Genomic DNA, 81,962 nt, shown 5'->3' with positions numbered 1-81,962 from the left:
AAGTTCCTATGAAATGGCTGAGTCAGGATACCTATGTCTGTTATCGGACCATCAATAGTTTTAGGGCTAGCACACACGCCAACCAGCTCATCAAAACTGCCTTCATCTACTTCACTCTCCTCCTCAGAGAGAATGGCTTGATTGAAGATGAGGCTCTCTTCATTGACGGGACTAAGGTAGAAGCTGATGCCAACAAGTATTCTTTCACGTGGAAAAAGGCCGTTGAATGCTATGAAGATGCCTTGAATGGAAACATTTCTGCCCTTTATGACAAGCTAGTTCAAGAAGGGGTGAATACTGCCTTGTCCAAGGAAGAATGCCTCACTAGCGAGGGACTCAAACAACTCCTACATGAGACAGAACAAGTATTGGACGAGGTGGAAGAAGCTATCTCACAAGAGCCGAAAGTCATTAAAGGTGGATCAGCCAACAGACAGAAACGAAGAAGAATTAAGAAACTAAAGAGAAAGTTGAAAGAGGATTTTCTTGTTCGGAAACAGAAGTACGAACGAGATAAACAGATTCTACAAGAGCGAAATTCCTATTCTAAAACGGATCACGATGCAACATTCATGCGAATGAAAGAAGATCATATGAAGAATGGTCAGCTCAAGCCTGGTTACAACCTCCAACTTGGTACAAACAACCAGTTTGCCTTAGCTTACGGATTGTATCCGAATCCAACTGACACTCGTACACTCAAGCCCTTTCTTCAATCCATCCAAACCTTAGAACTCTTTCAACACATTGTCGCGGATGCAGGTTATGGTAGTGAAGAAAATTATAGCTTTATCCTTGATGACCTGGAGAAAACACCTCTGATCCCCTACGGAACATATCAGAAAGAGCAGAAGAAAAGCTACAAGAAGAGTGATGCCAATCCTGAAAACTGGACCTATCTAGAAGATTCTGACCAGTGGATAAAACCAGATGGGGTTGTCTACTCGTTTAAGAATTATTCACGAAGAACGGACAAGTATGGATTTGAGAAAGATATTAAGATTTACGAAGCTGATCCTGTACAAGCTAGTGAAGAGTTAGACCAGTTAGCACGGACGGAAAAAGGAAACCTCAAACAAATTCAGTACAATCCTACGTGGAACTATTTCAAGAACTTAGTCAAAGAGGAATTGACAAGTAAAGAGGGAGCCCGCATTTATGCCAAACGCAAGGTGGATGTCGAACCTGTATTTGGTAGGATGAAGGGTGTTTTTGGCGTGCGCAGAGTCCATGTCAGAGGTCAAAAAGTGGTTGAAACTGAGATAGGATTCCTCCTAATGAGTATGAATCTCACGAAATTGGCTAAGAAATTAGTCCAAGATAATAGAGATAAAAAGAAAAACACAGACAGTACGGCTGGATTTCATCAGAAGCAGCTCGAATCTATCTGCGTTTTTATTTATTGGCTAGTTTTTGCCCAGCCTCAGCCTGCTACCTTGAAATAAAATAGTAACAGGGTTCTATCTGCATCTGCGTCGCCTAGTCTGTTTTTGATTTTCATTGAATGTAGATTTGGAAATTATAGGAAAGTAAAAACTTTTCGAGCAACATAACAGACTGAACTAGTGTTAGAAGCCCTATCTAATAAAATTACTTAAATAATGACTTCGGCAAACTGACTAAACAGACGTACCTCCTACGCTACGGGTCACTCCCAAGCAAGATTTTCTCAAGACTTAGCTGTTCTGAGTTGAATTGCTTACGTATTTTCATACTTTTAGAGTTATTTTGTCGATATTTTTTAAATACAGAATGAAAAATGAGCAACTCTTAATTGGAACTTCTTGTTATGATAAAAATCGGTTACAGTTTACAACATAGTAAATGGATGTGTCATATCAATTAACTATCATACCTAAGTGCCACGAAAAAACGATTTACTACAAAATTGTACAGAAATTAATTGATATTTCCCGTCGTCTGTGTCAATACAAAGATTTGGAAATGATTGAGGGGCATCGGATGGTCAAGCGTATTGAAATGCTTGTTTTAATGCCTTCAAAACTTTTGATTTGGTACCTTTATCTTTAACAACAAATAAAAGACGAAAAACTTCATGAAGCGTGTCGCACAGTGAGTCAAACTTTAAAAGTAGAAATTTTAATTCTGAGCAGTCTATCGCCTACAATAACTTTATTCACTGGTATCTGTTGATGTCGAAGTCGGAGTGGAAGCAGAAGAGTTTATGCTACTACTTGTCGAGCTAGCACTCGCTGAGGCTACCGATACATAAAGAGTAACAGTCCCTTCGATAGTACTACCAGCTGCTGGATACTGACCAATCACAATATCACTAGTCGTTGAATAGTAACTCCTATCCTCCTGTTTTTCGATATTGGCAACCTTGACGCCCAAAGTTTGCAGTTGACTGCTAGCTTGTGAATAAGTGATATGACCAGATGTTAAATCAGGCATAATCAATTCCTTGCCTTTGGAAATTTCCAAATTGATGACTGAGCCTCTTTCAAGTTCTGTATCAGCTACTGGATCTGTACTAATGACTTGACCAGCCTCAACAGATGAACTATAGACCTGTGTTACAGTTCCGATATAAAAACCTGCATCTTGAAGTATCTGACTCGCCGATTCCTGACTTCTGCCAACTACATTTGGTACCACAACTCCTTTAGAAACATAGAGAGTGATACTACCACCTTTTTCAATAGACGCATTGACTTCTGGGCTAGTCTTGATGACCATGCCTTTATCAACCGTTAGGCTATACTCCTCTTTAACAGAAACCTGTAATCCCAGCGCTTCCAATTCTTGCTGGGCAGTAGCCAAATCTTTACCGCTAACATCTGGAATAACGACCATGGCAGCAGTTGCAATAATCAGATCAACCTTACTCCCCTGACGTTTTGAGGTCTTAGCTCCTGGCGAAGTACGAATCACTAAACCTTCAGCAACGTCATTGGTTGCCTCTTTGGTTACACTCCCTACTTCCAATCCAGCCACTTCAATCATTTCTTGTGCTTTTTCAACAGTTTGTCCCGCTACATTCGGTACAGTGACTGTTCTTGGTGAATTGAAAAACACAATCCCAACTGCCATGAGGGTCAACAGAAATACACCTAACAAGACTTTGAAACGAGTTCGAACTCCTTGTCTCGCTTTCGCCACTGGCTTAGCAACCCCTTTTTGTTTTGCATTGTCCTGCTTACTTGTCGGCTGTTTCTCAGCCTTGGTTTTGGCAGCCTCTGCATTAGCTGCCGGCTTGATATCAACATTAGCCTGAGAGAGCTTAGGCAAGGTTTTTGTATCTACCTTGTTATCTTCCAGTACAATCTTGGGTTCATTTCTACGATCCAAGGACAGGGACGAAGCCAAATCTGTGTACATTTCTGCAACAGACTTATAGCGCTCGTTTAATTTTTTAGCTGTCGCTTTTAACACAACATTTTCAAGTGCTTGAGGGACATTTGCATTCTCTTCTCTGACAGATGGCAGTGGTTTTTGGAAATGCTGGAGGGCAATGGTTACCGCACTATCACCATCATAAGGAATCCGTCCTGTCAACATCTCGAAGAGAATAATCCCCATTGCATAGATATCACTTTGAATGGTTGCTTTCGAACCACGCGCCTGCTCTGGCGAAAGATAATGAACAGAGCCCAGCATTGAATTGGTTTGGGTCAAACTAGTTTCCGCAAAGGCCACTGCAATACCAAAGTCTGTCACCTTAGCGACACCATTTGAGGTCAAGATAACGTTCTGGGGTTTCAAGTCCCTATGAACAATGCCCCGTGTATGGGCCATCCGCATGGCTAGGAGAATCTGCCCCATGATACGCACTGCCACATCATTTGAAAGGGGGGCATTTTCCTTAATATAACGCTTCAGGTCAAGGCCGTTGACATACTCCATGGCCAGATACTGTTGACCATCTTCCTCACCAATGTCCGAAATACGAACAATATTGGGATGATCCAAGTCTGCCATCGCACGCGCTTCCCGTTGGAACCGTTGGATGGCAATCTGATCAGTTTGATAGTTAGTACGAAGAACCTTAACAGCCACTTCCTCACCATCCAAAATCAAATCTCTAGCCAGATAGACATCCGCCATACCGCCTCGACCAATTTGCCGGACAATCCGATAGCGCCCAGCAAAGATCTTACCGATTTGAATCATTACCGAGCCTCCTCTGTAATATGAAGTAGACCTACTGTAATATTATCCAAACCTCCTGCATTATTGGCAAAACGAACCAAGGTTTCTGCCTTACTTTCCAATGATACACCACTCACGACAATATCACGAATATCTTCCACAGATACCATATTTGTCAAACCATCGCTGTTAATCAGAACGTAATCACCAACTTCCAGAGTTTTCAAAGCAATATCTGGCTCAATGGGTTCTGCCTGTCCAATTGACTGGGTAACGATATTTTTCTGAGGGTGACGAAGGGCTTCTTCTTCTGTCAACTGACCTGCACGAACAAGGGCACCAACTAAGGAATGGTCATTAGTTAAACGAGTATACTCTCCATTTCTAATCAAACCAACGCGAGAGTCTCCGACATGGGCATAAATCATCTGATTATCAATCACCACAACTGCCTCTAGCGTGGTTCCCATTCCTCTATATTCTTCTGTTTGTCCAAGCTCATGGATTTTTTGATTTTCTGCATCGATGATGGCAATCAGCCATTCACGAACATCATTCAAGGTCACCAGTTGCGTATCAACCCAGGCTGCACCTAAATCTGTCGCAGCCATTTCACTGGCAATATGACCGGCGCGGTGACCACCCATACCATCTGCCAGAACGACCAAGTCGATACCCGCACGGTTCTTGTAACAGTTGATATAGTCTTGGTTGTTCGAACGTTTTTGTCCAACGTCAGTAAGTAATGCAATTTCCATAATTTTCTATCGTTGCTATGCAACTTCCTCCTCTTATTCTAGGATTTTCTTCTAAATTGACCGATGAAAAAGCCATCTGTCTGGTATTGTTCAGGGGTGATCAAGAGGCAACCATCCACCATAGTATCTGATTTAGGATGCTCTAGCATGACCTGTTCAAAATTGGGGTGATTTTGTAAAAATTCGTGAATAACCTCTTGGTTTTCCTTGGCAATAATCGTGCAGGTGCTATAGGTTATTATACCACCTATTTTCAGGCTTTGGCAAACGCTGTCCAAAATCTGCAACTGGATTGCCTTTAGAGAATCAAAATCCATAGCCGCCTTGTTATAGCGAATATCTGGTTTACGGCGAATGAGACCCATTCCAGAACATGGGGCATCCACTAGGATTTTATCAAAGGTATCTGGACCAAATTCCTCATGAACGCGACTGGCGTCTAGGCGTTTGGTTTCGATCTTATCTGCTAAGCCTAAGCGTTGGGCATTTTCTTCAATCAAGGCTAGTTTGTGTTCGTACAAATCTAGGGCAAGGATTTTGCCACTTGTCAGATAAGAGCCCATGTGACAGGTTTTTCCACCAGGGGCTGCACAGGCATCCAAGATGAGTTCATCCCCTTGTATATCCAAAGTTGGCGCCACTAATTGACTGGTTTCATCCTGAATGGTAATCAGACCTTGTTTAAAGTAATCAGTAGCCGCAAAATGTCCCTGGCCCTTGACTAGGCCGACTGGTGATAACTGCGATTGTTGGGCATCTAGCTCCTCTGCCAATCCTTCTACTTGCTTACCATCTGTTACACGGATGCTGGCCTTATTTCGAATATGCAGACTTTGGAAAATCCGCTCCGCTCGCTCGTCACCATATTCTGCTATCAGGGTTTGGACCAACCAAACTGGCACAGAATATTGGACAGATAGCCTCTTATTTTTCCGTTTGATGCCTGTTGGATCTGGCAAGGTCGATTGGCTCATTTTGCGCAAAATAGCATTGACAAACTTGTCGGTTCCAGGCTTTCTCTTTGCAAGATTTACAGCGTCATTGACAACTGCGTGGGGTGGCAACTTGTCCAAATATACCAACTGGTAGAGGCTCAACATGAGGAGATAATAGACCCAAGTGTCCAATTTCTCTCTATCTTCAATAACATGTGCTAGGTACCATTCCAGTGTTATCTTCCGAGAAACCGTCCCATAGACCAACTCGGTCGCCAAGCCCTTGTCCTGAGCCGACAAATTCGAAGCTTCCAGAGCCTTATTGAGGGCGATATTCGAGTAAGCCCCCTGATCAAAGACTTGTTCCAATACAGATAAGGCTAGACCTCTGGCTGTTTCATGTTTATTGACCACCAAATTGATCTCCTATTGCAATATCTCGACCTGCACCATTTAAAAAGTCTGCAATGGTCATTTTAGGCTTACCAGCTGGTTGGACTGTTTTCAGGGAAAGGGCTCCCTGACCTGTCGCAATGACCAATTCTTTCTTGCTTCGAGCAATGACTTGACCGACTGGTCCTGTACCTTCTGTTTCTACAGCTTCTTGAATTTTAAACCGTTCCCCTTGCCAATAGGTGTGGGCAACTGGCCACGGATACATACCGCGAATGTGATTGAAGAGTTGGCGAGCAGATTTGTTCCAATCCAGCACCTCTTCTTCTGGTCGAATGTTAGGTGAAAAAGTTACCTGTTCTGGATTTTGAGCCACTGGTTTCAAGTCCCCAGCAATATAGGCTGGCAAGGTGCGCAATAACAAATCCCGACCAACTACAGCCAACTTTTCAAACAAGCTGCCGACATTGTCACTTTCTTCAATAGCAATGCTATCGCTGGAAATCATGTCTCCCGCATCCATTTCCTTAACCATCTCCATAATGGTTACGCCTGCTCGTTCATCTCCATTTATCAAAGCATAGTGGATAGGTGCTCCACCACGGTACTTAGGAAGAAGAGAAGCATGGACATTGACCGCAAAGTCAACAGAGTTCAACATTTTAGTTGGTAGGAATTGCCCAAAAGCTGCTGTTACAATCCCATCAGCTTCCAAATTCATCAGCTCATCTAGTTCTTGGCTACCAGATAACTTTTCAGGTTGATAGACTGGTAATTGGTATTCCAAGGCTACTTCTTTCACAGGGGTCATTTGGATGACTTTTTTTCGTCCAACAGCTCGATCTGGCTGGGTAACAACCGCTAGGATTTCATACTGGTTATCAGCCAAAAGACCTTTTAAAACTGTCGCCGAAAACGCCGGAGTTCCCATAAAAATCAACTTGGTCATGTTTGTGTCCTCATCTCCTTTTTCCTTTAATCGTTTCTACCACTCCTAGTATCCCTTAATTATACCATTTTTGCTTATTTTTTCCTTAACTAAAGGTTCTTTTAACTCTGCAATGTTTGGACTTTGGAAACTCTAACCACCTTGCAGTTGATAAACGGCTATAAGACTCAAGTAACTAATATCAAATTGAGCTCATTCTATCCCCAAAATAGCACGAATATCTTCAACCGTCAAGTTTGCACGGCTTTCACTACCGTCAAGAACCGTTTTGACCAGATTTTTCTTATTTTCCTGAAGGGCTTGGATTTTTTCTTCAATGGTTCCTCTGGTAATCAGGCGGTAGCATTCTACTTTTTCAGTCTGACCCATACGATGGGCACGGCTAATGGCCTGGGCTTCCACAGCAGGGTTCCACCAGAGGTCAACCAGAATAACCGTGTCTGCACCAGTCAAATTGAGACCAACCCCACCTGCTTTCAAGGAAATGAGGAAGACATCCCGACTACCTGCATTAAAGGCCTGGGTCATTTCTTGGCGTTGATTAGCCGGGGTCGAGCCCGTCAAAGTATAGGAAGTCAGACCAAGCTCATTTAATTGACCTTCGATTTGCTCCAGCATGTTTCTAAATTGGGAGAAAATCAAGACCCTGTGTTCCCCCTCTTTCAGTTGCACCAACAGTTCTTTCAGGCTATTGAGCTTGCCACTCTCACCTTGAAAATCATCCATAAAGAGACTAGGCGTATCACAGATTTGACGTAATCGCGTAATCCCAGATAAAATCTCAATCTTGCTGCGATTGATTTGGGCATCATCAGCCCCGATAATCTTGGACTGCATTTGCTGGAGCTGGGCCAGGTAGATAGTTTTTTGCTCATCAGTCAATTCATTTAAAACATTGATCTCTGTCAAGTCAGGTAGTTCCTGCAGAACATCTTCCTTATGCCGTCTAAGGACAAAGGGCTGAATGGTTCGGGCAATATCTTTGGTTGCCAATTTCCCAAAGGCTTGTTTTCCGGGCAATAAACCTGGAAGAACAATTTGAAAAATAGACCATAATTCTGTCAAATGATTTTCAATAGGGGTTCCCGAAAGAGCAAAACAATTTCCCACCTCAAATTCTCGCAGTAACTGAGCAATTTTGGATTGGGCATTTTTCATGACCTGGGCTTCGTCTAAAATCAGGTAGTCAAAATGCTCTTGCTTATAAAGGTCACTATCCTGTCTAAAGGATGGATAGGAGGTCACCAAGATTTGATGCTCCTGACCAATCACGTCTACTCGCTGTTCCTTACTTCCATGAACAACAGCTAGGTCCAAGTCTGGAGCAAATCGCTTGCATTCTTCCGCCCAGTTGTAAATCAAACTAGAGGGTGCCAGAATCAATACACGAGTGGTCTCCGTCATCCGACTGGACAGAAAAGCAATGGTTTGCAGGGTCTTGCCAAGTCCCATATCATCCGCCAAAATACCGCCAAAACCATAATGATCCAGCATGGACAACCACTTAACACCTGTTTGCTGGTAGTCCCTAAGCTCTGTTTTCACATCCACATCTGGCATCGGAAAACTGTCTGGCTGTGCAAGATAGGCAGCCATTTCCTGAAAATCCTTGGAAAAACGAACCTGATCAAAACCTGACAGGGACTGGGCTAATTGATAACCCGCCAAGGAGTGAACTTGTATCTGTCCCCCCTTGCCATGCTTGGCTCTCAGTTGCAGCAGGGTCTGGCTAATTTTCTTAGTTTCCTCATCAAAGACTAGGACCCTACCACTCGGACTGCTATAGTGGTCTTCTTGATTGAGCAAGGCTTGCAGCGCCTGATCAATTTCGGATTGAGCAATGCCTGTCAGATCAAATGAAATATCCAAAAGCGAGCCATTCCTGACAATTTCCAACTGGGGTTTGGCTTCTATCACAAGAGACTGAAGATTTTCTGACAGATGAACCTGCCCCATGCTCTCTAAAAGTGGTAACTGCTGGCGGAAAAATGGATACAGCTCCTGTTGACTGAGGGCAGGTCTATGAGCCAGGTATTTGCCACGAAAACCAGCCAAACCGATTGCCTGATAGACAGCCTCTAGGTGCTGAAAATGGCTGGCAAATGGTAGCAAACTCAACTCTTCTTCACTTCTGACCAAGCGACCATCAAAATCCAAAACCAAATGCAAGATTAAGCTACCACTTGCCTCCATCTCCATATGGAAATGAGGTGTGAAATCATGTATTTTAAAACGTTTGGGTGCCTTGACCGTCCCAATGGTCTGCAAATCCAGCAAAGTCAGAGCCAAGCGATTCTGATCTTGAAAGTCAACCTGAACCTTTCTCAAGCCTGACTCGGTAGGAACCAAGTTCGAAATCTGGGCAATTAGCTGTTCCTGCTTCCGATCCGCACAATAAATAACGCCATCTACCAAGATATAACGACCTTGAAAAAGGGGACGGACACGTTTTTCATGAATGACCATTTCAATCATGAGCGTATGGACCGTTACTTCAAAATGATACAGACCAGCTTCCTCCGTCAAAGGAAGTACCATCAAGGACGAATAGGATTGCTGCTGGTAGGTAAAGACAAAGCCATCCAGCCGATTCAACAATTCTAAGCCCTCTTCAAAATAGGCTTGAGGCAACCGAAAATGACGGCCAAAGTGGATCAAAATATCCGAATCTAAAGTCACCTTCTCAGGAACCAAGTTCCAAAGAAAATCTAGGACTGCCTGACTGGGCTCATCAAAATTTTCATAGGCTAGCTGCTCGTAGTAATTTTTCCCAATTTGGTAATGGCCATTGGTCTTGAGCAACCGCAAAAAAGCACCAATGTCCCGCACAATATAGGCACGGGTATCAGGCAAGCGACTGATTTTCAGGGTCCAGTCAATCTGCCGGTCATAGGGCAAGAGGTTTCCCTCTACAGACAGACGGTATTTGATGCCCAGTTCTTCTGGTTTTGACCCCAAAATCTCATCTAAAAAGAGGCCACCAAAATAGGTCCGACGCACCGTTTCCTTATGCTGCTCCCCTTCTTCCTTCAATGACTGCTTCAGATCTTTCCCAGAACCATCATTTTTTAAATAATACTCCGTGGCAGCCAGATGCTGACAGTAGCCCTTTCTTTGAAATAAGTCACAACTACAGAGTAAATCACTGTCATCATCACTATAAATAAAGCGCTCTCCAGCAATATCCAGCTCCATCTTCCCATTCTCACTATGAAGAACAGTCAGTTTCCCAGCCTCATACAAATCAATTCCTTCTTGGCGAATTCGCCCAGGCATCATCCGACCCATTCAACTACCTCTTTTGACTTAGCACAATCTAAAATATTATCTTTTCATTATAGCATATTTTGTGGCAGAATTCTTTGCCAAGGCACCAAAAAACACCAGTTCACTCAACTGATGTTCTTAGAAATCTTTCTATAATACAGTGTGACATGCCACATTTTCCTGATAAAACCAAGGGTTTTATAGAGCCAAAAGAACAGAATAGGCATGAAAAGGAGAGCTAAAACGAGGAAACTCCATCCCCTTCCTTCCGCAAACATCAGGGAGAAAACTAGCGTTACAAATGTAAGAAAGAAGAGCATCAAGAGATTGGTCAGAAGACCCAACCAACCTAGCCAATAGCGAATTCCAAAGGGAGGGTGTTTCTTTTCATCGAAGTCTGCCAATCCAGTCAAAAACTCCACTAGCAACTCACCAAAAAATTCCATACTAGCCTTCCTTTCTGACCTGTCGATAATATTTTGTTCGTCGAATCATCATATTGATAGCCTTAAAGGAAAGAAAGGTAAGCATACTAGCCAAGAATAGACAAAAAAGGAATATCACGACCAATGGCAGTTTATACTGATTATAGACCATAATCGAACCACCTGTAAAAGCGATAAAATAGGATGCCAAAGTCACCAAATTGAGCCAGATGCAAGCCACCAGCCCCAGCCAATACCGAAAGCCGAAAGGCTTATACTGACTGTCTTCATAAAATACAAGAAAAAATGATGAAAAAGAAAGCAATATCAAAAAAGAACGCCAAATCGGAATCGCTACCATAAGAACCACCTCCTAGTCCCATTCTAGCATATTTACGAATAATTGCAAAGAAAAAAGAGGTTTGACCTCTCTTTCTTATTTCCGTTTTCGTGCAATCAGATGAATCGGTGTTCCTTCGAAGACAAAGGCCTTGCGGATTTGATTTTCCAAGAAACGCATATAGGAGAAGTGCATGAGCTCTTCTTCGTTGACAAAGACCACAAATGTTGGTGGCTTGGTCGCAACCTGGGTCGCGTAGAAAATTTTCAAGCGTTTACCCTTGTCAGTTGGTGTCGGGTTAATAGCAATGGCATCCATGATAACATCGTTGAGAACAGCCGACGGAATACGGGTATTCTGGCTTTCACTAATGGCCTTAATCATCTCAGGCAACTTATGCAAGCGTTGCTTGGTCAAGGCTGATACAAAGATAATAGGTGCGTAAGACAAGTATTGGAATTGGTCGCGGATATCATCTTCCCATTTCTTCATGGTGTGGTTATCTTTTTCAAGCGTGTCCCACTTGTTGACGACGATAATCATTCCCTTACCAGCTTCATGGGCAAAGCCTGCGATGCGTTTGTCGTACTCGCGGATGCCTTCTTCTGCATTGATGACCATGAGTATAACATCTGAACGCTCAATGGCACGCATGGCACGCATAACGGAGTATTTCTCCGTATTTTCATAGACCTTACCAGACTTGCGCATCCCTGCGGTGTCAATCATGGTAAATTCTTGACCTTCTGAGTCTGTAAAGTGCGTATCAATGGCATCTCGAGTCGTTCCAGCAACAGGCGACGCAATCACGCGCTCTTCACCCAAAATAGCGTTAATCAAACTTGATTTTCCAACGTTTGGACGACCAATCAAGCTGAACTTGATAATATCTGGATTTTCTTCTGCTTCTTGGACTGGCAGATTTTCAATGATCGCATCCAAGACATCCCCTGTACCGATACCATGCACAGATGATACTGGATAGGGATCCCCAAGACCAAGCGAATAGAAATCGTAAATGTCATTACGCATTTCAGGGTTATCGACTTTATTGACAACCAAAATGACTGGTTTGTTGGTCTTATAAAGGATACGCGATACATACTCATCCGCATCTGTCACACCTTCTTTACCTGAAACAACAAAGACGATAACATCTGCTTCATCCATAGCAATCTCAGCCTGGTGCTTGATTTGTTCCATGAAAGGTGCATCCACATCGTCGATACCACCTGTATCAATCAAGGAAAACTTGCGGTTGAGCCACTCACCAGTAGCATAAATACGGTCACGGGTCACACCTTCCACGTCTTCGACAATGGAAATCCGCTCCCCCGCAATACGGTTAAATAAGGTTGATTTACCAACGTTGGGACGGCCAACGATGGCGATAGTTGGTTGAGCCATGGCTCCTCCTCTTCTACTTACAATAGTTTATTTTTTTCTAAAATTGCTCTCGTTTCAGGCTGCTCTGGCTGACCAAACTGGGCAACCAATCGCTCCGACCAGGTTTCTGTCTGACGGGCACCTGCATAGTCTGTCTGAACTTGGTCGTAGGCTTGGATGGCTTCCACGCCTTGCTCCACATATTCTTCCTGAAAGACAATGGTTTCACTTGCCAAACGTGGTTTGACAGGATGGTTTTGGGCTGGTCGACCCAAGGCAATACAGAAAATTGGATAGGTATAATCTGGCAAGTTGAACAGCTCTGCTATTGCCAAGGCCTTATGGCGAATCATACCGATGAAGACACCACCATAACCCAGGCTTTCAGCTGCTAAAAGAGCATTTTGCCCTGCCAGAGCCGCGTCGACTGAAGAAATCAGGAGATTTTCTGTTCCTTTTGCATCAAAGTCTGAACCATGGAGTTAGGCCGCCTTACTGGCACGATTATGGTCGCCCACAAAAACCAAAATGGCCTGAGCCTGTAAAATAGCTGGCTGGGGCACCAAATCATAGAGAGCCTGTTTTTTCTCCTTCGACTGCACCACAATAATAGAGTAAGACTGGAAATTCTTCCAGCTAGACGCAGCTCGCCCAGCTGAAAGAATAGCTTGCAAATGTTCCGCCTCAATGGGCTCTTCCGTAAAACGACGGACGGAAGTATGGTTCAGCATCAAATCAATGGTTTCATTCATCGGCGGTTCTTTCCTTTCAAATGCAAATCGCGAGCCAGGTAGCGAATCCGCTCCATAACCCGTTTGGCCTGCCAGGTTTCATCACCAGACTTGCCAGATGCAAAATGCCGTTCCAAATCATCAAAGGAGAAATTAGACGTAAAGAAGGTCGGCAGATTCTCCTGCATACGGTATTGCAGAATGACCTGCAGAACATCGTCACGCACCCACGGACTATGTTGCTCTGCTCCAATGTCATCTAGCACCAAGACCTGAGCCATCTTGATTTCATCAATTCGCTCCTTGACAGAACCATCTTTGATAGCATTTTTTATATCGACAACAAAGGTCGGATAGTGGAGCATGGTGGTTGATTGAAGATGAGTTTTGGACAACAAATTGGCTAAATAAGCCATCAAATAACTTTTACCAATACCGAAATTGCCATAGATGTAAAGACCTTTTGGCTTTTCTTCAAAGCGTTTGACAAAATCCGCAATGGCCAACATGACTTCCACACGATTTTCATCGCTCTTATCAATATCCGCCACGGTTACATTTTTCAAACTTGCTGGCATATTGATGAGCTGGATGCGGTTTTTGATGGCTTCCAAACGACGGTATTCGACCAATTCCTCTGTCTCAAGATAGGACACATCCGCATAGCCCTCATTCATGACCAAAACTGGTTGGTACCCCTTAGCAATATAGGCTTGGTCTTGCTTGACAAAGAGGTCACGCTGGCTGATATATTCCAAAAACTTTGAAATGGACAGAGTGATTTCCTGCTGGCTCAAGCCTTCTTTTTTGATAAAAGCAGCGACTTCAGGATCACTCACTATCTCCTGATAGAGTTGCTGATAAGATTTTGGACTTGAATTGGTTGCCTGCGGCAACTTGTCTTGAACTGATTTCATCAGCTACCTCCTTTGTTTTCCATTTCTTCTAATTCACGATAAAGGGCAGCTAGCTTGGCTTGACCTTCTTGCGTTTGTTCTTGCTGAACCTCTTCCTTACTCCACTCCGGCACATTGGTTTTGTTTTCTGGCTTGGGTTTACTCTGTGCTTGACCTGTCTTCAACTCTCTTAGGTAAAGAACAGCTGCCTCTGCACTAGCAATTCCCTTATAGGAAAAATCATTACCCAGCTTCATGGCATATTTTTCATTTAGATTGGCCGAATCCACCTTGTTAAAAGTATAGAGGACCAAGACATTGATAACTTCGTCAAGCAAGCCCAAGTTTGCCAGATCTTTCAAGCACTTTTTCTCTGTGTCAGTCGGGACCGCCTTACGTTGCTCCTTGATAAAAGCGAGCAAAGCCGAACTTGACTTAGCTTTTGCCTCTCGAACAATGGCCTGTTCCTGAGGACTTAAATGACCTGCAGGTACCTGTTTAGCCTGACGTGACTGTTGCAAGCGCTTAGTAGATAGGGTAAAACCAATCGCCGTTGCCTTTGCCTGACGATAGGTTTCCAACCAAGTCCACCCTGCCTGCTCTGCTATGTGACTAAGAGCAATAATGTCCTCTGCTTCATCTTGAAAAAGAAGCTTGTCTTTTGCCATCAAGGCCTTGAAGGCAGACCAGTCAAAATCATGTTTCGGTTCAAACCTCCCCTCAATCTGACCAGTAAGCGTAAAGACCTGAGAGAAGGTCTTGGATACATTCTTTTCTTGAGGAGGTCTGGAACCCTGTAAGCCCTCTACACTGGCTTCACCTATTCGTTGTGCCAATAACTGTTTGTATAGGGGCTTGTCCAAAAATTGTTTGACAGACAGCGGTGCCTGTAAGGCTAGCCCCGTCAACTCATCTGCCCGATAGACTTGCAGGAGCCCCATGGCAGATAAGAGATCCAAGGCCTGCTCCAAGCGTTTCATCCCAAAATCCATATGGTTGAGAATTGTCGCCCATTTAAAACGTCCCTGGCCCTGATCCGAGAAACTATAGAGGTAGTAGTAGAGAGCTAGGGCATCAAAACTGATGATCGGTTGATAGCACTGGCTGAGGCTGACAATGTCTGGTGTAAAGGGACTAGTCTTGATATAGGTAAATAAATCACTTGGTTTCATTGGCAGCACCTGACTTTACTTTACTCCCCTTAGAAATCATCTGTTTGAGCAAGTTCTCCAATTCTTCTACATCCTTAAAGGAACGATAGACAGAGGCGAAACGCACATAGGTGATTTCATCCAACTCCACCAGTTCATCCATGACAAAATTACCAATGACGTCACTTTCGACTTCTCCGTCGCTTTGAGCGCGAACCTTCTGCTCGATCCGATTGACCACTTCATCAATATCACTGGTCGATACTGGACGTTTTTGAGCAGAACGAATAATCCCATTGAAAATCTTTTCACGGGAAAACTGTTCCCTGGTCCCATCCTTCTTCACGACGACTAAGGTTTTTTCTTCAACACGTTCATAGGTGGTAAAACGTTGACCACATTGATCGCAAGAACGACGACGGCGGATGGTATTGCCATCTTCAGCCTGACGACTATCAATAACACTTGATTTCAAACTTTGACACTTTGGACAACGCATACTCTCACTCCTACATCTTCTTTATCACTTCAGTATAGCATAAAAACAGCAAAAATAAAAGAAAGCGAGAAAACTCACTTTCTATTTTAACTGACTGTCGCATCCTCTTGCTTTTTCAAGCGACTGGCCACCCATTCACGAACCAGGCGGTAAATAACCGCAAAAATGGGGGTAAAGAAGACCATCCCAAGCAAGCCAAACAAGTTTCCACCAATCAAGGCTGCGGCTAGAGTAAAGAGGGTCGGAAGACCAACTGATTGACCAACCACGCGCGGATAAATCACATTCCCCTCAATCAACTGAAGAATCTGGAAGAGGACAATAGACCAGAGTGCCAGGAGCGGATTTTGAACTGCCACAAACAAGGCACTAATCAGACAGGCTGTAAAGGGGCCAATGTAAGGCACGAATGATAAGACACCCGATAAAATTCCCGCCATGCTGGCATAAGGAATACCAGAAAGAGAATAGGTCACAAAAACCAGACTTCCGATAATGCAGGCTTCTACAATTTGGCTCATCAAGAATTTATCATAGGTATCAATAATGACTTCACCGATGTAAGCAATGACCCTCACCGCTTTGGCTGGTAGAGTAGCCTCTAAGAATTTTTCCGTCATAGACTGCAATTGTTCCTTGCTCCCCAAGATAGCCAAGGTAAAGAAGAAAGCCATCACAAGCGTCATGGTATTGGAGAAAATCCCCGTGACATTGGATACCAAGCCCGACAAGACAGGAGTTACCAGATTGGAAATAAAGGTTAAGTTTTTCAACTGGTCTAGCATTCCTGCAATCTGGTCCCCAACCTGACCAGCCAAAAGCCCATTTTCTTCTAGAAAACTTGTCAAGGCATTGACCGATTTAGGAATAGCCGTGCTGCTAACCGTTACCAACTGGGATACCGTCGTCATAAGGGTAGGCAAGACAATAACCACCAAGCCAGTGACAATCAAAAGAAAACCAATCAATACTCCAACAATGGCTAGGGAGCGCTTGGATTTTTCAAGAAAGGAGACCTTTTCTAACAGATCCTCCAATTTTTTCATAGGAACATTCAAAATAAAGGCAATAACACTACCAATAAAGAGGGAATTCATGCTTCCCAATAAAATTTGGATAGCCTTGTAAATCGTATCCCAATTTAATACTGCCAAAAGGGTCGCTCCTGCCAGTAAGATCAATAAAGCTTTTTCTTTAAATGACGAATTCATAACATCTCCATCTCAACATGATTAGTCCTAGTGTAACACAAGGAGTCCAAAAAGAAAAGAAGTAGAAATCAAGTTCGCTCTACCTCCTTCCTTATTCTCGCTTTGTTACTGTAGTTGGAACCACTAGTCTAGTTCAAACTAATCCCGCATTGCATAGCCAACACCGCGTACTGTCTTAATGTAAGAAGGATTCCCAGCTACATCTAATTTTCCGCGAAGATAGCGAATATAGACATCTACCACATTTGTTTCAGACATGGTTTCATACTTCCAAACCCGCTCTAACAATTGCTCACGACTGACAGGTTCAGGACTATTCATCAGGGTAGCCAAGAGGTCATATTCTCTCCTAGTCAAATTAATCAACTCATCACCACGAGTGACAGTTCGATTCTGAAAATCAACCTTCAAGTCACGATAGGCTGCCTGTAGCGGAACACGCTTGCAGTTCTTATCGATAAAGTCACGTCCACGGAAGATGGCTGTGATCTGCTCCACCAAGTCACTGATGACAAAGGGTTTGACGACATAGGAAACGGCATAAGAAAGGACCTCTTCCCCATGCTGTGCAACATCTGCAGAATCAATAGCCACAATCATGACACTAGCAGGCTTGATGGCCAATAACTCCCTAGACAATTCCTTACTAGACATGTCAGAAAGCTGAAAGCTCATCAAAATCAAATCAAAATCCGTTTCATGAGCTAAGGAGAGGGCTTCTTTCCCTGTTGAGGCATAATCTACCAAATACTCCTTCTTCTGCAGCTCCATGGAAACAAAGTGCGAAAGATTGCGCTCTCTTCCGGCAATCAAAATTTTCTTAGCCATTATCTCTTTCATTATTCTCTCTATCAATCAAATTAGCTAACGTCAAGTTAGAAAGAAGAGGCTGGGCTCAAGCCCAGCTCCACTACCCAGAGTTCGTGTCAACATCTCAGCGCAGTGGTTGATTGGGTTTAACAGTCCAGTGGACTGTTAAAGGTTGGAGATAAGATTTGCAAAGCAAATCTCTGCAATTCGTGTTTTACACTCCAAATCTGACCTAATCAACTGTGCGGGGGTGGGAGTGAAACAGTCTCGGAATAGACTGTTTCAGCTCAACAACTAGAAATAAAGACTTGTTGACGAACTCTTTTTTAAACCAGTCGAGTTCTTTCCCACTCCCATTCTTTTATTTTGTTTCGCTATACCAATCGTAGTGGAAGACACCTTCTTTGTCTTTACGATTGTATGTGTGGGCACCGAAGTAGTCACGTTGTGCTTGGATTAGGTTAGCTGGCAAGTTTTCAGCACGGTAGCTATCAAAGTAGGTAATCGCTGCTGAGAAGGTTGGAACAGGTACACCTGCCTGAACTGCCAAGGCAACAACATCGCGAACAGCCTGTTGGTACTTAGCGGTCACATCAAGGAAGTATTCATCCAAGAGCAAGTTAGCCAAGTCTTCATCACGTCCATAAGCATCTGTAATTTTTTGCAAGAAACGAGCACGGATGATACAACCTGCACGCCAGATTTTAGCAATTTCACCAAATGGCAAGTTCCAGTTGTTTTCTTTAGAAGCTACACGCAGTTGGGCAAACCCTTGTGCATAAGACATAATTTTTGAGAAGTAAAGGGCTTGACGGATCTTTTCTACCAATTCAGCCTTGTCACCTTCGTATGCAAACGGAGCTGGTTTTGGAAGAACTTTGCTGGCTGCCACGCGCTCATCCTTGTAAGTTGAGATGTAACGAGCAAAAACAGACTCTGTAATCAATGACAAAGGCACACCCAAGTCAAGTGATGATTGGCTTGTCCATTTACCTGTACCCTTGTTACCAGCAGCATCCATGATATAGTCAACGATTGGACCATCTTGAGCTTGGTCATCCTTGCGTTTCAAAATGTCAGCTGTAATTTCAATCAAGTAGCTATCCAATTCGCCTTGGTTCCACTCAGTAAAGATGTCAGCCATTTCATCAACTGACAAGCCAAGCAAGTGTTGCATGAGGTCATAAGACTCCGCAATCAACTGCATATCGCCATACTCGATACCGTTGTGGACCATTTTTACATAGTGACCAGCACCGTCTGGACCGATGTAGGTCACACATGGAGCGCCATCTTCTGGAGCTTTTGCTGAAATTTCTTCTAAGACATCTGCCACCAATTCATAAGCTTCTTTTTGACCACCAGGCATGATAGATGGACCTTCAAGGGCACCTTTTTCACCACCAGATACACCTGTACCGATGAAGTTGATACCTGAGTTAGCCAATTCTTTGGAACGACGGATCGTGTCTTCATAGAAGGTATTACCACCATCGATCAAGATGTCCCCTTCATCCAAGTGTGGCAAGAGGGCTTGAATGGTTGCATCTGTACCAGGTCCAGCCTGCACCATGAGCATGATGCGGCGTGGTTTTTCAATAGAAGCTACAAAGCTTTCTACATCGTAGCTTGGGACCAAGTTTTTACCTGGGTTGCTTGCTACAACATCTTCTGTCTTATCAGCAGAACGGTTGTAAATGGCTACTGAATAACCACGTGATTCTACGTTAAGTGCCAAGTTGCGACCCATTACGGCCATCCCTACAACACCAAAATTTGCTTTTGTCATTTGTTTACTCCTCTAATTTCTATCTCTTTTATTATACACCGAAAGGCTGAAATTGACAAGAATTTTCAGATAATTTAACCATCCAAACTATTCTTCACTGTCAAACAAGCCTTGCAATTGTGCAAAAGGACTATTAGCTTCTTTTTTCTCTTGCGCTTTTTGTTGGAAATCTTCCTCGGTCATCAAAGCCCAAGCTTGACCAGAAGGCAGGTCAGTGCCAGCTTCTTCTTCAGGTGTCAAGACCTTAATCGGAATGGCTAAAAGAATATTATCCGCCACGCTTTCCTCTAGGACAATGTAGTCGTCTTCTACTACCAAAACCATATCCTCGTCAATCAAGTCCTGCTCCTTAAGAACTGCTTCATTGGCTACAAAAAGTTCATTGACTTCTTGAACCTCATGCAGAAGGACTGGTTGCAAGGAACGGCTGGAAGCCAAGGTAATATCGTAGGTCATCTGGTAGTCCAAGAAAAAGAAACCGGATTCAAAACGGACATTTCCACTTACTTGGACAGGCGACAAGCCTAAAACGTCACTATTTCGAGCCTGCAAGTCTTCCTGTAAATCCAAGATCTTCTCAAAGGATATTCCATCTGGATTTTTCTGAATATCATAAATATGAAACATGATTTTCCCCTATTCAGCTAGTTCTGTGATGTAGTTGTAGACTTCTTGTCCAGCAACTGCTCCATTTCCCACAGCAGTCGCAATCTGACGGAGTTGATTTTGGCGGATGTCGCCAATGGCATAAATACCTGATTTGCTGGTTGCCATCTTTTCATTGGTGATAATCCAGCCAGCTTCGTCCGTAATGCCCAAATCCGCCACGGAATCCGTCATCGGATCCAAACCAACGTAAACAAAGACACCACCGAAGTCCAGTTCACTGACTTCTTCTGTTTTCACGTTTTTAATACGGACACTTTGAACCCGTAAATCATCTCCCTTTATTTCTTCAACCACGCTGTCCCAGATGAAGTTAATTTTTTCATTGGCAAAGGCACGGTCTTGGATGACTTTTTGAGCGCGTAGTTGGTCACGTCGGTGAACAATGGTCACAGATTCCGCAAATTGTGTCAAGAAGAGGGCTTCTTCGACTGCAGAATCACCACCACCTACGACCAAGAGCTTCTGACCACGGAAGAAGGCACCATCACAGACCGCACAGTAGGAAACACCACGGCTATTGTAAGTATCCTCACCTGGCACACCAAGCAAGCGGTGTTTGGCTCCCATGGCTAGAATGACTGTCTTGGTTTCCAAGACGTCGTCTTCAGTAATGATTTTCTTAATCGGACCATCTTCTTCGATGCGTAACAAGGTCCCAAAAATATGATCCACTCCGAATTTTTCAAGAGGTTCAAACATCTTCTCTGCCAAGGCTGGACCAGAAATATGGTCATAGCCTGGATAGTTTTCAATTTCAGCAGTATTGTTCATCTGGCCGCCGTAAATACCGCGTTCCAGAAGAGCTACTTTTAGATTGCTTCGTCCTGCGTAGAGGGCAGCAGTCATCCCTGCAGGACCTGCTCCAACAACAATTGTATCGTACATATCTTTTCCTTCTATGCTTTAAACATTAACAAAATCCCCATGACCCCAAAAGCAAGAATAGGGATAATCATGACATTGATCATTAGTAAATCAAACAAGAAATCCTGGCGCTCTTGCGGCGTTTGATCCACTCTTCTACCCGCTCTTGAGACAAAGTAAATGAGACTGGATAAGATAACCAGCAAGGCAGCGACTAGGAGCCCCTGCAAGTAAAAACTGAGAATATTTTGTAACATGGTTTTCCCCAATCCTCTTAAAAGGTTTGGCGTTTGGCCTTACGCTCTGCACGGCCCTTGGCACGCGCCTCCACACGCTTGGTCTTGCGGCGTTTCTCATCAACTGCCCACTGAATTTTCTTCTTGTAGCCTGGCTTAACTTTTTTCTTTTTCTTCTTGACCAGACCAATCATTTCCAAATCCAGTTTTTCACGCGATTTTTCACGGTTGGCACGGCGATCACGGTCGTAGGTATCGACAAACTCCCCATTTTTCATTTCTTTTGGCAAGAATTTGATATTGAGTTTTTCTAACTCGCGGATATCCGCATCATCGCTCGGCTGATAGAGGGTAATGGCAATGCCTGACAGACCATTACGACCCGTCCGACCTACACGGTGAACAAAGAAGGAGAGATCTTGTGGAATAGCATCATTGATGACATGGCTGACACCTTCAATGTCAATCCCACGTGCTGCCAGGTCTGTTGCCACAATGTACTGGTAGTCCAAGTTTTTTACCTGGTTCATGATCCGCTTACGTTCACGTGGAGGAATGTCCCCGTGAATTTTTGCAACACGTAGACCATTTGTCGTCAAATAGCTATGCAATTCATCAGCACGTGTCTTGGTATTGACAAAAATCATGGCCAAGTAAGGTTGCATGAGCTTGGTCACTTCCAAGATTTGCGCATTACGGTCACGCCCCTTGGTTGAAATCAACCAGTTTTCAATGGTATCTGAAATCACCGTATGGGTCTTGATTTGTTCCATGACCGGATTAGACAAATACTTTTTCAAAAACGGCTGCAGTTTCTGCGGAATGGTGGCTGAAAAGACCATAAATTGCAAATCTTTTGGCAGGCTACCAGCAATCTTATCTACTGTTTCCAAGAAGCCCATGTCCAAGGTCATATCAGCCTCATCAACCACGAAAGTTTTAGCCTTATGGATAGCCAAGTCCCCTGATTTGACCAAGTCATAGATACGACCCGGGGTCCCGACAACAATGTGAGGCTGACCAGCTTGGAGCTTGTCAATCTGACGGTTCTTGTCTGTACCACCGACATAATTGGTCACACGAACTTCCATGTCCGAATGGCTGGCTAACTGACGAGCTGCTTGATAAATCTGGGTTGCCAATTCACGAGATGGGGCTGTAATGACAGCCTGAACCTGGTCCAATTCCTCATTTAGTTTCTGGAAAATGGGAATTAAAAAGGTATGAGTCTTCCCTGAGCCCGTTTTTGATTCCCCAATCAAATCACGACCAGACAAGACAACAGGAATCAATTTCTCCTGAACCTCTGTCGGTTGGACAAAGTTTATTTCTTTCACAGCCTCTTGAATATAAGGCTTTAGTTTCATATCTGTAAATTTCATAGTTTCCTCTTTGGAACCTGTATGTATAGGCCAAGTATCGTCAAGTGAAGAGCTTTCAGACAAGGAACTGAGGCGCAGGTCACTTTCGAAGAGTAGGACAAACCGAAAGTAACCATGTATCAACGTTCATTCAGATGACTATACCAACTGCGAATACAGGTTCTTTATTATACTGCCTTCTATTATAGCACAAAAACAGCATTCCTGCTGTTTCTAAAATTCTATAGATAAAGAATAGCCAGGGTAATCAAGCTCATGACAAGTCCAACTGACCATAAAAAGAAGTCAACCTGCCATTCACTCCATTTTTCAGACTTACCAGTCAAACCACCTAATTCTAAATGGTGGTGGAAAGGAGTCATTCGGAAGATACGACGACCTTCTCCAAAGCGTTTTTTGGTGTATTTGAAATATGAAACCTGCAACATAACAGATGATGTTTCAATAACATAGACCAGACCGATTAGAAGAAGAGTCCATTCTTGACGAAGCGCAATGGAAATGGTTGCCAGCATTCCACCAAGAGCCAAACTACCCACATCTCCCATGAAGATCTTGGCTGGTTTACGGTTGTAGACAAAGAAACCAAGCAAGCCACCGATCATGGTCACACAGACCAAGAGAATATCAAACTTCTGCTCCTGGTAAGCAATAACAGAATAGGCCAGCAAACTAATAACAACCGAAATGGAGGCCAAACCATCAATACCATCGGTCAGGTTGACCGCGTTTGAAAAACCAACCAACCAGAATAGAACAAATGGTAAATAGAGTACCCCAAGATTGATAATGTGGCCAAAGACATTGAGCTCACCACCACCAGCACCTTTGACATGGACAAAATAGAAAACAAGACCACCCAGGATTTGTAGGGCTAGCTTTTGCTTAGGATTAAGTCCTTCATTGATTTTGCGGAAGATTTTCAAGAAATCATCCAAAAATCCGACCAAGCCATAGAGAGCCAAAATGAAAAGAATAGCCAAGACACCACCTGTCAGCATTTTCAGGCTAGCTGCAAAAATAAAACTAACAAGGACAGCAACAACTAGGAAGACTGTACCCCCCATGGTAGGAGTTCCGGCCTTGAACTGGTGTTGCTTGACATCTTCGTGCATCTGTTGCCCTTCGATGCGCTTGGCTTGATAAAAGGTAATAAATCGTGGTATCAGGATTACCGTTGCTAAAAATGCAACCAATCCCGACATAAGTGCAAACTGCATATTATTCTCCTAACGTAACTGTTAATTTCTTGGTTTTATTCAACTTGGTCCCCACTTCTACGCTCTGCTTCACAACCTTGGAACCAGACCCCTCATAGGTCACTTCAATACCTGTCCATTCAGCTAGTAGATCCATATTCTCCTTGGTCACCGCATACAAGTCTGGCATTTCTTCCAATTTATTCGTCAATAAGAGAACCTGTTGATTAGGGGCTACTAAGCTACCTTTTTCCAAAGAAACCTTCTTAATCTCAGCACCTTTGCCTAAAATAACTGGTTGAACCAGATAGCGACGAAGCTCCTCAGCCGACTCACCAGGTGCCTTACCAATTAGATCTGGCAATGTGTAGTCCGTTTCTTTTCCAACAGAAGCTAGGGACGGAGCTGGAGCATCTATGTTCAAGCTATCCTTCAATAACATTGCTTCTTTCAAAGTCGGGCTTACAATAGTATCCCAAGAGAGAACACTCAAGACTTCTGGCTGACGAATGGTCACATACATAATGAACTCTGGATCCTCAGCAGGAATCATGGCGACAACCGAGTTGGTATAAGCGCCCTTGATATAACCCTGACCGTCTTCACTGGCAATCTCGGCAGAACCAGACTTCATCGCAATATCATAGCCTTCAACCTGAATAGCTGGCCCTTGTAAATCTGAAGAATAAAGAGTCCCAAACACAGGGTCCGTACCAACATTTATCATATATTTCAATGTCTCATCTGCCGCCTGTTCAGAAACTGGATTCCCGACTTCTTCTTTAGATGAAAGCCTTGCAGTATCAGTATTCGGATTATACAGGGCTGAAATAAATTTTGGCTCTAACATGATACCATTATTTGCAATCGCAGAGAAACTTCGAAGCATTTGCACTTGGTTAGCTGAAATACCCTGACCAAATGTAGACATGGCAATCGTTACAATATTATCCTCAGGAACAAGACCTGGTGCCTCATCCCCCATACCAAATCGTGTTGGGTAACCATAGCGAAATTTAGCAAGATAATTTAGCCATTTTTCATCCCCCATTTCTTGTTGTAACAAAGTCATTCCGACGTTACTTGAGAGTGAAAAACCCTGAGCAAAATTTAACGTAACAGCTGATTGGCCAGCGTTTAAAGTCCAGTCATTGATTTTTGCGTCTGCAATCACATACTCGTTATTGGTATAGTAGGCATTTGGGTCAAAGGTTCCATTGTCAATAGCTGATGCGACAGTCAAAACCTTCATGGTAGAACCTGGTTCAAAGGCCTCTTGGTAGAGGAGGGAACGCTCTAGAACCCCCTCTTGTCCCAAGCCTTCCTTGGTATCTGAGTCATAACTTGGACGTTGTGTCGTTGCTAAAATCTCCCCAGTCCTAGCTGAGATCAGAGTAGCATTGGCGTAGCGCCCCTTGGCAGTATTAAAGAAGGTATCCATGTTGGTTTCTAAGGACCGCTGCAGGTCTGCAGAAATCGTCGTATAGACATCCTGACCATTGATAGTTTCTTCTTTAACTGTTTCTGTTCCTGGCAGCACACGTCCCTGACTGTCCTTTTCATAGACAACCTTACCATCCTGACCAGCTAGAATATCGTTGAGGTAGTACTCCATACCACTCATACCTTGCAGGCTATGACTACCATCCTTGTTTTCAATCAAGTTGGCTAGTCCGACAAAGATGGAAGCAAAGTTTCCATTTGGATACATCCGACCTGGGCTGGCATTAAAGGCTATCCCTTCAATCCCCGCCGCCTTCATCTCCTCCTGAATAGTGGTCATGGTATTATAAGAAATATTTTTCCCTAAGGTTCCAAAATAAACCTGCTTCAGTTCTGGCTGTCGTAACTGTTGAAGAACGTAATCTGTTTCCATTCCAAGGTGTTTTTTGAATACATCTGCAACCTTACTAAATTGACTGTCCTGAACATAAAGAATTTTCTTCAATTCGGAAACATATTCCTTATCAATAATAGCATAAACGGTATAGGTGGTAGAATCTTCTGCAATAGGTATACCTGTTCGGTCATAGATAGTTCCCCGTTTAGCCTGAACTGTCACTTCTTGCTGGTGGACAGCCTCTGCTCTCTCCGACAATTTCACACCTGCCTTGCTATCTGTACCAATAATGTAGGCAAAATTAAAGAGAAAGATAGAAAAGATTAAAATCGTCAAAAACAGCAGACCTTGGCCTACTCTTCGACGATTTTGGGACGGAAGATACCTTGTTTTCAGGACATACTGCAAGAGTTTATTGTTTCTTCTGGGCATTATTCAGCTACTCCAATATTATCGTTATTAAATGTTAATCCAGCCTTCTCCGCTATCTCCATCAGACGTGCCGAACGTGTGAGTTCGTTAACAGCCTGTTTGGCATCATTGATTTCAATCTGTTTTTGGTTGATGTTTTGATTGACCTTGGCCATTTCAGACTGGACTTGAATCAAACGGGTCTGCAAGAAAATAATCCCTATCGCCAAGGCCAGACCGGATAGGATAATACTTGTATAAAAGGCTTTTTCTACACGAGTGAAGGTCTTGAACTTGTCACCAATCACACGCATGGTAGCTTCTCTACGTTTTTCTTGTAACATAGATTCTTCTCCTACTTATGTACTCTCTTAGCTACACGCAATTTGGCTGAATGTGCTCGGTTGTTGGCCTCCAATTCTTCCTGACTTGGCAAAATTGGCTTGCGATTGACCAATTCAAGTGGCGCCTTCATGTCATCTGGAATAAAGGGCAAGCCTTTGGGCACATCAATGGTGCTAGCTTCCTTAAAGAGTTGCTTGGTCAGACGATCTTCCAAGGAATGGAAGGTAATGACAGAAATCCGTCCATCCAAAGCCAAGAGCTCAATAGCCTGCTGGATAGACTCATCTGCGGCACCCAATTCATCATTGACTTCAATCCGAATGGCCTGAAAAATCTGCTTGGCAGGATGCCCCTTCTTCTTGAGTTCCTTGGCTGGCTTGGCAGACTTGATCAGCTCCGCCAACTCCGTCGTCGTTTCAATAGGTTTGATGGCACGTGCTTGTTCGATTTTACGAGCAATCTGTTTGGAAAATTTGTCCTCACCGTACTTGAAGAAAATCCGTACCAAGTCGTGATAGTCATAGGTATTGACCACATCATAGGCCGTCAACTGACCATCACGGTTCATGCGCATATCAAGCGGGGCATCCTGTTTGTAAGAAAAGCCACGCTCCCGCTCATCCAACTGCGGACTGGACACACCCAAATCGTAACAAATCCCATCAATCTCTGTCACACCCAGCTCTGCCAAGCGGGCCTTGAGATTACGGAAATTATCCTTGATAAAGGTCACCTGCCCCTTTTCAATGTAGGCTGCCAAACGGATCTGGGCATGATCAATAGCCGTCTGATCCTGGTCAAAGGCATAGAGATGCCCCCCATCCGTCAGCTGACTAAGCAGGTACTCACTATGACCTGCCCCACCCAGCGTTGCATCTACATAAATTCCATTTGGTTTGATGTCTAACATGTCTACTGTTTCATGTAAAAGAACAGTAGTGTGATTAAATTCCTTGCTCATATCTTATCTATTGTACCACAAAATAAATCAAAAAGATGTTGCAAACTTTTTACAAAAAATGTGTCAAATATAGTTGACAACATCTTTGGATAGGTCTATAATAACATTATAGATAAATGTCAAGTATAGTTGACATCAACAGGGAGGCCTCCCACATTTTTTTACAGTTATATGTCGGATATAATTGACAACAATTTAAAGAGGCTGGGCTCAAGCCCCGCTTCTCAAAGTTAGTGTCAACATCTCAGCGCAGTGGTTGATTGGCAGATTTGTTCGTGTTTTACACTCCAAATCTGACCATTACGATTATTGCGAACAAAGTTCGCTTTATCTCCAACCTCAAACTGTCTCCCAGACAGTTTGAGCTGTGCGGGGGTGGGAGTGAAACAGTCTGGAAATAGACTGTTTCAGCTCAACAACTTAAAACGAAAAATTGTTGACGAACTCTTCTATGAATGGTCGAGTTCTTTCCCACTCCCTCATTTTTAGACAATTGTGTCAAATATAATTGACATAGAAAGGAGGGCACATGAACCGTGTCAAAGACTACCGCCTACTGCTAGGAATTTCCCAGCTGGATTTGGCCAAGGCCATCGGCGTATCCAGGCAAACCATCAACATGATTGAAAATAACAAATACAATCCCTCGCTAGACCTCTGTATCAACCTAGCCAAAGCTTTACAGACTGACCTCAACAGCCTCTTTTGGAATGAATAGAAAGGAATGAACACCATGAAAAAGAATACACATAAAGCTCTCATCTCTACCCTCATTTTTATCCCTCTCTTTGTCCTCTTTCAGCTTTGGGGCAATAGCGGAGCAGAAATCTTGCACACCATCAGCCAAGCCAAATTCTGGATACAACTACTGATTACTGGGGCAATCTACTTCTTAGGACTAGCCTACCTACCACTCATTTTTCGTCGTAAGTAAGATTGTCCTAAACAGCACCATTTGAAATGAATAGAAAGGAAAATATCATGAAAAAGAACACACGCAAAGCCCTTATCTCCACTCTCATTTTTATCCCTCTCTTTGTCCTCTTTCAGCTTTGGGGCAATAGCGGAGCTGACATCTTGCACATTATCAGCCAAGCCAAATTCTGGATACAACTACTGATTACTGGGGCAATCTACTTCTTAGGACTAGCCTACCTACCACTCATTTTTCGTCGTAAGTAAGATTGTCCTAAACAGCACCATTTGAAATGAATAGAAAGGAAAATATCATGAAAAAGAACACACGCAAAGCCCTTATCTCCACTCTCATTTTTATCCCGCTCTTTGTCCTCTTTCAGCTTTGGGGCAATAGCGGAGCAGAAATCTTGCACACCATCAGCCAAGCAAAATTTTGGCTACAATTGCTGATTGCTGGGACCATCTACTTCTTAGGTTTTGTTTACATCTTACCATTGATCGATCAAAAATAAGGAGCTGCTTATGAAAAAGGAAACCTTTCAAGATAAATTGATCAAACGTTTTTATGGTATCACAGGACCTCTGGATGAATTTCGCAAAAAAGAAGCCTTCCGACTAGGCAATACCTGCTTTATCCTGCTCTTTTGGGGCACCATGGTTCTTACCCTGCTGGCACTTGCCCTATCCAAACGCTACCCAGAAGTCGTTGCCTATGGCTACCCAACTGCTCTACTCCTATCCACTCTTTCCGCCAGTATGTATATGGCATCCAAGATGCGCCACAGCCAAGTGGACAGTTTAGATGTAGAAGAATTGACTAGCAAGGAACAGAGGCAGCTCAAGGGAGCAAGTTTCAAATTCACCCTCTATTTCACTGCCCTTATGTACATTTGGACTGTTGTTTTTGGTGCCTGGATGGAGGGACTCAATCCTCTCGACCACCTATTTGACCTCCGAAAATTCCTTGCAGCCTGTCTAGGGGGTATTTTCACAGGCATTGCTATCGAAATCATGTTACGCAAGCGCATGAAAAAAGCAGAACAACTGACTGTCAGCTCTGCTATTTCCAAAAAAGAACCTAAGTGGATTCAAAATATGATACGGCACGTTTATGGTATTCGCGGGCCTTTAGACGAGTACCGACGGACTAAGGCAGATGAGATTGGGGGAATAGCCTTTATCTACCACTTCTACTTCCTAGCTCTCGGAAATGCCATCGCCTACTTCCTAGCCTACCGCTATCCTCTGGAGGTGGCTACCTACTATCCAATGATCATTGGCTTCTTCAGTATTATCCTAATTGGTATCGTTAATATGCGCACCCTCCATGCTGACCTGCCTCAATATGACGTGGACGAACTAAGCCCTGAGGAAAGACAAGGACAGACCCTCAATCCACTGGTTTGGGGACTGGGGGTTGCCCTGCTATCTACCCTCTTTGCGGGGCTGGCAGACCTCTTTAGCCTCCAGCTTCCCCTACTGGATTCCATCTTCCACGTAAAATCCCTCCTCTTCGGTGGCATGATGGGCCTCTTTGCCAGTCTAGCCCTGTCTGCCCTTGCCTATCTGCAAAAACTGGAAGCAGATACTGCCAAGAAAAAATAAGGAGCTGACCCAATGAATAAACCTTTTACACCCAAACAAACCTGTCGATTTTTTGTTCTATTTTATGCTTTATTTTCTGCCCTCTTCATCTACTCTTACATGGTCAATGAGCCAATTAGCGGTTCATTCTTGCTCATGCTACCGACCATTCAAATCATCAAATCCTATAAAACAGCCGAAGAAAAACGCTACTTTATCATCCAAGCCATCTTTGCCCTTTTTGCCATGACCTTGACCTATTCCGTGGGCATTTGGCTAGAACATGTCAAACCACGTGTCCTCATCCTTCCTGCTGGATTTGCTCTTGCTATTCTTTATCGACTGTATTTCAAAAAGGAGGAAGATAGATGAACAACTTCAACACAAAATTAGTCCTTTCCTTGTTTGTTCTCGCCTATGCGACCATTTGTGGCTTGTTTATCCACAGTTTTCTGACTGGGGACGCCCCACCAATCTTAATCTTACTGTTCACTATTCTTCCAATCTTGAATAATGACAGGCAAACTACCAGTCCAGAATCAAATGCTGTCCAAAAAGCTATCTGTCTTTATCGCAAACCACTCTTGTGGTTCCTTTTAGCAGGTTTTGTCCTAACTTTCTCCATTGGATGTTTCACTGGACAAATCAAACCATTTCTTGCTGGGTTGTGGGGAAGTCTCCTTATTCTTCTCTTTCTTAAACAGTTGAAAAAATAAGGAGTTCGACCAATAGAACAGGAGAACTCTTCCTAATTATCGTGCTGGCGCAAGTCCAGCCTTTTTTTATTACAAAATCGTCCACTTTGTCGCATACTTTTTTCCCTATTTGTGCTACAATATGCTCATCTTTATTTTTTTGAAAAGGTAGCTTTATGAAAGCATTTAAGATACACCTTACTCCCAGTCAACGAATTATTCTGAGCTTTCTACTCGTTATACTGGTCGGCTCTCTCTTACTCAGTCTGCCCATTTCGCAAGTTCCTACATCGACTGCTAGTTATTGGGACCATCTGTTTACAACCGTTTCAATGGTCTGCGTGACTGGATTGTTTACAAAGGCTGTTGCCGATACCTATTCTACAGTGGGTCAAATCATCTGTATGTTACTCATTCAGATTGGAGGACTAAGCCTGGTTGGCTTTGTCGGTCTCTTTGCCCTACGAGGTGGTCGGAAAATCAATTTTATGAGTATGGCAACCCTCCAAGAAGCCCTCAATCGCTCCGATACCAAGCATTTTAGAAGCTTTCTCAAGTCCGTTTTCGGCTTCACCCTAGCCATTGAAACGCTGGGAGCCATTCTCCTATCCTTTCATTTCGTGCCAGAATTTGGCTGGGCGCGGGGAACCTTTACTTCTATTTTCTTAGCTGTTTCAGCTTTTTGTAATGCTGGTTTTGATAATTTCGGAGCCAACAGCATTGTCCGTTATGTTGACAATCCTCTGATAAACCTGACCTTAGCCAGCCTCATCATCATGGGAGGACTTGGATTTTCAGTCTGGTTTGATTTACACACACAACTTGGGCAAAAACACCATCTTGGGAAACTGGGTTTTCATACCAAGGTCGTTCTAGGCTTAACTGCAACTATTTTGGGATTAGGAACCCTGTTAACCTTACTCACAGAATGGAACAACCCTGCTACCATCGGTAATCTATCCTTTGGTCACAAGCTATTAGCTAGTTTTTTCCAAACGGTGACCATGCGAACGGCAGGATTTGCCAGCATTGATTATACCCAGGCTGAACCCGTCACCCTCCTCATCTACATCTTCCAAATGATGTTGGGAGGAGCACCAGGTGGAACAGCAGGAGGAATCAAAATTACAGCCTTTCTGACCTTGATCCTCTATGCCCGAAGCGAGATTTTGGGACTGCCCCATACCAACTTCCTTGGTCGAACCATTGACGGCCTGACCATCCGCAAGGCCTTTGCGACCTTCTCTGTCTTCCTTCTTGTATTTTTAGCAGGCTTATTTGCCCTCGCTATCACAGACAAGCACCAACCCTTACTTTTCTTGGTCTTTGAAGTGATGTCAGCCCTAGCAACCGTTGGAGTAACTGCCAACCTGACCCCGTCACTAAGCATGGCAGGACAGGCTGTTATCATGGCCCTCATGTTCTTCGGTCGCATTGGTCCCCTATCCATTCTGGCCAGTCTTGCCCTCCGCAAGGCTTCTAAAACAGAAAGCCTGCAATACGCTAAATCATCTATGTTAGTTTAAGAACCTGTATGCACAGTTCAGCACTTCACTTGTGAATATAGGTTCTAAAAAGGAGAAATCATGCCAAACTATACTATCGGAATTCTGGGCTTAGGAGTATTTGGTACCACCATTGCTAAGACCCTACACAATTATGACTGCAATATCATTGCCATTGATAACCATGAACAACAGATTAACCACCTCGAACCCATTCTCACCCGAGGAATTGTCGGTGATATAACCGACCGTTCTCTCTTGCGAGCTGCGGGCATTGAAAACTGTGATGCAGTCGTCGTTGCAACTGGAGATAATTTGGAATCCAGTGTGCTCGCTGTTATGCACAGTAAGATTCTCGGAGTACCAATGGTCGTTGCCAAGGTCAAGGGAACCACAGCCAAAGAAGTTCTCCTCCGTGTCGGTGCTGACAAAGTCATCTCTCCAGAACGTGAAACAGGTATTTCACTGGCCAAGCAACTTCTTCATAGAGATACAACTAGCCTCCTGGAACTAGAAGGCAATGTGGCTATCGTAGAATTCCATCCACCTGCAAAATGGATTGGTAAGACCTTGGGTGAACTCAAACTCCGTCAACACTATAAAATGAATATCATCGGTTACCGTAGCGGAGAAAATCAGGAATTGAACATCCAGCTAACCCCAGACTATGTCTTCAAGAGCCACGAACTCATCATGGCTGTTACAGACCATAATACCGTAGACCACTTTGAAGATTTAACCCATTAAAATAAGGAAAAAGCCTATTAGAAATGATGCATTCTAGTAGGCTTATCCTCTGTTATCAAGGAGATTTTATGAGCGACTTAACCAAGGGCAAACCCATTCTAGTCATCTTACAGTTTGCCATTCCCCTGCTGATTGGTTCCTTCTTTCAATTAGCCTATAACTTTGCCGATTCCATGATTGTTGGTCATACCTTAGGCAAGGACGCCTTTGCCAGTGTTGGCTCGACTGCCAGCTTGATTTTTCTCATCATCGGCTTCGCCCAAGGTGTGACAAATGGACTGACCATTCTTTCTGCCCAACGCTTCGGAGCTGAGGACTTGGAAGGATTGAAAAAATCCTTTGTTCATGGTCTTTTCTACTCTTTCCTTATCAGCCTGATACTGACAATCCTTGCATTGACTTTTTTACAACCTATCTTGGTCTTAATGAAGACACCTGCTAGTATCATCCAGCATTCCCATGCTTTTCTGACAGCTATGTTTGGTGGATTGACCTTTACTATTTTCTATAATTTCCTGTCCTCAGCCCTGCGCAGTCTTGGAAATTCTAAAACACCTCTAGTTGCCCTTATCATTGCCTGTTTTATCAATATCGGCTTGGACTTTTTCTTTATCCTAGTCATGAAATGGGGTGTTTTCGGGGCTGGGTTTGCAACCATCACCGCCCAGGCTTGCTCCGTTATCTTTCTGATTTTCTACATTGTCAAAAAAGTTCCCCAATACCATATTAGCTTTTCTGACTTACGATTGGACAAGGACAATCTCAAGAAACATGCCCAACTCGGTTTTCCTATGGGATTTCAAGCTAGTATCATTGCCATCGGAGCCATGACCCTACAGTTTATGGTCAACCAGCTAGGAACAGATGCTATCGCTGCCCAGGCTATTGCTCTCCGCACTGACCAACTGGCTATGCTACCAATGGTCAATCTGGGGCTGGCTATTGCAACCTTTACAGCCCAGAACTACGGAGCTAAACTCTATGATCGAATTCGAGAAGGGGTTCGCAAGGCACTCTACCTCAATATCGCTTGGGCTCTGATTTTTGCCCTCATTCTCGTTCTAGGCAATCGGTTCTTCTCTGGCCTCTTTCTTCCAAATGCCAGTCAAACCGTGCTAGACTTGGCCCTGGTTTACTACATCATCAACGGCTCTTGTTACTGGATTGTTGCCTCTCTCTTTATTCTTCGTAGCTTTATTCAAGGACTTGGCAAGGGCTTTATCCCAACACTGGCTGGCTTTGGGGAATTGATTTTCCGAGCAGCAGTCGCCATTATCGGCATGCAGTATTTCGGATTTTATGGAACAGCAGCCGCCAACCCTGCTGCTTGGATTGGCAGTATCTTGGTCCTCATTCCAAGTTCTATCATTTTTATGAAAAAATTAAAAACTGGCCAAAGTATATAAACAAGAAAAACGCATGAAATAAGCTCATGCGTTTTTAAAATAATATTTCCGTAGAAATTGGATATGCAAGATATTCCAAAGCGCACCATAGCTAAGTCCAACCAAGAAAGCAAAGCCGACTTGTACATTGGATACTGGTAGCAGATGAACAAAAAGAATGAGTCCTAAAACAAGCATTAATAGAATAGCTGTCGTCGTCTTATCCAACTTAAAATAGGCTGACAAAGGTTTGTCAGGACAGGCTTGCACTTCCTTGAATTGTTTAAAACTTACGCCAAGATTGACCCCAGCCGCTCCCATAATCGCACCAAAATAATAGTGAGGAAGGAAGTAGACCGACAAATAAGCAACTGTAACATAGGCAAGCACCAACAAGGCATACATCAGTTTTTTCATGACCAACCTCCTGGACTATTTTTAAAATTATTTTAACATATTATTTATATTGAGCAAAATATTTTAATATGATAGTTGACTTTCTAACTCGATTTCCGCCAAGAGTTTGCTATAATAATTTTGCTCATCAGCCAATAGTGGACTATTAGGCAACATTTTCTTAGCCTGAGCCAGAGATTTTTTCAAGGCTTTGCTATCTTTCGTAATTCGCTGGTGGTAGAGAGCCGCGATGACTTGGTAATTTCCCATAGGATACTTGAGCAGAGCCTTGACCTGTTTGTCCTGCCCTAATGCTCTAGCCTCTTCCTCCCTGCCTTGCAAGAGATAGACTTCTAGCAAAACAAGTTTGCTTGCCTTGATGATGTAATCATTATCCGATTTTGCTATCAACTTCTCCAATCGCTCTCGTGCTTCTTGATACTCCCCTTTAAAAATCAGCAACTCCGTCCAGTTTAGATAGTGGGTTTGTGGTAAATGCCCTGGCAAGATTGGCAGATCCAAGACAAAATCACTTAAATTCGCTGCAGTTGGGTCCACCATGACTTGAGAGGTATGTCTAAGTGCTTGATAGGCCAAGCGGCTATAGTCTAGATGAGTATACAACTCTTTTATTTTGGCACCATCCACCATTCCAGAAGGATTGGCGTTGAGGATAAACAAGGCTAGATTGAGGAGAATTTGCGATAGAGGCAGACTCCAATTCCCTGTTAAGAACCCAATCAAAACAGAAACAAGGATGAGACTGAGATGGACAATCAATCCACCTGCAGACATCAGAATCGACCGAGGATCATCCTCATCTCTTTTGACTCCGATATACTGAGCAGCTGCCCCTTGCACAATCACGGTTTTCTTCCATTTCCATCCTTGGTCAGTTTTGACCAACAAACGATTGCCCAAGCCAAGCGCCACCAAGTCAAAACCCGTCAGCCAACCAAAGAAGGCATGACCTAATTCGTGGAGAATAAGGGTCAGGTAAAAAGTACCTAGAAACCAGACATAACCTAGACCAAACACCCACAGTCCATAGAAGGAACCATTTTCTGGTAAAAGCTGAGCCATCCCATAAGTCGAATACATGGCACTCGCAAAACCACAAAGAACAGAAACACCTATAACAATCCAATTCCATACTTTCTTCATAACAAAGCTCCTTTTTATATAGTATAACAGAAAAAGACTAGAAAACCTAGTCTTTTACTTGTTTTTTTTAGCATTTCAATCTTAGGAATTTGGATCATCCAAACTACGCCCATGTAAGCCTTTCTCACGTTGAACTTGGCGGAGTTTCTCTGGCGTCACATCGTTACCGTCTTCATCAACCAGTTTAATCCCCTCAATATGATGACGGATTGCTCGACGATACCCCTCAATATATTCTTCCCTCAGCTGAGCCTGTTCAACTTTTTCCTCTGGTGTCAAGGTACCAGCTTTTTTCTTTTTAGCCAATTCATTGATACGATCGATTTTTGCTTGTTCCATGTCTGCCTCCTTTTATCTCTTAAAACAAGGTCCACTTCCCTTGATTGTCCGGTAAATACGCTTCCTGTGGTATCAGAGGATTATAGGCAATCCTCACCACATCAACATTCTCTAATTGTCTTTTTCCTGTATAACCAACTGGGATTGGACCTAGCTTGATAACTTCACCCATCCTATAAATAATAGTATCATAAATTTCATAGGTTTTTCCATCCACGTCATAAGCATAAACATAGACAGAATTCTTCTTGAAACGTAGTCGCCTCATAAAACGCCCTTGCGTTTCAGCAGTACATAGTTTCTGTTTGCATTTTTTGCGAATAGCAGGTTTAGCATTGCCCCTTTCTATCTTAGATGTTCGCCACATCCAACGAAAAAGGAATACTATAATAACAATCATCGCCAAAGCTTGCAAAGGAATGATAACATACAACTCTATAATTCTGAAAAGAGACATACTACCTACTTACTATTCAAGAGATTAAAGACCGCCACTACAGAAGCCTTATCCGCCAAAGCTTTCAGCACTGCCAAACGGTTGGCTTTGACGGCCGCATCTTCTGCCATGACCATGGTGTTGTCGAAGAAGTCTGCGATGACTGGGCTGAGAGCAAAGAGCTTGTCCAAGTTGCCTGCCATATCTTCCGTCAACTCCAAGCCAGCCACTGCTGCAGCAAGGGCTTTTTCCTGCTCATTTTCAAAGAGTGCCTCGTCAATGACAGTCGCCTCCGCCTTTTCAGCCAAGTTGAAGACACGTGACAAGTTTTCCACGGCTTCCTTGTAGTCAGCCTCTTTTGATTTTTGGAAAATAGCAGAGCTGGCTGCCAGTTGCAGTCTGACCACAAAGGTTGAGCTGGCAAGTACAGCCTCACGGATGTCTTTCGGAATGGCCTTGTCCATCATCTTCTCTACACGGGCACGGATAAAGTCCATCACAGCTGGCTGGTTGTCATAAGTCAAGCTAGCAAAGTTCAAGCTGTAGAGCTCTGCAATCAACTGATCCAATGGAATTTCCCAACCAAATGCTTCCAAGATCCGTACGATACCCTGTGTTGCACGACGAAGAGCGTAAGGATCGTTTGAGCCAGAAGGAATCAAGCCAACTGAGAAGAAGGATAGGAGGGTATCAAACTTATCAGCCAGTGCCAAGACCGCACCGACCTTGCTTTCAGGCAATTCGCCTTCTGCTGAGTTTGGCAAGTAGTGCTCACGGATTGCTGCTGCCACCGCAGGTTTTTCCCCTGCAAGAAGGGCATACTTCTCACCCATAATCCCTTGCAATTCATCAAACTCACCGACCATGCCTGTCAAGAGGTCAAACTTATAGATGTCTGCTGCACGTACCACATCTGCTTTTTCATCCGCAGACAAGCCTGCCAAGTCAGCCAGTTTTTCTGCGATGACTTTGGTGCGTTCCATGTGCTCGTAAAGTGAGCCGATTTTTTCATGGAAGGTCACGACTTTGAGGCGTTCCACCAAGTCAGCAATCTTGAGTTTTTGGTCTTCACGCCAGAAGAACTCGCCGTCTTCCAAACGAGCCACCAAGACTTTTTCGTTTCCTTTGATGACATTGTCAAGATGTTGGTCGTTCCCGTTGCGGACGGAGATGAAGTTTGGCAAAAGCTTGCCAGACTTATCACGCACCACGAAGTAACGCTGATGATTTTTCATAGAAGTAACCAAAACTTCTTCTGGTACTTCCAGGTATTTGGTGTCAAAGGAACCCATGAAGGCAGTTGGATACTCGACCAAGTTGAGAACTTCATTGAGTAGGTCTTCATCAATCTCGACTGTCACATTGTGTTTGTCCTCGATAGCCTTGATTTGCTCGATAATCATGTTTTGACGCTCTGCGGGATCAGTGATAACAAACTGTGCACGCAAGTCTGCCTCGTATGAATCTGCACTTGCAATCTCAGTTTCATTTCCAAGGAAACGATGACCACGGCTGATGCGAGCGGATGAAATGTCCAAGAAATCCATATCCAATGCCTCATCGTCCAAGAGAACGGTCAAGGTGTGGACAGGACGGATGTAGGCGAATTTGTTGGACGCCCAGTTCATGCTGACAGGGAAGGTCATAGCCTTCAAGACCTCTGGAATACCCGCCAAGACTGCCTTAGCTGGCTGACCAGCTTCGTGTTTGGTCACATAGACATACTCTTCGCCCTTGATCTCGCGGAACTCAATGTCAGCTGTCGTCAAGCCTTTACCACGGACAAAACCTTCTGCCGCCTTGGTGAAGTTTCCGTCTGCATCCAAGGCAATCTTCTTAGCAGGACCCTTGAAATCTTCTGTAAGATCAGTCTGCTGGTCTGCCAAACCACGCACACGAACAGCCAAACGGCGTGGCGTTGAAAAGACATCGATGCTATCAAAAGCCAAGCGATTGTCTGTCAAAAAAGTCGCCATGCGGTCACGCAACTGGTGCATGGCTGGGGTTACGATGTAGGCAGGAATTTCTTCCAAGCCAAGTTCAACAAGTAAATTCTTTGTCATTATTCTGCGTCCTCCTTCAACAATTCTGCCCGTGTTGCTTCATCTAAAAGTGGGAAACCAAGTTTTTTTCGCTCTGCCACAAAGGTCTTGGCAACGACACGGGCAAGGTTACGGATACGGGCAATGTAGCCAGCACGCTCGGTTACAGACACAGCTCCGCGGGCATCGAGCAAGTTAAAGGTGTGAGAACATTTGAGCACATAGTCAAAGGCTGGGTGAACCAAGCCTTCTTCCAAAGCCCGCTCTGCTTCTTTTTCAAACTTAGTGAAGTTTTCGAGGAGCATATCTTGGTCGGATACTTCAAAGGAATATTTTGAATGCTCATACTCTGGCTGGATAAAGATTTCACCGTATTTAACACCGTCTGCCCACTCGATGTCGTAAACGGAGTCAACCTCTTGGATGTAAGAAGCCAAGCGTTCCAAACCATAAGTTACTTCGGCTGTGACTGGACCTGTTGCCAAACCACCAACTTGTTGGAAGTAGGTAAACTGCGTGATTTCCATACCGTCCAACCAGACTTCCCAGCCCAGACCAGCTGAGCCTGTTGACGGATTTTCCCAGTTGTCCTCAACGAAACGAATATCATGCTCCAAAGGATTGATACCCAAACGCTCCAAAGATTCCAAGTAGAGTTCTTGGATATTAGACGGAGATGGTTTCATAACTACTTGGAATTGGTGGTGCTGATACAAACGGTTTGGATTTTCCCCATAACGACCATCCGCAGGACGACGACTTGGCTCAACATAAGCCGCATTCCATGGCTCAGGACCGATAGCACGCAAGAAAGTGTACGGGCTCATTGTACCCGCACCCTTCTCCGTATCATAAGCCTGCATGAGCAAGCACCCCTGCTCATTCCAAAATTGTTGTAAGGTCAGGATGATTTCCTGAAAGGTAAGTTTTTTAGACATATTCTTCCTTCTTTCTATTTTAAATAATCTTGCGACGTGAGCCTTCCTAGCCGATATTGCTAGGAAAGGCGAACTAGTACAGCGTCTAGCTCAATCGCACTAGCGATGAGCGTGTGGCAATTCGACTGAAAGGAGACTATGCCACTGACGCTGTGAAAGGTAAGTTTTTTAGACATATATTTCCTCCGTTTTTGTTAGACAAACAAAAAGAACCACATTCTCTTCCCCTGTCAGCAGACATAGGGGCGTTGAGAACGCGGTTCCACCCTAATTTATTACTTCATTTATATGATTGATAAGTAGTCGGATGAGGTCACGACTGGGAAAGCGCCAATTATTTCAAGACTGGCTTGGCTTCCACTCTCCCAAGCTCGCTAGACAGGCTTTTGAAACAACCTTCTTTCATGCTTAGTATTGTAGCAGAAAAAGAATATTTTGTCCAGAAAGAGCACTATTTATCCGATTATAAACCCATAGTAGGACTGTTGTAATCCAATAGATATTTTTCTGGTACTACTCCCAAGAATTTTTCTACCTGTTGACTGATAAAATCTAGGGCATTTTCCAAATCCTCTACTCTATCAGAATTGACCAGTTCCATAACCAAGAAAGCATTCTTCGTGCTATCTGTAATCATGGTCCGCTCACCATCGCGCCAGTTGAAACAGCGACAAACCGCCCCCTTATCATCCTTATAGCAAACTTCCCCTGGTAGAGTTGGATTATTGGTTTCATCACCAATGAGATAGAATTCATCCCCACCCTCAGTGACCGTTAGTTGAAGATCGCCTACAAATGTATCTAAATCTTCAGCACCACATGGAAGACCAAAACGCAAACTTGCCGCATTATAGATATCCACTAGCGGAGAGATAGTTGAAACTGGACGGTCACTAGCAGAACGCTTCAAAAGTGCTTCAATACTAGAACGTGCGCCTTTTTTTGTTTTAAATTTTTGATAGGCTTGACGATATGTACGAATGACCTCATTCTCACTAAAGGTATCTTCCGTAAGAAATTTCTGGGCAATTCCGTTGCTTTCTTCCAGTAATTTCACTAATTCATCAGGTGATTGCGCCGGCGTTTTATACCCTTTCAATAATAGCACTCCAATTTTAGCGTCTGGAAATAGATTCCAGAAAGATGAATCAACAACAAATTGTGACATATTCTTACTCCTTTTTTATACAAAATCAGCACCCTATGAACATCTTCAAAGACCTAACGATGTTCATAAAATGCTGATGCATGTCTACCCGGTGGCAGTAAATATTTGGTTGCTTTCATTGTATAATATTGCTATTAAAAAAGCAATTAATAAATCAAAATGCGAAATGCCTGATTTCCTTACTATCTATGACTAATCTTTCTGGTCAAGAAATCACCAATAAACTGAATGGCAAAGATGATAACCAAGATCAAGAAAGTTGCAAGGAAGGTCACATCGTCATTGTAACGCAAGTAACCGTAGGAAAGGGCAACTTGTCCCAAACCACCTGCTCCGATAGCTCCTGCCATGGCTGTATAGCCGACCAAGGAAACTAGGGCAAAGGTCGTCACACGAATCAAGTCAGGCAGACCCTCACGCAGATAGACAAGGACAATATCCCAGAAAGTCGCTCCTGAAGCCTGAGCAGCCTCAATGACACCACGGTCCAATTCTGACAAGACCACCTCAACCTGACGGGCAAAGAAGGGGAAGACTGAAAGTGCAAGAGGAACCAAAGCTGCCTCTGTACCGATCGTTTTTCCAACAATAATTTTTGTCAAAGGAGCAATGGCCGCCAACAAAATAATGAAAGGAATGGCACGGAAAATCGAAGCCACCTTATCCAAAATCCAATAAACCGTCTTATTTTCAATGACACCCCGAGGACCAGTCAATACCAAGAACAAACCAGATACCAAGCCCATAAAGCCACCAAAAGCAAAGGAAACAAAGGTCATATAGAGGGTCAAATTAAAATGTGTTAACCAACCTGTCTGACCATCCCAGCCCAATTTATAAATATCTGGAAAATTCGTTTGAATCCATTCTAACATCTAGTTTGCTCCTTTCAAAATCGTCACTTCCACACGCGCCTCCGTCACTGCCTCAATCGCACGGTGCAACTGACCAGGCTCGCCAGAGAGAATAACTACCATCTCACCGACTGGCGTATGGTCCAAAATCTCAATATTGCCATACAAAATATTGGCAGATACTTGATAGAATTTGTACAAATCATTGACAATGGCCGTATCCGTGTTGGAACCCGCATACTTGAGTTGCACCAAAATACTGTTTTCAGGCAAATTCTGTACAATATCCTGCTGGTAGATTTTCACCAAGGCCTCATCAATTCCTGTTGCTGTTTTGATGAAATCCTGGGTCAATTCTTCTTTTGGATGAGAGAAGATTTCCAAAACTGAACCCTCTTCAATCAAGCGACCATCCTGCATAACAGCCACACGGTTACAAATGTCTTTTACAATCTGCATCTCGTGGGTAATCATAACAATGGTCAAACCCAGTTTTTCATTCAACTCCTGCAAGAGTGCCAAAATCTGCTTAGTCGTTTTCGGATCCAAGGCAGAAGTAGACTCATCAGAAATCAAGATTTTAGGGTCATTGGCCAAGGCACGAGCAATGGCAACACGTTGCTTTTGACCACCAGACAACTGAGCTGGATAGTTTTCAGCACGATCCGAAAGCCCAACCAAGTCCAACAACTTAGCAACTTTTTCTTTCTTCTCCTGTTTACTCAAACCCGAATGCTTAAGGGCAAAGGCTACGTTTTCTTCTGCCGTCATCTGAGCCATCAGATTGAAATGCTGGAAAATCATTCCAATCTCGCGGCGTTTACTCCGCAATTGAGCAGGGGTAAGTGTGACCTTTTCTCCCTCGTAAATTACATCCTCATCAATGGTAATCTTACCTGCTGTCGGCACCTGCAACAAATTGATGACTCGAACAAGGGTAGATTTCCCAGCACCCGAATAACCTACGATACCGTAAATATCCCCCTGATTGATATGGATGGTCACATCCTTGACCGCTTCGATGGTGCGTTTTTTCTGCTGGAAAGTTACATCAATATTATCTAGCTTAATCATTTCCTTACTCATAACTTGCAATTAACTCCTCTACTAATTCAACATGGCTATAGTAGTCAGCGATGCTGACATTTTCATCACCTGCATGGTCACGACTGTTGGCATTTCCTAATCCAAATCCTGCAATCGGCACACCTAGAGCATGAAAGACGGTGTGCATAGGGCCTGTTCCCGGTGAAGTCGGCAAGACAGCAACTCCTTCTGGTGTCAATTTTTTAGCCAATTCAATCACATTGACAATGGCAGGATGGGACATATCACTTCGGTAGCTCATTTCTCCCAAAGTAAAGATAACCTCAACTTTTTCAAAACCATGCTTGTCCAAATGCTGGCGAATCTTATCTAATACATCATGTGGCTCCAAACCTGGTACCAAACGAACTTCCATCTTAGCAGAAGCCTGAGCTGGTATGATGGTCTTAACCCCTTGACCAAGATAGCCAGTTGACAAGCCTTCAATAGTAATGGACGGTTCAAAATACAGACGTTTCAGGAACTCACGACGATCTTCTACCAGGGTTGGAAGAGTCAAGCCATAAATGTCTTTCATAGACTGACTGGTTGCCAGGGCAAATTCCTCCACCAAGGCCAATTCACGCTCATTTGGCTCTTGTACTTGCTCGTAAATGCCATCTACCAGAATTCGTCCATCTGCAGCCCGCATAGATTGAAGTGCTGATAATAAATACCAGCTTGCCGAATCAATGACACCACCATAGGAAGAATGAATGTCCAAGTCGGCTGATTTGACCTGAAGATCAAAGGTCACAATTCCCTTATTGCCACCAGCAATCTCTAGCTGATGTAGGCTATTACGATGCCCTTGTTCCCAAACCAGCAAGTCAGCTCCAAGCAAGTCTTCCTTGTATTTGGCAAGGTACTTATCCAAGTCGACAGAGGCGGACTCCTCTGCCCCCTCCATGATAAAAATCACATTGACTGGTAAATGACCGTTTTGTCTAGCTAGGTATTTTTTCAAGGCTGACAGACGAGCTGTAATATGCCCCTTATCATCGTCCACCCCGCGACCATAGATATAGCCGTTGGAAATGGTCAATTCAAAAGGATGGCCCTTCTCCCAAACCTGATCGGCATCCGCTGGCACTGTATCGTAGTGGTTATAGAAAATCAAGGTTTTGGCATTTGGGACTGTCGCTGCAAACTTAGCCATGACAAAAGGTGCAGCATAACTATCATCTAAAATAACATCCGCCCCTGCCTCTTCAAACATCTCTTTCAAGTAAGTCGCCACATCCAAGAGACCAATCTGTTGAGCAAAAATAGATTTCTTTGAAATCAAGACTTTTAACTTTTCAAAATAGTGCTGAATAATCGCATCCTGTTCAAAAGCTTGAATTTTACTATCTGCCATGCTTCCTCCTCATTCAAATCTTCTAACCAAAATCAAAAATTTCTCGCATTTATGACTCTGGTTAAGAGATTTTTCTTATCTCTATAAAAACAGATAGAGGGCTGAACAATCCTGTCCAGTCCTCAATCTATTTGCTTTTTACCAAACTGGCTCATCCATACCGTCAGATGTTGTTTCGATAACTTCACGAACTTCATCTGTGTGGTAAGCAGCTACAATTTTCTTAATCGCTTCAGCTTGTTCTGATTTTTCCCAATCGCTACGAGCTGCAATCAAGTTGTACCATTGTGCTGAGTTTTCATCTTTTTGCTCTTTGTAAAGGGCGTTCTTGTAATCCAAACCAGCTTCCAATACGAAGGTGTTGTTTACAACTGCTGCATCAACTGAACTAAGTGAGCTTGCTGTTTGGCTTGCATCCAACTCAGTGATTTTCAAGTTTTTCTTGTTTTCAGTAATATCAGCAATCGTTGCCAATTCTGTACCAGATACACCCACCTTGATCAAACCAGCTGCTTGAAGAAGGTAAAGGGCACGGCTTTCGTTTGTTGGGTCATTTGGAACCGCAATTTCTGCACCATCTGGAATTTCTTCTACTTTAGTGTACTTGTTTTTGCCATCAGCTGTACCTGAGTAAAGACGGATTGGTGAGATATAGGTATCTGCAATAGCAACCAAGTCTTCACCATTTTCTTCATTCCAGTTGTTCAAGAAGTTATAGTGTTGGAAAGCGTTGATGTCTACTTCATTTTCAGCTACTGCCTTGTTTGGCTGTGAGTAGTCTGTAAATTGAGTGAACTCCAATTTCACTTCATCACCAAGGATTTCTTGGATCTTGTCCCAACGTGCTTGCTCAGAATCACTCAAGCTCATCACACCAACACGAACAGTTGTTGCTGATGAATCAGATGAAGAGCTACCACATGCAGCAAGTACACCTACTGATAAGGCAGCTGCTGCTAAACTAAACAATTTTTTTAATTTCATAAAAATATCTCCTTAATTTTTTGAACTGAAACTATCTTAACACAGAAAAAACAATCTGGCTAATTGGCTTTTTTTATAGAGTGTTATAAGTTTCAGTTATAACAAATACCCTTGCAATTATAAGAGTTGATAATAAAAAGAGGGAACCCCCTCTTTAAAATACCTCCACCAAATACTGAAACAAGTTCCTATGCTGTTTGCAGTCATTGTAAAGAAATTCTGGATGCCATTGAAGCCCAAACAGGGCCTGCTTACCCTGACTCTCGTAGGCCTCAATCGTGCCATCTCTCGGATCCAGACCAGTTGCCACCAAACCAGGCGCCAAATCCTTAATCCGTTGATGATGGAAAGAATTGATGGAGCTTCCTTGAGCAAATAGTTGACTGACACGACTTTTTGGTTTGACCTGCAAACGATGGGAAGTCCCTTTGATATCCTCTTGCCAATGGTCTGCCACTTCCTGTTCCAAACTACCACCCAGAGCAACATTGAGCAACTGCATGCCACGGCAGACCGCAAAAATTGGTTTCCCCTGACGGAGTGCCTCTTTAATCAAGGCTAGCTCAAACTCGTCCCGCTCCAAAAGATAATCATCGCTGTCAATCAAACGCTTTTGACCGTACAAGCTCGGATCCACGTGCTGACCACCTGACAAAATCAGTTTATCAATCATGTCGATATAGTCCTTGGCCATATAAGGAGCCCCCATGGGAATGACAATCGGTACACCACCAGCCTGACGAACACCGTCCGCCAATTCACGCGCAACTGTCACGTAGCGACGACCTTCCGCAGTCGGAAATTCTCTTTCATTACCTGAAATTCCAATAATGACTTTTCCCATAAGAAACTCCTTTCTGTGATTTTTTACATTTTAACACGACCAGCCAAGCCTGTCTAATATAGAAGTTTTATGGACTGATAAAAAATAACTATCAGACCGACCAAGAAACCATTGCCCACAGGCATGAGCTTGCCTGTTGCCCTTTCATAGATAAAATCTATACCAGGCTTAAGAAAAAACTATATCGGAGCCGGCATTAAAAAGTCAAGCTTGATAAACAGGCATTTTTCAGACTTTTATATAGTAGAAATATCAAAAAAGTAGCTCGTTTTTCATACGTTATAGTCAAAACTTATAACTATCCCTAATTTTTTCCAATTATACAAGTGGGATTTTTTCTGTTAGGATAAGAGCATAGAAATATTTTTGGAGGAAATCCTATGACAACAACTATTATCGGCTTCCCACGTATCGGAGAACACCGTGAATTAAAATTTATCACTGAAAAATACTTTAGAAATGAAATTCCACAAGAAGAGCTCTTGACAGCAGCTAAAGACTTGCGCGCTAAACATTGGACTATTGTTAAAGAAGCAGGCATTACTGAAATCCCAAGTAACGACTTCTCTCATTATGACAATGTTTTGGATGCAGCTGTTCTCTTCAACATCGTACCAAAAGCCGTTCAAGAGCTTGACTTGACTGACCTTGAAAAATACTTCGCTCTTGCACGTGGTTATCAAGGAGAAAAAGGGGACGTTCGTGCTAGACCGATGAAAAAATGGTTCAATACCAACTACCACTATATCGTTCCAGCTATTGAAAAAGATACAGAAATCAAACTAGCCGGTCATAAGATTTTCGATGAATTCCAAGAAGCAAAGGACTTGGGTATCACAACTCGTCCAGTTTTGATTGGTCCATTCACACTCTTACAATTAACTGATTTTGAAGAAGGTGTGAAAGCTGAAGATGTAGCAGATAGCTTGGTTGCTGCCTACGGACAAGTATTTGCAAAATTGGCAGAGCTTGGTGCTGAAAAAATCCAGTTAGACGAGCCTAGCTTGGTCAAGGATTTGACTGCTGAAGAAAAAGCCCTTTTCCTAAATATCTACCAAACTCTCTTGGCAGACAAGAAAGGCTTGCAAGTCCTTATCCAAACCTACTTCGGCGATGTGCGTGATATTTACACTGAATTGACAAACCTACCAGTCGATGCCATCGGTCTTGACTTTGTAGAAGGTAAGGAAACTGCTGCACTTGTAGCGACAGGCTTCCCAGCTGATAAAACTCTCTATGCAGGTATCGTCAACGGTAAAAACATCTGGCGCAACAACTATGAAAAGAGCTTGGCTGTCTTGGAGGCTATCCCAGCTGAAAATGTCGTTCTAACAACTTCTTGTTCCCTTCTTCATGTACCATTTACTACAGCTAATGAAGAATTTGAGCCAGCTATCCTCAATCACTTTGCCTTTGCTGTTGAAAAATTGAGCGAGTTGCGTGACTTGGATGCCATCCGTAATGGTCAAGGGGAAGCGGCTCTCACAGCCAACAAGGAGCTCTTTGCCCTTGAGCGTGTTGGTCGTGATGCAGCCCTTGCAGACCGCTTGGCAGGTTTGACTGATGCAGACTACACTCGTCTTCCAGTCTTTGCGGAACGTGAAGCTATCCAACGCGAGAAATTAAACTTGCCACTACTTCCAACCACTACGATCGGTTCTTTCCCTCAAACCAAGGATGTCCGTAGCACACGTTTGGCTTTCCGCCGTGGAGAAATCACCGAAGCCGAATACGATGCCTTTGTAGAAGCTCGCACGGATGAGTGGATTAAGTGGCAGGAAGAAGTTGACTTCGATGTACTGGTTCACGGTGAATTTGAACGCAACGACATGGTTGAATACTTCGGTGAAAACCTATCTGGCTACCTCTTCAGTAAGAACGGTTGGGTTCAATCTTATGGACTTCGTGGAGTAAAACCACCAATCATCTGGGGTGATGTCACTCGCTTGAACCCAATTACTGTTAAATGGTCTAGCTATGCTCAAAGCCGTACCAATAAACCAGTCAAAGGGATGTTGACAGGTCCTGTAACCATCCTCAACTGGTCCTTCCCACGTGAAGACATTTCTATCAAGGAATCAACCCTTCAAATCGCCCTTGCTATCAAGGAAGAAGTTCTCGACCTTGAAGCAGCAGGTATCAAGATTATCCAAATTGACGAAGCAGCCCTTCGTGAAAAATTACCACTCCGTCGTAGCGACTGGTATAGTGAGTATCTTGATTGGGCAATCCCTGCCTTCCGTTTGGTACACTCAACTGTTGCACCAGATACACAAATCCACACTCACATGTGCTATAGCGAATTTACAGACATCATTCCTGCCATCGACAACATGGATGCAGACGTGATCTCCTTTGAAGCTAGCCGTTCAAATCTCGTGATTCTAGATGAACTCAAAGCTAAGAACTTCCAAACCCAGGTAGGTCCTGGTGTCTATGACATCCACTCTCCACGTGTCCCTGCAGTTGATGAAATTGCACACACTATTCAAGCCATCCTTGCAAAAGTACCGAAAGAAAAAGTTTGGATCAATCCAGACTGCGGACTGAAAACGCGTGGCGAATCAGAAACAAAAGCTAGCCTTATCCACTTGACCCAAGCAGCTAAGGCAGCCAGAAAGGAACTCTAATTTATGATCGGTCAAACCCCAAGTCTCTCATTTGAAATTTTTCCTCCAAAACCAGAAGTAGGCAATGAAAAGATTATCCAAACCCTTGATCAGATGCAGGGTTTGGCCCCTCATTTTATCAGCGTTACCTGTAGCAATAATAACCTCAATATTGAAGAAACGACTGTTCGCCTGGTCAACCATGTTCGCAATGAGTTGGGAATTCCAACCATTGCCCATCTACCAGCGGCCTACCTGACCAAAGACAAGGTCAAATCTGTACTTCAATCTCTTGATGAAGTCGGTGTTCATCAAATTCTAGCCCTTCGTGGTGATATTATTGATGGTCTGCCTCCAAAAGAAGATTTCCGTTATGCAACAGACCTCATCTCCTTCATCAAGCAAGAGGCCCCTCACTTTGACATCATCGGAGCTTGCTATCCTGAAGTTCACCCTGAGTCACCAAACTCTGTATCTGACATCAAGAATCTGAAAAAGAAAATGGATGCTGGTTGCTCAAGCTTGGTAACCCAACTCTTCTTCGATAACGAAGCTTTCTATGAGTTTCAAGAGAAATGCCATCTAGCAGACATCGAAGTGCCGATTATTGCAGGCATCATGCCTATCATCAACAGGAATCAGGCACTTCGCCTCTTGAAAACCTGCGAAAATATTCGTCTTCCACGTAAGTTCAAGGCTATCTTAGAAAAATACGAAAATAGTCCTGAATCTCTCCGCGCAGCAGGCCTAGCCTACGCCGTAGACCAGATTGTAGACCTAGTCACCAACGATGTCGCAGGTGTCCACCTCTACACCATGAACAATGCTGAAACAGCTCGCTATATCCACCAGGCTACTCATTCCCTCTTTAATCACTACCAAGGGAGTCTATCAAGTGTAGCTGGTAGATAAAATAACAAAAGACTTGAAAAGTATCCAAAGATACGTTCAAGTCTTTTTTGATGGATAAATATCAAAATATAGTCGAATGACTATATGATTGTGACAACTGCGGAACGAACAATTCTACGAACAGACCTGAATCAAGGAGTTGGGCAGGTGATTGTAATAAAGAAGGAAAATATCCTTATCAGCAAATCGTGACCTTTGCGGTTACATCGAAAGGGTGACAGAGTTCAATTTTTGAGATTATAGTCGTTTAGTTTGCTTTTAGTACAAGGCAACGAGCTGCAGGTTGCTAGAACAGCCTAGAGGCTGTTCTAGGTTGGAAATAAGACATGCGAAGCAAGTCACTTTTGTGGAGTACGGCAAAGCGAGTTCAAATAATGATGAAATTATTTGAAGTTGGAAATAGGGAAACGGAGTTTCCTCGTACGTCGCAGTAATCAAAGATAAACTAAATGGCTATAAAATACCAATCATGGAGCAAAGGAACCTCTAGCACTGTTTCAGCAGATCTCTTTAGAATAAGAAACTAGCCGTACACCCCTAAGCTTCGAAAGAAGAAAGTGAGGGAATAGTTAAAAATGACCCCTACGATAACATCTAACACTCCTTGACAAGAGGAAAGTGAAAATTCTAATGATGACCTGAAACAAGGGAATAAAGTTGTCAACAACTACTCTCTGATAAATAGTAGAGATGGACACTGGTCTACGACATACGGGATACATGGAATAGTATTACTAGGCTGGAAATTCTACCAAACAACTAACCTAGCCAATGTTTTTTAGAAACCCAAAAAGCTGACCGCTTTTGTGCAGTCAGCTAGGGTACATAAATGTGATTTTCTTTATTCTTACAAGAAAGCAAGAATGATAAAGTTTAGAATGAAGAGGGCAGTTGCTCCCCAAAGGATTGGGTGGATTTCTTTTGTTTTACCAGTTGAAATTTTTACCAAGCAATAGAAGATGAAGGCTGCTGCAATACCGTATGAGATGGAGAAGCAAAGAGCCATAAAGAAGGCTGCAAAGAAGGCTGGAAGAGCATCTTCGAAGTGGCTCCAATCAACATCAAGGAATGATGAAACCATCATAACACCGACGATGATCAAGGCTGGAGCTGTTGCAGCTGCTGGGACAATGCCGATAAATGGCAAGATAAGAATTGAAAGCAAGAAGAGAACGGCTGTCGTTACAGCTGTCAAACCAGTACGACCACCCGCAGAGATACCTGCTGCAGATTCAACGTAAGTTGTCGTATTTGATGTACCAAAGAGGGCACCGATTGATGTACCGATAGCGTCTGCAAAGAGAGCCTTGTCCATCTTAGAGTTAAATCCAGTACCGTTTTCAAGAGCTTTCTCATCTTCTTCTGAGAAAATACCAGTCTTGCGACCTGTACCGATAAAGGTACCAAGTGTATCAAAGGTGTCTGACAAGCTGAAAGCAAAGATAGTCATCAAAACAAGTGGTAGACGGCTTGAGTCAGCAAAGAGAGAAGACAAACCACCGAAAGCTGCTAGGAAAGTTGTACCCAACTCAGCAAAAGCTGTACCAATATTATTGTTGGCCAAGTCAATCGTAGAAAGGTCTACTACACCTGCTGGAATTCCTGCCAAGGTTGTTGCGATAATACCAATCAAAATCGCACCACGAACATTTTTTATCACCAAAACAGCTGTCAAAAGAAGACCAAATACTGTCAAAAGAACACTTGGATCAGTGAAAGTTGAAATACCAGGTACGACACCACCACCAGCAAATACAGAGAAGACACCATTTGCGAATGTTTCAGCTGTCGCATCTGCAGGAGCAACTCCGTTGACCGTAATAATATCAGAACCAGATGTCAAGAAGGTAATCAAGTTAGAGTTTTTGAAACCGAGGTAGGCAACGAATACACCGATACCACCACCGATAGCGTGTTGCAAGCTAATTGGAATAGCCTTGATGATACTCTTACGAACCTTGGTAACAGTAATAAAGATATTAAACAAACCACAAAGGAAAACCATAGCCAAAGCTTCTTGCCAGGTAAAGCCTAGACCGATAACAACGGTGTAGGTAAAGAAGGCGTTAAGTCCCATACCTGGTGCCAAGGCATAAGGAACATTGGCAAAGAGCCCCATGACAAGCGTTGAAACAGCACTAGCAATAATGGTTGCTAGGAAGACTGCTTGGGTTGGCATACCCGCAACACTAAGGATGCTTGGGTTAACAAACAAAATATAGCTCATGGCGAAGAAAGTCGTAAGACCGGCCATGATTTCAGTCGAAACGGTCGTTCCATGTTCTTTTAGTTTAAAAAACTGTTCCATTTTTCAATTATTCTCCTTTATTTACGAACGATACAGCTATTATATACAAATCATTTTTATACTTCAAGCAATTTGAGTATGAAAGCGTTATTTTTCGAAACAATGTTCGTGTTTTGCGAATATTTTGATCGTTTTGCCCATGTTTTACTCAAAATGATTGGTTTTTTGCTTTTCTTTGAGCATTTTGATATACTGGAACTTATTAGTTTTGAAAAGGATTATTCAAGTATGAAGAAAAAAATTATTTCTATTGACCTAGACGGCACCTTACTAAATCAAGATAGCCAGCTGAGTGACTACACGATTTCTACTATTAAAAAGGTGAAAGAGGCTGGACATACTGTTTTGATTGCGACAGGCCGTCCCTACCGTATGGCAGAACAGTTCTACCACCAGTTAGAATTGGATACCCCTATGATTAACTTCAACGGTTCCCTTATCCATCTTCCCGGAAAAAAATGGGCATGGGAAAAAAATATTCTCATTGACAAAAAATACTTGCTCGATTTTCTTAAGGAAGAAGAGCGTTTTGAAGCAGATTTTATCGCAGGAGAATACAAAAATAAATTCTTCATTACGCAAAAACATTTGGATAAAATCGACCCTGCCCTTATGGGAGTGGAGCAAATTACGCCAGAAACCCTCATTAAACCCGAGCTGATTACCAGTGACCCCCACTCTATCCTCATGCAAACACGGGCTGCAGACAAGTACCAGCTAGCCAAGGAAATGAAATCATACTTTAATGATGAGTTAGAAATCAATACCTGGGGTGGTCCCTTGAACATCCTAGAAACCTGTGCCAAAGGAGTCAACAAGGCTACAGCCCTCAGCTATGTCTTAGAACTCTTCCAGGCCAGCCCTAGCGATTTAGTCGCATTTGGTGATGAGCACAATGATGTCGAAATGCTAGAACTAGCAGGTACCAGCTATGCCATGAAAAATTGTAGCGATACCCTACGACCTCACGCAGACCGCTTGACTGAATTTACAAATATTGAAGATGGTGTTGCAAAAGAATTGGAGAAAATGTTTTTATAGAAGAAAAAGCTGATTCTGTCAGTTTTTTTCTTTTATTTTGCACATCTATCCCCAGCTTTCTGAAATTTTTATATGAAAATTTCGGAAATTTTTTCTGTTTTTAACACAAATTTGCTTGACAAATAACTTGAAAACGTTTTATAATATACGAGTTCAAGAAAATGTAAGCCTATTCATTAGTTTTACATTTCAAAGGAACTAGAAAAAATTTAGGGGGAACAATAATGAGTATTGGAATCATTATTGCAAGTCATGGTGAATTTGCTGCTGGCATTCATCAGTCTGGTCAAATGATTTTTGGCGAACAAGAAAAAGTACAAGTTGTTACTTTCATGCCAAGCGAAGGTCCAGATGATTTATATGCTAAGCTCAATGCAGCTGTTGACTCATTCGATGCTGATGATGAAGTGTTGGTATTGGCGGACCTGTGGAGTGGTTCACCATTTAACCAAGCAAGTCGCGTTGCTGGCGAACGTCCAGATCGTAAATTTGCCATCATCACTGGACTTAACTTGCCAATGCTAATTCAAGCCTACACAGAGCGTCTAATGGATGCAGCTGCAGGTGTTGAAAAAGTGGCAGCAAACATTATTAAGGAAGCCAAAGATGGTATCAAGGTTCTTCCAGAAGAACTTCAACCAGCCGAGGCTGCTCCAGCTGCAAGTGCTGAACAAGCACCTAAAGGAGCTATCCCACCAGGAACAGTTATCGGTGATGGCAAGTTGAAAATCAACTTAGCTCGTATCGATACTCGTCTCTTGCATGGTCAGGTCGCTACTGCTTGGACTCCTGCTTCTAAAGCAGACCGTATCATCGTTGCTTCAGATACAGTTGCTCAGGATGAGCTTCGTAAGCAATTGATTAAGCAAGCGGCTCCAGGAAACGTTAAAGCAAACGTTGTTCCTATCAAGAAACTGATTGAGGTTTCTAAAGATCCTCGCTTCGGTAACACACACGCTTTGATTCTCTTTGAAACACCTCAAGAAGCTCTTGAAGCTATCGAAGGTGGTGTAGAAATCAAGGAATTGAACGTTGGTTCTATGGCTCACTCAACAGGCAAAACAATGGTAAACACTGTTCTTTCTATGGATAAGGACGACGTAGCTACCTTTGAACGCTTGCGTGAACTCGGTGTCAAATTTGATGTTCGTAAAGTTCCAAACGATTCACCAAAAGATTTGTTTGAATTGATTAACAAGGCAGATGTTAAATAAAAACTAATTAACACTGTGTGATTATCAGAAATATGAAAGGATTATAAATATGTCAGATATTTCAATTATTTCTGCAATTTTGGTCGTTATTGTGGCCTTTCTTGCAGGTATGGAAGGTGTCCTTGACCAATTCCAATTCCATCAACCAATCGTTGCTTGTACCCTCATCGGTCTTGTTACCGGTAACCTTACAGCTGGTGTTATGCTTGGAGGAACTCTCCAACTCGTTGCCCTTGGCTGGTCAAATATCGGTGCTGCCATTGCGCCAGATGCTGCCCTTGCTTCTGTCGCTGCTGCGATCATCTTGATCAAGGGTGGTGACTTCTCTGCAACTGCGATCTCAGTTGCTCAAGGTCTTGCTATTCCTCTTGCTGTTGCAGGTCTTTTCCTTACAATGCTTGTTCGTACAGCATCTGTTGCCCTTGTACACGGTGCTGACGCTGCTGCAGAACGTGGTGACTTCGGTGCACTTGAGCGCTACCACTTGATTGCTCTTTCACTTCAAGGACTTCGTATTGCCGTTCCTGCTGCCCTTCTTCTTGCTATCCCAACTGAAGCTGTTCAAGCTGCTCTTGAATCTATGCCAGCTTGGTTGTCAGGTGGTATGAACGTCGGTGGTGGTATGGTTGTTGCCGTAGGTTTCGCTATGGTTATCAACATGATGGCTACTCGCGAAGTTTGGCCATTCTTCGCTATCGGTTTCGCACTTGCTGCAGTTAGCGAATTGACACTTATCGCACTTGGTGCTATCGGTGTATCTCTTGCCTTCATCTACCTCAACCTTTCTAAAAAAGGTGGTAACGGTGGCGGAGCTGGTTCTAACGACCCAATCGGCGACATCCTAGAAGACTACTAAGAAGAAAGGAAGAACACAATCATGACAGAAAAAATTCAACTTTCAGTAAAAGATCGTAAAGCGATTTGCTGGCGTTCAACCTTCCTTCAAGCATCATGGAACTTTGAGCGTATGCAAAACTTGGGTTGGGCTTACACAATGGTTCCAGCCATCAAAAAACTCTACACTAAAAAAGAAGATCAAATTGCGGCTCTTAAACGCCACATGGAATTCTTTAACACACACCCATACGTTGCTGCACCTATCGTCGGTGTAACACTTGCCCTTGAAGAAGAGCGCGCAAACGGTGCTGACATCGATGACGCTGCTATCCAAGGTGTGAAAATCGGTATGATGGGACCTCTTGCTGGTATCGGTGACCCAGTATTCTGGTTTACAGTACGTCCTATCCTTGGTGCCCTTGGTGCTTCACTTGCCGTATCTGGTAACATCCTTGGCCCAATCCTCTTCTTCGGTCTATGGAACGCTATCCGTATGAGCTTCCTATGGTACACTCAAGAGTTTGGTTACAAATCAGGTAAAGAAATCACTAAAGATATGTCAGGTGGTATCCTCCAAGACATCACTAAAGGTGCTTCTATCCTTGGTATGTTCATCCTTGCCGTACTTGCTCAACGTTGGGTATCTATCGGCTTCAACTTCACAGTTTCTGAAGTTCCACTTTCAGAAGGTGCTTACATCGAGTGGGATAAATTGCCAGAAGGTTCTGAAGGTATTCAAAAAGCCTTTGAATTGGTTGGTCAAGGTTTATCACAAACACCAACTAAGGTTACTACTTTCCAACAAAACTTGGATGGTTTGATCCCTGGCTTCATGCACTTGCTTCTTACATTCCTATGTATGTGGTTGTTGAAGAAAAAAGTTTCTCCAATCACTATCATCGTTGGCTTGTTCGCGTTCGGTATCGCAGCTCGCCTTCTTGGAATTATGTAATCCATTAACCAACCCCGCTCATGCGGGGTTTTATGGTATAATAAAACAAGAAATGAGGTAACTATGGCACAATCATTAAATAAAAATGTCGAACTATCAACAACTGGCGTTTCCTATCTCAGCATAGCTGGTGGTACGGTCGGCAAGTTTCTTCTGGGTGATCAAGCTTTGGAATTTTATGCTGACAACAACGTAGAAAATTATGTGCAAATTCCTTGGACATCGATTGAACAAATTGGTGCCAATGTGAGCAATAAAAAGGTCAGCCGACACTTCGAAGTCTTTACAGACAGTGGTAAATTTCTCTTTGCTTCTAAGGATTCAGGTAAAATCCTAAAAATTGCCCGTGAGCATATCGGCAATGAGAAGGTCGTCAAACTACCCACCTTGGTTCAAACTATTGGACAAAAAATTTCAAATCTATTTGCCAAAAAATAGAAAATCAAGTATAATAGTAGAAACGGATAAGTAGCCTCTGGCTCCTTTCAGAAAGTCTGCGGTCGCTGCGAGCAGATAGGAAAAAGTTGTGAAATTCTACCGTTGTTAACAAATAAAATAGTCAAAGTGCACACATGTGAAGCTGGATGGAACCGCGGTGAAAGTCGCTCCAGCAGTTTCCCTGTGTGCGTTTTTTTATTAAAATAGAAAGGAAGGTTTGGTTTTACTGCAAGAAAGTGGTGGTAGAATTGAACTCGCCCAATCCGAAGCAGACCCCAGACTGTTTCATGGGCCCGGTATCTTAGATATGTTAGATATGAAACGCATTCGTACAGATTTTGACGGAGTGGCTGCTAAACTTGCTACTCGTGGCGTAGCTGCTGAAACCTTGACAGAGATTAAGGAATTGGACGCAAAACGTCGTGAAATCCTGGTCACTGTTGAAGAGTTAAAAGCAGAGCGCAACACTGTTTCTGCTGAAATTGCCCAAGCCAAGCGCAACAAGGAAAACGCTGACGACAAGATTGCAGCCATGCAAAAATTGTCTGCCGATGTAAAAAACTTGGACGCTCAGCTCTTGGAAATCGATGAAAAACTAAACGCTATCCTCACTGTACTTCCAAACACGCCGCATGATTCTGTCCCTGTTGGTGCGGATGAAGAAGAGAACGTGGAAGTTCGCCGTTGGGGCACGCCTCGTGAATTCACTTTCGAGCCAAAAGCTCACTGGGATTTGGGCGAAGACCTAGACATTCTGGACTGGGAACGCGGGGCAAAAGTAACTGGTGCCCGCTTCCTCTTCTACAAGAACCTAGGTGCCCGCTTGGAGCGTGCCCTCTACAACTTCATGTTGGATGAGCATATCGCTGAAGGCTACCAAGAAATTATCACGCCTTACATGGTTAACCATGATTCTATGTTCGGTACTGGTCAATATCCTAAGTTCAAGGAAGATACTTTTGAGTTGGCAGACACTAACTTCGTCCTCATCCCAACTGCGGAAGTGCCATTGACCAACTACTACCGCAACGAAATTTTGGAAGAAAAAGACCTACCAATCTACTTCACAGCCATGAGCCCATCTTTCCGTTCTGAAGCTGGTTCTGCTGGTCGTGATACCCGTGGTCTGATTCGCCTTCACCAATTCCACAAGGTTGAAATGGTTAAATTTGCCACACCAGAACAGTCTTATGATGAATTGGAAAAAATGACAGCAAACGCAGAGAATATTCTCCAAAAACTAGGCTTGCCTTACCGCGTTTTGGCTCTCTGTACAGGCGATATGGGCTTCTCAGCTGCTAAGACCTATGACTTGGAAGTCTGGATTCCTGCCCAAAATGCCTACCGTGAAATCTCAAGCTGCTCAAACACCGAGGATTTCCAAGCCCGCCGTGCCCAAATCCGCTACCGCGATGCTGCTGACGGCAAGGTCAAATTGCTCCACACCCTCAACGGTTCTGGTTTAGCTGTTGGTCGTACCGTGGCTGCCATCCTTGAAAACTACCAAAACGAAGACGGCTCTGTCACTATTCCAGAAGTTCTCCGTCCATACATGGGTGGGGTTGATGTGATTAAGCCTTAAACTCAATGAAAATCAAAAACAGACTAGGCAACGCAGATGCAGATAGAACTCTGTTCCTATTATATTTCAAGGGAGTAGGCTGAAAAACTCCACAGGAGCTTTTCAGTCATCAAATCAAGTCAACAACGTCTGATTTTGATTTTCGAAGAGTATTAGTATATAAGAAAGAGCAAGTAGTGACCCTACTCGCTCTTTTCTTGTTTCTAAAAATCTACTCCCAGAGTTTTCAACTGTTGGCGAATCTTGTCTTCCAATGCCAAAATCTCTACTCTATCTTGTTCCAGCTGCTGCGTCACTTGCCCAAGATCAATCTCTTCCTCTTCCTCAAAGGTATCGACATAACGAGGAATGTTTAGATTGTAGTCGTTTTCTATAATTTCCTCTAACGGAGCTAAATAAGCATACTTGTCAACAAACTGGCGATTGTGATAGGTTTGAACAATTTTTTCTACCATATCATCTGACAGGTGATTTTGATTCTTCCCTTTTTCAAACTCCTTGCTAGCATCGATAAAGAAAACATCCTTGGTCTGGCGATTTTTTTTGAAGACAAGGATAGTCGTTGGAATGCCTGTCCCATAAAACAAGTTGGCCGGCAAACCAATAACGGCATCTAAGTAATTTTTTTCAATAATCAGTTTGCGGATATGTCCTTCTGCTGCTCCCCTAAAGAGCACACCGTGCGGTAAGACAATAGCCATGGTTCCTGTATTGTTCAAATGATAAAGACTGTGTAAAATAAAGGCGAAGTCTGCTTTAGAGGCTGGGGCTAGCTTGCCGTATTCCATAAAACGCGGGTCTTTCAACTTGGATTCACGGTTGTCCCACTTAGCAGAGTAAGGCGGGTTGGCAACTACTGCATCAAAGCTCCGTGGCTGGTCGATTCCAAGTTCATCCACCCCATCTGGCCAGTCGCCTTCTAAGGTATCCGCATTGTTTAAAATCATATTGCTGTAGCCAACCTGGTGCATCATCAAGTTCATCCGTGCCAAGTTATAAGTAGTCGTGTTCATTTCTTGACCATAGAATTTGATATGTTGCCCTTGAGGTAGTTCATTACGTACTGTCAACAGCAAGGAACCTGACCCCATGGTTGGATCGTAAACAGAAAAACTTGTATCTGATTTTTCCAAGCCCAAGGTGACAATCTTGGCTAATATCTTACTTACTTGATGCGGAGTGTAAAATTCGCCACCTTTTTTACCTGCCGAAGCGGCAAATTGTCCGATAAGGTATTCGTAGATTTCCCCCAGAATATCCTTTCCTTCGTCGTTTTTATACTCAATGCTATCGATCAACTTCACAATGCTGTTCAAGGATTTGGCGCGTGCAACCGTTGAATTTCCCAAGCGGGAATCCCCTAGGTTGATATCGTTGAAGACACCTCTGAAATCTTCCATAGCATCCTGGTTGAGTTCCACATTGGTATTAAAATGATCAAAAATCGTCTGATAGTCACTTGCCACAATCTCGCTATTATCAATTTTTTCTACCAATCTTGCCCATGTGTCTTCAGGCTCGATGGCATACCCAAGGTGAGAAGCTGTATTTTCCAAATGCTCTGCCAAGTCACTCCCAACTGCTTCACGCGCATAGGCGTCTTGCACAGTTTCACCTGGAGCAGGGCTGATAATTTCATCTTCCAACAAGAAACGCTCTTGGTGTTCTGACAGATAGCGATAGAACATAAAGGCTAGGATATAGTTCTTATATTCCGAAGCATCCATATTTCCACGCAATTCATTGGCCATAGACCAAATCTGATTGGTAATGACTTGAATAGTTTTTGACATGTTTTTGTAATCCTTTCATTATTATTTCAATTTTCATTCGAAATCTGATTTTCGCTGATGAAGAGTAATAAGCTGGTCTAGGTCGGCGAAGAAAGAACCGATGGCTTCTTGTTCAGGGAGGGTGGGGAAATTCAAATCCACCTCTTTCAAATCTGAATTATGAAGATGTACTACAGATTTTCCCTGAGCGCGTTTACTTAAGTCTTTTTGTTGTTTTCCATTAGATATAGTTACTGCTAAATATACAGGAAAAATCTCCGAATGTAATCGAACTATATTTAAATCTCCACCTAAGATTATACCTTTTTCTGCGACAACAGAAGCTCTAGCAATATCTAATGAACTTTCGCCCGACGCAGGTACTAACACTTCACCACCCTCACTATATACTACACTATTTTTATTCTCTTCAACAGATACAAAAGTATCAATTTCCGAGATAATTGTTTCATACTTCGTATATAGACGACCATATAAAATAATTGGCGCACCTTCTGCAACTAAATCTTTCTTCGAATAACCGTTTCCTTTGGCAAAAGTAGCCAACTCCCCCAACTTACGCTGTTTCCAAGTAGTTGTGAAAGTAAGGTTTTCACCGTATTTTCAGACGAAATTAGTTGTACCGATTGAAAATTGCTTTCTGAAAATCCGTCTTAAAACTGATTTTTTCGTTCCTGTTCGAACTCCAAGGAACGTTGGAGTAATTGGGATAAACCTGCCACATCTTGTTCCGCTAAGAGCTCCATATAAAGTGCTCGATCTTCTTTACTGATGAGTACTGGCGCTCCCAACTTGAGCATGCTTTGGAACATCAAAATCAGCCGCCCTGTTCGTCCATTCCCATCACTGAAAGGGTGAATCCGCTCGAACTGGATATGTACATCCGCCAGCACCTCTAACAGCTCTGCTATTTCCAAAGGCAAGTCTAAGCGGTAGTTGGCATTATCGACCCACTGTTGCATAAGGAAAGGCGTTTCCTCTGGCGAGGCCGTCTTGAAGGTCGCACCAATAATAGCGTTTTGCACAGACTTGAACTGTCCCCGATCATGCTGGAGACGGTCCATCAACAAGGCGTGGATATCCTTAACCAGCCCCAAGCTCAGCTCTTCCTCATTATCTAAGGCAAATAGCAGAGCTTGGAAAGCCTGTTTGTGATTTTCAATCTCATAAAATTCACGGATACTCTTGTGCTTTCCAGGCAGAGTACTTTCCAAAATAATCGAAACCGTTTCAGGCAGAGAAATGGTATTCCCCTCAATCCCACTGGAATGATAGGCCATTCGTACCAGAAGGTCATCTAAATAATCCTGTGAATATGTCATACTGACCTCTTTCTATATAAACATCTGCTGTAACAATGCCTTTTTCAGCAGTTTCAGATGATCCAACTGACGCTGATGAAGAGTAATAAGCTGGTCTAGGTCGGAGAAGAAAGAACCGATGGCTTCTTGTTCGGGGAGAGTAGGCAATAAAATTTCACTTCTAAGCAAATCAGATGATTTAACTGCCATTCTCTCGTAAACTGTCCCTTCTTGATAACGTAATGCGCGCTGAATAAAATCTGCAAAAGTAACTACCAATTCAATAAAAATCGGAGAAGCATCTGGTATTACTGTATAGGTAATATATATTGGAGAAAATACTGCAGCACCATATTTGTTTCTTGCAATAGCTCCAAATTTCAAATTTGCTGGATTATATACAATATCATCCAATTGGGTAAATTTATACTTCTTATCGTCATTCCTAACTAGAAACTCTCGATTATAGCGCTCTGTTTTTGGGGTAACTCCATTCTCTACTGTAAATGAAACTAGGGGCACATCAGCACTTGGAGACCTACTTTCATTCCTCTCGTCCAAAACTTCCCCCAACTTACGCTGTTTCCAAGCGTCCGTAAATTCAGGGAATCTCAGTTCAGGAAAATCGTTTCCATTTCCTTTCGGAAACATTTTCTGTAACAAAGCCTTCTTCAATCCTTTGACACTATCTAATTTTCGCTGATGAAGAGTAATAAGCTGGTCTAGGTCGGAAAAGAAGCTGCCGATGGCTTCTTGTTCGGGGAGGGAAGGATGAGGAATAGGAAGACCTCTAAACACTGAATCTTTAATAGCAAATCTATCTGAGCGAGCTCCACTATCTCCATTCAACTCCATATATCTATGCCAAATTGTCGTATCAAAATATTTCTCAACAAAATCCAAATTCATGTCGGTAAACTTAAATATAGTATAAAGAGGCGACATAACCCCCACTCTCCCCAATTTATTCCGCTTAATTGGACCAACTGGAGCTAAATTTGAAATCCTTGGATTGTATACAAAATCATCAGGATTCACAACATAATATCCACTAAGATTCTCCAAACTAGAGATATTTTTTTCAAAGAAATCTCTCTGAGAAATGATACCGAATTCGGCAGAATTTGTAAAAGTTTCTACATACTGTCTATCTAAATTTTTTTGACTAACTCTTTCCGCCACTTCCCCCAACTTACGCTGTTTCCAAGCGTCCGTGAATCCAGGGAAGCGTAACCGTGGCTCGGTTGGTTTTTCTTTTGTCATAATCCCTCCTAATCTACTTTCATTTTCTTTTATTTCTGAAAGTTATTTTTGCAATTTTTCGGATGATTTCCATTCTATTATACGCTACCATCCGACAAAATCGCAAACTATTGGCCAACCAAGTCATCTGCCAGATCATAGATGGCCTGTCGTAATTGATTGCGGTATTGAATCTTTCCTAGCCCTTTGACAGTATCGTCATCTGCCCAGGTCTGATAATCTCGACTGGCTTCTTTTATCAAAGCACGCAAGTGACCCGTATCATCCAAATCCTTCTGACCATAGCGGTGCGCTGCCATCAACTCTCGCAGTTCTTGGTTGCGAATATGCTCAGTCAGCCCCCATTGGATTCGGAAAGCAAAGAGTTTCTTGTCGATGTAAACGTGCGAAGCCTCTTGGATAATCTTCTGGCTATCGATACCCTTGACTGGATAAGTCATTTCCATATCTTTTGTTGGAAAATCCCCTCGGTAGATAGCATCCCCTGTTTGACGAATCTGGTCTGCGTAGTTGTGATCGTCCAAACCACTGGCGAATCTGTCTAATTCATCCTTAGTAGCTGCAGCTTCTACCATCTTCTCTTCGTAAACCTGGTTCAATAGGAGCTCAACTAATTCTGTCAATTTATCGTAGTCAATCGTCACTTCCTTGATATGAGTCATCTTGAGTTCGATCTGATGAATGCTTACTTTTTGCTCTTTAGCCAATGCTCGTTTCAATTCGTTTGCCAAAACTGTCGTCAAGAGTTTTTCTTCCTCCACTGACATTCCCAAGCTTTCAATGAAACGTTCTGGTTGGTTATAATCAAACCCCTCCAATACTCCATCGACTAACTCAGGCTGGTACTGTTTGAGCTTGGACATGCCTTGATTGTATGCACGAAGCAATTCCAACATATCTTCACGCTTTTTCTCAGACTTCGGAATATCATTGAAATCATCTGTCAACTTTCTCAATTGTTCGACAGTTTGTTTTACCTCAGCAAACACTTCCTTGAAGGGTTTGGCTACCAATCCATTTTTTTCGTTATTATTTTTTTGTTCCTCATCTGACAAATTGGCTGCACTATCATCTGCATAGATGGCCAAGGCCTGGTTCATCAATTTCTCATTATGGGCAGGCCAGCGGTAATTGACCACACGTCCGAAAGGTTTCTTATCCATATCCTCCACACGATTGGTGCGGGAATAAGCCTGGATAAGACTGGCACCTTTTAGGGTTCGGTCAACATACAAAGTATTGAGTTCAGGAGCATTAAAACCTGTCAAAAGCTGATCTACAACAATCACTAGATCCAAATAATTCTTGTCCTTGGCCGTTCTGTTCAAACGACTAACCAGGTCTTCTGTATAAGCAGAAACATCTGACAAGCCAAAGGATGTCCCAAATTCTGCATTATAGACCTCAATAGCTTCCAGCAAACCAGTATTTGACTCGACCATGCTATTGTTGTTTTGAGTATTCAAGGCAAATGTAACACCCACTTTCAAGACCAAGCCACCTTGCTCCCGATGCAGTTGATTAGTCCGTTGAAACTCCCTGAAATACATCATGGCCATGGGCGTGGAGGCTTTGCCACCGCCTACATGAGTGGTAAATAAGGCATTGTAACGACCACTACCAGAGCGATTTGCCCAGTGTTTGAAGACATCTTCAACGACCAAGCGGACATGCTCTGGATTTTCATCATAAACACTGGAAGTCACCGCATCATCCATATCATCTGGACTTAGATTGGCAATCTTTTCCTCAATCTGTGCACTGGTCCAACTTGGATATTTCTGCCTGTAAAAATCTGGCAAGTAGGTTGTTTTCATGTGTTCCTGATTGATGGTCGTTTCAAAATCCACCTTAAACCCTAGTACATTGCGATCACTAATGGCATTTTTAATAGTGTAGGCATGAAGAAGGGGACCAAAGATATCTTGCGTCCGCAGACTAGCTCCTGTATCATCTAGGTTGGGAGTTCCTGTATAGCCAATCCAAGCCGCTTTTTTAAAGGCTTTTTGAATACCTGCAAAACTATCTCCACCTGTTGACCGATGGGCTTCATCAACGATAAACACGATATGCTTATCTGGGGATTTGAAGGACTTCCTCTTCACCAGTGTGTCCAATTTTTGCACAGAGGTGACGATAATTCCATTATCCTTACTGGACAGCTGTCGTGCCAAGGCTGTGGTATTCTGAGTTTCACGGATACTACCAAAGCTATTTTCCCCTGCTTCCGGGTCATAGGCCAGGTAGTCATCCTTGGTTTGATTGGTCAAGGCAATACGGTCCACTAGAAAGACAACCTTGTCCACCTTTGGCATTCGACTAGCTAGCCAAGCGGTTTTGAAACTAGTGATGGTCTTACCTGAACCTGTTGTATGCCAAATATAGCCAATCTTATTGCAGCCTAGTTCAAAATCCACTTTTTTAATCCCCTCAATGACTGCCTGAGTGGCGTAAACTTGATAGGGACGCATAACTTTCAACATTTGTTTCTGCGGTGTACCATCTAATATCATATAGTTGGTCGCCATCTGATGGGCCATGGGAATGCTGAGCATAGAATCCGCAAACTCTTTCCAATTCCGAACCTTGCTACCATCAGACTTACGTTGCCAGTGGAAAGCAAAGTCCTTATTGAATTTCTCTGCAGTGGTATTGGCCATGTAGCGAACATTGTTTGGAGTGATGCCAACCAGTATCTGTAAGGTGGAAAAAATATCCGTATATTGCCGTTCTTGGATGTATTGGTGCATTTGGTTCAATGCTTCGTCAACATTTCGAGTATCTTTTTTCTCTTCGATTTGAATAATAGGTAAGCCGTTAATCAGTAAGGTCGTGTCAAACCGACGCTCCTGCCGTCCAGGGATTTTTGGAGCACGATGGATTTGGTTCACCACTTGATAGACCGTATCCCCGCCACCTATCTTTCGTTGGTCAAATACCGTCAAGAATGTATGCCGTCCATCATCAAGCGTAATCTCTAATTCTGAAACCCCACTGACACCATATAAAAATTGACCAGCCTCATAGGGAGTCTTGAGATCTGAAATAATCTGCTTAACTTGAGCAAACTCCGTATCACTCAGGGGTTTGTCCAATCGATGCTGATTATGTTGCCAGAGAATCGTCCGAAAATTTTCCCACAATTGCTCAGTTGTTTTGATAGTCGGCTCATAGGTCCATAGCTTAGACTTGACTGCATAAAGGGTAGAAGAATCACTAACAGACCATTCTAGACCTTCTAGGTGTTCTGGCTGTGTAATAGTCCCTGTTGTAATATATTGAATCAATTCTGTTTCAAATGCTAATTCATTCATGTGTGTAAACCTCCTTTATCAAATGTGTTAATCGAGAAAAATCCCCTTGTGCGTATGAGTGTCGCTTATGCCGTAAGGCTAATCCATCCAAGTAAACCCGCCCTAATCTAACCTGCATTTCCAAATCTGGCAAGGGACCTAATTGCAGGCTTTTCAATTGTTTTACTGTGTATTTTAATACCTCACTACCTTGTAAGCTTTGGTAAAACTGCCGTCTAATATCAGAGGATTCATTGATAAGATAGAGCAAGAAAGCTTTATCAAGCTGTGCAATCGGATCAATTTTGATATAGTTCTGTGTATAAAGAAAGCCTGCTTGTTCCGCTCTCACTAAGACAGCCTTTCCAGATAGCAAACTAAAGAGCAAGTCACCTTCCTTTAGCAAAGTCACTTCTCTGTCCGTCCTCACCGTCCGACTATCCACTGTTTCCTCTATCACTTCATAGCCGTCCAATTGATGATGTTGCTGATTGTAGAGGGTGTATTCCCTAACATCTACCGAACTAAGAGCATCCAAGCGAACCTGTAAACTTCCGCCCGTAAAGAGAGCTAATTCTTCCAGTTTCATAAGCACCCTTTCTTTTGAAATTTTTTATAATTACATTTTTGTTAAAATAAGTATAGCAACTTCCCATTGTTTTGTCAACTTATTATGTAATTTTTAAAAATTAAAAAAGGAGGTTCTGCTATGAACTTATCAGAAGAAAAAATACTTTTCCATCACTACTATGCAAACTGGCTTCAGGTTTATAAGGAAGGAGCAATCCGCGAAATCACCTTAAAAAAATATCGTATGACATTGCAATGGATCATCAGACTCGCTCCCAATCTATTGTTAGAGGATTTGAATCGACTTCGTTACCAAGAGTTGATCAACAGCTATGCAAAAACACATGAACGACAGACAACCATGGATTTTCATCATCAGTTGAAAGGAGCCATTTTAGATGCTGTTGACGAGGGTATCCTAGAGCGAGATCCGACCCGCAAGGTGATTATCAAGGGAAAACTTCCTCGAAAGAAGAAAACAAAATACCTCAGCCAATTTGAACTTCATCAGTTGATACAAGAATTACATCTCGGTGAAAACTTAAATTGGGATTGGCTCATCCTATTGGTTGCCAAAACAGGTATTCGATTCTCCGAAGCCCTCGCTCTGACCACCCAAGACTTTGATTTTCACCGCCAACTACTAACCATTGACAAAACATGGAATTATAAAGGAGGAGGCGGTTTTTTACCTACAAAAAATAAATCTTCTGTCCGGAAAATCCAACTTGACTGGCAAACCAGTACGCAATTCGCCAACTTATTGCAAGGTAGCCAACCCGATGACTTACTTTTCGTGAAGAAAGAGCGGATTTACAACTCTACTATCAATGCTGTTCTTGAAAAACGCTGTCTAAGTGCAAATCTCCCTATCATCACTATTCATGCTCTTAGGCATACGCACGCCTCGATTTTATTATTTGCTGGTGTATCCATCGCCAGTGTCGCTAGACGGCTTGGTCACGCAAGCATGACAACAACCCAAAAGACCTATCTTCACATCATTCGTGAATTGGAAAACCAAGATGTTGATTTGATCATGCGGTCACTATCGGGGCTTTGTTAAATTCCATATTTCTACCTTGGCAAAAAGACGACTCCGAACGGAATCGTCTTTTCGTTTCCCTTATTGAAAATAGTAGAATGCCACCACCGACCAGGCATTATTGATAAAATGCACTGCCATGGGATAGATGAGGTAATCTGTCTTGTAGTAGAGATAAGCCATTAAAAATCCTGGGCTGGCATAAATGATCCAAGATCCCAAATCTGTCGGTCCATGTAAGAAGGCAAAAATCAAACCAGAGACTACAATTCCTAACATCTTGTGCTTTTCAAATAACTTTTTGAATAGATAGCCTCTGACAATGATCTCCTCGGTAATGGCTGCCTGACAGGCTATTCTTACAAAGGCTAACCAAAATGGGATTGTTTGTAACAGCTTTTCAATGCCAATCTGATTGGCGGTATCTTCAATCCCTTGAAGGTCCATGATAAACTGCCCGAGATAATCGAATAACTGGGCCGCACTATAGGTTAAGAGAACAATACCCAGACCCTTCCAAGTTAAGATTTTTCTATCCCAAATGGCTAGCCCTTTCCTTTCTGCCAACCAACACATAAAGACCATAATAGCAATAGAAGATAGGCCGGCAGTCCATTGAGCGACTGGTGAGGTGGATTGTTCCAATATGGAAATTGGAATATGATCAAGAAGCAACAATAGAAAGGCCTGCAGCAAAATCCAGATTTTCCGACAAATCCATTCTAATTTTTGACTAAAGGTTTCTAACATTTCCAAACTCCTAACCACTTCTCCATATAGACCATATCCATACCCTCCTGATCAAAAACTATAGATAATAGTAAGCCAAAAAGGCCCAAGCATTATTGATAAAATGAACTGCCATGGGATAGATGAGGTAATCCGTCTTATAATACAGGTACCCAAACAGGAAACCCGGAAGGGAATACAAAACCCAAGAGCCCAAATCCGTTGGTCCATGTAAGAGAGCAAAAATCAAACCAGATACTACAATTCCCAACATCTTGTACTGTTCAAACAACTTTTTGAACAGATATCCCCTAACAATTATTTCTTCTGAAATAGCAGGTAGACATACAAAATTTATGAAGGCTAGCCAAGCTGGAATCTTCTGCAAAATCGTTTCAATATCAAGCTGATTGGCGGTATCCTCAATTCCTTGAAGATCCATAATAAAATGACCGATTTTTTTACTTAAATAAATCCCTGAAAATGTCAGTGCTACTAGCCCCAAGCCCTTCCAGGTCAGGAATTTTCTATCCCAAATGGCAAGCCCATTCTTCTCAGCTCGCCAGTACATAAAAACAATCAAAACCAGTGATACCAAACCAGCAGCCCATTGCGCGACTTGCTCGACAGATCTATCCAAAATTAAATCCGGAATAACAGCAAGGACTAACAAGCCAAGCACTCTCACCAAAAGCCAAAGTTTTCGACCAAGTCATTCCAATCGTTGACTGAATGTTTCCATATCATTCTCCTGCCCTAATTAAATAGTAAATAAGTATAGCTCGTCTGCTACAAAATTTATTATATTATTTAACAAGATTTTACAACGATAGTTTTCTTTTGTCAATAAAAACCAAGAAAAAATACTAGGTCTTCCTAGTATTTTCTAAAGCGTTGATAACGGTTTTCGAGTAGCTCATCAAGTGGTAAGGCTTGTAGTTGAGCCAACTGGCTGACCAGATTTTCCTTGATGTCAGACAAGACTTCCTTGGTCGCTCTGCCATTTTCCAAAACCACCCGATCGACCACTTGGAGTTTCTCCAACTCGTATGACGTGATCTTCATGAGTTCTGCCGCCTCCATGGCCCGACTGCCGTCTTTCCAGAGGATAGAGGCGAAACCTTCAGGGCTGAGGACGGCGTACATGGAGTTTTCCAGCATCCAGACCTGGTCTGCGACTGCTAGGGCAAGGGCTCCGCCAGAGCCTCCCTCGCCGATGATAATAGCGATAATAGGTACCTTGAGGTCGCTCATCTCCATGAGGTTGCGGGCAATGGCCTCGCCCTGTCCACGCTCCTCGGCACCAACACCTGGATAGGCTCCAGCGGTATTGATGAAGGTGACAACGGGACGACCAAACTTCTCCGCCTGCTTCATGAGGCGAAGAGCCTTGCGGTAGCCTTCAGGGTGGGGCTGACCGAAGTTGCGTTTGAGGTTGTCCTGAAGATTCTTCCCTTTCTGGATACCGATGACTGTTACTGGCTGACCTGTTAGAAAGCCGATGCCACCCACTACAGCTCCGTCATCACGGAAATTCCGATCGCCATGCAGTTCGATAAAGTCATCAAAGAGTTGTGTGGCATAGTCCAAGGTCGTCAGGCGAGCCTGGTCACGTGCCAAACGAATCATACGTGCTACATCACTGGTCATCTGACACCTCCATGCATTCTCAACAAGCGACTAATGGTCGTTGGCAAGTCCTGGCGTTTGACAATGGCATCGACAAATCCGTGTTCTTGTAAAAATTCAGCCTTCTGGAAATCATCTGGTAGATTTTCACGTACAGTTGACTCAATCACCCTGCGGCCTGCAAAGCCAACTAAAGTCTGTGGCTCAGCCAGGATAATATCGCCTTCCATGGCAAAACTAGCCGTCACACCTCCTGTTGTCGGGTCTGTCAAGACCGTCAGGTAAAAGAGGCCAGCATTGGAATGGCGTTTCACAGCTGCCGAAATCTTAGCCATTTGCATCAGGCTCATAATGCCTTCCTGCATCCGAGCACCGCCAGATGCGGTAAAAAGGACGACTGGCAGTTTCTCTTCAGTAGCCAGTTCAAAGAGGCGGGTGATTTTCTCACCGACCACCGTTCCCATTGAAGCCATGATAAAGTGCGAATCCATGATTCCAAGGGCAACTGGTTGTCCGCCGATTGTCGCCTTGCCTGTCAAAACAGCCTCGTCCAAGCCTGTCTTTTGACGGGTGGCTGCCAATTTTTCGAGATAATTGGGGAAGTCCAAGGGATTTTTTGTTTCAATCCCTGTAAACAATTCCTCAAACGAGCCTTCATCCACTGTCAAAGCCAAGCGTTCCTGGGCTGTAATCCGGAAATTATAGGAACAGTGTTGACAGGTTTTCTCCGGTCCCAAGTCCTTCTTGTAGAGGATTTCCTTACAAGCTGGGCATTTGGAAAAGAGTTCGTCTGGCACCTCTGGCTTTGCTTGAGGTGCTGACTCTATCCGCGAACGATTAGGGTTGATGCGGATATATTTGTCCTTTTTGCGAAACAAAGCCATAGCATTCTCCTAGTTTACTTTTTTAATTCTTCCTGATAACGGGGTAAAAATTCTTCCATGAGGTAGGCGGTGTCGTAATCACCAGCTACCACACGCTTGTCGGAAATCAAGTCCAGCTGAAAGTCGGTATTGGTCATCACTCCGTCAATTTCAAATTCGTAGAGGGCTCGCTGCATCTTCATCAGAGCTTCAAAACGATTTTCCCCATGCACGATAACCTTGGCAATCATAGAATCATAGTAAGGCGGAATGGTGTAGCCTGGATAAACTGCCGAATCCACACGCAAACCAACGCCACCACTTGGCAGGTAGAGATTGGAAATCTTACCTGGACTTGGGGCGAAGTTGAAGGCTGGATTTTCAGCATTGATCCGGCATTCAATGGCATGGCCTGTAATCTTCACATCTTCTTGACGGACGCTGAGTTCCTGACCAGCCGCGATCTTGATTTGCTCCTTGACAATATCCACACCGGTGACAAATTCGGTAACTGGATGCTCTACCTGCACCCGTGTGTTCATTTCCATGAAGTAAAATTCGCCCCTGGCTTCATCCAAGAGGAACTCAATGGTCCCTGCATTTTCATAGCCAACTGACTGGGCAGCCCGTACCGCTGCTTGACCGATACGGTCCCGCATGGTCTGACCAATGGCGATAGACGGAGCTTCTTCCAAAACCTTCTGGTTGTTGCGTTGAAGGGAACAATCCCGTTCTCCCAGATGGATGACATGACCGTGCTGGTCCGCCAAAATCTGTACTTCGATATGGCGGGCTGGATAGACGACACGCTCCATATACATGGCTCCGTTGCCAAAGGCTGCCTTGGCTTCGCTGGAAGCTGACTCAAAGGCAGGAACCAGGTCTTCAGCTTTTTCCACCTTACGAATCCCTTTCCCGCCACCTCCTGCCGATGCCTTGAGCATGACAGGGTAGCCAATCTTTTCAGCAATTTCAAGGGCTTCTTGGCTGGTCAAGACCTCGCCGTCTGATCCTGGAATAACAGGCACTTGAGCCTTAATCATCTCCGCCCGAGCATTGATTTTATCGCCCATGGTATCCATGACCGTCCCAGAAGGACCGATAAACTTGATGCCGACCTCTTCACAGAGGGTGGCAAATTTGGAGTTTTCACTCAAAAATCCAAAGCCAGGATGAATGGCCTGGGCACCTGTCACAACAGCCGCCGAGATGACCGCCTGCATATTGAGATAGGAATCTGTCGAACGAGCAGGTCCGATACAGACAGCCTCATCTGCCAACATGGTGTGGAGGGCTTCCTTGTCAGCCTCTGAATAGACAGCCACCGTCGCAATCCCCAACTCCCTGGCCGCACGAATAATCCGCACCGCAATCTCACCACGATTGGCAATCAAAATCTTCTCAAACATGATGAATCCTATCTCCTTTTTAACATAGAATAATTGTTATAACAATCACAGTCCTTAACTAGTTTGAAAAATAAAGGACTGTTTTATACTCAATGAAAATCAAAATCAGGCTAGGCGACGCAGATGCAGATAGAACTGAAGTTCATCAAATCAAGTCAACAACGGCTGAGTTTGATTTTCGAAGAGTATTATTTTCCAATAGCAAAAGTCAATACCCCCGACGCAGCCAGTTTTCCGTCCACTTCTGCCTTTGCCTCAACGACCGCAATGGTTCCACGGCGTTTGACAAATGTAGCTGTCATGATCAACTGGTCACCAGGTACAACTTGCTTCTTAAATTTAACCTTGTCCATGCCGGCATAAAAAACCAGCTTACCCTTGTTTTCTTCCTTGGACAACTCCAAGACACCTGCGGTTTGTGCCAAAGCCTCCATGATGAGAACACCTGGCATGACAGGATAGTCTGGGAAATGCCCGTTAAAGAAGGGCTCGTTAATAGTCACATTTTTGAGGGCGACAATCTCATCTTCCGATACTTCAAGGACACGATCAACCAAGAGCATGGGATAGCGATGAGGAAGCGCCTCTTTAATTTTCAAAATATCAATCATTTGATGCGTACCAATCCTTGTCCAAATTCTACAACGTCCTGGTTGGCCACCAAAATCTCTGTAACCACACCGTCACGATCAGCTGGTACTTCGTTCATGACCTTCATGGCTTCGATAATCATGAGGGTCTGCCCTTTTTTGACCGTATCGCCAACTGCTACAAAGGCTGGCTTGTCAGGGGCTGGCGATAAATAGGCCACGCCGACCAAGGGACTTTCCACCACTGCACCTTCTGCCACAGGGCTTGAGCTGGCTTCTGCTGGAGCTGGCTCATTGGTTTCAACTGCTGGCACAGGGGCTGGGCTTGCAGGAGTTACTGGAGCAAGCAGAGCTTCTATCGCTGGACTCGGAGCCGCTGTCGCCTGCTGGTTTTTACTGAAATGCAAGGTTTCCCCAGCATTGCTATATGAAAATTCTCGCAAACTTGACTGGTCAAACTGACTCATCAAGTCCTTTATTTCTGCAATATTCACTTAAGCCTCCCAACGTTTGAAAGCAATCACCGAGTTGTGACCTCCAAAGCCAAATGTATTTGAAATGGCATGTCGAATTTCCATGTCACGACCTTGACCGTAGATGACATCCGCCTCAATGTAATCAGACAACTCTGTCGTACCAGCTGTCTTGGGCGCATGAGAATGACGCATAGCCTCAATAACAGCCGCCGCCTCAACTGCACCCGCCGCCCCCAACAAGTGACCCGTGAAGGACTTGGTAGAAGAAACTGGCGTGTTCTTGCCGAAGACGGATACGATAGCTTGGCTTTCCCCTTTTTCATTAGCCGGTGTCGAAGTACCATGGGCATTGATGTAGTCAATATCAGCTGGCTCTAAACCTGCTTCTGAAATAGCCAACTTCATAGCCTTAATAGCACCCAGACCTTCTGGATGTGGAGAAGTCATGTGGTGGGCATCGCAGGTATTTCCATAACCAACGATTTCAGCCAAGATAGTTGCACCACGTGCTTCTGCGTGTTCCAAGCTTTCCAAGACCAAGACCGCAGCCCCTTCTCCCATGACAAAACCATTGCGGTCCTTGTCAAATGGAATGGAAGCACGGCTTGGATCATCTGTTGTCGACATAGCCGTCAAGGCTTGGAAGCCACCGATTGCAAATGGCGTAATGGCTGCTTCTGAGCCACCTGCTAGCATGACATCTTGGAAACCAAACTTGATTTCACGGAAGGCTTCTCCCAAGGCATCGTTGGATGAAGCACAGGCTGTGATGACACACTTGCAGACACCATTAGCACCGACCTGCATGGCAATATTTCCAGCCGCCATGTTTGGCAAAGCTTTTGGAAGTGCCATAGGACGAATGCGTTTTGGCCCTTTTTCGTTCATGCGAGCAACCTGCTCTTCAATTTCCAAAATACCACCGATACCAGTTGACAAGATAACACCAAAACGGTCACTGTCAACGGATTCTGTATCAAGATTAGCATTGGCTACCGCCTCTTGAGCTGCATAGAGAGCATAAAGGGAATAGTTATCATAGCGGTTGGTATCTTTTTTAACAAAGTATTTGTCAAAAGGAAAATCCTTGATTTCCGCAGCATTATGGACAGAGTATTCACTGGTATCAAACTTGGTAATCTTTCCGATCCCAATCTTACCATTGACCAGGCTATCCCAGAATTCCTCTGGCGTATTGCCAATTGGCGATGTCAGACCGTAGCCTGTCACTACTACACGATTTAATTTTGTCATTTTCAAACCTCTCTTACTGCATGGTCAAGCCGCCGTCAATAGCAATCACCTGACCTGTCAGATATTCTTGCTTGGCAAGGAATACAGCAACATCTGCTACTTCTTCTGTCAAACCGAAGCGTTTCATAGGAATTTGTGCAGTCATAGCCTCTTTAATCTTATCAGACAGGACATCCGTCATATCTGACTGGATAAAGCCTGGTGCGATCGCATTGACGCGAACATTTCGGCCAGCGACTTCACGGGCAATGGATTTTGTAAAACCAATGACACCTGCCTTAGAAGCGGCGTAGTTGGCCTGACCGGCATTTCCTGTCAAACCGACCACACTGGAAAGGTTGATAATCGCTCCTTCACGCGCCTTGGTCATGGGCTTCAAGACAGCCTGAGTCATGTTAAAAGTTCCTGTTAGGTTAACACTCAAAACGCTCTCGAAATCCTCTTCCGTCATTCGCAAGGCCATACCGTCCTTGGTAATCCCTGCATTATTGACCAAGATATCTATGCTCCCAAGAGCCTCAACCGCCTCAGCCACCATTCGTTTGGCATCCGCCGAGCTGGAAATATCTCCTGAAATCGCCACGACTTTGACACCGTAGCTTGAAAAGCTGTCCAGCAGGTCTTGACCCAACTGACCACGACCGTTCAGCACCACATTGGCACCAAGACTGGCAAACTTATGGGCAATGGCCAAGCCAATTCCACGGCTCGAACCCGTTACAAACACATTCTTATTGGTAAGTTCCATGATTTCTCCTTATCGACTAGCCAGAAATTCCTGCAAACTAGCCACGTCTTCCACCGTCACTACCTCAGCCGTCTTATCAATCTTCTTGATAAAGCCAGCCAAGACCATGCCTGGACCGATTTCGATAAACTTGGTCACTCCAGCCGCCTGCATAGTTGCGATTGACTCATAGAAACGAACTGGTTCCATCACTTGACGGGTCAAGAGGGACTTGATGTCCTCTTTTTTCATGACCTTGGCTTCCGTATTGCCAACCAACTCTACTTGGAAGTCCGCAAATTCCACCTGCTCCAAGGCCTGAGCCAGTTGCTCCGAAGCTGGTCGCAGGAGAGCCGTGTGAAAGGGGCCAGATACATTGAGCGGAATCATCCGTTTGACACCTGCTTCCTTCAGCAATTCAACCGCCTCATCCACTGTAGCCACCTCGCCTCCGATGACGATTTGGGCCGGTGTGTTGTAGTTGGCTGGGGAAACAATTCCAGAGGTAACAGTCGAACAGATTTCTTCTATCAAGTTGACATCTGCATTGAGGACAGCGACCATCTTACCAGTTCCTGCTGGCGCAGCCGTTTCCATGTACTCACCCCGTTTGGCAATCAGTGCAATAGCATCTTCAAAGGCCAAAGCACCTGAGGCAACCAAGGCTGCGTATTCTCCCAAGGACAAACCAGCCACCATGTCGGGCTCAATCCCCTTTTCTGCCAACAAACGATAGATAGCAAGTGAGGTTGTCAAAATCGCAGGCTGGGTATAGCGGGTCTGGTTGAGCTTGTCTTCCTGGTGGTCAATCAAGTCCCGCACATCATAGCCCAAAATCTGACTAGCTTGATCATAGGTTTCCTTGACAATAGGATAAGTGTCATAGAGGTCACGGGCCATACCAAGTGTCTGAGCCCCTTGACCTGCAAATAGAAAGGCTGTTTTTGTCATCTTATTCTCCAACAGATGCCCAGCGATTCGCCTCTTGACGAATCACCTTGGCAGCTCCAAAATATAAATCCTTCAGAATTTCTTCACAGGTTTCTTCCTTGGTCACCAAGCCAGCTATCTGACCTGCCATGACCGAACCATTGACCACATCACCATCCACAACGGCATTGCGAAGGGCACCTGCCCCAAGTTCTTCAATAGATTCTGCAGAAATTTTCCCTGCTAGGAAGTCTTTTTCCGCAGCAGCATAGGCTGTGGAAAGTTTGTTCTTAATGGCACGCACTGAATGTCCGACAACGGAGGCAGAAACAGTCGTGTCAATATCCTTGGCCTTGAGGACCTTTTCCTTGTAGGCTGGGTGGGCATTTGACTCCTTGGCAACAACAAAACGCGTCCCCACTTGGATGGCTTCTGCCCCTAGCATAAAGGCTGCGGCAGCACCAGCACCGTCTGCTATACCGCCCGCTGCGATAACAGGGATGGATACCGCTTCAACAACCTGACGGACTAGGGTCATGGTGGTCAATTTACCGATGTGACCACCTGCTTCCATTCCCTCTGCGATAACGGCATCCACACCCAGTTTTTCCATGCGTTTAGCAAGAGCCACACTGGGAACCACTGGAATCACAATAATCCCAGCTGCGTGCAAGCGTTCCATGTATTTGCCAGGGTTGCCCGCACCTGTCGTCACCACCTTGACACCTTCTTCAATGACCAAGTCAACAATGTCATCTGCAAAAGGAGACAAAAGCATGATATTGACACCGAAAGGCTTGTCCGTGATAGATTTAACCTTGTCAATATTTGCCTTGACCACCTCTTTGGGAGCATTTCCCCCACCGATAATACCAAGACCACCAGCATTTGAAACTGCACCTGCCAAGTCACCGTCTGCAACCCAGGCCATCCCACCTTGGAAAATTGGATAATCAATGTTTAATAATTCTGTAATCTTTGTTTTCATAGTTCCCTCAATCTTTCTTTGCTTAACTAATCATTTGAACATCAAACAATTAGCTAAACAAGCGAGGGCAGAGCCCTCACTTAACAATTAGTTTGATGTTTCAATGTTTTGAATATCAAACTATCTACCCAAAGAAAAATGCTCGCCAGCACTTTTCCTTAGAAATATTATTTTGTTTTTTCTTCAACGTACGCAACCAAATCGCCTACAGATGTCAAACCTTCTTCAGTGTCGATTTGGATGTCAAATGCATCTTCGATTTCAGAGATAACTTGGAAAAGATCCAATGAATCTGCGTCCAAATCTTCAAATGTTGTTGTAAGGGTTACTTCTTCAGCGTCCTTACCCAATTCTTCAACGATGATTTCTTGTACTTTTTCAAATACTGCCATGATAGTGCTCCTTTTTGATAAAAAAATTTTTTAAATCTTGCCTAAGGCAAGGAATTAACTAAAGTTTCAGTAGTAGCGTTCCCCAAGTCAGACCGCCACCAAAGCCTGCCAACACAACCGTTTGGCTACCATCCAAGTGCAAGCTGCCTGCCTCTACACACTCTGATAGGAGAATGGGAATGCTGGCTGCACTGGTATTGCCATAGTGCATCATATTGGCTGGAAATTTCTCGATAGCAATGCCCAGCTTGCGCGCCATCTTATCCAAAATCCGACTATTTGCCTGATGAAGCAGGATGTAATCCACCTCATCTCCTGTCAGACCCTGACTATCTAACAGCTCTGCAATGGTCTTGGTCACGTCGCGAACAGCAAATTCAAAAATCGCTCGACCGTCCATCTGCAAGTAAGGTTGGTTGCTCCCCTCTTTTGAAAAGGGAGAGTGCAAACCTGTTTGACCAGAGGTCAAGCCGAGACCACGACTGCCATCCGTTCGGTTGATTTCTGCCAGGAAATGCTGCTCCAAGCTAGCTTCTAGCAATACGCCACCAGCACCATCTCCAAACAAGACCGCCGTTCCACGATCTGTCCAGTCAACCGTCTTGGACAAGACCTCTGCTCCAATTACAATTCCCTTTTGGTAGATACCCGAGGAAATCAGTTTATCTGCGGTGGACAGGGCGAAAACGAAGCCCGAACAAGCTGCCACCAGGTCATAGGCAAAAGCTTTCTTTGCACCGATTGCCGCCTGGACCCGAGCTGCCGTTGACGGCATGGCTGAATCTGGTGTGATGGTTGCGATGATGATAAAATCAATTTCATCAGCAGCTACACCCGACTTGTCTAGCAAGGATTGGGCAACCTGACTAGCTAAATTGCTGGTATTTTCATCTACAACAATCCGTCTTTGACGAATACCCGTCCGCGAAGCAATCCAGTCGTCGCTGGTATCTATGATCTGTGCTAAATCATCATTGTTCACGACCTGTTCAGGAACATAGTGGGCAACCTGACTGATTTTAGCGAAGGTTCTCATTTCAAATCCTCCAAGAAATTATAGAGTTTGTAGAGCCCTTTTTTCATCACTTGGTATTCTGCCTCATCCATGCCGTCTGTAATCTGCTTGACCATTTCATTATGAAACCGTTGGTGCAAGCGATAGACCAAACGACCTTTCTTGGTCAGATAGAGATGAACCACCCGCCTGTCTTTGGTAGAACGGATACGCTCAACGTAACCCTTCCTCTCCAAATTATTTAAGCTAGTCGTCACCGTACCAAGTGTAACCATCAAAGTTCGAGCCACATCGCTCGGCGTCGCACCATCCATACCACCGATGACATCAATGGTGTGCATTTCTTTAATAGAAATATCATTGAAACGACTGCCGCGAAGACTTGTTTCTTCAATCACCAACACATTATTAAAAATTGCTGTCAGATATTCATTTACTTTTGAATCTTCCAAAACAAGCCCCCCTTTACTTTGATAATCAAAGTATAATCTAAAATAATTTGAATGTCAAATATTTTTTCAGAAAATCTTCATTATTTTCCTGTAAAGTTTGGTCTTCTCCGCTCTGCATGGGCTCTTACACCCTCTTTGAAGTCTTCTTTAAAGGCTAAACTTTCCTGCAATTTCAGCTCTAAAGTACGATAAGATTCCCAGTCCTTGAACTGACTCTCCCAGACCAGTTGCTTGATCGCCACGTAGGAATTGATGGACCCACGCATGAGTTTCTTGATAACCTGTTGGACAGTCTTTTCCAACTTTTCTGGCTCGACCAATTTGTAAACAATGCCGTAGTCCAGAGCTTTCTCCGCAGACAAGCCTTCTCCTGTCATGGCCAAGTGACTGGCACGATTGGCCCCAATAGCACGGCTGAGCAGGAAAATACCACCCGCATCTGGCGCCAAACCAACGCCAACAAAGGCCTGGATGAATTTTGTCTTGGTTGAGGAAATCACAAAGTCTGCAGCAACTGCCATATTGGCCGCGGCACCTGCTACTGCTCCATCGGTGACCATAATGACAACCTTTGGTAGTTGCTTGAGGGCGAAGGAGATGTCATTAACCAGCTCTGCTATGCGCACAAGAGAAGGAATATCGTCCTCATCCACCGCTCGCTTCATCTCCACCAAATCTCCTCCGACAGAGAAAATAGGACCATTGGCAGCAATCTGTAGGAAGTGAACCTTGTCATTTTTAGCCGTTTCTTCTATTGCTGCAAGAATCTCTTCACACATAGGAATGTCAAAGCCATTAGCAACATCAGGACGATTGAATGTCAGTCTAGCAAGGTTCCCTATCACCTCATAAGCAACTGTTTGGTATGCCATCTGATTCTCCTTCCGAAAAAATAGTTTGATATTTAAAATATTTGAACATCAAATCTCAAACTCTGTAATCCATTCTAACACACAATGAAAATTTGTCACTAGTTTACCCTACATAAAGTGTGACATCCGAAAAAAAGTCGGCAAAGCCAACTCTTTTATCCTATGTCTAATAGTTCCATTGCTTGACCCAAGCTATCTACAAGCCTATCAGCTTGGGACTGGTCGATGCCATAGCGCTGATCTCGAATAGCCCATACAGTCAGTCCTGCTGCTTTTGCTGCTGCAATCCCCTTAGAGCTGTCTTCAAAGACCAAAACATCCTCTTTATCCACTCCTAAAGCTTGGACTGCCCGTTCATACACTGCTGGATGTGGCTTTGGTGCTTGACAGTCCATACCAGAAAAGGTCCAATCAAAATACTCTGCAATCCCCGCCTCAGACAAAGCTCGTTCAATCTCTTCCTTGTCTGTATTGGAGGCCAATGCCAGAGGTAAGCCATTGTCTTTTAAACGCTCCAAGCTCTCTCTTACATCTGGAAAAACACGCTCCGCATAAGGAGTGGGACGATTTTCCTTGTAAATACGATACTCTTCCTCCAAGGCAGGTACATCCCAACTTTCATAATCATCTGCCAGGATACGTTTCCACATTTGACTAGCTCTACCACCAACAAAAATGGATGGCTCTAAATGGTCTACCGATAGCCCCTTGGTTGCAAGAAAATCAATCCGACGTTGAAAATAAAAGGTTTCTGTATCAAATAGAACACCATCCATATCAAAAATAATAGCTTTTACCATGTTTTTCTCCTATTCTATTCCATCTTATTGTAACATAGTTGAAAGGAATTTATTGTTTTCAGAAAGTTTTTGATAAAACTATCGTTCGTTTTAAAGCTCACTAGTCACAAGATTTGTTTGTAGGTACTGACAATCCCATGCTATTCTGCTATAATAGTAAAAAATATCCAAGGAGATAGGAATGAAAGTTATCAAATTTGGCGGAAGCTCTCTTGCATCTGCCAGTCAGCTAGAAAAAGTATTTAACATTGTTCAGTCAGATCCCGAACGCCGCTTTGTCGTTGTTTCAGCACCTGGAAAACGAAATGCTGAGGACACCAAGGTTACAGATGCTTTAATCAAATATTATAAAAACTACATCAATGGGGAAGACGTTACTGCTAGTCAAGAATGGATTATCAATCGCTATCAGGCAATGGTGGACGAGCTTGGTTTCACTGCCAAGAGCATGAAAAAAATCACCGAAAGCATTAAAGCTCTGGCTAGCCTTCCAATTGAAAACAACGATTTTCTCTATGATGCTTTCCTAGCTGCTGGTGAAGATAACAATGCAAAATTGATTGCTGAATACTTCACCTACAAGGGACTGCCAGCACGCTATGTTCATCCTAAAAAAGCTGGCATTATCGTCAGCTCTGAACCAGGTAATGCTCGCATTCTTCCGTCAAGCTATGACAAAATTGAAGAACTGCGTGATGCGGATGAAATCCTTATTATTCCTGGATTCTTTGGTGTAACAATTGATAATCAAATTTGTACCTTCTCACGTGGAGGATCAGACATTACTGGTTCCATCGTAGCCGCTGGTGTCAAGGCCGATCTCTATGAAAACTTTACAGATGTGGATGGTATCTTCGCCGCCCACCCTGGCATTATCAAAAATCCACATTCGATCAAGGAATTAACCTACCGTGAGATGCGGGAATTGGCCTATGCTGGCTTCTCTGTACTTCATGATGAAGCCCTTCTTCCTGCCTACCGTGGTCGTATTCCTCTAGTCATAAAAAATACCAATAATCCTGAACATCCCGGTACCCGAATTGTCCACAAACATACCGAGAAAACTGTTCCGGTTGTCGGTATCGCTGCCGATGATGATTTCGTAAGTATTAACATGTCTAAATACTTGATGAACCGCGAAGTTGGTTTTGGTCGTAAAGTCTTGCAAATCCTTGAAGACCTCAATATCCGCTTTGAACATATGCCAACTGGTATTGATGATTTGTCTATTGTCCTCCGCGAACGTGAATTGACACCAATCAAGGAGGAAGAAATTCTTCGACAACTCAATACTAAGCTGGAAGTGGATAAGGCCGAGATTGAGCACGGGCTGTCCATCATCATGATTGTTGGCGAAAACATGAAGAGTCATGTCGGTGTGACCGCCACTGCCACAGCAGCTCTTTCACAGCAAAATATCAACTTAGCCATGATTTCTCAAGGTGCCAGCGAAGTTTCTGTCATGTTCGTTGTTAAAACAGAAGAGAAGAAAAAAGCCCTCAAAGCACTTTACAATGCATTCTTTGAAGATAAATAAATTAAAATATCCATGCTAAATCATGAACTGCTCCCTGTCAAGTGGACAATGAAATAATAAAAGATTAGGCGACGGCCTTGTTCCTCATTTCAAGAGGGGCAAGGCCGTTGTTGCGTTCTTGAAATCGTTGATGATT

At 43.6% G+C, this 81,962-nt stretch carries 75 protein-coding genes and 3 pseudogenes; 21 read left to right on the top strand and 57 right to left on the bottom strand.

Annotation, left to right across the window (positions count from 1 at the left end; all coding sequences use genetic code 11):
• Positions 1–1,314 (top strand): annotated as a pseudogene (locus C1G57_RS05300) (IS1182 family transposase); the annotation flags it as partial.
• A gap of 819 nt (positions 1,315–2,133) precedes the next feature.
• Here the strand turns inward: C1G57_RS05300 and pknB are convergent.
• The 22 genes and pseudogenes from pknB to rsmH form a co-directional block, all read right to left on the bottom strand.
• Positions 2,134–4,134 (bottom strand): Stk1 family PASTA domain-containing Ser/Thr kinase, encoded by a 2,001-nt coding sequence (gene pknB / locus C1G57_RS05295; protein ID WP_105114057.1) that lies wholly within the window; start codon positions 4,132–4,134, stop codon positions 2,134–2,136.
• A complete protein-coding gene (locus C1G57_RS05290; RefSeq protein ID WP_105114056.1) occupies positions 4,134–4,871 on the bottom strand; it encodes a Stp1/IreP family PP2C-type Ser/Thr phosphatase in 738 nt (245 codons plus the stop codon). The genes pknB and C1G57_RS05290 overlap by 1 nt, the downstream gene beginning before the upstream one ends.
• A 38-nt stretch (positions 4,872–4,909) precedes the next feature.
• Entirely contained in the window at positions 4,910–6,223 is a 1,314-nt protein-coding gene (gene rsmB / locus C1G57_RS05285; RefSeq protein ID WP_105114055.1) for a 16S rRNA (cytosine(967)-C(5))-methyltransferase RsmB, read from the bottom strand.
• Positions 6,210–7,148 carry a methionyl-tRNA formyltransferase gene (gene fmt / locus C1G57_RS05280; protein ID WP_105114054.1) on the bottom strand — a complete coding sequence of 313 codons (939 nt, stop codon included), beginning with the start codon at positions 7,146–7,148 and terminating at the stop codon, positions 6,210–6,212. The genes rsmB and fmt overlap by 14 nt, the downstream gene beginning before the upstream one ends.
• Positions 7,149–7,340: 192 nt before the next feature.
• The gene (locus C1G57_RS05275; protein ID WP_105114053.1) at positions 7,341–10,436 is read right to left on the bottom strand and encodes a DEAD/DEAH box helicase; all 3,096 of its coding nucleotides are present in this window, start codon (positions 10,434–10,436) and stop codon (positions 7,341–7,343) included.
• A gap of 426 nt (positions 10,437–10,862) precedes the next feature.
• Positions 10,863–11,201 (bottom strand): MFS transporter, encoded by a 339-nt coding sequence (locus tag C1G57_RS05265; RefSeq protein WP_105114051.1) that lies wholly within the window; start codon positions 11,199–11,201, stop codon positions 10,863–10,865.
• Between the two features lie 75 nt (positions 11,202–11,276).
• Positions 11,277–12,587, bottom strand: a complete 1,311-nt coding sequence (gene der, locus C1G57_RS05260) for a ribosome biogenesis GTPase Der (protein ID WP_105114050.1) — start codon at positions 12,585–12,587, stop codon at positions 11,277–11,279.
• A 17-nt stretch (positions 12,588–12,604) separates the two neighbouring features.
• A pseudogene (locus tag C1G57_RS05255) lies at positions 12,605–13,318 on the bottom strand (NADPH-dependent oxidoreductase).
• Positions 13,315–14,214, bottom strand: coding sequence for a primosomal protein DnaI (gene dnaI / locus C1G57_RS05250; RefSeq protein ID WP_105114049.1), 900 nt, complete (start codon positions 14,212–14,214; stop codon positions 13,315–13,317). Before dnaI ends, C1G57_RS05255 begins: the two are co-directional and overlap by 4 nt.
• Positions 14,214–15,365: a replication initiation/membrane attachment protein gene (locus C1G57_RS05245; RefSeq protein WP_105114048.1), complete on the bottom strand. Its 1,152-nt coding sequence runs from the start codon at positions 15,363–15,365 to the stop codon at positions 14,214–14,216. The genes dnaI and C1G57_RS05245 overlap by 1 nt, the downstream gene beginning before the upstream one ends.
• Positions 15,352–15,843, bottom strand: a complete 492-nt coding sequence (gene nrdR, locus C1G57_RS05240) for a transcriptional regulator NrdR (RefSeq protein WP_105114047.1) — start codon at positions 15,841–15,843, stop codon at positions 15,352–15,354. Before nrdR ends, C1G57_RS05245 begins: the two co-directional genes overlap by 14 nt.
• Positions 15,844–15,929: 86 nt before the next feature.
• A complete protein-coding gene (locus tag C1G57_RS05235) occupies positions 15,930–17,054 on the bottom strand; it encodes an AI-2E family transporter (RefSeq protein WP_105114046.1) in 1,125 nt (374 codons plus the stop codon).
• A 138-nt stretch (positions 17,055–17,192) separates the two neighbouring features.
• A complete protein-coding gene (locus C1G57_RS05230; protein WP_105114045.1) occupies positions 17,193–17,882 on the bottom strand; it encodes a response regulator transcription factor in 690 nt (229 codons plus the stop codon).
• A 343-nt stretch (positions 17,883–18,225) separates the two neighbouring features.
• A complete protein-coding gene (gene gndA, locus C1G57_RS05225; RefSeq protein WP_105114044.1) occupies positions 18,226–19,653 on the bottom strand; it encodes an NADP-dependent phosphogluconate dehydrogenase in 1,428 nt (475 codons plus the stop codon).
• Positions 19,654–19,740: 87 nt separating this feature from the next.
• Positions 19,741–20,280, bottom strand: coding sequence for a YceD family protein (locus C1G57_RS05220; protein ID WP_105114043.1), 540 nt, complete (start codon positions 20,278–20,280; stop codon positions 19,741–19,743).
• Positions 20,281–20,289: 9 nt separating this feature from the next.
• Positions 20,290–21,207, bottom strand: coding sequence for a thioredoxin-disulfide reductase (trxB, locus tag C1G57_RS05215; RefSeq protein ID WP_105114042.1), 918 nt, complete (start codon positions 21,205–21,207; stop codon positions 20,290–20,292).
• Positions 21,208–21,218: 11 nt separating this feature from the next.
• Positions 21,219–21,443, bottom strand: a complete 225-nt coding sequence (locus C1G57_RS05210; RefSeq protein WP_105114041.1) for a DUF4059 family protein — start codon at positions 21,441–21,443, stop codon at positions 21,219–21,221.
• Between the two features lie 17 nt (positions 21,444–21,460).
• On the bottom strand, positions 21,461–22,804 hold the full coding sequence (locus C1G57_RS05205; RefSeq protein WP_105114040.1) for a DEAD/DEAH box helicase: 1,344 nt from the start codon (positions 22,802–22,804) through the stop codon (positions 21,461–21,463).
• A gap of 221 nt (positions 22,805–23,025) precedes the next feature.
• Positions 23,026–24,024, bottom strand: a complete 999-nt coding sequence (gene mraY / locus C1G57_RS05200; RefSeq protein WP_105114039.1) for a phospho-N-acetylmuramoyl-pentapeptide-transferase — start codon at positions 24,022–24,024, stop codon at positions 23,026–23,028.
• 1 nt (position 24,025) lies between these two features.
• Positions 24,026–26,275, bottom strand: a complete 2,250-nt coding sequence (pbp2X, locus tag C1G57_RS05195) for a penicillin-binding protein PBP2X (RefSeq protein ID WP_105114038.1) — start codon at positions 26,273–26,275, stop codon at positions 24,026–24,028.
• Entirely contained in the window at positions 26,275–26,598 is a 324-nt protein-coding gene (gene ftsL / locus C1G57_RS05190) for a cell division protein FtsL (RefSeq protein ID WP_024412194.1), read from the bottom strand. Before ftsL ends, pbp2X begins: the two co-directional genes overlap by 1 nt.
• An 11-nt stretch (positions 26,599–26,609) precedes the next feature.
• Positions 26,610–27,560: a 16S rRNA (cytosine(1402)-N(4))-methyltransferase RsmH gene (gene rsmH / locus C1G57_RS05185; protein WP_105114037.1), complete on the bottom strand. Its 951-nt coding sequence runs from the start codon at positions 27,558–27,560 to the stop codon at positions 26,610–26,612.
• A 529-nt stretch (positions 27,561–28,089) separates the two neighbouring features.
• Between rsmH and C1G57_RS05180 the strand changes: the two genes are divergently transcribed.
• From C1G57_RS05180 to C1G57_RS05135, 10 genes are all read left to right on the top strand, one after another.
• A complete protein-coding gene (locus C1G57_RS05180) occupies positions 28,090–28,278 on the top strand; it encodes a helix-turn-helix transcriptional regulator (RefSeq protein WP_002942681.1) in 189 nt (62 codons plus the stop codon).
• 15 nt (positions 28,279–28,293) lie between these two features.
• Positions 28,294–28,494: a hypothetical protein gene (locus tag C1G57_RS05175; RefSeq protein WP_105114036.1), complete on the top strand. Its 201-nt coding sequence runs from the start codon at positions 28,294–28,296 to the stop codon at positions 28,492–28,494.
• 47 nt (positions 28,495–28,541) lie between these two features.
• On the top strand, positions 28,542–28,742 hold the full coding sequence (locus C1G57_RS05170) for a hypothetical protein (RefSeq protein WP_105114035.1): 201 nt from the start codon (positions 28,542–28,544) through the stop codon (positions 28,740–28,742).
• Positions 28,743–28,789: 47 nt separating this feature from the next.
• Entirely contained in the window at positions 28,790–28,990 is a 201-nt protein-coding gene (locus C1G57_RS05165) for a hypothetical protein (RefSeq protein WP_105114034.1), read from the top strand.
• A gap of 10 nt (positions 28,991–29,000) precedes the next feature.
• Positions 29,001–30,083, top strand: coding sequence for a DUF3278 domain-containing protein (locus C1G57_RS05160; protein WP_105114033.1), 1,083 nt, complete (start codon positions 29,001–29,003; stop codon positions 30,081–30,083).
• 12 nt (positions 30,084–30,095) lie between these two features.
• Positions 30,096–30,434 carry an MFS transporter gene (locus tag C1G57_RS05155; protein WP_105114032.1) on the top strand — a complete coding sequence of 113 codons (339 nt, stop codon included), beginning with the start codon at positions 30,096–30,098 and terminating at the stop codon, positions 30,432–30,434.
• Positions 30,431–30,778, top strand: coding sequence for a hypothetical protein (locus tag C1G57_RS05150; RefSeq protein WP_105114031.1), 348 nt, complete (start codon positions 30,431–30,433; stop codon positions 30,776–30,778). The genes C1G57_RS05155 and C1G57_RS05150 overlap by 4 nt, the downstream gene beginning before the upstream one ends.
• A gap of 155 nt (positions 30,779–30,933) precedes the next feature.
• The gene (locus C1G57_RS05145; protein WP_105114030.1) at positions 30,934–32,283 is read left to right on the top strand and encodes a TrkH family potassium uptake protein; all 1,350 of its coding nucleotides are present in this window, start codon (positions 30,934–30,936) and stop codon (positions 32,281–32,283) included.
• A gap of 60 nt (positions 32,284–32,343) precedes the next feature.
• The gene (locus C1G57_RS05140; RefSeq protein WP_105114029.1) at positions 32,344–33,009 is read left to right on the top strand and encodes a potassium channel family protein; all 666 of its coding nucleotides are present in this window, start codon (positions 32,344–32,346) and stop codon (positions 33,007–33,009) included.
• A gap of 68 nt (positions 33,010–33,077) precedes the next feature.
• Entirely contained in the window at positions 33,078–34,415 is a 1,338-nt protein-coding gene (locus C1G57_RS05135; protein ID WP_105114028.1) for an MATE family efflux transporter, read from the top strand.
• A gap of 24 nt (positions 34,416–34,439) precedes the next feature.
• On the opposite strand, the gene C1G57_RS05130 is transcribed toward C1G57_RS05135, so the two are convergent.
• The 12 genes from C1G57_RS05130 to C1G57_RS05075 form a co-directional block, all read right to left on the bottom strand.
• Complete coding sequence (locus C1G57_RS05130; protein WP_105114027.1) at positions 34,440–34,811, bottom strand: hypothetical protein; 372 nt, start codon at positions 34,809–34,811, stop codon at positions 34,440–34,442.
• Positions 34,812–34,874: 63 nt separating this feature from the next.
• A complete protein-coding gene (locus C1G57_RS05125; RefSeq protein ID WP_105114026.1) occupies positions 34,875–35,954 on the bottom strand; it encodes a site-2 protease family protein in 1,080 nt (359 codons plus the stop codon).
• 81 nt (positions 35,955–36,035) lie between these two features.
• Positions 36,036–36,293 (bottom strand): DUF896 family protein, encoded by a 258-nt coding sequence (locus C1G57_RS05120; RefSeq protein WP_002942632.1) that lies wholly within the window; start codon positions 36,291–36,293, stop codon positions 36,036–36,038.
• Between the two features lie 19 nt (positions 36,294–36,312).
• Positions 36,313–36,561 carry a hypothetical protein gene (locus C1G57_RS11045; protein WP_153045609.1) on the bottom strand — a complete coding sequence of 83 codons (249 nt, stop codon included), beginning with the start codon at positions 36,559–36,561 and terminating at the stop codon, positions 36,313–36,315.
• A 194-nt stretch (positions 36,562–36,755) separates the two neighbouring features.
• Positions 36,756–38,792, bottom strand: coding sequence for a glycine--tRNA ligase subunit beta (gene glyS / locus C1G57_RS05110; protein ID WP_105114024.1), 2,037 nt, complete (start codon positions 38,790–38,792; stop codon positions 36,756–36,758).
• A complete protein-coding gene (gene glyQ / locus C1G57_RS05105) occupies positions 38,792–39,709 on the bottom strand; it encodes a glycine--tRNA ligase subunit alpha (RefSeq protein WP_002939388.1) in 918 nt (305 codons plus the stop codon). The genes glyS and glyQ overlap by 1 nt, the downstream gene beginning before the upstream one ends.
• A gap of 463 nt (positions 39,710–40,172) precedes the next feature.
• Positions 40,173–40,877: a B3/4 domain-containing protein gene (locus C1G57_RS05100; RefSeq protein ID WP_105114023.1), complete on the bottom strand. Its 705-nt coding sequence runs from the start codon at positions 40,875–40,877 to the stop codon at positions 40,173–40,175.
• 182 nt (positions 40,878–41,059) lie between these two features.
• Positions 41,060–41,752 carry a methionine ABC transporter permease gene (locus C1G57_RS05095; RefSeq protein WP_029179347.1) on the bottom strand — a complete coding sequence of 231 codons (693 nt, stop codon included), beginning with the start codon at positions 41,750–41,752 and terminating at the stop codon, positions 41,060–41,062.
• Positions 41,753–42,817, bottom strand: coding sequence for a methionine ABC transporter ATP-binding protein (locus tag C1G57_RS05090; protein WP_105114022.1), 1,065 nt, complete (start codon positions 42,815–42,817; stop codon positions 41,753–41,755).
• Positions 42,810–44,177, bottom strand: a complete 1,368-nt coding sequence (locus C1G57_RS05085) for a M20/M25/M40 family metallo-hydrolase (protein ID WP_105114021.1) — start codon at positions 44,175–44,177, stop codon at positions 42,810–42,812. The genes C1G57_RS05090 and C1G57_RS05085 overlap by 8 nt, the downstream gene beginning before the upstream one ends.
• A gap of 138 nt (positions 44,178–44,315) precedes the next feature.
• Positions 44,316–45,161: a MetQ/NlpA family ABC transporter substrate-binding protein gene (locus C1G57_RS05080; protein ID WP_105114020.1), complete on the bottom strand. Its 846-nt coding sequence runs from the start codon at positions 45,159–45,161 to the stop codon at positions 44,316–44,318.
• Positions 45,162–45,315: 154 nt separating this feature from the next.
• A complete protein-coding gene (locus tag C1G57_RS05075; protein WP_105114019.1) occupies positions 45,316–46,005 on the bottom strand; it encodes a gamma-glutamyl-gamma-aminobutyrate hydrolase family protein in 690 nt (229 codons plus the stop codon).
• A 380-nt stretch (positions 46,006–46,385) separates the two neighbouring features.
• On the opposite strand from C1G57_RS05075, the gene metE reads away from it, so the two are divergent.
• Together metE and metF are read left to right on the top strand one after the other, a co-directional pair.
• Complete coding sequence (gene metE, locus C1G57_RS05070) at positions 46,386–48,635, top strand: 5-methyltetrahydropteroyltriglutamate--homocysteine S-methyltransferase (protein ID WP_105114018.1); 2,250 nt, start codon at positions 46,386–46,388, stop codon at positions 48,633–48,635.
• A 3-nt stretch (positions 48,636–48,638) separates the two neighbouring features.
• The gene (metF, locus tag C1G57_RS05065) at positions 48,639–49,526 is read left to right on the top strand and encodes a methylenetetrahydrofolate reductase [NAD(P)H] (protein ID WP_105114017.1); all 888 of its coding nucleotides are present in this window, start codon (positions 48,639–48,641) and stop codon (positions 49,524–49,526) included.
• Between the two features lie 847 nt (positions 49,527–50,373).
• Here metF and C1G57_RS05055 read toward each other — a convergent pair.
• A complete protein-coding gene (locus C1G57_RS05055) occupies positions 50,374–51,834 on the bottom strand; it encodes an NCS2 family permease (RefSeq protein ID WP_105114015.1) in 1,461 nt (486 codons plus the stop codon).
• A gap of 228 nt (positions 51,835–52,062) precedes the next feature.
• Between C1G57_RS05055 and C1G57_RS05050 the strand changes: the two genes are divergently transcribed.
• The 6 genes from C1G57_RS05050 to serS all read left to right on the top strand — a co-directional run bounded on the left by C1G57_RS05050 (position 52,063) and on the right by serS (position 57,898).
• Positions 52,063–52,875 carry a Cof-type HAD-IIB family hydrolase gene (locus tag C1G57_RS05050; protein WP_105114059.1) on the top strand — a complete coding sequence of 271 codons (813 nt, stop codon included), beginning with the start codon at positions 52,063–52,065 and terminating at the stop codon, positions 52,873–52,875.
• A 224-nt stretch (positions 52,876–53,099) separates the two neighbouring features.
• The gene (locus tag C1G57_RS05045; RefSeq protein ID WP_029186105.1) at positions 53,100–54,089 is read left to right on the top strand and encodes a PTS sugar transporter subunit IIB; all 990 of its coding nucleotides are present in this window, start codon (positions 53,100–53,102) and stop codon (positions 54,087–54,089) included.
• Between the two features lie 49 nt (positions 54,090–54,138).
• Positions 54,139–54,945, top strand: a complete 807-nt coding sequence (locus C1G57_RS05040; RefSeq protein WP_105114014.1) for a PTS mannose/fructose/sorbose transporter subunit IIC — start codon at positions 54,139–54,141, stop codon at positions 54,943–54,945.
• Between the two features lie 21 nt (positions 54,946–54,966).
• On the top strand, positions 54,967–55,878 hold the full coding sequence (locus C1G57_RS05035; RefSeq protein ID WP_029186104.1) for a PTS system mannose/fructose/sorbose family transporter subunit IID: 912 nt from the start codon (positions 54,967–54,969) through the stop codon (positions 55,876–55,878).
• Positions 55,879–55,941: 63 nt separating this feature from the next.
• On the top strand, positions 55,942–56,316 hold the full coding sequence (locus C1G57_RS05030) for a DUF956 family protein (RefSeq protein WP_105114013.1): 375 nt from the start codon (positions 55,942–55,944) through the stop codon (positions 56,314–56,316).
• A 307-nt stretch (positions 56,317–56,623) separates the two neighbouring features.
• Positions 56,624–57,898 (top strand): serine--tRNA ligase, encoded by a 1,275-nt coding sequence (gene serS / locus C1G57_RS05025; protein ID WP_105114058.1) that lies wholly within the window; start codon positions 56,624–56,626, stop codon positions 57,896–57,898.
• Between the two features lie 203 nt (positions 57,899–58,101).
• On the opposite strand, the gene C1G57_RS05020 is transcribed toward serS, so the two are convergent.
• The 6 genes and pseudogenes from C1G57_RS05020 to C1G57_RS04995 form a co-directional block, all read right to left on the bottom strand.
• Positions 58,102–59,691 carry a type I restriction-modification system subunit M gene (locus tag C1G57_RS05020; RefSeq protein WP_105114012.1) on the bottom strand — a complete coding sequence of 530 codons (1,590 nt, stop codon included), beginning with the start codon at positions 59,689–59,691 and terminating at the stop codon, positions 58,102–58,104.
• Positions 59,692–59,724: 33 nt separating this feature from the next.
• Positions 59,725–60,252, bottom strand: a pseudogene (locus C1G57_RS05015) (restriction endonuclease subunit S); the annotation flags it as partial.
• A 92-nt stretch (positions 60,253–60,344) separates the two neighbouring features.
• Positions 60,345–61,013 (bottom strand): Fic family protein, encoded by a 669-nt coding sequence (locus C1G57_RS05010; RefSeq protein ID WP_105114010.1) that lies wholly within the window; start codon positions 61,011–61,013, stop codon positions 60,345–60,347.
• A 12-nt stretch (positions 61,014–61,025) separates the two neighbouring features.
• Entirely contained in the window at positions 61,026–62,255 is a 1,230-nt protein-coding gene (locus tag C1G57_RS05005; RefSeq protein WP_105114009.1) for a restriction endonuclease subunit S, read from the bottom strand.
• Between the two features lie 107 nt (positions 62,256–62,362).
• Positions 62,363–65,569 carry a type I restriction endonuclease subunit R gene (locus C1G57_RS05000; protein WP_105114008.1) on the bottom strand — a complete coding sequence of 1,069 codons (3,207 nt, stop codon included), beginning with the start codon at positions 65,567–65,569 and terminating at the stop codon, positions 62,363–62,365.
• Entirely contained in the window at positions 65,562–66,137 is a 576-nt protein-coding gene (locus C1G57_RS04995) for a restriction endonuclease subunit S (protein WP_105114007.1), read from the bottom strand. Before C1G57_RS04995 ends, C1G57_RS05000 begins: the two co-directional genes overlap by 8 nt.
• A gap of 120 nt (positions 66,138–66,257) precedes the next feature.
• Here C1G57_RS04995 and C1G57_RS04990 point away from each other — a divergent pair, with 120 nt between their 5' ends.
• The gene (locus tag C1G57_RS04990; protein WP_105114006.1) at positions 66,258–67,184 is read left to right on the top strand and encodes a site-specific integrase; all 927 of its coding nucleotides are present in this window, start codon (positions 66,258–66,260) and stop codon (positions 67,182–67,184) included.
• A 60-nt stretch (positions 67,185–67,244) separates the two neighbouring features.
• Here the strand turns inward: C1G57_RS04990 and C1G57_RS04985 are convergent, their stop codons facing one another.
• The 16 genes from C1G57_RS04985 to C1G57_RS04905 form a co-directional block, all read right to left on the bottom strand.
• Positions 67,245–67,913 carry a CPBP family intramembrane glutamic endopeptidase gene (locus C1G57_RS04985; RefSeq protein WP_105114005.1) on the bottom strand — a complete coding sequence of 223 codons (669 nt, stop codon included), beginning with the start codon at positions 67,911–67,913 and terminating at the stop codon, positions 67,245–67,247.
• Between the two features lie 58 nt (positions 67,914–67,971).
• Entirely contained in the window at positions 67,972–68,580 is a 609-nt protein-coding gene (locus C1G57_RS04980; protein ID WP_238595305.1) for a CPBP family intramembrane glutamic endopeptidase, read from the bottom strand.
• Between the two features lie 188 nt (positions 68,581–68,768).
• Entirely contained in the window at positions 68,769–69,542 is a 774-nt protein-coding gene (locus C1G57_RS04975; RefSeq protein ID WP_105114004.1) for an acetyl-CoA carboxylase carboxyl transferase subunit alpha, read from the bottom strand.
• Complete coding sequence (gene accD, locus C1G57_RS04970; RefSeq protein WP_105114003.1) at positions 69,539–70,405, bottom strand: acetyl-CoA carboxylase, carboxyltransferase subunit beta; 867 nt, start codon at positions 70,403–70,405, stop codon at positions 69,539–69,541. Before accD ends, C1G57_RS04975 begins: the two co-directional genes overlap by 4 nt.
• A gap of 14 nt (positions 70,406–70,419) precedes the next feature.
• A complete protein-coding gene (locus tag C1G57_RS04965; protein ID WP_105114002.1) occupies positions 70,420–71,793 on the bottom strand; it encodes an acetyl-CoA carboxylase biotin carboxylase subunit in 1,374 nt (457 codons plus the stop codon).
• Positions 71,794–71,981: 188 nt separating this feature from the next.
• Positions 71,982–72,404: a 3-hydroxyacyl-ACP dehydratase FabZ gene (gene fabZ, locus C1G57_RS04955; protein ID WP_023371400.1), complete on the bottom strand. Its 423-nt coding sequence runs from the start codon at positions 72,402–72,404 to the stop codon at positions 71,982–71,984.
• Positions 72,401–72,877, bottom strand: coding sequence for an acetyl-CoA carboxylase biotin carboxyl carrier protein (gene accB / locus C1G57_RS04950; protein WP_105114001.1), 477 nt, complete (start codon positions 72,875–72,877; stop codon positions 72,401–72,403). Before accB ends, fabZ begins: the two co-directional genes overlap by 4 nt.
• The gene (gene fabF, locus C1G57_RS04945; RefSeq protein WP_105114000.1) at positions 72,878–74,113 is read right to left on the bottom strand and encodes a beta-ketoacyl-ACP synthase II; all 1,236 of its coding nucleotides are present in this window, start codon (positions 74,111–74,113) and stop codon (positions 72,878–72,880) included.
• A 13-nt stretch (positions 74,114–74,126) separates the two neighbouring features.
• On the bottom strand, positions 74,127–74,861 hold the full coding sequence (gene fabG, locus C1G57_RS04940; RefSeq protein WP_105113999.1) for a 3-oxoacyl-[acyl-carrier-protein] reductase: 735 nt from the start codon (positions 74,859–74,861) through the stop codon (positions 74,127–74,129).
• Positions 74,862–74,870: 9 nt separating this feature from the next.
• Positions 74,871–75,791 carry an ACP S-malonyltransferase gene (fabD, locus tag C1G57_RS04935; RefSeq protein WP_105113998.1) on the bottom strand — a complete coding sequence of 307 codons (921 nt, stop codon included), beginning with the start codon at positions 75,789–75,791 and terminating at the stop codon, positions 74,871–74,873.
• 1 nt (position 75,792) lies between these two features.
• On the bottom strand, positions 75,793–76,758 hold the full coding sequence (gene fabK / locus C1G57_RS04930) for an enoyl-[acyl-carrier-protein] reductase FabK (protein WP_105113997.1): 966 nt from the start codon (positions 76,756–76,758) through the stop codon (positions 75,793–75,795).
• A gap of 167 nt (positions 76,759–76,925) precedes the next feature.
• Positions 76,926–77,150: an acyl carrier protein gene (locus C1G57_RS04925; RefSeq protein ID WP_105113996.1), complete on the bottom strand. Its 225-nt coding sequence runs from the start codon at positions 77,148–77,150 to the stop codon at positions 76,926–76,928.
• A gap of 58 nt (positions 77,151–77,208) precedes the next feature.
• Positions 77,209–78,186: a beta-ketoacyl-ACP synthase III gene (locus C1G57_RS04920; RefSeq protein WP_105113995.1), complete on the bottom strand. Its 978-nt coding sequence runs from the start codon at positions 78,184–78,186 to the stop codon at positions 77,209–77,211.
• Positions 78,183–78,617 carry a MarR family winged helix-turn-helix transcriptional regulator gene (locus C1G57_RS04915; RefSeq protein WP_105113994.1) on the bottom strand — a complete coding sequence of 145 codons (435 nt, stop codon included), beginning with the start codon at positions 78,615–78,617 and terminating at the stop codon, positions 78,183–78,185. Before C1G57_RS04915 ends, C1G57_RS04920 begins: the two co-directional genes overlap by 4 nt.
• Before the next feature lie 80 nt (positions 78,618–78,697).
• Positions 78,698–79,489 carry an enoyl-CoA hydratase gene (locus C1G57_RS04910; RefSeq protein WP_105113993.1) on the bottom strand — a complete coding sequence of 264 codons (792 nt, stop codon included), beginning with the start codon at positions 79,487–79,489 and terminating at the stop codon, positions 78,698–78,700.
• Between the two features lie 155 nt (positions 79,490–79,644).
• A complete protein-coding gene (locus tag C1G57_RS04905; protein WP_105113992.1) occupies positions 79,645–80,289 on the bottom strand; it encodes an HAD family hydrolase in 645 nt (214 codons plus the stop codon).
• A gap of 181 nt (positions 80,290–80,470) precedes the next feature.
• Between C1G57_RS04905 and C1G57_RS04900 the strand changes: the two genes are divergently transcribed.
• Positions 80,471–81,826 (top strand): aspartate kinase, encoded by a 1,356-nt coding sequence (locus C1G57_RS04900; protein ID WP_105113991.1) that lies wholly within the window; start codon positions 80,471–80,473, stop codon positions 81,824–81,826.
• The last annotated feature ends 136 nt before the right edge of the window (positions 81,827–81,962 follow it).

It is taken from the genome of Streptococcus suis (genome assembly GCF_002960425.1).
In the GTDB taxonomy this organism is placed as follows: Bacteria; Bacillota; Bacilli; order Lactobacillales; family Streptococcaceae; genus Streptococcus; species Streptococcus suis_S.
The sequence above is the reverse complement of the archived record's forward strand: the minus strand, read 5'-3'. Positions and strand labels throughout refer to the sequence as shown.

Bases quoted from the DNA above. Each gene is read 5' to 3' on its own strand.
- fabD (WP_105113998.1), bottom strand. From the start codon at position 75,791: ATGACAAAAACAGCCTTTCTATTTGCAGGTCAAGGGGCTCAGACACTT.
- C1G57_RS05290 (WP_105114056.1), bottom strand. From the start codon at position 4,871: ATGGAAATTGCATTACTTACTGACGTTGGACAAAAACGTTCGAACAAC.
- C1G57_RS04910 (WP_105113993.1), bottom strand. From the start codon at position 79,489: ATGGCATACCAAACAGTTGCTTATGAGGTGATAGGGAACCTTGCTAGA.
- C1G57_RS05235 (WP_105114046.1), bottom strand. From the start codon at position 17,054: ATGAATTCGTCATTTAAAGAAAAAGCTTTATTGATCTTACTGGCAGGA.
- C1G57_RS04975 (WP_105114004.1), bottom strand. From the start codon at position 69,542: ATGACCAGTGATGTAGCACGTATGATTCGTTTGGCACGTGACCAGGCT.
- C1G57_RS05050 (WP_105114059.1), top strand. From the start codon at position 52,063: ATGAAGAAAAAAATTATTTCTATTGACCTAGACGGCACCTTACTAAAT.
- C1G57_RS05010 (WP_105114010.1), bottom strand. From the start codon at position 61,013: ATGACATATTCACAGGATTATTTAGATGACCTTCTGGTACGAATGGCC.
- C1G57_RS04905 (WP_105113992.1), bottom strand. From the start codon at position 80,289: ATGGTAAAAGCTATTATTTTTGATATGGATGGTGTTCTATTTGATACA.
- C1G57_RS05000 (WP_105114008.1), bottom strand. From the start codon at position 65,569: ATGAATGAATTAGCATTTGAAACAGAATTGATTCAATATATTACAACA.
- C1G57_RS04985 (WP_105114005.1), bottom strand. From the start codon at position 67,913: ATGTTAGAAACCTTTAGTCAAAAATTAGAATGGATTTGTCGGAAAATC.
- C1G57_RS04925 (WP_105113996.1), bottom strand. From the start codon at position 77,150: ATGGCAGTATTTGAAAAAGTACAAGAAATCATCGTTGAAGAATTGGGT.
- C1G57_RS05035 (WP_029186104.1), top strand. From the start codon at position 54,967: ATGACAGAAAAAATTCAACTTTCAGTAAAAGATCGTAAAGCGATTTGC.
- C1G57_RS05150 (WP_105114031.1), top strand. From the start codon at position 30,431: ATGAACAACTTCAACACAAAATTAGTCCTTTCCTTGTTTGTTCTCGCC.
- C1G57_RS05135 (WP_105114028.1), top strand. From the start codon at position 33,078: ATGAGCGACTTAACCAAGGGCAAACCCATTCTAGTCATCTTACAGTTT.
- C1G57_RS05265 (WP_105114051.1), bottom strand. From the start codon at position 11,201: ATGGTAGCGATTCCGATTTGGCGTTCTTTTTTGATATTGCTTTCTTTT.
- C1G57_RS05245 (WP_105114048.1), bottom strand. From the start codon at position 15,365: ATGAAACCAAGTGATTTATTTACCTATATCAAGACTAGTCCCTTTACA.
- C1G57_RS04990 (WP_105114006.1), top strand. From the start codon at position 66,258: ATGAACTTATCAGAAGAAAAAATACTTTTCCATCACTACTATGCAAAC.
- gndA (WP_105114044.1), bottom strand. From the start codon at position 19,653: ATGACAAAAGCAAATTTTGGTGTTGTAGGGATGGCCGTAATGGGTCGC.
- C1G57_RS05080 (WP_105114020.1), bottom strand. From the start codon at position 45,161: ATGAAATTAAAAAAATTGTTTAGTTTAGCAGCAGCTGCCTTATCAGTA.
- ftsL (WP_024412194.1), bottom strand. From the start codon at position 26,598: ATGTTACAAGAAAAACGTAGAGAAGCTACCATGCGTGTGATTGGTGAC.
- pknB (WP_105114057.1), bottom strand. From the start codon at position 4,134: ATGATTCAAATCGGTAAGATCTTTGCTGGGCGCTATCGGATTGTCCGG.
- C1G57_RS05230 (WP_105114045.1), bottom strand. From the start codon at position 17,882: ATGGCTAAGAAAATTTTGATTGCCGGAAGAGAGCGCAATCTTTCGCAC.
- fabZ (WP_023371400.1), bottom strand. From the start codon at position 72,404: ATGATTGATATTTTGAAAATTAAAGAGGCGCTTCCTCATCGCTATCCC.
- metE (WP_105114018.1), top strand. From the start codon at position 46,386: ATGACAACAACTATTATCGGCTTCCCACGTATCGGAGAACACCGTGAA.
- C1G57_RS05210 (WP_105114041.1), bottom strand. From the start codon at position 21,443: ATGTTACAAAATATTCTCAGTTTTTACTTGCAGGGGCTCCTAGTCGCT.
- accD (WP_105114003.1), bottom strand. From the start codon at position 70,405: ATGGCTTTGTTTCGCAAAAAGGACAAATATATCCGCATCAACCCTAAT.
- C1G57_RS05170 (WP_105114035.1), top strand. From the start codon at position 28,542: ATGAAAAAGAACACACGCAAAGCCCTTATCTCCACTCTCATTTTTATC.
- C1G57_RS05175 (WP_105114036.1), top strand. From the start codon at position 28,294: ATGAAAAAGAATACACATAAAGCTCTCATCTCTACCCTCATTTTTATC.
- fabK (WP_105113997.1), bottom strand. From the start codon at position 76,758: ATGAAAACAAAGATTACAGAATTATTAAACATTGATTATCCAATTTTC.
- fabF (WP_105114000.1), bottom strand. From the start codon at position 74,113: ATGACAAAATTAAATCGTGTAGTAGTGACAGGCTACGGTCTGACATCG.
- C1G57_RS05005 (WP_105114009.1), bottom strand. From the start codon at position 62,255: ATGACAAAAGAAAAACCAACCGAGCCACGGTTACGCTTCCCTGGATTC.
- C1G57_RS04995 (WP_105114007.1), bottom strand. From the start codon at position 66,137: ATGAAACTGGAAGAATTAGCTCTCTTTACGGGCGGAAGTTTACAGGTT.
- dnaI (WP_105114049.1), bottom strand. From the start codon at position 14,214: ATGAAATCAGTTCAAGACAAGTTGCCGCAGGCAACCAATTCAAGTCCA.
- C1G57_RS05085 (WP_105114021.1), bottom strand. From the start codon at position 44,177: ATGGCAGATAGTAAAATTCAAGCTTTTGAACAGGATGCGATTATTCAG.
- fabG (WP_105113999.1), bottom strand. From the start codon at position 74,861: ATGGAACTTACCAATAAGAATGTGTTTGTAACGGGTTCGAGCCGTGGA.
- C1G57_RS04920 (WP_105113995.1), bottom strand. From the start codon at position 78,186: ATGAGAACCTTCGCTAAAATCAGTCAGGTTGCCCACTATGTTCCTGAA.
- rsmH (WP_105114037.1), bottom strand. From the start codon at position 27,560: ATGAGCAAGGAATTTAATCACACTACTGTTCTTTTACATGAAACAGTA.
- glyS (WP_105114024.1), bottom strand. From the start codon at position 38,792: ATGACAAAGAATTTACTTGTTGAACTTGGCTTGGAAGAAATTCCTGCC.
- C1G57_RS04965 (WP_105114002.1), bottom strand. From the start codon at position 71,793: ATGTTTGAGAAGATTTTGATTGCCAATCGTGGTGAGATTGCGGTGCGG.
- C1G57_RS05160 (WP_105114033.1), top strand. From the start codon at position 29,001: ATGAAAAAGGAAACCTTTCAAGATAAATTGATCAAACGTTTTTATGGT.
- C1G57_RS05220 (WP_105114043.1), bottom strand. From the start codon at position 20,280: ATGTTTCATATTTATGATATTCAGAAAAATCCAGATGGAATATCCTTT.
- C1G57_RS05075 (WP_105114019.1), bottom strand. From the start codon at position 46,005: ATGGGAAAAGTCATTATTGGAATTTCAGGTAATGAAAGAGAATTTCCG.
- C1G57_RS05155 (WP_105114032.1), top strand. From the start codon at position 30,096: ATGAATAAACCTTTTACACCCAAACAAACCTGTCGATTTTTTGTTCTA.
- fmt (WP_105114054.1), bottom strand. From the start codon at position 7,148: ATGACCAAGTTGATTTTTATGGGAACTCCGGCGTTTTCGGCGACAGTT.
- C1G57_RS04900 (WP_105113991.1), top strand. From the start codon at position 80,471: ATGAAAGTTATCAAATTTGGCGGAAGCTCTCTTGCATCTGCCAGTCAG.
- C1G57_RS05120 (WP_002942632.1), bottom strand. From the start codon at position 36,293: ATGGAACAAGCAAAAATCGATCGTATCAATGAATTGGCTAAAAAGAAA.
- C1G57_RS05030 (WP_105114013.1), top strand. From the start codon at position 55,942: ATGGCACAATCATTAAATAAAAATGTCGAACTATCAACAACTGGCGTT.
- C1G57_RS05125 (WP_105114026.1), bottom strand. From the start codon at position 35,954: ATGAAGAAAGTATGGAATTGGATTGTTATAGGTGTTTCTGTTCTTTGT.
- serS (WP_105114058.1), top strand. From the start codon at position 56,624: ATGTTAGATATGAAACGCATTCGTACAGATTTTGACGGAGTGGCTGCT.
- C1G57_RS05165 (WP_105114034.1), top strand. From the start codon at position 28,790: ATGAAAAAGAACACACGCAAAGCCCTTATCTCCACTCTCATTTTTATC.
- C1G57_RS05090 (WP_105114022.1), bottom strand. From the start codon at position 42,817: ATGAGTAAGGAAATGATTAAGCTAGATAATATTGATGTAACTTTCCAG.
- C1G57_RS05180 (WP_002942681.1), top strand. From the start codon at position 28,090: ATGAACCGTGTCAAAGACTACCGCCTACTGCTAGGAATTTCCCAGCTG.
- metF (WP_105114017.1), top strand. From the start codon at position 48,639: ATGATCGGTCAAACCCCAAGTCTCTCATTTGAAATTTTTCCTCCAAAA.
- pbp2X (WP_105114038.1), bottom strand. From the start codon at position 26,275: ATGCCCAGAAGAAACAATAAACTCTTGCAGTATGTCCTGAAAACAAGG.
- C1G57_RS05055 (WP_105114015.1), bottom strand. From the start codon at position 51,834: ATGGAACAGTTTTTTAAACTAAAAGAACATGGAACGACCGTTTCGACT.
- C1G57_RS05095 (WP_029179347.1), bottom strand. From the start codon at position 41,752: ATGTTAGAATGGATTCAAACGAATTTTCCAGATATTTATAAATTGGGC.
- C1G57_RS05045 (WP_029186105.1), top strand. From the start codon at position 53,100: ATGAGTATTGGAATCATTATTGCAAGTCATGGTGAATTTGCTGCTGGC.
- C1G57_RS05100 (WP_105114023.1), bottom strand. From the start codon at position 40,877: ATGTCACAATTTGTTGTTGATTCATCTTTCTGGAATCTATTTCCAGAC.
- C1G57_RS05130 (WP_105114027.1), bottom strand. From the start codon at position 34,811: ATGAAAAAACTGATGTATGCCTTGTTGGTGCTTGCCTATGTTACAGTT.
- trxB (WP_105114042.1), bottom strand. From the start codon at position 21,207: ATGTACGATACAATTGTTGTTGGAGCAGGTCCTGCAGGGATGACTGCT.
- C1G57_RS05275 (WP_105114053.1), bottom strand. From the start codon at position 10,436: ATGGGTCGGATGATGCCTGGGCGAATTCGCCAAGAAGGAATTGATTTG.
- glyQ (WP_002939388.1), bottom strand. From the start codon at position 39,709: ATGTCTAAAAAACTTACCTTTCAGGAAATCATCCTGACCTTACAACAA.
- C1G57_RS05145 (WP_105114030.1), top strand. From the start codon at position 30,934: ATGAAAGCATTTAAGATACACCTTACTCCCAGTCAACGAATTATTCTG.
- der (WP_105114050.1), bottom strand. From the start codon at position 12,587: ATGGCTCAACCAACTATCGCCATCGTTGGCCGTCCCAACGTTGGTAAA.
- mraY (WP_105114039.1), bottom strand. From the start codon at position 24,024: ATGCAGTTTGCACTTATGTCGGGATTGGTTGCATTTTTAGCAACGGTA.
- nrdR (WP_105114047.1), bottom strand. From the start codon at position 15,843: ATGCGTTGTCCAAAGTGTCAAAGTTTGAAATCAAGTGTTATTGATAGT.
- C1G57_RS05205 (WP_105114040.1), bottom strand. From the start codon at position 22,804: ATGAAATTTACAGATATGAAACTAAAGCCTTATATTCAAGAGGCTGTG.
- C1G57_RS05020 (WP_105114012.1), bottom strand. From the start codon at position 59,691: ATGTCAAAAACTATTCAAGTCATTACCAATCAGATTTGGTCTATGGCC.
- C1G57_RS05140 (WP_105114029.1), top strand. From the start codon at position 32,344: ATGCCAAACTATACTATCGGAATTCTGGGCTTAGGAGTATTTGGTACC.
- C1G57_RS11045 (WP_153045609.1), bottom strand. From the start codon at position 36,561: ATGAGGCGACTACGTTTCAAGAAGAATTCTGTCTATGTTTATGCTTAT.
- C1G57_RS05040 (WP_105114014.1), top strand. From the start codon at position 54,139: ATGTCAGATATTTCAATTATTTCTGCAATTTTGGTCGTTATTGTGGCC.